Source organism: Clostridium ihumii AP5, from assembly GCF_000612845.1.
Classification (GTDB): domain Bacteria; phylum Bacillota; class Clostridia; order Clostridiales; family Clostridiaceae; genus Clostridium_J; species Clostridium_J ihumii.
The window spans coordinates 57,672-173,014 of the sequence record NZ_CCAT010000062.1 but is presented as its reverse complement, the minus strand read 5'-3'; the positions used below and the strand labels follow the sequence as shown (position 1 = coordinate 173,014).

The window sequence follows — 115,343 nt, the reverse complement described above, 5'->3', positions numbered from 1 at the left end:
TGAAATGGAGTGTATTATATGAATAAACTTTATAAAGATGATGAAGATTTTATTGAAAAACTTAAAAACCTAAGTCCCTTTGAACTAAAAGATAAGTTAATTGATTTAGCATTAGACTCTCAAAAAAAAGGTGTGGAAATTTTTTTGAATGCAGGCAGAGGTAATCCTAACTGGACAGCTTCTACTCCAAGAGATGCTTTCTTTACACTTGGACATTTTGCTGTTTCTGAAACCAAAAGAACCTGGTGTGATAATGATTTAGCTGGCATGCCTGAAAAACCTGGAATTTACAATCGTTTTAAAGCCTTTGTAAATGAAAATAAAATTGCACATGGAATAGATCTTTTAGATAAAATTATAGAATTTGGTATAAAAAAATATGACTTTGAAGGTGACTCTTGGGTATTTGAATTAGTAGATGGTATTATAGGAGACAATTATCCTGTACCTGATAGAATGCTTATGAGAATTGAAAAGGTTGTTCATGATTATTTAATAAAAGAAATGGGTGGGAATATACCTTGTATACAAAGTCATGATTTATTTGCAGTTGAAGGTGGAACTGCTGCTGTATGTTATACTTTTGATTCACTTATAGCTAATCATTTATTACAAAAAAAAATCTCATATTGCTTTGATGGTTCCTATATTTACACCTTATTTGGAAATTCCAGAACTATCCAGATATGACTTTAACGTTACAGAAATACATGCTTCTGAATTAAATGAAGATGGTAGACATACTTGGCAATATCCAAAATCTGAACTTGATAAACTTAAGGATCCTAACATAAAACTTTTAGGTATAGTTAACCCAAGTAATCCTCCTTCTGTAGCAATAAATGATGAATCTATGGAATATATTAAATCAATTGTAAAAGAATATAATCCTAATTTAATGATTGTCACTGATGATGTTTATGGAACTTTTGCTAATAACTTTAAATCTTTTATGATTACTATGCCTTATAACACTTTAGGTATTTACTCATTTTCTAAATATTTTGGTGCTACAGGTTGGAGACTTGGTGTTATAGCTTTAGCTAAAAACAATGTATTTAACACCCTTATTAAGGAACTACCAAAAAGTGATACAGACGATTTAATTTCTAGATATAGTTCATTAACATCTAATCCAGAAAGCATACCATTTATTGATAGAATAGTTGCAGACAGCAGACAAGTTGCATTGAATCATACGGCAGGACTTTCAACACCTCAACAAGTTCAAATGGCTATTTTTTCAGCATTTGCATTAATAGATGAAGATGATAGATATAAAAAGCAAACCAAAGACATTTGCTACAGACGAAAAAAACTTGTTTACGATGAATTACTTACTTTACCTATGAAGAAAAAAGATGAACATAGTACATCTTATTACAATGAATATGACTTGTTGGTTTGGGCAAAAATTGCTTATGGAGAAGATTTTGCAATGTATCTGCAGAACAATCGTAGTCCTATTAAGTTTTTACTTGAACTTGCAAGAAGGTATGGAATAGTGTTACTAAATGGTGATGGCTTTAATGGTCCTAAGTGGTCTATACGTGTATCACTTGCTAATTTGAAAGATGAGCAATATACATTAATAGGAAAAGCAATCAATGAGTTATTCGAAGAATATGCTAAAGATTGGAAAGAAAATAAATAATCCTATAAATTAAAGCTAGCTTAAATTTGCTAGCTTTAATTCTTTATCTTACTTCCACAATGAGGACAATATTCAAAATTTGGATTTATATCTCTTCCACAATTTTTACATACATTTTCATAGTAATATTCATTAGTATTTACTTCATGTAAATCCCAATATGTTATTTCTATATTTTCTCCTTTTTCAATAGATTTTCCTTTTTCTTTAGGTATGCTATATATAGTATTGCAATCATAACACCTTATATAGTAATTTTCATTCCATTTAAAAAGAGGTATAAAAAAGAAATGAAAAAAGTTATAACTCTTTAAAAGTTTTCCACTAATAATTTTATTACATTTCTTACAACTTATATTATATAATGTCTTTATTTCTTTATTCTTATTTTCTATACCAAATATTCCTATAAAAAACATGTATTTAACATCCCTTTTCTAATTTTGCATTTTTAATTTTCTATACCTATTATAGGCTGACATTATTTCTTGCTTTCTTGGAAGTGCTAAACTTCCACTGCCACCTTTTATTTTTTCTAATGAAACAAGACCTTTTCTATCTATTTCTAATAATACTTCATCTACCATTTTTTCAAAGGTTAAATTTTTATCCATTAAGTTTATTTCTGCCCACTTCATTATTGTGCTTATAGCATTTAATTGTTCATTGTCAACTATTTGTTCAACTGCTCTTAAATTTATTTCTTCTCTATTTAAAACAATTGTATCTAGTCCTATAGTTTTTACTTTTACACCTTTAGGTCCATATTCAATAGTTCCCTTTTTAACTCTTCTTTTAAAATCAAATGATAATTTTAAATTTTTATCATTTATTCTTTTAATTATAGCACCGCTACTAAGATCTTTTGCTATTTTTGTAACATCTTTTACTAAGTAATTATCCATTTGAATTACTGTGTCAGCTACGTCAAAAAAATCTCCACAACTTCCCACTACTAATATTGTTGAAATTTGCTTTTGAGTATATAATGGTTTCATTATTTCAATAAATGGAGTGATTGGTTCTTTTTCCTTAGAAACTAATTTTTGCATTAAATCATCTCTCATCATGAAATTTGTAGCTGAAGTATCTTCATCTATTAAAATTACCTCTGCTTTACTTTCTATTCCTTCAACTATATTTGCAGCTTCTGATGTACTTCCACTTGCATTTTCAGTATTAAACTTTATAGTATCTTTCCCATTAGGTAAATTATTTATAAATAGTGAAATATCTGTATTAGTTATAGCTCTACCATCTTCCGCTCTTACTTTTAATGCTGATCTATTTGTTATAACAAATTCCCTACCATCACCTTTAATATGATTATATATACCAAGTTCTAAAGCCCTTAACAATGTTGATTTTCCGTGATATCCACCACCTACAATTAAAGTTATGCCTTTTTTTATACCCATACCTTTAATTATTCCATTATTTTTAGTTTTAAATTCAACTTCTAATTCTCTAGGTGATATAAACTCTTTCCCATTTTTTAATGGTCTACTAGAAACTCCACTTTCTCTAGGAAGTATTGATCCATTGGCTATAAAGGCTACTAATCCTCTACTATCAAGTTCATTTCTTATGTATTCTTGATCTTCAACTAAATTTACAGTTTCTAATAATCTTTTATGATTTATATTTTTATATAATAATGCTTTTTCAACTATACTTGGTAAAACATTATATAATATTTTCTCTAATTCTCTACCTAAAATACTTCTACCCCTTGCAGGAAATCCTATATAAAATCTAGCTTCTATTTTTTCTTCATCTACAATTACTGATGTTCTTTCAAGTATTTCTTGTGGACACCTACTTATAGAAATTAATCCGCTCTTTCCTGAACCAAGTATTTTCTCTCCACATTTATTTATATTGTAATAAAACTCTCTAGTTAAATAATCACAAAGTGCTATATTTTTTTCTTTAGTTTTAAAAAGCTCTAATGGAATCTTAGCTATATTTTGTTTAACTATTACTCTAACTCTTGAAGGTGATGCAAAAGGATCACCTTGAACATGATCTATACTTAATATGTAGTTTTTAAAATTATATTGTCCCTCTAAAGTTTTATATAATTTATAACTCTTACCATCTATTTTATTTAATTCTACTCTTAAATCTTCTAAATTCTTCATATGCTTCTCCTGTAAATTATAAAGTAATTTTTTAATTTAACTCTATAAATAATCCATATATTAATATTTTCTTCATAGTAAGTATATATCTTTTAATTTATTAGTTCAATTTATTTGTATAATATTGATGTACTCTATATGGTTTCAAATTCAAAATAACAAATTTATCAAATGATAATACTAATCTTATAGTTTATTGCTATATTTATATTTGAAACCAGTTGACAATTGACAGTTATGGTTAATATTATTCATTTCATTCATAATATTTAAAATAGAAATACCTAAAAACTACGTTTTTATATTGTTTTCAATTAATTTGCTATGCAAATTTAATAAAAAATCATTCTTTAAAATTGGAAATCCAATTTTTACATTCACTGTCAATTGTCCATTGTCAATTTTAAAAATATAGATTAATAATTAGCATTAAAATTCTCAACTGAAACATGAATAACTTAAATTTCCAACTTGGATTCCTATATATTTAAATTCCCTTTTAAATTCTATTTGCTCCTGTATATGAACTAAAACCACCTATTACATTAATCACATTAAAACCTAATCCTCTTAACTCACTACAAATTCTTGAGCTTCTTTTTCCAGATTGGCACATAATATAATATATCTTATCTTCTCTTAAATAATAGCTGGGATTTGACAATAGCTCATTCATAGGTATATTTCTAGCAGTTCGTATAGTTGACATTTGATAATCATATGCATCTCTTATATCTATTAAATCAATTTTTCCTATTAGTGAATCTATATTGTTTATATATATATCATTACTTCTATATGAATAATCATACATATTTACCATCTCCTAAATTTTTAGATTTTCAAGATAAATTTTCACTTTATACTCTTATCAGCTTATAAACCTATATTTGTATTTTATTCCTTTATTAATGATTTGGAACCCTATAATGACTTAAATACTCAATATATTTATAGATAAAAAATAATATTGAACTGAGCTTATTTTCCTATGTTTCTAATAGAATTTAATTTATTAATTTATAATATAAAAAAGATATGTGAGATGGAATGCACATATCTTTTTTATTGTAAAATTACTATTTTATTCTTGCAAGTAAACTTTCTTTATAAACTAAATCTAAACATAATTTTTGCAAGTGTATATAGCCTGTATAACATTTACAAATTTCATTTTTTCTCACAGGTATCTCTTTAAGTTCATTTAACTTATCTTTATATATAGAGCCTAGTGGATTATTATTTCTATAACATTTATGTATTACTCCATTTCCCTCTATCCAAAATACATTTTTTCCTGCATTACAATTTTCATAATCACAAATATAATTTTTATTATTTATATTAAAGTATTCGTCAATTTCTACTAACCTATTTATATCTTCATTGCTGTAATAATCTTTAATATCTTTATATGCATTTATCCATAAATATATATTTTTATCTATATTTAACAACTTGTCCTTTAGTACACAAATTTTATTTATATTTTCTTTAATTCCTACAGTTCCTACACTAAATTTTACATTTAACTTTATTAAATTTTCTATTTGCAATAAGAATTTTTCTAGCTTAACTTGATCTGGATGATATGTTACCCATAATTTTAATTTATCTCTATCTACATTTTTAAGCCAATTTAAATCACCACTTAAATTAGTTTGAATTACTAATTCATCTATATTCGGTAAATTACTAAGCTCTGTAAGATTGTTTTTATAATAATCAAACCCTAGCACCTCACCTTTAGGTGCTATTAAAATTTTAAAATTATCTTCACTACTTTTAAGAAAAGTTATAAACTTTTTAAACATCTGTTTATCTTTTTCTATATTCTTTTCATTTAATGTATATTTTGAAAATGGACAATAACTACATGTATAATTACAATACTTTATATTGCATCTATAAATTAATGTATACCTCACTTTTATTCCTCAAACAAATCAATTTTATTTTGTACTTCTTTTGATATAAACATTTCTCCTATTGAATCAGAAAACTGTAATCCATTTTCTGAAGGATAAATTCTACTTCCTTCTAAGATTAAATAACCGCTTTCTATTAACTTATTTAATTTTGAAAAATCATCAAGAACATTTGTTTTAAACCTATCATAATACTTTTTCATATCTAATCCAGATATTTTCAAAATAGATTTTATAACATATTTCCTTTTCATTTCATCTTCTGATAATATATATCCATATGTAGCATAATTAAAATTTTCTTCATCAATATACTCATCTATTATATTATCTATTCTATCTCTTTTTACTGCATACTTTCTTGAATAATGTATATTGTTTATATAAGATCTTGCACCACATCCTAGCCCTATCATTTCACTTTCTTGACATTCATAAGACGGATATAACTCACTTTTCATATCTTGTCTAATGAAGTTTCTCATAGATGTTTGTATATATCCATTATCTATAAGAATCTTTTTTGCTACTTTATAAATTTCTAACATTTTTTCAGTATCTCTATGATTATTTTCATACAACTTTGTTTTTTCTCTTATATAAAGAGGATATAAAAACGTCTCTTCCGGATTATAACTTAATGCTTTTTTTAGTGAAATTAAAAATGATTCTATTGTTTGTGATGGAATACCATAAATTAAATCAATATTTCTTATATCTATATTATTTTCAAATATTATATCTAATGCTTTTTCTATGTTTTCTAAACTTTCAAATCTATATATTTCATCTAATTCCTTTTTAAAAAAACTTTGAATTCCTATGCTTATTCTATTTATATAAAAACTATTTAAAAGCTTCATATATTCTTCATTCATAGTAGTTGGTGATGTTTCTATTGAAAAAAATACATTTTTGAAATCTACATTTAAAATATTTTGTATACTTTCTAATAAAAACTTCATATCATCTATTGGTAGCATAGTTGGAGTTCCACCTCCAAATATCACACTTTCAAATATACACTCATCTTTTATTTGTAATACATCTTTTAAATCTGTCATTTCTCTTACAAGTGTATTTATATAAGCTTTCATATTACTTCTACTTACTTTAGTACTTGAAAAAAGATTGCAATATCCACATTTGCTTTTACAAAAAGGAATATGAATATATAAAGTTATCTTATCATTTTTCCTATTTACCCATAAATTTTTTAAATCTATTTTTTCATTAAATTCTCTATAAGATTTTTTATGTGGATATGAGTACATATAATTTTTATAAGGATTATCTATTATCGTATCTTTAATGTTTTGCATACTAATTAGTCCTTTCACATTTTAATTAAAATGTTATATATAAAAGTGTTTATAAGGAACTGTCCATACAACTTCATGTGCTAAATTATGACCTTCATATCCATCTTCACCATAGCAAGTTCCATGATCAGATGTAACTATACAAAATGTTTTATTTCTTTTTTTCATAAAATCAAATAATTTTTCTAATGATTTATCTACATATTCAAGAGCTTTTTCCTGACTTTCAACACAATCAAGTGTTGAACCTAATAATGTTCTTTTATTACTTTTATTATCATTGTCATATTTATCTAAATAAAAATAATTTGGACCATGTATAGCTGAAACATTTAAGAATAGAAAAACTCTTTCATTATTATCTAGTTTCTTTAATTTATCAATTGCAAAGTCAACTTGATTTTCTGTAGAATTCTTGTTGTTTACTGAAAATTTAGGATTCCAATAACTTTTCATAAACATATTAGGAATAGTACTACAAACCTCATTTATTTTACTAAAAAATATAACACCACCTATACAAATAGTTGTATATCCTTTGTTTTCAAGTGCTTTTATAAAATTCCCTTCTTTAAAAAGAAATGTGTTTTCCATATGAAAATCCTTAATCATTTGATTATCCATAAAAAACAAATTTTCTCTTTCATTTATTGGAACATATTCACTAGGACTTGGCAAGAAACCTGCAAAAAAGCTGTGATGTGCTGCATATGTAAAACTTCCTGGAGTTTGTCTTTTTTCAAAAGGACCATATTTCCCTAAAGTTTTTAAAATACCTTTTTCATATGCACTTTTAAATACATCATATCGTAGTGTGTCTAATGTTATAAAAAGAATATCATAGTCTCCAACAATTTCATTCATATTATAATTCATAAATTCTAACTCTCTCCCATTAATTTAATTTTTTCCACTGATTTGTCTATTTCTTTATAATATATATTTTTATTAGTTCCAATTAAATGATGAAGTAAATCTCCAAATGGATTAACATCAATTATATATGGTTTTCCATTTCTACTATTTACAACATCAATACCAGCTAAAAATGAATTATTAAAAACATTCATAACTGCTTCTGAAGCAATTTTTATTGTATTTAATTTTTCTTCATTTAAATATTCTATAGATTCTTTTCTTTCATTTTTTAAGTGAAGATTAGTAATTGGTGTTTTACTTAATCGCCCTAATAAATACTCAGATTTTTTATCTATAACTATTGATCTAGTATCAAAAGCCAATCCATTATATCTATCTTTCGGTATCCAAGTTTCTACATGTGCTCCATTTTCAAAAACCCAATTTATCAGTTTTTTTATAATATCTTTTTCTGTTGTACTATTAACCTTGTACCCACTATAAAAAATATTTTCTTCTTTTGAGTAATTTAGTGATGTGTGTATTTTTTCTTCATTAAATCTAGGATTATTGCTATATGCTATTACACCTTCACTACCTGAGCCACATCGTAGTTTTATAAAACATTTTATGTACTTATTTTCTACTTCCTCTCTAAATTCATTATAATTTTTATAGGATTTTAATCTTTTAGGTAAATAAAATTCTTTATTCATATATGAACTTTTTTCAAGCATATCATATGTTCTTTTCTTATCCATCATTATTAAACTTTCATTTATATCATTCATCATAAAAATATTTCTGTGTTCACTATTTTTAATTTGAAAATCTATATCTAAAAATACTTTTTCTATACCTTTATACCAATTTGACGGATCTATTATGGGACATTTTGAAAAATCTATATTATGGATTTTTCTTTCATCTAAATTATTTTCTTTTAATCCTATTTTTAGGAAGGACTTATATAAATATAAATCCTTCTCTGGTGGTTCTATTTTAACAATAGTTCCATTTTCTAAATACTTTTCTATTTCTCCTTGATTATTTATAATTTCTTGCCAAGTTAAAACATTATAATTATAAAATGATTTGTTTTTTAAGCAATTTAGAAAAACCTCTATTCTTTTTCCCTTTTCATCACCAATAATTAAAAATTTTGTATTCATAAGTATTTACTCTGTTATGAATGGTGATCTATATTCTTCATCCATATCATAAACATCTTCTTGGCTAGTTAAATATTTTATATTAAGCTTTTCTAGTTCATTTTCTAACTTCATTAATAAGTTTTCAGATATAAAATTGTATTCTATATTAAATTCCTTTAAATTTTTAAGCTTGTCTATATTTTCAATTATAATATTAGCACCTTTATCAGATAAAGTACCATAAGACATGTCTAAAACCTCTAAGCCCTCTAATATATTACTCTTAAATATTTCATTACAAATTTCATCTTGAATTTCACTGTTTTTAATTCCTAAATATTTAAGTTTAGGAAATCTTTCTCTTTGCATAAATGGTTTTAAATCTTCTATCTCTGCATCAAACCCGTAATTACTATCTCCAAGATATAATTCTAATTTTTCTAAATTAGGAATATCCGCATTAATTATATCTTGTATTGTTTTTTTATTAGTTCCTCCTGAAATAATTATAAGTTCTTTTAATGATTCACTTCTCATATTTTCGAACCTTAAATCATTTCCACCTTTAGCTGTAAATGACTTTAATTTCAATTCATTTACAAGTGGAGCAAGGTTTGTATTTACTATCCAAGATATTTCACATTCTTCACAGTCCATATCTCCAAAATACACACTTTCTAAACTTTTAAATTTATCTTTATTTTTAACTATAGTTTCAACTATTCCTGAAACTTCTGAATCATCTTCCCACGCATCTTCCCAATAGCCAATAATCAACTCTTTATTGTCATATGTATTATGTTTTTCTAAATATTTTTCTATTAAATCTGATATTTTATTGCCATCATCATATTCAGTAAAAAATTTTGTTGTACCCCTATTTAAGCATTCTAAATTATCCAAATTAAATTTTCTCACTTTTTCTTCCTCCTCTTGCTTCTTCATATATTCTATACTATTAAGTCTATTTTTTGCTATTTCAAGGCAATTATCGCACTCTATAACTTGCTCATAATAATTTTTAGCAATGTCTAAATCTTTTTCAATGCTTTTTCCATAGTAATAGATATCGCCTAAACTTCTAGCTGCACAAGAACTTCCAAGTTCAATAGCTTTACTATAATAAAGCATACCTTTTTCTAAATTCATTGGTTTTATTTTATCTATGTATATATCACCTAATAATGTATAGGACCACTCTACTTCTTTACATTTTAAGTCTTTTTCTTCATGTAACTTTATAAGGTTTTCTAACATTTCTATTGCTGGTTGAAAATCACCATTTTCTTCGAAAAGATACCCTAATCCATAAAAAGCAGATGCTTCTCCAGCATTTATAGCATCATTAAATAACTTTTTAGCTTTATTATCATCTTTATCAACACCTTGTCCATTATAATATAGCCATCCTAAGTTGCATAAAGCCTTTTTATTACCTAAACTTATAGCCATTTCATATAGAACTTTAGCTTTATCAAAGTTTTCATCTACTTCCATGCCATAATCATACAATTCACCAATTTCATTTATTGCACAATCATTATTTTTTTTAGCCTTTAATACTAATTTCTCATCAATTTTATTAATATCTTCACCTATTGTTTTTTCAATTAAATCTAATAGTTCTTTATTCATAAACTTCCTTTCTAAAATATAACAACTTATTTTTATATAATTTTATTTATTATATTTTCATAACATATATTTATATTTGCTATTTTTCTTTGTATATTTTTAAAATTTCCAACGTCCTTTGACCTATGAGCATCACTTCCAAATGAAAACTTTAAATTATCCATTTCATTTAAAAGCTTAATTTCACTTATATTAGGATGACAATGAAAATTATTTATCTCTATGACTGTATTATATTTTGTACATACTTTTCCAATAGATAAAACGTCTACAGGAAATTTGTCATTTATATGTGTAATTATATCTATGTTATATTTCTTTATAGAATTAATCATAGCTGTGGTATTAACATCTTTTATATGATTATATAAATCTTTATCTATATATTTTTCTATCCCTTCATGTCTTTTTAATAAGCTTCTTACTTCACTTAAATAAGATACATCTATTATGTCAAAGTGAAATCCAACTAACAATATATCTAATTTATTTATAATATTTTCACTTATATCTAAATCTCCATTTTCATTTATAATATTAGCTTCAATACCTAAAAGTATATTTACTTGATTTTTATATTTTTCTTTTAAAAAGTCTACTTGTGAATTAATCTTATCAAACTCTTTTATATCTATACCATAAGGTTTATATGCTGGTCCGTGATCTGTTATTGCTATAGTACTCATTCCATTATCTATTGCATATTTAATATTTTCTTCTATACTATTAATTCCATGACTAAATAATGTATGCGTATGATAATCATCAACTATCTTCATAATCTTACTCCCAATATTAATTAGATACTTTTTATAAAAACTTTAAATTTATCTAATTAATTACTTTAATTTTTAAAAACCTTATATTAATATTCGTGTATTTTTGTAAATTTTTAATACATTATTAAAATATTTGTAAGTTCGTTTATAATTTTTACAATCTTTTGTTTAATCACTATCCTAAGTCAAGTGGAATGAATTCCACCTGACTTATTAATTAATATTTTTCTTTTAGCTACAAAATTATTATTTCCCTTTGTATCTAAGATTTTAATCTTATCAAATTATGATTTAACTAAAACCTTTAAAGTAAAAAACACTTAGATAATTAAATTTCTAAGTGTTTTAACTAAGTTAATAATTTTTAAAGTACATCTATATATTTTGGAATTTCATCATTAGAAAGTTCTCCTTCTATTGATAAATAATAATGTTTTATAGGTTTTAAATTATCATCTAATTCATATATTAATGGAGTTCCAGTAGGGATATTTAAGTTTGCTATACCATCACTAGACATATCATCTAAATATCTTACTAAGGCTCTTAATGTGTTACCATGTGCTGATATAATAACGTTTTTGCCAGCCTTTATTTGTGGTGCTATTTCATTGTTCCACTCTTCTAGTACTCTTTTTTCTGTGTCTCCTAAATTTTCAGTAAGAGGTATTTCATCTTCACTTAAATGACTATATCTAAGTTCATTCCCTGCATATCTAGGATCGTCTTTTGTTAATTCTGGTGGATTTACGTCTACAAATCTTCTCCATTTTTGAACTTGTTCTTCTCCATATTTTTCTATAGTTTCATCTTTGTTCAATCCTTGAAGTGCTCCATAATGTCTTTCATTCAATCTCCAAGATTTATGTACCGGTATCCACATTAAATCCATTTCATGAAGTATAATCCAGAGTGTTCTTATAGATCGTTTTAAATAAGATGTATATGCTATATCAAATGTAAATCCATTTTGTTTTAATACAGCTCCAGCTTTTCTTGCTTCTATTAACCCCTTTTCTGATAAATCTACATCAGTCCAACCAGTAAATTTGTTTTGCATGTTCCAAAGACTTTGACCATGTCTTACAAGTACTAACTTTTTCATTTTTTAGTCTCCCTTCATAATACTTTGTAATAGTATTATGAAGATTTTGGGTTAAATATATACTAAAAAAGACAATGCAAAGATTGTCTTTAAGCTTTTTTACATCTTATTACTAAAGGCATTGATTTATCTTTATCAAATTCATTTTTATTAAACCCTCCAAATAACTCAATATCTTTAAATCCTATTCTTTCTAAACTAACAATAAGATCATCATAAGTTATAGGAAAAAGTTCCACACTATTAGAAAGTTCATTGTTATTTTCAATTTTAAGTATAGTATTGAACAATATTTTATCATCTTTTCTAACATATTTACGAATAAATTCTAATCCTTTTTCTTCATTTTTTATTGTTGGTAACCCATCTAAGTTCAAATTCAATACCTTATAATAATTGATAATTTGAATTACTAAAACACCATTACTTTCAAGTAAATTTTTCATTTCATTTAATGAGACTTCTATTTCATCTTTGTTATCCAAATGAACTAAAGAATTTCCTATACAAAATATTCCATTAAATTTATTATTGTAGCTCTTACTAAGATTTAATATATTACCCACTTTAAACTCTACTAACTCATTTTCAGTTCTAGATTTTTCTTTTGCTTTTTCTATCATCTTCTCATCTAAGTCTATTCCATTAACCTTATATCCTTCTTTACTTAAACCTATTGTATATTCTCCACTTCCACAAGCAACATCTAATATTGTATTGCCATTTTGAAAGCTTTCTTTTAAAAAGTCTAATGTAACACCTGACATAGGGAATATGTATTTATAGTAATTTGAGATTTCATCATAAAATTTCATTTTTAATTCCTCCATAGCTTTTACTTATATATATTATTACACTATTTCTAATATATATAAGTAACCCAGGTTACAATAAAATTTAAATATTTTCATACAAAAACAGGAATTATTTAATAATTCCTGTTCCTTTACTAACATTATTATCATTTGATATTTGAATAATTTCATTTTTTAACTAAATCTAATTCATTTTTATTATACTTATTTTTGCTACTTTTATTATTTCTAATATTCTCTTTACGTTTAGCAAATTCAATTTCCCTTTGAAGTTTTAAATAATTATTCCATCTTTCAATAGAAAGATTTCCATTTTCTAAGGCTTCCTTTACCTTACACCCTGGTTCGCTATCATGATGACAATTACTAAACTTACATTTAGATATAACTTCTTCAATGTCAGTAAAATTTTCATTAATTCCATCCTGTGCATTCCACATTCCTAATACTCTCATTCCCGGAGTATCTATTATCATACCACCATTTTTAAGAATAATAAGTTCTCTATGAGTTGTTGTATGTCTTCCTCTACTATCACATTCTCTAATACCACTTACTTTCATAATACTTTCACTAGCCATTAAATTTACGAGAGATGACTTTCCAACACCAGATGATCCTAGAAATACTATTGTTTTCATAGGTTTAATATATTCACTTAAATTTTCTATACCTTCTTTTGTAACTGAACTTATAGGAATAATTGGCACACCTATACATACATCTCTAATTCTTTCAATATAAGTTTCATAATCATTACATAAATCTAATTTTGTTAAAACAATTACTGGTGTAGCTCCACTTTCATAAGCTATAGTTAAATATCTTTCTATCCTTTTTATATTAAAATCATGATTAAGAGAAGTCATGATAAAAACATAATCAAAATTTGTAGCCACAACTTGCTCAGTTTCACTATCAGGATCTATTCTAGAAAATTTAGTTTTTCTTTCTAATACTTTATAAATTACATCTTCACCATATAAATTTCTTTTAACTAATACAAAATCTCCTACTGATGGATATATTTTATCTTCATCTTCATAAAAAAATACAGATCCTTTTAAAATTGCATTTTCTTCACCATATTCTGATATAATTTTATATTGACTTCTTTGAACTTCTATTACTCTTCCAACTATTAAGTCCTTTTCTTTCATATTATATAATTTAGTTTGATTCTTAAAAAACTCTGTATATCCATAATCTTCAATGCTTTTATTATTCATTTAATTCCTCCAAATTTCTATAAAAATTTTTTAAAATAAAAATTAAATTTTTCATAAAAACATCACTTCCTTTCTTTTTTCTAAAAAAAGGCGTAAAAATACCGTAGCATAACAACCTATAAAATTTGGTTATTACCTACGGAACAAAATAAGTATGTGCTTATTATATTCTTATTACATAGATATAAAAATTTTATGAAAGGTTATATCATCACGAAATATAACTTAAATCAAAATATATCTACAAGTTATATTTACGCCCATATTAAATTTTAAACTAAAATCACCTTTTTATTCATCATCATATAAATCAACTCCTTTCATAAACTTTCCATATTATTAATATTACCACACGATTATATTTTTTCAATATTTATAATGTTTTGTTAATAAAATGTTTTTAATATTGCTTTCTTAATATAAGTAATTTATTCTATAAGAAAACAAGTCCTAATTAGAATGTATTTATTAAGTTTTATGGAGGTTATTTATGTGTAAATACTCACCTACTATTTCATTTTGGAATAATATATTCCATAATAAAGTTCCTCAAAAAATAGAAAATATTATTATGCAAAATGATATTGAAGCTGCTATTAAATTTTTAACTACTGACTCAAAAGTAATTTTAGATTATGGTTGTGGAAGTGGTACTATGCTTTTAAGATGTGCTATACATAGTAATATAGAAAAATGTATTGGTATCGATATATCCAATGAAGCAATACTATTAGCAAGCAAAGCAGCTAAATATAATCATTTAGAACACAAATTTAGTCTTAAATGTGATGATTTAAGTTATTTAAGCACTTTAAATGAAAACTCTATTGATGGTTGTATATTATCTAATATTTTAGACAATGTAACTATCAATGATTGTGATAAAATTATGAGCTATATTAATAAAATAACAAAGCCTAATGGTAAAATTTTAATAAAACTTAATCCATACTTAAATGATAAAAAGTTAAATGAATATGGATTAACATTATTAAATGACAATTTATACATTGAAAAAGAAGGTATTTATTTAAGAAATTTAGACACATCAAAATGGAAAAGTCTAATAGAAAAATATTTTTCCATTATAAATTTTAAAGAAATTTATTTTCATGAATTTAATCAGTTTAATAGACTTTTTCTTCTATTTAATAAAAAATAGATAGCCAACCTTATTAGCTATCTATTTTCATACTATTTTTTTTCATTTTCTAAAGAAATATTAACTTCTATTGTAGCATCACTTACACCCATTTCAACACAAATAACTTTGTCTGAACTAGCATTTGATGTAAAGCTTCCTTGTATTAATGTTGGAGTAGATATATCTATGTTTATATTTTCATTTGCAAAATTTGTTGCCACATTTGCAGTTAACATATTAATAAGTTCTGAAATTGCACTTTGAGCTAACTCATCAAAGTCAGTAACTTCCATACCCATCATCATTCTAGAAGCAATTTTCTTAGCATCATCTATGCTCATTCCATATATAACATTTCCTTTAATATCTCCAATAAGTCCAATTATTACTACTACTCCAGGACTTTCTATAAATCTACCCTTTAAACTGATTCCTTTTTTATTAACATCGCCTAAACCTAACTGTGGAATAATATTGGCAAATGCTTGTAAAAATTGATTTATATATTTGACATCCACGTACTTTCACCTCTCTTAAAGCCTATATTTATAGAAAACTCCCCAAATTTAGTTTCTATATCTGCTGAATAATTACTTTCTAATTTTGCTTTTGATATATTAATTGATTCTCCATGAAGTGTTGTTGGTGGAGCAACTCTTAACCCAAATATTTTATTTCTTTTATTTATAATAGAACATGCATTTCCTGCAAACATATTTACTACTTCTGATATAACATTAAGTATTTCTTCTTCATCCTTTGGATCTCTTCTCAAAAGTTCTTTCACAAAATTTTCTGCCGTTTTAAATGACATATCGAAAATTACTCTTCCTGAGTACTTTCCTATAATACCCATAATTATTGAAATACCTTCAATTTCTCTACCTTTATCAATATTACATTCATTTTTAAATTCAGGAATTGTTTTAGTTAATCTATTAAATATATTAAGCATAGCTTCTTTAAAAACTTCAACATATATTTTATCTAGTTCTAAATATAAGTCTTCATCTGCTACCACCCTATTTATAAGTAATGATAATTCTTCTGAATCCACAGGTTTTTGAATATAACCAGATATATTATTATTCTTAGCTTTTTTTATAAGTTCATCATCCATCATTGAACTAACAATTATAACCTTAATATTACTATCAATATCATGTATTGCTTTAGTACATTCAAATCCATCTGTTCCAGGAAGTGTCATATCCATAGTCACTAAATCTGGTTTTAATTCATTAGTTTTTTCAATAACCTCTTTTAAAGATTGTGCATCTCCAACTACATTAAAACCATTTTCTACTAGCGTATCGCTTAATAAAGCAATTTGAAAAGGTGAATCATCAACGATTAATATTTTAATATCTTTCATAATATATCTATCCCTTCAACTTATTATTAATATTATACTAAATTTACAGTTTTTAAACTATACAGTTTTTATTACTACATAATGCTTTATATTTTATCTATTAATATTATATTTAATATTTCTATTTTTTTCAACAAATTTCAACATTTTTTAACATTATTCAAATCTTTTTAATTTTCTATATATAGGTTTTCAATTTCAAAATAATCCTTTTATCAAATATTAATTACAAAACTATAGTTTATGATCAGTATAATATTTAGAATTAATTTACAATTAAAAATTATTCTTACTAACCATAGTTTTAAATTAATTGGATCTACAATTTTAAGATTTACTTCTAATTTTATATTATTAATTAAAATACTGCTTCAAATTACATATTAAAATTATGAATTAATCAATATATAAAACTAAAATATTAGGTTGAAACCTTATAATCTTAAAATTTAAGTTGTAATACTTCATTTAAATACTTAGACCCACTTGAGAATTTTAGTTAATGTTATAAACTTTTTACTTTTATTTGATATAATTATATATATTTCAATACATTATATAAAGGAGTAACTTTATGATTAAATACCTTATGTTATATATTCTTTTTATCAATATTATTTCTTTTTTTATTATGTTAATAGATAAAAGAAAAGCTATTAATAAAAAATGGAGAGTACGTGAATCTTCCCTTATAACTTTTGCTTTACTAGGTGGATGTATTGGTATGCTTTTGAGTATGTATTTATTTAGACATAAAACAAAACATCCTAAATTTTATATTGGTGTTCCATTAATATTAATAATTCATTTAATATTACTTTTTGTTTTTATTTCAAATTAATTTTTTAAAATAAACCAATAATAAAAATTTATTATTGGTTTATTTTCTAATGTTTTTACATTTTAAAAGCTTTTAATGCTTCTTTTAATGCTTCAGAAAGTACAATTAATTCTTCTGCATTAGATGTAACTACTTCAAAAGCTTGTAATTGTTCTTCAGCTGATGATGTAACTTCTTCTGATAATGTAGCAACTTGTTGTGACACTAAAGATACCTTTTCTATAGAATTGCTAACTTCTTCTTTATTATTTCCTATAGTATAAATTTCAGAATTTATTTCTTTTGTTATTACTATCATTGATTCTAAAACTTCACTCATTTTACTAATAGATTCTTCCATTTCATCAAATGCTGATGATTGTTTATTATTAACTTCATAGGATTCATCTATAGAAATCTTAGTTTTATCTACTATTGCATCTATTCCATTTATTATATTTTGAATATCTTTAGTTGCTTCACCTGTTTGTTCTGAAAGACTTCTTATTTCATCTGCAACTACAGCAAATCCTTTACCTGCTTCACCTGCTCTTGCAGCTTCAATTGATGCATTTAATGCTAATAAATTAGTTTGTTCTGATATTCCATTTATAGATAAAACCATAGATGAAATATTTTTCATCTCGTCTATAAGTTTTTCTACTGTTTCTTGAACTGCTGTAAAGCTCTTAACAGATTGTATTCCTGATTCTTTTAAGAATGTAACTTTTTCATTACTATCTTTTATAGCACAAATTATATTTCCACTACTTTGTTCCATATTGTTATTTTTCAAACTTAAAACTTCTATTCTTTCTCCAAGTTCTTTTGTTTTTTCATTAGTATCATTAACATCTTCTGCTTGTGATATTGTTCCCTCTGATATCTCTTGCATAGAATTTTTAATTTCTAAATTTGATGCGGCAACTTCTTCTGTAACAGCACTTAAATTGCTTGATGATTGATCTATTTTATTAACAGCCTCTAAAACATTTCCTATAAGCCCTCCCAAGTTATCAATCATTTTATTTACATTTATAGATAATTGTCCAATTTCATCATTTGATTTTGTATTTTCAGATTTTGAACTTAAATCTCCATTTGCAACTTTATCTACAATGGCTGTAATTTCCTTTATTGGTTTAGCTATTACTTTACTTAAAATAACAATTATAATAAGTCCTAATAGTACAAATAATGCTGACATTGAAAGTATTTTAACATTTATTGATTTAACTGGTGCCATTATATCACTAGTTTTGCCACCTGAAAAAACAACCCAGTTTAATCCATTAACTTTAGAATATGCAGCCATAAGTTTAGAACCTTCATATGTATACTCAATAATACCATTATCTACTTCTGGATTTTGTACTATAGTATCTAATTCTGCAACTCCATATGGTTCTGATACTAATTCTTTATTATGGTGATAAACTACATTTCCATTAGTATCTAATATATAATTATAAAAATTTTCTTGTTCAAATTGATTTATACTATTTCCAAAATCCTCTACTTCTATAGAAATAGTAGTAATACCAATAACTTTATCTGTACCTTTTTCAAAAAGAGGTAATGTTGCTCCTGTTACTAAATTTCCTGTTACTTTTGATTTAGTAGTATCTATAATTGATGGAGCCTTAGTTTCTTTAGTTCTTTTAAAGTATGCTCTATCTGAAAACGATGTTCCTATAGAATCTGGAGACGAACTAGCTATTATGTTTCCATTTATGTCTATAATATGAGTCCTTTGAACTTTTTCTTTTTTTGAATTGTATTCTTCCATCTTTGTAGTTATTTTTTGTTGTAAAGTTTTAAACTCAGATGTATTATTTTTACCTTCTGCTGACATTTTCAATAATGTATCTATATCATCATCATTTTGATATATCAACAGCCCATTTTGTTCTTTTTCTATTATTCCTTGAATACTTTCCGATGTTCCCTTAGCATTAGAAATAAAGTTGTCTATAGTTGATTTTTCTATAGCTTTTTCACTTAAATTACTAGATACTAAAGTAAGCATAGCTGTAGTAAATATAAGAATTATACCTACTGTAAAAGAAATTCTTCCTTGAATCGTAGATTTTAAAGGATTTTTTAAAGGTTTTTTTAAAAATTTAACTTTCACTTTACTTACCTTCCTTCTGAAATTTATTGTTTATTGTAAATTTATTATCGTATTCATTATTTTCAAACTTTATATAATATGATTTAAACTTTATGAAGTATTTGTTAACATATATACGCTTTTCCCATTCTAAAATATTAATTATGTCGAATCTTTTAAAAACTTCTATTTACAAATACAACTAAATATTCTTTTGTAATGTTTTTTATAATTTCTTTATTTCTATTTCCTGGAAAATATTTCATTTAATACTCATATTCTTAGTTTTTATATAAAAAAACAAACTACATTTAAACTAGTGTAGTTTGCTCACATATCTACTTTATTAAATTTTATTTTTCATTAAATTCTTCAATTAAAATTGAATAATTTAATCTATCCCATCGTTTTCCTAAGAAATAAACAGCTTTTCTCTCTATTCCCTCTAATTTAAATCCATTCTTTTCTAAACATTTTTGAGCTGATTTATTTTGTTCAAGTGTGTCAGCAGTTACTCTTTCCATTCCAATATGCTTAAATCCATAATTTAAAATAAGTTTTATGGCTTCACTACCATATCCTTTCCCTCTATATTCTAGTTTAGAGAATCCTAACCCAATAGAGCACACTCTATTTCTCCAATCTATATCTTGTAAAGCTATATCTCCTATAATCGTTCCATCTAAAAGAAAAACTCCAATTCTCACATGTTCCTTACCTTGACATTTTTGAATTTCATCAAACCATAAATCAGAATTAGAAACTGACTTTCCAATATTTAATGGCTCTACCATATTTCCATAGTCATATTCAAAATCCTCATATAATTTTCTACAATCTTCTTTTTCAAGCGCTCCTAGATATATATTTTCTCCCATCAATTTTAACATAACTTATACATACATATTAAGATATTCTGAGTTATCTTAATTTACCTCCCTCTATATACTTTCAAATTCTCTATAATTCTTTTAGTTTATTTAAACTTATTTTTAAGTTCATTTTCTATTATTGGTATTGGAATAATTAAAAATACTATTCCTAAAAACACATTAATAAGACTTAAATATTCTTCTGATATAGGCTTTATAAGTTTAATAATAACAATACAAATACATAAAATTACACCTAATATGAAATATATTTTAGATGCTCTTTTATGTGCATAAATCCATGTTTCCTTTGATTTCATTGAAAGTGAAGTTCTATATCCATGAAAATTGTTTATTTCTTTGGGATAATTATTTTTATATGATATACCAATAACTATCATACTCAATGGTATAAGTAGATCTATTATCCAAAAAAATTTTTCCAAAATATTTCAACTCACCTATTTAATAGTTATTTAAAACTATATTCCACTCTTGTTGAAATTTTGACTTTATAAAATTTGAATAACTATCATTTTTATTTATTAAATTTTCATTTCTAATTTCATTTATAATTATATTGCTAATATTTTTAAGTTTTTCTCCACTTAATTCTGAATATCTTTCTATTATTAATTTCCCTTTGTTTTCATACTCCAAAAGTTTTTCATATATATCTTCTATTTTCTCTACTTTATTTATAGGTATATTTCCTTCACTAACAAAAGTATATTTTATATTTTGAGGATTAACTTTAAATCCTACATTATAACATTCATATAGGTATCCTGTTTTTCCTTTATATATATCATATAAAGCATTATTATAATATTCTGTATATATAGGTGTATCACTATATTCTTTAAATCCATAAGTATAAAAATTATTTTTTATCATATAAAAAGTTGCTATAACTTCATTAGTTGTAACATATACAAAATCATTTTTAGGACTTAAATTTCTTAAATCTTTCATCAAACTACCATGAAAATATTTCATATTATATTCCTCCATATTCAAAGTTATAATGTTAACTTAAATATGTTGTTTCATTTACATTCTAATCCAAAATGATAAGTGCCTAATATAAGTATTTGAGATTTCATAAATTTTCCCCCTATTTTTGCTTTTTAAAGTATTATACATTATATTACAATATTATACAAATAATTGAAAATATTATTATCAAGCTTAAAAGTTATACTATCATAATATTTTCCATTTACCTTTAACAAGTCAACATCTCTATTAATTTCTTTAAATCCAAGTTTTAATGCTAATTTTATCATTCTTTCATTTCCAGACCAAGTTTCAGTATACACTTCATTTGTAATATTACTCAAAATATATTTTATAAACTTTAATAACGCTTCATATCCTAATCCTTTTCCCCTATTTTCTTTGTTAATTATATCAATGCCTACAGCTAATTTTTCTTTATCACCATTTATATAATATGAACTAACTCTTCCAATATGTTTTCCTTCTTTAGATTCTATTTCAAAATGTGTTTTTATCTTAGGTGTATTTTGTACTTCTTTTATTATGCATTGTTTTATTTTTTCTAAATTAATTTCTTCATCTTTTTCCCATGGTGCATCATAATCTTTCCACTCTGTATTTACCGTATACCAATCTATATAATCATCAATATCTTTTAAATTCCTATCTCTTAAAATTAAATTATTCATAAATATTTACTCCCCATAAAAATATTAAAAATTTTCTTTATATTAAAATTAAATAAAAGCTTGTTAATTAACCCTAAAATTAAATAATTTCAATTACATACATAAATCTATCTATTTTCTTATATCTTAATTTTTTATTAAACTTTTTAAAATGTATTTCTAAAGTATCTACATAAGAATAGTATTCATCTTTTATTTCATATATTTCTTCTTCATTTAATGTCTCTAATAGTTTTTCTTCCTCACTTTTATTTTTAAACATTAAATCCCCTATAATTATTTTCCCATTATCTTTTAAAACTCTCATCATCTCATCTATAGCTATTATTTTTTCCTCTTCATTTAAATGATGAAAAGCATAAGTTGATACTATAACATCAAAGCTTTTGTCACCATATGGAATTTTTAAAAATTCTCCTAATCTAACTTTTAATTTAGGATATTTTGATTTAGCTATATTAAGCATTTCTCTAGATTGATCTATTCCTACTATATCATAATTATTTTTTAAAAATTTTCCACTTAAATTTGCTGTTCCTACTCCTATTTCTAATATAGTACAGTCCTCTTTCTCATTTTCAATAGCTAATTTATAAACTTTTTCTAAAATCATCTCATAATTTTCATATATTTTTATAGCACCTCTATTTTCTAATACAGAAATATCATAAGTTTTAGCCCAATTATCAAAGTTCCATTTATCACTCCAATTATTTTTAACATAATTTATATTATTTGCATTTTCTATTACTGTTTGTATATCTACTTTGGCATTTAAAATTTCTTCTTCATATAAATTGTCTAAGACTTTTTCTAAAGCACTTCTAATTACCGTTAATCTTTGAATTTCATTATTAACTATTTCCCACTGATTATTAAAATGATTTAAAAAGTTACTTGTGCTACTATTCTTTAAAATATCTTTTATTTCTTTAATAGACAAACCAACTGACCTATATAAAAGTATTGATTGAAGTTTAATTATATCTTCATTATTAAATTTTCTATATTCATTGTCCTCATTTCTTATAAGATTTAATAACCCTTTTTTTTCATAATATCTAATTTTGTTAGTTGTTATATTAAACATTTTAGCAATTTCACTAATGTTATAATTATTGTTCATTTTCTTATCACCTCTCACTAACCATTTTAACCGTTAGCCTTAGGCGAATGTCAACATAATATATTATTTATAAAATTAAAAGGTGTAGTTTTATTAATTAACTACACCGTTTATAATCTATTTCTATTTTAAGTGACCATAAATATCAAATATTTTAAAGTTAGATTTTTCATTTTCCTTCACCACAACATAATATCTTGTGTAAGTTCCACTAGGAAATTGTGCTATACTATCTTGTTTTTCTGAAAGTTTATTAGTATATTTAACTTCTACAATTTTAAATTCTTTTGGATTTAGAGTTTCTAGCCTATCCATATAATCATAATACGTTTTTTCATTTTCATTTTTAGAGTATTCATCCTTACTTAAAACTTTTAAACTATGAATCACTATTTTTTCAGTATACTTACCTTTTTCTAAGTTTTCTTTGTATAGTTTAGGGTAATTTAAATATATATCATTTTGTACATATATATCTTTAAATTTATCATATTCATCACTTATCTCTACTTTTAATGCATCTAAAATGACTTTCTCACTTTCTTCATATGGTACAACTTCTGATTTAAATGTTCTTTCTCCATTTTTGTATTCTAACTCATATTGATTTTTAGTTGTATTATTATTTGAATTTTCACCAGTGTTTTTTATAACATCATTGTCATTTTTAATCTTATTAATAGATTGTGATTTTTCATCATCCTTTTTTGTTTCTTTTACACTTATCTCCACTTTTTTATCATTTTCATTTTTGTCACTATTATCTTTTTCTATAGTAACTTTTGCACAACCTATCATTGAAGTCATTGCTAATAAAATAGTAATTATTATTAGTAACCTTCCTTTTCTCATCTTTTCTACCCCTCATCTAATAAATTTGATTTTTTAATATTTACTTTTGTAGAGACTTTTTTAATTAAAATTTGTACACTTTACTTAATCAATTTTGAAATTTTCCTTAAAAATAGATTGATTACATATTTTTAATATTTCCTCCATATTTAAAGGTTCATCATCTTTAAAGCTGGCCCATGAACTTATTATTTTAGCAGCATTTGTAATCATAGAATTTTCTTTTTTTCCTTTGCTTCTATCTAACACTTCTTCTTTATCTAATTTCAAAGTATCATCTACATCTTTTAAAGATACTAAAAACTCATCTACCTCTTCATTTGCAAAACACATCTTTATAACTTCCAAACTATTATCTGGATATAAATCCATTAACCCTTTAATTACAGCAGTAATAACATGTATGTTTCGATCTTTTAACTTTTTCTCTAAAAGTAATTTGAAATATTCAACTATTTCAGTTCTATTTAATTTATTATTTAAAGTAAGTATTACTAAAAGATGTGCACATTCACTTCTTGCCATAGAATTTATCTTTATATCTTCTATTGCTTTTTTTATATCTTCTAATTGACCATCATATACACTTGCTAATATTTTAGCTGAATCTTCTACTAATGTATCACCATATAAATTAAAAGAAATTTTTTCTGGTAATTTTATCAAATCTAAATATATATTAAAAAGAATTTTTTCCTTAAACTGTGCTAGTAGGTATGTAGCATATATATGTCCCCAATAATGACTATTTTCTATGTAATTTTCATAATTTGATTTAAAATTTTTCAAATACTCTATAAGAAAGTTTCTGGATTCATCTTCTCTTATTGCAAGTTCTTCAATTTCCTTTCGAGGGCACTCCCCCTGATTATATTCAATACTATTCATTATTTCTTGTACTGTTTTCATTACTTATCATCTCCTTAATAAATATATTTAACTTATACTCATATATATATACTTAATTTAACAATATTTATTAAGAAAACATTAAAAGTGGTATTAAATATTATTAAGTACCACTTTTAATGTCTTAGTTCTATTTTCGCAAATAATTTATTATTAATATAATTAAAACTAAAAAAGATATTCCAATTATTATTTTTAAAGCTTCATTATTACTTATATTAGCAATATTGTCTTTTTCATTTTTAATAACATCTTTATTTTCTTTTAAATTTAGCATATGTTCTATTTTGTAGTCGATTCTACTATCATTAATAACTTTACCATTGTAATAAACATTTTTTTCATCTGACTTAAATCTTTTCTTAGCCCCATTGCTATTAATAAATTCCTTTATAATAAGTGCAGTTTTCCTATAATCTTTATTATCTTTTAAGTATAATACATTTAAATTTGCATAATTCATAGAATCCACAAGGTAAATACCATTAGCTGAAATAAAATTATCACCTTTTTTATTTAAAGATGCTAATATTATATCATTTTCTAATATTTTATCTTTTTTAGATTTGCTTCCTTTAAATAAATCATACTCTTTTATATTTTCTATTTTTATAGTGTTACTTACTTTTAATTTTTCTATATCAGTGCCTTTAGGTATCTTCTTATTTGTAATTTGAGTTGTTACATTTACCTCTATAGAATTCTCATAAACTTTTATTACTTTTCCAATTATAAGGATATCCTGCTCATAATTTAAAAACTTAGACAAATTTTCTTCTGCAAAAATTGTTATATAATTCAATGTGCAAATAGCAAGTATAATAAATAAAATTTTTATTACTTTATCTTTCATAAAATATCTCACCTTAATGAAAATTTAGCATAAAAATTTATACTACTTTATACTATTATATTTTTAAGTTATATTTTGGTGCTTAAATTTTAAGCACTTACAACATACTATTTCGAATTATTTTCTGTGTTTTCAAATTTTGAATTTAATATTACAATATCTACTCTTCTATTTTTGCTTCTTCCGCTTTCACCTTCATTGCTTGAAATTGGTCTATATTCTCCATATCCTACTGCTGAAATTCTATCTGGAGAAATTTTATTACTATCAATTAAATATTCTACAACATTAGATGCACGTAGCACTGAAAGTTTCCAATTTGATGAAAAATCATTATTCTTTATTGGTATATTATCTGTATGACCCTCTACTCTTATATAATTATTCATTTTATTTAATAATTTTGACACCTTATCTAGTTGTTCCTTCATAGAATCTGTTATATCTGCTTTTCCACTTTCAAAAAACATACTATCTTTAAAACTAATGATAAGACCTTTATCTTCAATAGATGTAGTTATGTGTTCTTTTAAATCTGATTCATTTATCAAATTATCAACTTCTGATTTTATATTTTCGAGTTTCTTACTTTCTACAAGTTCTGTATTAATTACATTAGGCTCTTGATTTTTTTCATCAACGTCACTATTTCCACTTCCATTTCCACCTTCACCTATTACATTTGTTCCACCGCCAAATACAGACTGAAAAGAATTTGACATTGCTTTATATTTTTGTGCATTTATGCTACTTGAAGAATACATAATAACAAAAAATATCATAAGTAACGTTATTAAATCAGAGTATGTTAAAAGCCATCTTTCTCCACTTTCTTTCTTTTTACCTTTTTTCTTTTTTCTCATAATATCACCACTTCTATAATAATATTATTATTATTAATCATTTAAAAAACCTTGTAGTTGAGTTTCTAATGAATTTGGATTTACACCTTCTTGAATTAAAATTACACCTTCTGTAATAATTTCTTTTTCCAATGACTCTAACTTATCAATATATTTTATTCTATTTGCTATTGGTATCCATAATAAGTTAGCAGATGCTACTCCATAAAGTGTTGCAATAAATGCAACTGCAATTTTAGGACCTAATTCATTTGGGTTTGATAAGTTCCCTAGTACTTGTACAAGCCCCATAACAGTTCCTATAATTCCCATGGTAGGTGCAAATCCACCTGCTGCTTCAAAAATTTCTGCTTGTTCTAATCTACCTTCTGAAATATTTTCATTTATATTTTCTAAAGAAGTTCTTACAACTTCTGGTTGTACACCATCTATTGCTAATTGAAGACCCTTTATTAAAAACTTGTCTATATCTGTTCTTGTTAAATATGATTCTAAGCTAAGCATGCCATCTAATCTAGCTTTAGCCGACATTTCCTTTAATAATTCAATCAATTCTTTTTTATTGTTCTTTTTTACTTTAAGCAAATCTTTTATTGTTCTTAAAATTTTTTTTATAGCTGATGGTGGAAATGATATTCCAATAGCACCAATAGTTCCACCAAATACAATTAAAGCTGCTGTTGGTTGTAGCAATGATCCTAATGCTCCTCCTTCTAAAACAAATGCTACAATTAAAGATAAAATGCCAATTAATAAACTCAATATAACACTTACATCCATTATTATCACAACCTTTACTCTTGATATTTTTTTACAACTTTGTAATTAAACATATTATATTTAATTTATAATCTGATTATGATACCATCATAAAAATAAGTCATTATACTTAACACAGTTTTAACTTATTTTTAACCTCTATATAAACATAATAATTAGTTTAATTCTTATGTTTATACTTAGCCTTTTTATTACTAAATATCTATATTAAATTATTAGTTTACATAAAAAAATCCCAAATAAACTAATGTTTATTTGGGATTTTTAAAATTTATTATTTATTTAATTTTAAATACTCAGTTAAGCCTTCTTTTAATATTCTTGCTGCATCAGCTAAAGTTTCTTTATCTAATACATATGCAAGTCTTATTTCATCTTTTCCAAGTCCCTCTGTACCATAGAATCCTTCTGCTGGACAAGGCATTACTGTTTGACCATCTATTTCAAATTCTCTTAATAACCATTTTACGAAATCATCTGCACTTTTTACTGGTAATTTCGCCATTATGTAAAATGCTCCTGTAGGTTTTTTACATATTACTCCTGGAACTTTTACAAGTTCATTATAAAGTACGTCTCTTCTTTCTCTATATTCTTCATTAACTTCTGTTAAATAAGATGTTGGAGTTTTGTAAAGCTCAATAGCACCCACTTGCTCTAATGTTGGAACTGATAATCTTGCTTGACATAATTTTAAAAGTTCTGTCATAACTTCTTTATTTTTAGAAGCTATAGAACCTATTCTAGCTCCACAAGCACTATATCTCTTAGAAACACTATCTACTATTATAACTCTATCTTCTACTTCTTTAATATTTCCAAAGCTTGTATATTCTCCTTCATATACAAATTCTCTGTAAACTTCATCAGCTATTATCCATAAATCATTTTCTTTAGCTATTTCACTAATCATTTCAATTTCTTCTTTAGTGTAAACAACCCCACTTGGATTTCCTGGATTAGATAAAAGTATAGCTGTAGTATTTTTATCTATTCTAGATACTATTTCTTCTTTTGATGGTAAATGGAAACCATTTTCAGCATATGTTGTAACTGGTCTTATAGTAACACCTACAGCATTTGCAAAACTATTGTAGTTTGAATAGAATGGCTCTGGTACTAATATATTATCTCCTTCATTACATATAGTTAACATTGCAAATAATAATGCTTCACTACCACCATTTACTATTAATATTTCATCCTTAGCAAAATTTATATCATAACCTTTGTAGTAGTTTTGTATTGCTTCTATTAATTCTGGAAGACCTTCTGATAATGCATATTCTAAAACGTCTTCTTTGTAGTTTTTAACTGCATCGAAAAATCCGTCTGGTGTTTTTATATCTGGTTGACCTATATTTAAATGATAAACTTTTTTACCACTTTTTTTAGCCTCTGCTGAGTAAGTTAATAATTCCATTATAGTAGATGCTGGAACATTTTTTATTCTTTTTGATATTCTCATTATTATTCCTCCTACGTTAATACAAGATTTTCACCTTTGTAAATTACTATACTATTTTATAACATGTTTTTAAATCTGTCATCTATGTAATCGTTACAATTCTAATAATAACCATAAAATAAATTACATTCAATACTGGATTCTTTATTTTTCTACTTAATGCTATTAATTTTCCCATTTTTAATGTATATTTATACATTATTTAACGAACATCTAAATAACCATATTTATCTTTTAATATATTTCCATAAGTTTTAAATTCTATAGGAAAACTAAATATAGGACCATCAAAAACAAAAGTATGATACTCTCCATTTTCTCCACATGGATCTGCACCAGTTTCTTTTATATCTTTTACTAATTCTTTTGTTAAAGTTTTACCTAAAAACTCTTCATTTAAATAATCAAGATTAATATTTTTAAGTATAGCTTTAAATCCACTATCTATAAATTCATATGTTACTTTTTCTCTATTTTCTTGCCACAATGGAAAAATCGCTTCAAGTTTACTATTTTTACATCTATCACTACACCATTTTCTGTGATTTTCTATATCAATATCACCAAAAACACAGCTGTCTGCACCACTATTTTTAGAATTTTCAAGAACTTCTTCAAATAATTTTTCATAATTTTCACCATTACATTTCATCATTATTAATGGTATATTTAATGATTTTGATATATCATTTAATATCCTTTGTTCTATTCCATGAAACCAACTTCTATTTAATTCCTCATCTACAGTTACCAAAAGACCTACTGGTTCATGCCCTTCTTTTATCATTCTATAAAGAGCTAACGTACTATCTTTTCCACAACTATATGACATAACAAATTTTTTTTTCATAAAATCAACTTATCCTTTCTAAAATATAGCTCATTCACTAATTAATATATATTTTATTATATTAGACTATCATAAATATTTAAATACAAATAATATTTTATATAATAAAAAGCAAAGCAATTTAAAATTACTTCACTTTTTAAAATAAACTTTATTCTTTATATTAAAAATTTCAAAATAAATATTATTCCTATTATAATTGTTGTTATGCTTATATCTTTATATTTTCCTGAACAAACTTTTAATACTATGTAAGATATTATTCCAAAAACTATACCATCTGATATTGAATATGAAAATGGCATCATTATAATAGTTAAGAATGCTGGTATTGCTTCTGTATAATCATTTAATTCAATTTCTTTTATAGGTTCTATCATAAATAATCCAACAAGCACTAATGCTGAAGCTGTTACTGCTGGAGTTATTACTGAAAATATTGGTGATAAGAATAATGCCAAGAAAAACATTACTGCTGTAGAAACTGCTGTAAGTCCCGTTCTTCCACCTTCTGCAACACCTGATGCACTTTCAACAAATGTACTAACAGTACTTGTACCTATACATGCTCCTAATGTTGTTCCTATTGCATCTGCAAAAAGTGCCTTTTTAATATTAGGAACTTTTCCATCTTTATCAAGCATTTTTGCTTTTGTAGCAACACCCACTAAAGTTCCTATAGTATCAAACATATCCATAAATAATAATGTAAATAAAACAATAACCATATCAAAACTAAATATATTATGCCATTCAAAAGTAAAAAATGAAGATTTAATTGATGGTGGCATACTAAATAATTTAGTTGGCATTTCTGTAATTCCCATAGGAATTCCTATTAATGCTGTAGCAAGCATTCCTATAAAAAGTGCACCCTTTACATTTTTACTTAATAATATTGATGTTACTAATATTCCTATTATGGCTAAAAGTCCTGGTCCTGAAATTATATTACCAAGTGCAACTATTGTTCCTCCTCCATCTGGATGAGTTACTATACCGGCACCTTCAAGTCCTATTAATGCTATTAATAATCCAATACCTACTGATATTCCCTTTTTTATATTTTCTGGAATAGAATCTACTATTGCTTCACGAACATTAAAAAGTGTTAAAAATATGAATATAATACCTTCTAAAAGTACTGCAGTTAATGCAAATTGATAAGAATATCCCATTGTTTTTACTATTGTAAATGCAAAGAATGCATTTAATCCCATACCTGGTGCTTGAGCAAATGGAAGCTTTGCATAAAGTCCCATTATTAATGTTGCTATTACAGCTGATAATGCTGTTGCAGTAAATACTGCTCCTGAATCCATTCCTGCTGCTGATAAAATAGACGGATTAACAATTAAAATATATGCCATTGTCATAAACGTTGTTATTCCCGCTATTATTTCCGTTTTTACATCTGTGTTATTTTCTTTAAGATTAAAATATTTTTCCATGCTATCACTCTTTTCGACATTTTTTTGAACACGTTTATTATAATAACACAAAAATTTAAATTACCCAATAGTTTTTACGAACATTTTAAACTTTTTTTTATTTTTTATATGCTATAGCGTAGATATATTTATTTTTAAAATCTATATTTATACTTATAAAATAGAAAAACAAGCTTTAAATTTAGTTATAAACCAAATTTAAAGCTTATTTTATATAACTTAAATATGTAAAATACATTGTAAATTAAAATTTAAATAGACGTGTTTCTATTTAACTTGTTTAATAAACTTGTTTATCCTACTGTTTTTATTTTCATTAAATAATTCTTTAGAGTTACTGATCTCAACTATTGAACCATTTTCCATAAATATTATTCTATCTGCTACATCTTTTGCAAAATTCATTTCATGAGTTACTATAATCATAGTAATTTGAGTTTTAGCTAAATTTCTAATAACATCTAAAACTTCACCAACAAGTTCAGGATCTAATGCAGATGTTGGCTCATCCATAAGTATTATTTCTGGCTCTACAGCTAATGCTCTTGCTATAGCTACTCTTTGCTGCTGACCACCAGATAATTTACATGGATAACAATCCTTTTTATCTTCTAATCCTACTTTTTTTAAATTTTCCAATGCTGTTTCTTTTGCTCTATCTTTACTAACCTTTTTTACAGTAATTAAAGGTTCCATAACATTTTGTATTGCAGTTTTATTTTTAAATAAATTATAATTTTGAAACACCATAGCTGTTCTTTTTCTTATACTTAATATATCTTTTTTATGAGCTGAAGATAAATCTATATTCAATTCACCAAATTTCAAACATCCTTTTTCAGCCTCTTCAAGGAAATTTATACACCTTAACAATGTGGATTTTCCTGTTCCAGAAGGTCCAATAACTGCTATTACTTCACCTTTTTTTATTTCTAGGTTTATATTATTTAATACTTTATTTTCTCCAAAGCTTTTACTCAAATTAATTATTTTTAACATAATAAATACTCCTTATTAAGTTATATTTAGTGACTTTTCTAGTTTATTTTGAATAAATCCAACAATTCCACTTAACGCCCAATAAACTAGAATTACACAAGTAAATGCTTCTAAAAACTTGTATTTTGCTGCTGCTTCTGATTGAGCTGTTGCCATTATTTCAGTTACTCCTATAGTAAATGCTAATGAAGAACCTTTTATTATATCTGCAAAAACATTAGCAAGTGTTGGAATTGCAACTTTTATAGCTTGAGGAAGTATTATTCTTCTCATAGCTTGAAAATATGTCATTCCAAAAGCATATGCTGCTTCCATTTGCCCTTTATCAATAGATTTTATAGCGCCTCTAAAGCTCTCAGAACAATATGCTGCAGCATTTAAACTAAGAACAATTATAGCAGATGTAATTGCACTTAACCCTTTCAATCCTGGTATTAGCTGAATTAATCCAAAATATATAAAAAACAATTGTGCAATTAATGGTGTTCCTCTAAAAAAAGATACATATATTTTTGCTATTTGACAAAGTATAGGTACTTTTGAATCTACTATTAATGCTATTATTGTACCTATAATTAATGCAAAAACTAAAGAAAAAAATGATATTTTTAAAGTTACCATTAAATATTTTAACATTAAAGGAATTAAATCCATTGCAAATTTAAAATCAAATGTAGGCATATAAACCACCTTAATTACTTTCTTTAGTAGTATCTAATCCAAACCACTTGTTTGATAGTTCAGTAAATTTGCCATCCTCATGCATTTCTTTTATAGCTTTATTTACATTTTCTATAATTTCCTTACTTGCTTCTTCTTTTCTAAAAGGATATTGATTTATTTCATATACACCTGTATTTATGTCTGCTACTTTTAAATTTAATTTACCTTGCTCTATAGTAGTTTTTGCTTTAACTTCTGATAACCATCCAGCATCTATTCTTCCTGCTTCTATATCCTTTTCCATAGGTACACCATCAAAAGGTACTATTTCCAATTCTAGATTTTCTTTTTCATTTAGCTCTTTTATTGTTTTTTCTCCATTTCCACCTAAAACACAACCAACTTTTTTGCCTTTTAATTCTTCAACTTTTGTTACATTACTATCTTTAGGTATTATAAATTTATATTTGCTATATGCATATGTTTCACTAAAATCATATTTTTCTTTTCTTTCAGGTGTAGTAGACATTTGATGCGCTACTGTATCTACTTTTCCTGCATCTAGCATGCCCATTAATCCACTAAATTTGGCAGTTTGAAATTCTATTTCATATCCTGCTCTTTTTCCTATTTCATTCCAAACATCAACTTCAAATCCTTTAGATTCATCATTTTCTTTAAAACACCAAGGAAAATATTCTGTTGACACTCCAACTATAATTTTATGGTTTTTAACTTCTTGTGATGTAGCTTTAGTATCATCCTTACTATTATTTGCTTTACTTCCACATCCTACAAAAATACTTGCACCTACAATTAATGTTGCTACTAAAGCAATTAATCGTTTACTTTTAAATTTCATTTTAACATTCCCCCTATTATTATAAATTTATATATAAAATAATTTTGTAATTAAATTATCTAATATGTAATAATTTATTCATAAAAAATTTTAATTCTCTTTAATATATAAAACTATTAAACTGCATTCAAAATTCTTCTAAAACTTACTTTATCTATCTATTTCTTCAATAGTATATCAATTAATGACTTTAGATTCATTAGTTATTACTATTTATAATAGACTTATATATTTATATTTAAATTACAAAAGAAAATTCTAAATTAAAAAGACTTTATCATAATTCACTTTTTAAATTTATTATAATAAGAAATTTAAATAAGCTTTAAATTTAGTTATAATCCAAATTTAAAGCTTATTTTTAAACTATTTAATTTTACTCATATATTTTCTTTATTTTCATGAATGCATAATCTATAACGGATTCTAAATTACTGTTATTTTTTCCGCCACCTTGAGCTAAAACAGGACTTCCGCCACCTCTTCCATCGATAAGTGTTATACTATCTTTTAAAAGTTCATTCATATTTATATCTTTTAAGCTTTTAGAACATGCAAATATTAAATTTGCTTTTTCTCCATCTTTAAGTGCCATTAAAGCAATTGTATCTTCATGTTCTACAAGTTTTGTTACAAGCTTATTTATGTATTTTGCACTTTCATTTTCATAAACTTTTTTAACTACTGTAACATTATTTATTTTATCTGCTTTATCTATCATTTCTTTAATTTCATATTTAGATAATATATCTCTAATTTTACGATTATCATCTAATAAATCTTTTATTTGTTCATTTAGATTTTTTATTGTATTTATAGCCTCTTCTTCACTGCTGCTTAGATATCTACATATATTGTTTGAAAATAAATCTTTCTTTAAAGAATCATCTATAGCTCTTTTACCTGCTAAAAACTCTATTCTTGTATTTCCTTTATTCTTCTCATACTTTACTATCTTAATCATTCTAAGTTCCATAGTATTACTCGGATGTACACCACAACATGCATTTATATCTAAATCGCCAATTTTAACTACACGTATTTCTTCATTTGTTTTTGGGAGTGCTCTTCTTAACTTTAATTTTTTCAAATCCTTTTTTAATGGAACAAATGATTCAACAACTAAATTTTCATTTATAATACTATTAGCAAGTTTTTCTGCTTCTCTTACCTTTTCCTCATCTAATATTCCTTGTATATCTACAGTACTAAAATCTTTACCTAAATGAAAACTTACAGTATTAGCATTAAAAAGTGTAAAAAAGCAACCTGAAAGAACATGTTGTCCTAAATGTTGATGCATTCCATCTTGTCTTCTATCCCAATTTAATTTACACTTAACTTTATGTATTTTTATAGGTTTTTTATCTACAACATGATATAATGTTCCGTTTTCTTCATACACATTAATAACATTAGAGTTTTCTATTGTTCCTAAGTCGCAAAACTGACCTCCGCCCCCTTCAAAAAAGGCACTTTTATCTAATACCACATGGAATTCATCATCTTTTTCTTTAACATCTACAATTTCAGCAACAAACTCCTTAATATATTGATCTTCATAATAAAGTTTCTCCATTTATAAATCCTCCAAATTTCATTTTATAATTTAATAATTATCTTGCATGTAATTTTCCTTATATTCCTTTGGTGATACCTTAAATGTTTTTTTAAATAACCTGGAAAAATTAGAGTAATCTTTAAATCCACTCTGCATACATGCTTCAGTAATGTTTTTGCCCTTTTTCATAAGACTTATAGCTCTAATAAGTCTTTTCTGCAATATATACTGATAAATGGTGCATCCTGTCTGATCTTTAAACTTATGCATTAAATAATATTTATTTATATATAAAGTTGATGCTAAATATTCAACTGATAAATCTTCAATTAAATTTTCATTTATATATTCTAAAATTTTTTCTATATTCTCATCATACTCAATATCAATTATATTTTCATTTAAATTATTTTTATCTAAAAATAACCTATTTAGATAAACCATAAATTGCAAAAATAACGAATTACTCAATATATGACTTCCAAATTCATCATCATTTTTAGATTTTTCTAACTCAAAAAGTACAGGTTTTAATTTTTCTAAAAATACTTTATTTAATCTTAAAAGATTCATTTTCTCTAAAGATGATTTATTAAAGCAACTTAGAAGGTTACATTCATCACTGTTATGACTAATTATGAATTTTGAATTCACCCATATTACAATTCTTTCATAAACTTCACTTGAATCTATTATAGGTCTATGAATTTCATTGCTATTTACTAAAAGTATATCCCATGGCTTTAATTTATAAGCTTTCCCTTCTATTAAATAAGTAACTTTACCTGAAAGAAATATAATTATCTTATTAAAATCATGATAATGAAATTCAAATTCTAGATCTTTTTTATCCTTTAAATGAAATATTTCAAAATCTTTTTTTAGATAACCTCTTTTATTTTCTTCTTCCATTATCCTTCTCCCAATCAATTTTTATTTGAAATAATTACTGTTCCCTTTACTAACATTATTCGCATCTGATATTTGAATAATTTCATTTTTTTAGTTTGGAACCCTATATAGAAATACAAGTTTAAAGTTTAAGTTATTCATGTTTCAGTTGAGAATTTTAATTTTAAGTTTTAATCTATATTTTTTAAAATTGACAACTGGTTCCAAATATAAATATACCAATAAACTGTAAGATTAGTAGTATCATTTGAGAAATACATTACTTTAAATTTGAACTTGGAACCCTATAATAGCTTAGTTTTAACCCCTTTGTAAATATATACTATTAACTATATCATATAACAAAAAAAACTACTACATTGTCAATTATAGTAGTTTAACACTTTATTTTAAAATATTATTTTGAATTTTTATAAATTCTTTTAATTCATCTACTGTGCTAGTTATAAATTCATAAGTCAAATAATCTGGATTACACATTCTTATTATTTCTCTTACTTTTTCACTTTCAAAAGGTTTATGCTGATCTATCTTCATAATGTAATAAAATAAATTTTCTTTCATTTCTTCTATAGACCCATTCTTTAAAATTTCTATTTCCTTTTTTCTATCATAACTATCAGAATAATTAAGATGTATACCTTTTATGTATTTTATATTTTCTTTTAAATCTTCTAAAACTTTAATTATGTATAATGCTGCTTCATTGCTATTTTTAATGTCCATATTATTATGTAACAAATGTCCTGTATCAAGCATTATTCCTTTATTTTTATATTGAATACCACTCATTAATTTTTCTATTATATTATTTTCTAATAATGTAAGTCCAGTCCACCATAAATTTTCAAATAATATAGTAACACTACAATCTAAACCATTTAAAATTTGATTTACTAAATCTATAGTTTCATTTATAATTTCTTCATTGCTATATTTAAATTTTAAATCATATGCTTCTCTAATAGCTACATTAAAAACATGAAATACCACATATTTAGCACCGATTTTATCTGCAATCTTTATTTCTTTTCTATATTTTTCTATTAATATCTCTTTATTTAATGCACCATAGTACTTTTTTATCTCATTTTCATCTTTAAACTGATTCAATAAAGCTTCTCTATCTTCTCTCCAAAAATCCATCCAATTAGAGTAAGATGATAAATGTACTCCTTTTATTAAATCTTTATTTATTGATTTCTCATTTAAATTCTCTATTTCTAAAAGCTCTATACCATCTAAGTTATTCTCTTTCAAAAATTTTTCAAGCTCCATACTATCATGATTAAATCTTTCTAAATCACAATCATATGTAGACATATTCATGACTTTAATCAAGTTATCACCTCATAATTTTCTATTATGTACTCACTATTTTAAATTTAAAATATTATATTTATATTTTGTTTCTATTATTTTAAAGTATTCCTAAATAAAAATAAAGATGAAAATTGTATTTCCATCTTTATTTCTATATTTATATCATTATTTTTGAAAATCTTTTTCAAATTCATCTAATGAATCTTTAAGTAATGTAACAGTGTAAGCCATGCTTGGACCACCACCGAAAGCTACTGCTACCATTGCTGCTTCTAATATTTCTTGTCTTGTTGCACCAGCTTCTAGAGCTTTGTAAACATGGAATACTATACAATATTCACAACGACTATATGCAGCTATAGAAACACTTATAAGTTCTTTTGTTTTTGTGCTTAAACCATCTTCCTTATATGTAGTTCCTAATAAATTCATAAATGCTCTTACATGCTCTATGTTAGTCTTTCCTAAGCCATTTAATCCGCTTTGAAACTCTTTCAACATTTTTCTTGGATCTTTACTCATTTTCTCTTCCCCCTAAAATTATTCTAAATAAAATATGTTAGAAACTTTTAATTAGTATTTAAAATAATTGTAATTTAGCCATTAATTACAATTCAAACATAACATTTAACAAATCATTTGTCAAATTATTTCGATTTTTCTTTTTATTAAAGTATATCTTATTTTGTAATATAATTTTATTATGTTAAATGTTCTTTTTAAAGAGCATATAGGAGGTTATTTTATGTCTAATAAAAATTTAGAAATGATGAAAAAAATTATTGAAGACAAAAAGAAAGCTAGTGCTAATCAAAATTCTAAGGGACGTCCTCAAAAATCCATAGGTGGAGCTCAAAAAGCACGTATAAGCACTAAAAATGGTGGGGTTTTTGATAAATAAATATTTTTATAGTAGAACAGGCTCGAATGTAAATATTTTCGAGCCTATAAATCCAATACTTTATTATATAAATCCTAAAATGTATTAAAATTTAAAATTATCTACTATTTTATCTATTTCCTCTGCTAAAGAGTTTAATTTTTCACAAGATGCTGTAACTTCTTCAAGTGATGCACATTGCTCTTCTGTTGCAGCACTTACTTTTTGGGATGATTCTAGTACATTTTGACCTGAAGATGCTATTTCATTAACTTTAATAACTACAACTTCCTTACTTTCATTTATATTGTAAAGTGAGTTATTCACTCTTTCAACATTCTCATTAACTTTATCCATACTATTTAATATATTTTTAAAATTATCATTTGTTGAGTCTACACTGATATTAGTTTTACTCATAAGATTTGATGCATTTATAGTTTTTTCTATAACACTATTTATTATATCTTTCATTTGATTTACAACATCATTTATTTGTGTTGCAGAGTTTGAAGACTCAATAGCAAGCTTTTTAACTTCATCTGCTACAACCATAAATCCTTTTCCAACCTCTCCAGCCCTAGAAGCTTCAATACTAGCATTTAATGCTAAAAGATTAGTTTGATCTGTTATTTCTTTAATGCTTTTAACAATATATTCTATTTTACTAGAACTTTCATTTAATAATTCTACTTCTTTAGTCATTTCATTATTTGCTGCTAAATTTTTATTGAAAATATCTCTTAACTCAGTTATAGACTTTATTCCATAATCACAACAAAGTTTTGTATCTTTACATGCATTGTTAAGTTCTTCACTATACAAATTAGAACTATTTATTTCTTCTTCTAAATCTTTTATTCTATCTGTAATTTTTTCAATATCACTATTTTGATTATCTGAAATACTGGCAACATTAGTTATATTTTCAGCAATTTCTATAGATGCATCACTACTTTGCATTGTTTGTTTAGAAACAGAATTTGCAGATTCTTTAAGGGTTGATGATGCAACTTTTAAGTTTTCTAATATATTACAAATACTATTTATAGTAACCTTTAATGCATTATTTATAGAATATAATTCAATATTTAAGTTTTTATCTTCTTCTATTTCTAAAGTAAAATCTCCATGCCCCATTGTATTTATATTATTGGTAACTTTTACTATAGGTTTAACTATTTTCCTCTTTATAATTAAATTTAATAAAATTATTACTATTGGTATATAAACTACACAAAATAATATTGCTGAATTTACAGATTTTATACATTTGCTCATAACTTCTTTTTGCGGTAACATAGATAAAATACTCCAATTCATAGAATTGTTTTTAACATTATGTACATACATCTTTTCGTTATTCACATCTATTACATTAAAATCTAGTTCATTTTCTATTACATTTTTTACTTCTTCAAATTCATCTATATTTTTAGTAATAAGCTCACTATCTTTATGACTTATAATTATCCCTGAATTGCTTATTACCTCAGCATATCCTTCTTTTCCTATTGTCATTTTTGAAACTTTTTCTGATAACTTATCTAAATTTATATCTGATGCTAAAACACCAATTTCCTTACCATTCTTATCTTTTATAAGTTTTGCAAACGTAATCATATATGTGCCCTTATTAATAGTATCTTCATAAGGTTCTGTAACAACTACATCTCCTTCATTACTTTTAGCCACTTTATACCATGGTCTTTCTTTAGGATCATATTTTTTATCAACATTTTTGCTTACTGGCCTTATAACGTCTCCATTAATAGTTCCTATATAAATAGATTCTACATCCTCCATACTATTAATATAATCTTCAAACATCTCCCTAGTTTTATTTTTAATATGTTGGTCATTTAAATTTAATAACTCTTCACTTTTAGATACATACTCCATTCCATCTTTATTTCTAGAATAAAGATAATCAACAAATGATGAAATATCTTGCGTTTCTAAATCCATTATATTAATAACATCATCTTTGATACTATCTACTGTTGTAAAGCTATTAACTAAAGTTACAATAACTACAGATAAAATTAGAAATGTTGTAATCCAAATAATCAGCTCTTTATAAATAGTTTTTCTCATAAAAATCCCCTCCCTAAATATTTTATCGAAACAGCTATAATATTCTGAATATTTTTTGAAAAACTTTTATATTTTTAAACTTTATACAAATATTGTATAAAATTTCATGGTGATTATTCTTTTAAAATACATAAAAATAAGGAATGTTATTACACATTCCTTGCTTTTATATTTATTTATACTATTAATTCAAAAACTATATCTTCTATACTTACGGAGTGATAGCTTTTCTTTAATTTGCTAAATTTATTTTTTACATTATCTCTAATATTATCTATATATGACTTCCTAAATGGAAGATATTTTTCTATATTCTTTACATATTCTTTAGTAAAATATTCTCTTCCTAATACTATTGCAAACATTATCATTTTTATACAATTATCTTTTATAAGTTCTTTTAATTGAATTACATTATCACATTTAAAACAAGTAGCATTATCTATTAAGTTTAAAGTAAAATTTATCAATTTATTCGCTATTACATCTAGTGGATATTTATTTGCAATTTGAGATACTACAGTCATATGATTGTTTTCTATATCTTCTTTTACATCCTGAAAATCATCACAAATTTGAAGTAAAAATCCATATCCATATGCAAACTCTTTTTCTTCATCACTTAAATTTCCATTTACAAGATAAGCATCTGCAAGCACAGATGCTCCACCCTTTTCTATAGATATTTTAAGCATATCTCTTTCATATGGTATACTTAAACATTCTTGATGTATGAGACTATTTTTTTGTCCCTCATGAATTAATAAAAGGCTCTCATAAACATCTTTGTATTTATCTCTTTCAAATACTTCTTCTATATTTTTAACTAGTTTATATATTTTCAACTTATAAGCTCCTTCTAATTCAACATATTCATCATTTAATATTTTAGAAAAAAACTCATTAAACTGAATTTTTTCTTTCATAGATATATTTACATTATCTAAATAATTATCTGTATAAGGATATAACATGCTATATCCAAATATAGCTTTTGTAAAGCATATATCTTTCCCCATAATATTTTGAAGTATATTCACTATCCATACATTTCTCATAGCTTGACCTATTTCATCATACTTTATTTCATCATCAAATTCTTTACATTCCTCTATAAATTTCTTTGTACTTATAAAAAACTGATTTTTCATATTGCTATTTATTCTCCCTAATTTAAAAATGTCTTCATTTAAAATCATTTCATCTATAAGTTTATTTCCTCTTTCTTTCCAAACTTTTCTACTATTTAATTCCAGTGGAAAACTTTCTATATGCTCTATAAGTAAATCAATAAAGGAATCGAATTTTTTCTCAATCTTTCTCTTTTCTATATAGTTGATAGTTTTCATATTTAAGTTCAATTCTACATCAGTGTCATACCATTTTTCTCTAAAAAAATCATTTAAATATTGTACATTTTCTAAATATGCCATTGAATTAAATCCCCCATATTTCATATCCTTACTAAAAAGTATATATGGAATATATACTAAAATCTATACAATTGAAAAAATATATACTTTTACAAAATATTGTATATTTGTTAATCTATATTTATTAAAGTTATATAATTTAGGAGGAAAGTAAATGAATTCAGAAATAAATCATAAAAGAATTATAGAAATTGTGAAAAATAATTTAACATGTTCAGCACACAATTTAGATCATGTGTTTAGAGTATACAACCTTTGTTTATTCATTGCAAAATACGAAGAAAATGTTGACTTAAATGTTCTTATTCCCTCAGCCTTATTGCATGATATTGCAAGAGTTAAAGAAAGTCAAGATAAAACAGGAGTAATCGATCATTCTGTTTTGGGAAGTTCCATGGCAGAGGATATTTTAAAAGATTTAAAATATCAAAAAACTACAATTGAAAAAATTAAACATTGCATTTTGACTCATAGATTTAGAACTGGAAATGAACCTACTTCAATTGAAGCAAAAATACTTTTTGATTCGGATAAGTTAGATATTATTGGTGCAAGTGGAATTGCTCGCACTTTTATGTTAGCAGGTCAATTTGGACAACGATTAGAAATTATTCAAGATTTAAATCACTACCTTGAACATAATACTACTGAAAATGGTAGAATAAAAGATGTTTCAAAACATAACCCATTTATAGAATACGAAATAAAATTAAAAAAAATTCCTGATAAATTATATACTAAAAAGGGCAAAGAAATTGCAAACGAAAGACTAAAATTTATGGATGATTATTTTGACAGATTAAAAAAAGAAATAAATGGATTTAAATAGCCTTTACAAAAAACAAAGAGTCCAAAAGACTCTTTGTTTTCTCATTATCCAAATAATGCTTTAAATTTTTCTTCTTCACTTTCAGAGTGTGTAACAAATCCAACAGCTACTTTATTATCTGTTGCTTCAATAATTTTTCTTGCTCCATCTTCACAAAAAGCACCACATAACTCTATAAGTTTCACATTTTCTCTTAAAAGCTTTTTAGAAAGTTCTACTGCTTCTTCTAAAGAATCTACTCCATATACTGATACTTCTGTTCCATTATGATTTATTAAAGCCTTTTGCTTTTCATGACTAAAACCTCTGCACATAAAGATAAACGCAAATTTAAATGGTGTCATAAAATCATACCCTTCCTATTTGTAATTTACCTTTATATTAACATATTACACATTTTCCATCTTTACATTTTCTATTATATTTTCTTTTTTCAATTTTTTTATTGGGAAATATGCTGCTAAGTATACAATTGCAAAAATCGCTACTACAGTTATTGCTACATATATAAATGGAAATTCATATTTAAATGCAATAGTTTTTTTAAGTCCATTATAAATTGCATAATTTATAAGAAGTCCTATAGGTAGTCCTATAAATAGTGACATTATTCCATAATACATACTTTCAAAATATAATATTTTATTTAATCCCTTAGGAGTAACCCCTATAGATTGTATCATTGCAAACTCCCTTTTTCTAAGTGCAATGTTAGTTTGAATAGTATTTACTATGTTAGATACACTTATAAGTGCTATGATAGCTACAAATCCATTTAAGAATATTCTCATTACTATCTTAGTTTGATCTAGATTTTTTCTTTCTTCATCCATACTTGAAACAAATATTGTTTCCTCTGATTCTATTTTCTCTAATTGCTTAGCTGTCTTTTTAGTATCATTAGATTTTATATTTATTGAATGATATACACCCGTTTTAGCATCTAATTTCAAAGCATTCACTACATTATTAAATACATTTTCATTTGTTATTAAAAGTGGTCCTTTTAATGTTTTATCAAGGCCTATTGGCACTTTATCTGTAATTTTTAATATTTTTACTTTAGTTTCACCATTATTTTCCTTATTTAAAGTTATATAGTCACCAACCTTTAAATTTAATACTTCAAATTCTGTTGCATTACCATTTCCCATAAATATATTAGAATTTACTAAAATTACACCGTTTTCCTTTATAGCCTCTTCTTTATTAAAACTATCAATATCTGATTTTTTAATGTAATTTTCTATTTCAGAATCTGTAATTGCACAAAATCTAGATTTTAAAGTAGTATCACCCTTAACTTCAAACATTTCTTTAGCCTTATCTGTAAATTCACTTTCTTTAAACTTAGACTCACAAGTCATAAAACTTAAATTAGTTATATCTTCTATATTACTAACAGAATTTATTTTTTTTCTAGCTCCATCTGTGATTGTGCCAGCTATATAAAAATCATAATTAAAACTACCACTAGCAATATCAAAAGTCTTTACAAATGTGCCTTCTATAGATGTAAATGTTAAAAATAATACTATACTAAATACAAGTGATAATAAAGTTATTCTATATTTTTTCTTATTTCTCTTTAAGTTTTTATATGATAACTGACCTTCAACACCAAATATTTTCTTTATAATTCTTCCAGATTTAACCTTTTTAAATTTATAATCCTTTTGCCCTCTTATTCCTTCTATAGGCGATGTTTTTGCCGCTGCATGTGCTGGCATTAATGCAGATATTATTATTGTTATAAACACAACTAAAAAACTTATTAAAACAACTCTTAATGTTATAACTCCATGTAAATTCATTATTCCTATAGCAGACTCTTTTAAAAATGTGTTTATTATTTTAAATACAAGCTTTAATGCTACAGTTCCACATAATATCCCTATAGGTATTGACACTACACTCATCATCATAGCTTCAATAAATACAACTTTTTTTATTTGTCCTTTTGTTGCTCCTACAGATGCTAAAGTTGAAAATGCTTTTTTTCTTTCTAATATAGATATTGAAAACGCATTATATACTGTTGCAATAGTTGCAATTAGCACTAATGTTCCTATTCCTATACAGAAATTTGTCATAAATTTATTAAAAGAATCATAATTACTCTGTCCATAAATTGTAAGTAATGCTTCATTATAACTGATTGGGTAAACCATGTTTTGATATTCATCTTTAACTTTTTCTATATCAGCTTTAGCACTCATATCTTCAAATTGTGCTCTTATATCTTTCTTACTTTTTAAAGTTAGGTACACATTATAATCTTTAGATTCATTTATGTTATCTATACAACTTGTCGCAAAGAAATTATGTCCACTTTCACTTTCACCTATTGAATTTGTTATTCCAACAATTTTAAATGACTTTTCTTTTTGATTTTTATTTTTATCTATAACTTTTAAATCTACTTCACTACCTATATTAAGATTTTGTCCTAATTTTTCTAAAGTTATTCTACTAACTGCTATTTCATTTGAATTTTTTGGGAAACTTCCTTCTTTTATTTCCATTGGTATTAAACCTTTTGGTTCATCACTTAATGCATTTATTATTAACGTTTTGTTTTTATAGTTAGTTAATGGTACAACCCCTATAGCTTCTTCTACAATTGATTCACTAGTATTAACAGAATCCTCTAAATATTTGACTTTTGCACCCTTTATACTGTTAAATTCACCATAATAAAAACCATTTTCTTCTACAGCAGTTCTATAATTAAATTCAATCATTGTTTCAGCTATGGTACCTATCCCTGAAATTAAGGCTGCTGAAAGTATTATACCTATCATAGTAACTATTGTTCTCTTTTTATTTTTGCTCATATATTTTTTTGTAAGCGATGTATAGAACCCCATAATTACATCACCTCATTTTCTGTTAAAATTCCATCTTCTATTTTTACAATTCTATCTGCTTCTGCTGCTACATTTATATCATGTGTTATAAGTATTAGTGATGTGTTATATTTTTTTACAGTAAGTTTTAAAAGTTCTATTATTTCTTTAGAGTTTTTACTATCTAGATTTCCTGTTGGTTCATCAGCAAGTATTATGCTAGGTTTATTTATAAGTGCTCGTCCTATTGCAACTCTTTGCTGTTGTCCACCTGAAAGCTGATTTTGAAGATAATTTTCTCTTTCTTTTAATCCTAAAGTTTTTATTATATCTTCTACATACTCTTTATCTATCTTCTTGCCTTCAAGTTCTGCTGGCAATAATATATTTTCTTTAGCTGTTAAAACTGGTATTAAATTATAAAATTGAAATATAACTCCTAAATTTCTTCTTCTAAAAACTGCAAGCTTTTTTTCATTTAAAGAATATATATCTGTATTATCTACATAAACTTTTCCACTAGTTGGCTTGTCAACTCCTCCTAGTAAATGCAGTAATGTGGATTTACCTGAACCACTAGGTCCTATTATTGCAATAAATTCACCCTTCTTCACAGTTAAATTTATATTTTTTAATGCATCTACTCTATTTTCACCATTACCATATACTTTACATAAATTTTCCACTCTTAGTATTTCCATTTTATTACCTCACTTAAAAGATTTTATTTTAAATTGTATTTACCTTACATCTAATACTTTAACTTATTAACCTTACTTATTAGTGAATTATAAAATGACATTTTAGTCACTTTTGATTTATATAGGGAAACAAGCTCGAATTCAAAACTACTTTTTAAGCTGTAAATATATTGCTTTCAAAAGAAATACTTACTATAAAATGATTCCGAGCTAGTCTCACTCTTAAGGGTATCCAAGTTTTGGAACTAATAATTATGAAGATGAACTTTGAACCCTATAATGTAATTTTTAAAAATTTTATTATAAACTCTGTCCCTTTTTTTAATTCACTTTTTACAGTTATGCTTCCGTTTTGATTCTTTATTATAGTTTTAGAAAGTGCCAAACCTATACCTACACTTTCAGTTTTAAATGATGTACTGCTTTTATAAAATCTTTCAAATATATGAGGTAAATCTTCTTTTTTTATTCCTTCACCATTATCCTTTATATGAATTTCAGCAAATAATTCATTGTCTTCATAAGATATTTCTAAAACTCCACTTTCAACTGTATGTTCTATACAGTTTTTTACTATATTAATAAATGCCTCTAATGACCAATTATAATCTCCTAGGTAATATGAATTTTCATCTCCTATTAATATTATATTTTGATTTTTTTCTTTAATCATTGGAGATAATAATTTAATAACTTCACTTAATATTTCATTTAAATTGACTTTATCACTTTTAAAGTTTACAACACCTGCATCTAATTTAGATAATTTTAATAAGCTTTTTATTAACCATTCCATTCTTAAAAGCTGATTTTTGCTATTATTTAAAAATTCTTTTCTAGAATTCCAATTCATATTTTCATCTTCCATTAAATCATTAAACATGATAAGTGATGTCATTGGTGTTTTAAGTTGATGTGATATATCTGAAATTATTTCACTTAAAAATCTTTGACCATTTTTCTCTATTTCTATGTGTTCCTTCATCATTGAAGTCATTTTAACTAAATTATTCTTAAGCCTTCCTATATCACCAGTAGAATAATTATCTAGTTTGTAATTAAAATCTCCTTCTACAACTTTTTCTGTAAATTTTTCAATATGAAATATTTCTTTATAAAATATTTTTAAAATTGATGTACTAATAATAAATATAGCTGTAAATATTAACACTATATTTAAAATATTTATAGCAAACACTTTGCTTTCTATTCTTTTAATAGCTACTTCATAGCTAAATTTCATATTTTCACTATAATTATATTTTTCTAATGTTTCTTTTCCTAAGTTAAACGCTTTCTTACTTGCATTATTTTTAGTAATTATATCAATAATTTCATCTTCAAGCTCTGGTCTTTTCTCTAATATTTTCCCTACAATGCTAGTATTACATCTAACTATTTCTTTCTTTAACAAATTCAATGAATATGAAGAAATAAATAAACTTATTATAAGGAACAGAAAAAAAGCTATGGATAAAATTCCATAGTTTCTTTTAGCTTCTGGATTTTTCAAAATACCTCTCATTAATTATTCTCCTTCCATGCCCATTTATATCCAACACCTCTTACTGTTAATATAAATTTAGGACTTCCTATATCTTCTTCTATTTTACTTCTTAATCTTTTTATATAAACACTCAAAGTATTATCATTTACATATTCCCCGGCTTCATCCCAAAGCTTTTGAAGAATCTGATTTCTTGTAAGAACAATATTAGAATTTTGTGTAAACATCATTAAAAGTTTATATTCTAGCAATGTTAAAATAACTTCTTCATCACCTTTGTATACCTTTCCATCTAAAGAACAAATCCTTAAATCTCCAAAAATAGATACCTTTTTATCAACTTTAGAAACATTAGTTTTTCTTCTAATAACTGCTTTAATCCTTGAAATTAACTCTCTTACTCTAAAAGGTTTTGTAATATAATCATCACCACCAATATCAAGTCCCATAACTACGTTAACTTCTTCATCACATGCAGTTAAGAATATTATACCAACATCACTATTTTGTCTTATCTCTTTACAAAATTCATATCCATTTCCATCAGGAAGATTTATATCAAGAAGTACTAAGTTGTAAATCTTTTCTTTAAGTTTTTCTCTACCTTCATTTAATGTATTAGCAATACCTACATTAAAGCCTTCTTGTTCTAATGAATATTTAAGCCCTAAAACTATACTATTATCATCTTCTACAATTAATATGTTTTCCATAGTTCCCCCTTAATAATATACATGTTATAAAATTAAATCCTACAACTAATAATCTTTCTTAAAAGTTGTAGGATTTACCTTTATTTTTCTAATGTTATTGTAATAACTGTTCCTTTTTTTACAACTTGTCCTGATTGAATGCTTTGATTTTTTATATATCCTGAACCTTTAACTTCAAATTTCAAACCTAAATCAGTTAATACTTTTTTTGCTTCATCAACAGTATGGTTTGCCAAATTAGGTACAACTACAGATTTTTCTATTGCTGATGCTTCTCCTAATTTAATAGTAAGTTCTGTTCCTTCTTTTACTGAAGAACCTGGTTTAGGATTAATATCTATAATATAAGAACCCTCACCATCTAATTTATAATTAAAAGCTTCTCTTTCAAGATATTTAAAACCTTCATCCTTTTTATATCCTCTAACTTCTGGTACCAATACATCTTTTAGACTGTTTCCTGTAGAATTAGATGAATACTCTGGTGTTAATGCCAAGTAGTTAGCAAGTTCCTTAAATAAAAGTTTTCCTATTGGTGCAGCTGTCTCACTTGCATAATAAGCTGAGGAATTAGGTTCATCTATAGAAACTAAAACTGTAACTTGAGGATTATCAACTGGATACATACCAACATAGGAAGATATATATTTTCCATTAGCATATTTTCCATCTACAACCTTTTCTGCTGTTCCTGTTTTACCACCAATTCTTAGTCCTTCTACTGCTGCACTACTAGATTTTACAGTAGCCTCTAACTGAACTTTTATCTCATCTAAAGTGCTTTTATTAATTCCAATATCAACAACTTTAGGTTTGAAAGTTTGATCTATAACAACTTTACCATCATCATCATAATGATTAATCTCTTTCATTGCATGAGGTGTAATAAGTTTACCACCATTTACAATTGCATTAAATGCTTGCATATATTGCATTATTGTAACAGCATTGCTTTGACCAAAGGAAATTGTTGCAAGATCAACTTGTGATATTTCATTAAAAGGTTTTATAATTCCTTCTGCTTCTCCGGGAAGATCTACTGATGTTTTCTTACCAAATCCAAATTTATCTATATAACTTGATAATACATCCTTTCCCATTCTTTCCCCTAAAATCATAAATCCAACATTACATGAATGTTCCATTATTTGTTGAAAGTTCAAAGGACCATGTCCATCTCTTTTCCAACAATGTATTATATCTTGTCCAAATTTTAAATTTCCATTACACATAAAAGTTTCATCTTTTGAAACATTTCCTGTCTCAAGTGCTGCAATAGATGTTATAACTTTAAATACCGAACCTGGTTCAAAAGTATCACTTACAGCCCTATTTCTCCAAAGTTTTTCTAACTCATCACTATTCAAATTTTCTATCCAAGGATTATTTAAATTATATCCTGGATTATTTGCTAGTGCCAAAATTTCACCATTGTTTGGATTCATAATAATAACGGATGCAGCTTTAGCCCCATTATCTTTAACTGCTTTCTCTGCTGCTTTTTCTGCTAATAGTTGTATATTTTCATCTAATGTTAAAATTACATTTCTACCATCTACTGGTTTTGTATAATCTTCTCCTTCAAAAGGTATATCTTCATCCTTTGCATCTAAAGTATCTATTCTAACCCCAGGAATACCTGCTAAGTATTTGTCATAATATAATTCTAAACCTGTAAGACCTTGTCCATCTGTATTTGTATGTCCAATAACATGTGATGCAAAATTATTATTAGGATAATATCTTTTAGTATCCTTGCTTATAATAAAACCTCTTAAATCATTCTTTTTGTTATATTCTTTTATTTTATCTGCTGGTTCTTTTTCTACTCTTCTTTTTATTATTGCATTATTTATAGGTTTTCCATTGGGTAATTTCCTGGAAAATATTTCAAGAACATCTTTTTCTTCCATATCTAATATTTCAGAAACATCTTTAGCTATTGTATTTAAATTTATTTCCTTTTTATCTAATTTTTCTATTGACTCACGAAGAGACTTCAAATCTAAGTCAACTCTATAAACATCTGCACTAACAGCTAATTTATTTCCATCTCTATCTAATATATTGCCACGTTTAGCATCTATTTTAGTATCATCAGTCCATTGAACTACTGCTTTATCTTTATAACTTTGACCCTTTATCAACATAACATAGGATAATCTAATAATTAAACCTAAAAATGCAATTAAAATTATAAAAGAAATAGCTAATGCTCTTTTACTTAACTTTTTTTTATTAATTCCATTATTTTTTGCCACTTTTCCACCTCCATTGTAAATTACGTTTCTTGTATAGCTTTTATATAATCTTTCTTTATTATATAAAAAACTACCTATTTATGCAAAAAAAAATTTATATGTTTTTTATAAGTTATATAGGGTTCCAAGTTCAAATTTAAAATAACATCTTTCTCAAATGATACTAGAGATATTACAATTTATTACTATATTCATATTTGGAACCAGTTGACAATTGAAAATTGACAATTTTAAAAATATAGATTAATAATTAGCATTAAAATTCTCAACTGAAACATGAATAACTTAAAGTTTCAACTTGTATTACTATATAGGTTTATAACTTCATAAACATATTATTTTTAATTTAAACTTTAAATCTTATATTTACATATAGTTCCATAATATTTGTTTAACCTCTTGTTGAATTTTACTTATTAGATTTTACTATAACACTTTTTTTATATTTTATAGTATAATTAATATGAAGTTCATAAATTATAATTTTATGTAATTTCGAAAAATTTTTACATAATTCTAGGAGGAATTGTCATGAGAAAAAGTTCTAGTTTAATTGTTGCTCTTTCATTAGTAGCTTCTATAGCTCTTGTTGGATGTGGTTCTAATAGTAACAATGCTAATAAAAAAGAAAATGGAGCATCAAATAAAGTTACTACTAACGAAAAAGCTAATAATGCTAAAACTGAAAATAAAGAAGAAGCTAAAAAAACTGAATTTAAATACTACACAGCTGATGAATTAAAAGAAGCTATTGAAAAAAAAGCTGACTTATTAATTTTAGATATACAAGTTGAAGATGAATATAAAGCTCACCATATAAAAGGTGCTATACCAACTTATGCTTATCCAGTGAAAACTGATGAAGAAAAAGCTAAGCTTGATTCATCTCTTGAAAAAATAAATAGTTCTAAAGCTCCTGTTGTAATTGTTTGCCCAGGTGGTGCTGGTGGTGCTGAGAGAACTTATGAATATTTAAAAGGAAAAAATGTTGATGAATCTCGTCTATTCATATTAGAAAAAGGTCAAAAAGCTTGGCCTCATGAAGATTTATTAGAAAAATAATTTAATCTTTAAATAAAAAAGTATTATATATTTTTATATAATACTTTTTTATTTTATATAAATTTAAACTTTTTTAGAAGAATAATTATGTCATAAGCATTGATGTTACTAAATTCATAATTATATTTAAAAATATGTTGCTTAATACTTAGGTTTGAATTAATTAAATCAATTTAATATGCCAGAAAATCCATAAGTGAGGTTTAGCCCTTGCTGTTACACGTCATTATTTTAAACTTGTGTCCATATCACTGAAATCTCACTTTTAATTTGAAAATATTATAGTTTCTTTATATAATATAGGGAAACAAGCTCGAATTTAAAACGATTCCTAGCTAGTCTCACTCTTAAGGGTATCCAAGTTTTGGAACTAATAACTATGAATATGAACTTAGAATCCTATATGATAGTAGAAATACCTTGTAACTCTACACTTATCATTTGATAAATATGTTATTTAAATCTTGAGCTTTAAACCCTATATTTGTATTGTGAAAGGAGTATTTTTATGGAAGATCTAAAAGATATAATAAAACTAAACTTATCTTCAAGCATTAGTTTATTTGATATAACTGAAGAAAATCTAATTTTATTTAAAGAAGAAAACTACGTTAATAAAAGTAATTTTTATTTTTGGCTTTTAACAATGTTAGATGATTTAGATAATAGTGATAATTTTTCTGAACTATCTCATGGACATTATTTAGCATCATACTTTTTACTTGTAATATTTATGCCATTAAATTATGAAAAACTTGCCTTTAATCATTGTAAAAAAGCTATAAAGTTTGATGAATCAAATTTAAAATATAAAGAATGGCTTTTAATATTTTCTACTTATAATCTATTATCTGAAGGAGAAACAATGGCACTTTTTGAAGAAATTTCATCTAAAAATCCAAATAGCTCGATTTTGAATAATATTATTAATTAAATGTATTAAAATAAGAAGTTACACTACATATGGTGTAACTTCTTATTTTATATTTTAAAACTCTTTATTTTCCATTTTTGATATATATATTTTATCATCTTCATTTTTAATGCTAAATAATACTAAACTTCTATTAACTTCATCTAATATTACATATATTTTGTTGCTGTTTTTAATATCATTGTTTATTTTTATATTAAACTTATCTTCTAATTCTGTACTTGTACTTTCTTCAAATTCAGTAAAATTACCTAAATCAAATTTTAAATCTTTAACTATTCCACCTAATTTGAATGTCAACTCTAAATTACGTGTTTTTATGCTCTTATATAATACACTACTTGAATTAGAATTATTTATAAGTTCTATTTCTTCTCCTTTAAAGTCCAAAGTTGTTACAGAAATATCTATATCTTTTCCATAGAAAGTAAATGTATGATCTATTATTCCATCACAAACATTACCATAAGCCTTTTCACTGTAATATATTATATTTTCTAATGTTAATCCACTTACCATATTTCCTTGTATAAATTCTTTAACTACTTCTCTTAAAACTCTTAAAATTCTCATAGGTGCAATAAGTACTATTTCACCTTTAACATTTCTTAGCACTTCTTTAAAATTATTATATATAATTAGACTCAATATTTTATTAACTTCACATGATGATATTGAAATTTCTCTCATTTCAGTATTGAAGTTAAAACTTAAAGTTATTTTATGATTTTTTGACTCTTCTATAAACTCTAATACTTTATTATAATTTTTAAAATAATTATAATCTTTATTTAACTCTTCTATGCTTAAATTATCATCAAATAATTCTTTATTTATATTGAAATCTTCATTTGAATCTAAAAATCTATACATTTCTTCTGTTGATTGTAAATTCAATAGCTCTTTGTTTAAGTTTAATCCTAAACACTTATAATATCCATATTTTATTATAAAATCGCATATTGAACTTATTGACATATTCAAATTTTTAGCTATGCAGTTAGCACTTCCATCAGCTATATAACAAAAATCTCCTTCTTTTACTTCAGAATTTGATTTTAAAATCAATGTATTATAATTATCTAATATAATTAAGTTCTTTTCAAACTTTTCTTCTTTAAACTCATTTTTATACAATTCTAATGATATTAAATTTATTAAATTTAAATCTAATTTTGAATTTATTTTAACATATTCATTGCTTTCATTTAAAGAATATCTTATAAGTTCTTCCTCATTACAAATTATTATTATATTTCCACATTCTATTTTTAATAAATCTTTTGCTAAAGCAACTATCTCATTTAGTGCTTTATATATTAATATATCCTTTTCAATCTCTAAAACATTTAAATTGCTTTCTAATTTAATTGTTCCTCTATTATCAAATAATATGTCTTTTAAATCTTTTATAAAAGTATCTTCAAAGTTTAAAGTGCTTTTTTCACTATTTAATAGGAATTGTAATGAATTAATTCCATCATTAGACATAACTATCATTGATGGCAATGCAAATTTATTGTTTTTCCCCTTTGCTTTTAAAACCATATATCCACTACTTAAATATACTAATAAATCATCTTTCTTTTCAAAGTTATCATCTCTTTTTATATTCACCTTTTTAGAACTCCTCTCTTCTTCATATTCATCTATTATTTCTAAGTCATCATAGGAGTTAATCTCAAAATTTTCAGTTTGTAATTGATTTTCCTCAATGTCTAAAGTTTTGTTATCATAATTATTATATTTATCTATAATTTTTCCTTTTTCTCTAAGTAAAGACCAAACTTTATCTTCTAGCAAATTTCTATCGTATAGAAAATCCTTATATTCTAAATAAGGTAAATCTAATTTTTTTAATATTTCTATTATTTCTTCAATAGATGCTTTCGTTAAATTTTCTTTGGTATATAAGTCATTTTTAAAATTTATTTGTAAATTCAACTATTATCAACCCCTTAATATGATACAAATATCTTTATATATTTTCGTACATTTATTTCAAATCTTGATTTATATTTATGTTAAAATTTCTCACTTTATATATTTTTTCTATACAATTTGTCTAAATTCCTTCTTCGTACTCTTTATTTTTTATATTAATTAATTTTTTTTAAACTTTTATTCAACCGGCTATATTATTGGGAATTTTCTGATATAATAATATTATAAGGTAATAGTTAACCTTTTTTAATTATTGAACTTATTTAAAATTATTATTTTTTCTTATTATAAAAATGTAAATCTCAATATTTATTTTTTCCTAGATACTATTTTAGAACTTATTTTCAATCCTAAAATCTATAAAAAGAAAGGTCTTATAATTTAATTATAAGACCTTTCTTGGGTGTTTTATATAATTATAAATTTATCACTATTTCTTAAATATACCAAATGGTTTTCCTACTGGTAATGTAACTTTTCCAAAGTGAGTGTTTAAAACTGCTGCAGCACTACCATAGAATGAAAGTATTGCTATTATAAATTCTGAATATGCAGCTACTTCATGTGCAAACTCTGGAACTATGCCAAATGAATTTAAAGTTAATCCTAAGAATAAGAAATCTATAAAGAAGAATATTAAGAATAATACTTTATGTGTCTCCATAGCTCCTATTGTCATGTATATTGTAAATATTAAATAAGCTAAAAATGCAAAACCTAATTGTTTAGGATCTGCTTTTGCTGCAAGTGCCTCTCCAAAAATTCCATTTTGAATTAACCATGTAAGTCCCATTGAATACCAGAAAAAAGCATATGCTCCAAAAGCCGTAGCTCCAAAAGTATTATTATGTTTAAAATCATTTACACATGCAACTAATTGAGCAGAAGCTCCTAAGAATATAGCCCATGGTAAAACAAATGAAACATCGTGAGTTAATCCTAACTTTTGAGAAGATGCTACTAATGTTATTACTGCAAGACCAAATAATCCTATTGCCGATGGATCAGCAGTTACAATTTGAACTTTATTACTATTATTACTCATAATTTCACATTCCGTAATCAATATATATTGATTACGAATGTCACCACCTTTCTTATTTTTCATTTTATTAAATTAAATCTTATTAACTAAAAAATTATTTCATAAAACGAGTATTATAAACAAATGCCTACTTAGGATATTACATTTAAAAAAAGTTGTCAATGAATCTACACAATGTCTATATTTTAAATGTTTTTTAAATATTTATACTTATTTATTTTTTGTCGAAACTTGTTATTTATTTTAATTTTATCTATAATAATATGTGTATATTTATAAAATTTATTTAAAGAAAGGAATATTTAATGTCAGTTATTTTACGTAAACATAATAGATTTAAAAATAAAAAATTTTTAGCTATAACTATTAGTACAATTTCATCTATAGGAATTTATTTATCTTTTTATTTTGGATTCAATTATAATTCAACTTTTTATAGCTTTTCTTTAATTTTTATATTTTTAATTTATTTTTCAATTTTATACATAAAAAAAATTAATATATCTATAAAAAATGAAAATGCTACATTATTGATTTTTAAAAAACTTGATGATGATTATACTATATTTTTTGACACTAAACTTTTACCACGTAAAAAGAATGAAGAAATATTTTCTATAATACTTCATAAAAAAGGGATTTTTATTGTATCTTCTAATGAATATTGTGGCTTTATTAGAGGAAATGAAGATGATTCTGAGCTTAAAATTTCAAAAAAATACTATACCAATGATGATTTTAGTCATAATATTTCAAATAGCTGTAATACTGTTACATCTTATTGTAATAAAGTAAATAAAATACTTAAAAATCGTCAAGTTAGAATTAAATGCAGTGGTGTAATTCTTTTTAATAATATAACTGCAAATGTTAATATAAAAACAAATTCTATTAAAATTTTTTCAGCTAAAACAAATGGTGGTTACGATTTTGTAAATTACATACATGATTTTGAAAATACTATTCAATTAAGTGATAAACAATATCAAAGAACATATAAATCTCTAAAAAAACTTTTATAGAAAAAAAGAGCCTCAAGTTTATTAAGCTTGAAGCTCTTTTAATTTTACTTTTTATCTATTCCTATATTATCAAGAACTATATCTCCCTTAGGACTTTGATCAAATAAAAACTTAATACTTCCTATACTATTAGTATTAAGCTTTGGATTATCTTTTAAAAACTCTTTCATAGATAATCTTACAGTTTGCATGTGATGTTCTATACTTGCTTCTCCTCTTAAAATATCTCCTTTATAAAGATTAACTTTAAATGGAGGATATAAAGTATAATAATCACCTACTTTAACTTTAGCTTTATTTCCTTGTTTATCTTGTATAACAACTGAAAAATCCGTTTCATTAAATTCATTGTCTAATACATAATCATCGTCAATTCTACCTACTGAAAATTGTAACATGGAATTTTCATCTATATCATTAGAGAAATTTGTAACATTTCTTAAATCAATTTCATAGTTTCCATTAATACTACTTATCCATCTTAATTGTACAACACTGTTATCTGTTAAATCGTAATCTCTATCCTCTAATACTTTTTCTCTCCATTTATCTACATTCTTAGCTACAGCTTTTCCACCTTTTAATGTAGTTGTAGTTACATCTACATCTTCACTATAATTTGCAATAGTTTTAAAGCTACTATCTTCATATCCATTCATATATACTGTTCTAGGTAAATCTTCAATAGATTCTCTATAGTTTTTTAATATTTCTCTATATTCATCCTTACCTTTTAATGTAGTTTCTAAAAATGCTGTTAAATAAGCTTTTAATATTTTTTTCTGTTCTTTTTCATCTATAAGAGATTTCTTATTTAAAAACCATCCTCTCGGTTTACTAAGATCTTCTCTACCCCATTCACTATTAAACTGACCATGGTTAGCTCCATATACATATAAATAACCTTTAAAATAGTCTCCATCTCCTGTAAAACTAGTATTATTATATTGCTCTATACCTTGAAACGTGGTTACATCTTGGTCATTAGCTCCTTGCATAACAAAATAGTTTATGTCTTCTAATTTGTTTGGAGTTTGTGCTGGCTTATATTGATTATATGTAGGTGCTACAGCAAAAATAGATTTTATATTGTAGTTAAAATCAAATTTTATTGAAGCATTATCTGGATAATAATCTAATTTATTAAATTGAGCAGCTAATGCTACAGCCTCTCCTCCTCTTGAATGACCAACAAGTGAAACATTATCTAAATCTACCTTTTTATAAAGATCTGTAGATTTATTATTGTTAAAATCTTCAAATTGTCCAACATGATTAAGTAACATAACTGCACGGGCATCATTTTCACCACTCAATCCGGAGTCAATATAGAAATTTAAAAAGTTTTCATTTGCTGATGCAACTATGTATCCTTTACTTGCTAAATGTTCTCCTAAATATTCATATCCTTCATCTGATGGTTCAACCATTGTATGATTTCCATGGACAATAATAACTAATGGAAATGGGCCTTGTCCTTCTGGATACCAAACCGTTCCATCAATGGGCATATCATATTCATCAAATCCCCAATATAATGTTCTTAATTTGCCATTTAAACCGTTGTATCCACCAATATATGATGAAAGATCTACAGATCTTGTTTTTAATTCATCATCTTCATTTACTCCATAAGTTAGTTTGTTTACTTTAAACTTTCCTTCTTCTAAAGCTAAACTAGCAATAGATTTTTCTCCATCACCTTGATTTATAGTTTCTTTATCTAAAGCTAAATACTTTTCTATAAAGCCTTCATCTTTTCCTTCGCTAAATACCCACATTCCCATAATAGCATTAGCACATAATGTTATTGTAAGTATTATAGATACAACTTTATTTTTCTTTCGTTTTATAGTTGCCCATAATGTTGTAAAGAATGCAACCTCTACAATAGTAAACGAAAGTGCTATACTAACTTGAATTAAATCTGAAGCTTCTACAAAAACTTCTGTTACAAAATACATAGAAATAATAAAGAAACTTATAATGAAAGATAATGTAGTTATGCTAAATTTTCTTAAAAAGAAAATTACTATTTGCATTCCTAATGTAACAGCAGTTAAAATTAAAAAACCTATAATAGAAAATATTAAAAAATCTACTATCCTTGGTAATCCTGTACCAACATCTGCACCAACAATACCTATTAAAATTGAAATAAATATAGGAAATATATATTTAGCTCCAACAAATGGCCCAGAACAAAGACTTTTAAAATATTTTTTAAATCCTATCTTTAAGTTCTCTTTTGAACATTTTTTTAAATATTGTTTTATTTTTTCTAACATTTGTACCTCACTTTTTTAATACTATAAAGTTTATTTAGCGTGCATACCTTATGTTAATTCATCATATATACTTTTTAAGGTTTGTCCACTAATGCAGTATTTAAACTATCACCAAACTTTACTTTTTAATTTTTAAACTTTTGATTGTTATGTTGTTGAACTTTTTTTACTAGAATTATTAATGCACTTCTATTTTCGGTATGTTATTTAAAATATATATTAATTTTTTTATATGTGTTTTATATGATTTTTTATAATTGTACCATTTTATTTAATTAAAATCATCTAATTATTTTTACCATTAATACCATGTAAATTTAAATATACTTATATTATAGGGTTTCAAGCTTAAATTCAAAATAATAGCTTTATCAAATGACACTACTAATCTTACAGTTTATTCTGATATCATGATTGAAACCAATTAAGCACTAAGAGTGAAAAGTGAATAGTTATGGTTAATATTACTTATTTCATTCCTAATATTTAAAATGGAAATACATAAAAACTATGTTTTTATATAATGTTTAATCAAGTTGTTCTACAAATAATTTCATTTTTCAACTTATATTCCTATAAATAAACACCCATTAGCATTACAAAAAAGATATACCATTTTGATATATCTTAAAATAATTTTAGTTACTATATTTTATTATACCTATATTTTTTTATTATGTCATTTAAATTTAAGTTTTATATTCTTTAATAAATGATTTAAAATAATTTTAATTGTTCTATCTTAGAATGTTTATAGTCATTTATTATATCTTCCATATTGTATTTTATATTATATTTTTCACAATAATTTTTAAAAATTCTTTGTATATTTTTTATATTAGGAGATGGATAGTAATATCTCTCTCCAAATCTTTCTATATACTTTTTCCTTAATCCTTTAAAGTTTTCATCTAATCTATTATAAAAATATTCTCTTTGATTCTGTCTTAAAGTTACTCCAAAATTAGGATATATAAACTTTACACCACAGTCCTTTGCCCTTTCAATTATATTTATAATATTTTCTTCACTATCATTTATAAAAGGTAATATTGGCATTAAAAGTATACCAGTATATATACCATTCTTAGATAATTCCTGTATTACTTTAAATCTTTCTGATGTTTTAGGCACATGTGGTTCTATTATTTTTCCTAATTCATCATCGAATGTAGTTATTGTAATTTTAGTACAAACTTCTGAATGAGAATTTATTTTTTTTAATATATCAATATCTCTCAAGATTAAATTACTCTTAGTTGCTATAGAAACTCCAAATTCATTTTTATCTAAAATTTTTAATGCTTCTCTAGTTAAGTTGAGTTTTTTTTCAAAAGGATTATATGGATCACTCATTGAACCTGTTCCTATAACCCCTTTATTTCTTTTTCTTAATAATTCTCTTTCTATAATATCTAATGAATTTTCCTTTATTCTAACTTCATCAAAATTCTCTATACCATAGCAGCTACTTCTAGAATCACAATAAATACACCCATGACAGCAACCTTTATAAATATTCATTGTATAATCAGTTCCAAACCATGACCTAGGATTACTATTTTTTATAATCATGGTCTTAGTGGGTATACTTCTCATAGCTTTCTCACCTATTCACTTTTTATATTTCTTAAAAATTTATTTATTTCATTTTCACTTTTATTTTCTATTTTTAAAATTTTAACTTTATTACTTTTTAAATAATTATTAATTATAAGTACATTATCAATTTCTATCTTATCTATTTCATATTGAAAATCATTTTTTTTATTAAATACTGACATTATAACTTTACTTAAAAAATCTATATTTATATCATTTAAATTTAAAACTTCACTATATAAAATTGAATTATATATACAAAATAATTTAATGTTCTCATTTTTTAAAGGTTCCACAACTAATAATTTTACATTTTTATATCTATTTAAATTTTCAATTTCTCTTTTTAAATATCTTATACTTTTTATATTTTCTCTACACATTATAGCTTTTTCAAAATCTAAGTTTAGAGCTGATTCATTCATTTCATCCTCAATTATCTTTAACAACTTCTCATCTTTTAAAGATAAATAATTTATTAAAATACGTATTTTTTCATTATAAATTGTTTTTAAATCTTCTCTTATACATATTCCCAAACAATTCTTTAAATTGTAATGTAAACAACTTGATTTAGGTATTATATTACACGTCCTTAATTTTAAAACGTAATTTATACTATTTACTGCATCTACAGTTAAATTATGATTTGTAAATGGTCCAAAGTATATATTTTTATCTTCACTTTTTTCATATGTAGTTATAACTTTAGGATAATCCTCATTTAAAGTAACACATACATAAGGATATCTTTCAACATTTTTTAATAACCTATTATAAGTAGGTTTATATCTATCAATCATGTCCTTTTCTAAAAGTAATGCCTCAAGTTCAGTATCTGTATATATATATTCAAAATCTTTTATATTCTTAATAAGTTTTTCTACTTTACTACTTCTATTATTTCTATTTCCAAAATAGCTTGAAACCCTACTTTTTAAATTTTTAGATTTCCCTACATAAATAACAAGATCTGAGCTATCTTTCATTAAATAAATTCCTGGTATTTCTTTTAAATTTTTAGCTTTATCTTTAAGCATACAATCACCCTTAATAAAATTAATTTTATACTAGTTAAATCAACTATACTTTAATTGATTTAACTAGTATTGTAAATATAATTTTATTACCAAATTATATGTTTTAATTGTAGCCTACTTCCATCTTTTTAATGTTGGCAAAAACTTTTTCAAATTTTCTCTAGCTTCTTCTTCACTTAACTCCTTGTGTGCATTCATTAAATGTGAAACACATGCTTCTATCATTTGTTCTACTGTTATATCTGCTTTAAACTGTCCATTTTCATAACAATAAATACAGTATTCCTTATTATCACTAATTTCACTTTCATTAACTAATGGCATACCACAACTTTGACAAAATTCCATATTATACACTCCTTAAAATTAGGTTCATATCCTAATATTTTTTTATTTCATGATTATCTTATCAAAGCATACTTGACATATGTATGTCATATTAAAAATTTTTATTTATAAAGTTCCAATGTTTTATTCAAAATATTAACTATTTCTTCTTTAATATAATTAGGTTCTAATACTTTTACACTTGAACCATAAGACAATATATGATCATAAACCCACTGTCCCTTAGGATAACTTACACTTACATCATATGTTCCATCATCATTTTTTTTAATATTTTCTTCTTCGTAAAAATCATAAATCTTATATAATACATCTGCATTAAACCTCAATTTTAAATTTACTACATCTAATTTTACATTTTTTCTATCATCAATTTTTAATGAATTATTTCTTCTTACAAATGATTTATTACTTAATTCTAAGTTTTTAATTCTATTAATCTTAAATATTCTAAAGTCATTTCGTACTTTACAAAATCCCCATAAATACCATTCCTTACTTTTAAATATAAGTTTATGTGGCTCAACTGTTCTATTTATACTAATACCATTTGAATTTACGTATCTAAAACTAATCAAGTTTCTTTCTAATATAGCTATCTTTATATCATCAAATCTATTATCTAGCTTCAAATCACCCCAATATGAAAAATCTACTTCAATCCAATCTTCCATATTAAACTTTTTAAAAGTTGACCCTAACTTATTTAATGTATTATCTATTTCAGGATATTTTGTAGCTTGTAGTGTTTTAAGTGCTAATACTAAACCTTCTTTATCTTTCTCCGATATTATTGCCTTGTTAAAAGTATAATCTTCTAATAATGAAATCCCCCCACCATTACCCTTATTCGTAAATATAGGGACCCCCGATAAAGATAACTCTTCTATATCTCTATATATAGTTCTTATAGATACATTGAATTTATAAGACAGCTCCTTAGCTGTAACAACATCCTTATTTAAAAGGATTATAATAATTTCTATTAATCTATTTATTTTCATAACATCACCTATATTAATGTTACCACATCTATTTTAAACTTCACTATAGTTTTTAATCATTGTTTAATATATTAAATCTCACTAGAGTTAAACCTAAAATTTTTAAAATAAAACTCACTTACCATTTAAAATTTATGATATATAAGGTTTCAAGTTTAATTTTTAGGCTGTGTTTAAGAAAAGTATTAATATTGAACCATATTTTAGGCAACTCTGAAATGAGTTCCCTAAATTTGTATATTAAAAATTATGTGTCATTAGATAAAGTATATATAACTCATACTGTATTATTTTCTTTTTACATAATAATCTCTATAAGGAAAAGTACTGTCTTTTAATTTATCAAAACCATTGTTTTCCAAGGCTGAAACTCTTTCTTTATCGTCTTTAGTTGCTTTAATGATGATATTTTTAATATCAAAGTCTGAATAAAATTTATCAGAAACCATTGTTAAAATTTCAGATAAAACTATTTTATTTTCAAGGGATGAAATAATATCTATTCTTAATATACCAGTCTGACAAGTACCATCTAAAAATCTTGTTGTATTAGGAACAGGTGCTATTTCGATAGTCCCTACTATCTTATTGGTCTGCTTATGATTAATACTCCACCTTATATAAAATCTATCGTTAAATTCTCGCTTCCATCCTTTAATACCATTTATTACAGCGTCAATATTGTGTGTATCCCACACACCACCACAATTATCATTGTTCATACGTTTTTTAGTAATTGGATCTGAATAGCACTGAAATAAGTCTATTGCATCTTTCTCTTCAACTTTTCTGAATATTAAGTTATTAGTTTCATAAACTGGACACTTATCAAATGGATTAATATTACTCATTATTGTATACCCCCATCTTTGTATATAACTTTTATATAATTATATAGTATATTGTCATTTATTTTCAAATATTTAGAATAGTCATACATAAATTACTTCCCCACATTTAATTTTATATCAATATGATATGTATAAAATTGTGACAATAGTTTTTTATTCTTTATACTATTTTTATCTTTGCTGTTTCTTTGAACAACATTATTCTTATTTGATATTTAAATTAAACCACTTACAATAAATCTTTTGAATAATTTTTTCTTTGAATTGTAATTTTATCAACTAATAATGCTACAACTGAGGACCCTGTTACATTTGTCATAGTTCTTATCATGTCAATTATTGCATCTATTCCTAGTACCATAGCTAATCCTTCTAATGGAAGTCCTAAACTCGATAATACTAAAGTAGCTGATATAGTTGCAGCACCAGGAACTCCTGCAATTCCTATAGAACCTATAACTGTAGTTAATATTAATAATATATAATGCATCATCGTAAGATCTATATTAAATACATTAGCTACAAATATTGCAACAATAGCTGGATATATACCTCCACAACCATTCATTCCTATAGTTGATCCAATTGGTGCTACAAAACTTGCTATTTCCTCTGATACATTTGCTCTTTTTACTAAACTATCAATTGTAACTGGTAATGTTCCATAACTACTTTGAGTAGTAAATGCAACCACTTGTGCTGGATATATATCTTTGAAAAATTTAAATGGATTTTTTTTAGTTATAACTATTATTAAAACACTATATACTATAAGAATTTGTATTAAGCATGCAACATATACTGATAAAATCATAGATATTAATGGTAATAATGTTGCAATCCCATTTTCTGCTCCAACTGTTGTCATTAATGCAAATACTCCATAAGGTGTAAACTTCAATACAATCTTAGTTATTCTTATTAAGATTACATTTAATGAATCTATAAACTTTATAAATATCTTAATTTTGTCATAGTTCTTTTTCTTTTCTATAATCATTGCTATTGATATAAACATTGAAAATATAATAACAGGTATTATCTTTCCATCTGCCATTGCACCTACTGGGTTTACTGGCATCATATCATTAAGTACTTTACTAAAATCAGGTATGCTTCTTGCTTGAAATCCTTCTTGAATATTAAAACTTATTCCAGTTCCTACATTAAATATATTTCCCACTAAAATTCCTACTAAAGTTGCTATTGCTGTAGTAAATAGTAACAACCCTATTGTTTTTATCCCTATACTTTTCAATTTGTCCGTATCATCTAAACTTCCTATACTTTTAATTAATGACACCATAACAAGTGGAATTACTATCATCTTGATAAGCGATGTATATATTACACCTATATAACCTATAGGCTGTACACTTTCTTTAAATACCATCCCTGTAAATAATCCTAATATTAATGCTATTAAAACTCTTAAAGGGAAATTAACTCTTTTCTTTTTTAAAATATATAAAATACTCAAAACTATTATTGAAACAATCATTGCTATAAATAAACTCATCTTTTTCCTCCTTAAAACTAATTACTGAAATACGTTTTCTTTTTCCCTTGGCCAAGTTAAAAGATTAAAAATAAAAAAACCTTCCGCCTCTGAAAATTCAGAGGCAGAAGGTATACTTCCGCGGTTCCACTCTAATTAAGTATAAATTTTATACTCATCTTTAATCAGGTACATTATAATACCTTATCTCTATAACGTGAGAACACGTAAAAACCTACTAAATATTCGGTCTTTCCACTCCTAGGGGCACTTCAATTAATTTCTTCATAAGTTCTCTCAGCTTAAAAACTTTTCTCTGTAATGAATACATTAATTTACTTTTCCTATTCAACATGTTTATATTAATAGTATCTGAAATTAAAACTTATTATACTTTGATAATTTTTATCTGTCAATAATTTTTCTCTTGGTAATTTTATGAAAATAAAAGGAGCACATTTAAATTAAACATACTCCCCTCTTAAACTCAAAAATTATTGACTTATTAATTTATTAACAAGACTTTCTAATGTATTGCTATCTTCAGAGTTTTCCATAGCTTCCTTTTTAAGATTTTCTTTTATTGATTCTATGGATACATTTCTATTTCTTAATACTTCTTCAATATCCTCTTTATATTTTTTTATTAAATCTTTTTTATCATTTTTTATAATGTTTTTTCTGATTCCTTGCTCTAATGCTAAATATGATAAAGATAAAATTTCATCATCATAACTTTCAAAGTCATCACCTATAGCATCTTTTATATAGCTTAATGATTTATTTAATAATTTTTTATAAATATTTATATCTTCTTTAATCATAGTAAATGCTAAAAATGATTTAGTTGTGCATAATAGTTTTTCATCTTCACTATCTACCATTGAATTTGAAAATGCTCCGCTAGCATATTGGTGAGATGCTAGTATCCTAAGCATTTCCTTTGTTGTTGCACCAGTAAAATCCTTATTTAAGAAGTTCCTATAATAAAATCCACAAACATCATCACTATATTCACTTTCTTCATATTTTATATTTGCTGGTAGGAATTTTTTAAATGCTATATTTAGAACTGGATCATAAACCTCTTCTATAAGAATAAAAGATGTTTCAGATGTTAAAACTCCAACTTCCTTAGATAATTCTATAAGTTTATTCTTCATGGAGTTATAAATTTCTCCTCTTTCAAATCTAATTCTATTTTCAATGGATTTACATCTCTTTTTATACCAAACTTTTTCTATAAGATTTGCATTTTCTTCAAGTTCTAGATTGTTTAAATTAATTCTTCTTTGAACTCTTCTATCTCCAACCATACCTGTAAGTGTTACAACACCTTCAGCACTACCTTTTACTTTCGCAAATATTGAAAATGGCTCTCCATCATACATATACTCTATAGTTCTTGGATAAGTTTTTTCTACATTCATATCTCCAAAATCTAATTTTATATCAGTTATTTGAAGACCCCTTATTTTGTTAAACTGTCTTAATATTGTATCTTCAATTTTATTTTTATCATTTATATATTCTGCTTTTCCATAAGTTACTTGAGCTAATTTATTTATAAAATAAGTATTTACAGAAGCATCAATTCCAAATGGGAATATTCTACTATTTTCACAAACCGCTTCTACATAATCTAATATTTCTTTTTCATCATCAACTATATCATCAGTGAATAAGAATATAGTATTTTCTTTTCCACTTTCTTCATTTCTGAATGCATATTTTAATCCTTCAAAAATCACAGCATCATCTTCACATTCAAGTTCATCTATAAATTTAGATGCCTTAATTAAATTTTCTTCATTATATGGAACTTTGCCACTGTCATTAAAGCAATGAAGGTTATCACCCATAGCTATTATGTTAAAACTATCACCTTTTTCAAGGTTTCTAAGACAAATTTGAAGTGCATTCTTAGCTTGTAACAGTTTATCTCCTTCCATAGAATCAGATATATCTACTAAAAATTCATACTTGTGTGATAATTCTTCCTCTTCTTCTTCTATGTCAGGTATAAATCTTAAATATAGTATATTGCTATCATCTTTTTCATTTTCATATATCATACCTGTAGTTTCTTCAAGTTCTTTTTCTGTTATATAAATAACCAAATCCCTGTCTAAATACTCTTCTTTATCAAAATATACTTTATATATATATCCATCGCCTTTTTCTATAGCTATATTATGAGTTGGACTCTCAAATTCTACTTCATTAAATGGTTCTACTAATAAATTTAAATAACATTTATAATCATTTTCATTTATTAAATTCTTACTATTATTAACGCTCATTGGTTCTATAATTTGTGGTATAGTAAGCTTTAAACTTTCATCATCATATTCTAGCTCTTCAATGTAAGATATTTTTAAATTTATGCTCTCACCTGAAATAATTTTTCCTATGCATATTTTAAAATCATTTGTATTAATTTCTTCAAGTAATAAATTAGTGCCTTCTTCTTTTAATTTTTCACAAATATTATTAGCTTCATCTCTACTCTCTATAGATGTTTTTATAATTCTACCACCTATATTAGCTTCAAATCCAGATAATACTGCTGTTTCTGGTATTGGGAAAGTAAATACTGCTTCAACATCATTTGAACCTTTGTTTTCATAAACATAATTAATAGAGAACTCTACAAACTCTCCACACACATACCCTGTTACATCCGTCTTTTTTAATAGTATATTATTTTCTTTGTCATATATTAAATTGGGACTTTTCATAAATTATCTCTCCTTTGAAATGCCTTTTCATAAAATTCTATTTAAGAAAACACTTGCTTATAACCTTTAATTTTCAATTAGAAATTTACATTAATCATAAAACTATACTTATTATAAATTTTATCAAATAATTGCTGATAAGTTAATATAATTTTAAAAAAATTTTTATTTTTTTAAAAATTTATCTATAAATTGTATACATTTTGATATATATCTAATATTTCACTACATTCAAGTATTATAGATTTGTTAAATTTTTGACTATATATAATAAAAAACCAAATTAAAGCAAAACTACTTTACTTTAATTTGGCCATTAAATTTAGTTATATCATTACATCTTTTACTAATCTTAATGCATTTTTATACATAATCTTTTCTATTACATCTTCCGTAAAATTAGCTTTTTTTAATCCATCTATCAATTTATAAATTTCTCCAACATTTTGCATTTCTAAATTTTTAGTACTTATACCATCAAAGTCTGAACCTATTCCAACACAGTTTTCTCCACCAACATTTATAATATGCTTTATATGATTTACTATATATTCAACAGCTCCTACATCCTTATCACTCAAAAAAGTTTTTTCAAAGTTAATTCCTATAACTCCACCATTTTTAGCAATGCCTTTTATCATCTCATCAGTTAAGTTTCTCTTATGATTACAAATAGCTCTAGCATTAGAATGTGAAGCTAGCACTGGTGCTTTACTATAATTTAATACATCTTTAACACCTTTATCTGATAAATGAGAAATATCTATAATCATTCCTAGTCTATTCATTTCACTAACAACTTCAAATCCAAATTTTTTTAAACCTTTTTCTATATAATCATGGTTAATATTAGGATAACCTATTTCATTCTCAATATTCCAAGTTAAAGTCATTACTCTAACCCCTAATTTATTTAATATTCTAAGATTATATAAGTTTCCTTGTAATGTTCCACCTTCTTCTACAGACAAAAATGCAGATATTTTATTTTCATTTTTATTTTTAATAAATTCATCATAATTTGTAGCTAATTTTATATCTTCTTTATTAAGTTCAATTTCACTATAAAATCTATCTATCATCTTTAAACATTTTTTTAGTGGATCTTCTTCTAATTGAAGTGATACATACAATGCAAATATTTGAGCATTTGCATTACTTTTCTTAAGTTTTTCTACATCAACACTAAAGTTGTTCTTTTTTAGTCTATCTTTACTATTAATAAGTCTATCTATAGTGTCACAATGCAAATCAAAAATCACGTTATCACCCCTATAATTCTCAATAAAACTATGTAATCAAAACTTTTTAAAATACATTTTATTATTTTAATAATAATTTTTAGTTTAAAATTATTATATAGCTTCTCCATTTTTCTTTATATAAAATTCATGTTCATCTATTATAACTTTTGCTACACCTTCATAAAAATTTTCTACTTCATCATATTTAAAAGGTATTACAGTATTATTATCTTCATCGACATAACCCCATAACTCTCCCTTTTGTACTGAAAATAACTCTTCATTATAATCAAATACATTTTCATAAATACATGGAATTACTTCTTTTCCTTCTTTATTTATAAATCCATACTTATCATCAATACATATTGGTGCATATTCACCACTAAAATTATCACACCAATCATATTTAGATTCTATAATAAATTCACCTTTTTTATTTATAAATCCATATTTATCATTATAGCTTACAGCTGCTAAGCCTTCATTAAATTCATTTGCAAACTCTAAATACTTTTCAAAAGCAACATCTCCATTTTTATCTATAAAAAAGAATCTATCACCTATAGCAACTGCTGCTAAACCTTCACTGAAACTAGTAGCATAATCATACTTAAATTCTATAACTATATTTCCATCTTTATCTATATACCCAAATTTATCTTTAAGTCTTACTAATGCTAACCCCTCTTCAAATTGGCTTCCATCATCAAACTTAAATGGTATTGCAACTTTTCCAGTATTATCTATATATCCATATTTACCTAAAAGTTTTACTGATGCCCTTCCCTCTGTAAACCCTTTTGCTTCTTCATATTTTACTTTTATAATCTCCTTGCATTCTTCATTTATGTATCCAAACTTATGATGAACTTCTACCACTGCTAGACCTTCATTAAAATAATTTATATCATCATATTTAGGCTCTAAAATAAACTGCCCTTCTCTATTTATAAATCCACAAAGTCCATCTTGTTCAACTAGTGCCATATTATCTTCAAATTCATCACAAAAATCAAAATTAAAATCAATTATCTTATTTCCATCTTCATCTACAAATCCATATAATCCATTATTTTCTTTAGGGTATAATTTACAATCCATATTCTATCTCCTTTTACTTTAGTTACACTTATAATTAATTTAATATACACTCTCAATTAAAAGTTTTTTATTTTTTTAGAATAACATCACTCTCATTTGAAACTTAAATAATTACATTTTTTTTAATATATCCTATTTTCTAATTAATAATCAGTTAAATTCTAAAATTAGAAAATTAAATTTTAAAATACAAATCTTTCTATAATTATATATCTTTATTTAATTTTAATTATAATTTAATATATTTTCAATAGCTTAATATGAAAACTTTTCTCACTTATACTTTATTATAATTTTAAAAACTTTATGCATTAAATAGAATTAAATTATTTATATTTCTATAGTAAAATTTCTATTTTAAAGCATTAATAATAATAATAATTTGTTTAACTTTGTAGAATAATCATATCTTTTAGTAGTTTATTTTCTATCTTTCTAAAATTTATCTTCCATTTTTTATATATGCTATATTTTTGTTTTTGACATTATATTTTTGTAGCATTATATATTTTTATATGATATACTTTTTCTTGGATATTTTAATTTAATTAACCTAATTAACAATTATGTAGTAAAATATATTACTTATTTATATATATAATGTTTTTATTTAATAAAATTTTAGTGAAAGTATATGGGGGGAAGCACATGAAAAACTGTCTAATTGCTCAATCTGGAGGTCCAACATCTGTTATTAACTCAAGTTGTATTGGTGTTTTCGAAAAAAATTTGGAACTTAATATTTTTGATAATGTTTATGCTGGTCTTAATGGTATAGAAGGTATATTAAATGAAAATTTATCAAACTTATCTAAAATGGACCCTAAAATAGTAAGTAAACTAAAATATACACCAGCTTCTGGCTTAGGCTCTTGTAGATATAAATTAAAAGATATAGATATTTGTAGAGATGAATATTTAAAACTATTTGAAGTTTTTAAAAAGTACCATATAGATACATTCTTTTATATTGGTGGAAATGATTCTATGGACACTGTAAAAAAATTAAGTAAAGTTGGTGTGGAATTAAACTCACCTATAAAATTCATAGGAATACCTAAAACTATAGATAATGACTTAGCTATAATGGATCACACTCCTGGTTATGGTAGTGCTGCTAAATTCATTGCAACTACGGCTCTTGAGAATAGCTTAGATGCAAATGTATATGATACAAAAAATGTATTTATAATAGAAAGTATGGGAAGAGATACTGGTTGGCTTGCTGCTAGTGCTGTTGTAGCTAGAATAGATAATAAACCTGTAGTAGACCTTATCTATCTTCCAGAAGTACCTTTTGATAAAGTTAGATTTTTAGAAAATGTAAAAAATAAGTTAGAACAAAAAAATACAGTTGTAATAGTTGTTTCTGAAGGTTTAAGAGATAAAGATGGTAACTTTGTATCTGAAATGAATTCTTTTGGATCTGATAAATTTGGACATGCTCAATTAGGTGGAGTTGCATCTTATCTTAAGAATTTACTTAAGCATAGCGGAGTAAAAAAGGTAAGAGCTGTAGAATTATCTACTCTTCAAAGATGTTCAATGCACTATGCATCTCAAACTGATATTGATGAAGCATATAATTTAGGTGCATATGCTCTTGAAAACTCTAAATCTATAGAAAGTGGACATATGGTAGCTGTAAAGAGAACTAGTACTACTCCATATAAATCAGAAATTTTTACACTTCATACTGAACTTGTTGCTAATAAAGTTAAATATTTCCCTAAAGAATGGATTAATGAAGAAGGTAATAATGTAACTGAAGATGCTTACAACTACGTTCTTCCACTTATACTAGGCCAACCTAAAATACAATATGAAAATGGGTTACCATCATATGTTTCTATAAGGTAATTAAAAGACTATGAAGAATTTTATTTTTAAATTTCTCATAGTCTTTTCTATTTTGTATTAAGTAAAGCATGCCCTTTTCTAGCAATAACTATAATTCATTCTTTATTATCTACAATTTATATCAAACAACTTTGGTTTTTGCTTAAATTATCTATTTTATTAATAATTATTTTCATTCATTATTTTTCTAAACTCCTTCATTAAATTAATCTTATTAATAATAAAAATATCTAAAATTAATTACACCTAATATACTCATATAATAAATGTAATTAATATACTTTCTCTTGTTTAATAGTAAATATTTTAAAATTAATTCCATTTAACCATAACTATCAATTGCTAAACTACAAATTTTGAAAGTACTATTTTTAAAGATGAACTTGGTTCTCTATATCTTTAAAATTAATCATTTGTATCTTTTATCTTGTTTTTAACACTATTTCCTCTTATTGACTTCATACTTTACAATATTATATGATAACTATATACATATTATAATTATACATTTTGTAATATGAATAATATTTTGGGGAGGTAACCTTTATGCATAAAATAGCTGTTGTTGTAGATAGTACTGCTGTAATTGATAAAGAGTTATTTGAAAGTAACGACAATTTGTATTTACTACCACTACAACTAACAATTGATGATAAATCTTTTAAAGATGGAATAGATATAACACCAAGCGAATTTTGTTCTAAATTAAATGACTGTACAAATCTTCCAACTACTTCACAACCATCTATTGGAGATGTTGTTAATCTTTTTGAAGAGATAATAGATAATTATGATTATATTATATATATTACAATTAGTTCTAAACTAAGTGGTACATTTCAAACTGGTATGATAGTTAAAAATCAAATTTCAAATGATAAAATATTTGTTTTTGATTCTCTTTTTACATCAACTATCCAAAAACAAATGGTACTAAAATCTTTAGATTTAATAAAAAGTAGAAATTCTATTGAAGATATTTTGAAAGAACTTGAAAATATAAGATCCACTTCAAAGATATATTTAGTAGTAGATGATTTATCTCATTTACACAGAACTGGAAGAATATCTTTATCTTCTTCATCCTTTGGAAAACTACTAAATATAAAGCCGATTTTATGCTTTGAAGAAGGTGAAATATTATTAAAAAGTAAAGTAAGAACTATGAATAAAGTTTATACTAATCTAATTGAACTAATAAATAATGACCATTTAACTGCAAATTCAAAAATTATTATTGCTCATGCAAATGGTTATGATTTTGCATTAAAGCTAAAAGAAAAATTACTAGAAATATATCCTGAAAATACAATTTTAATAGAAGAGCTATCACCTGTTATAAGTGTTCATACAGGGGTAAGAAGTTTTGGATTATCATGGATTCAATAAAATAATATAAGGAAACAAACTTAAATTAACCTTTTTATCAAATGCTATTAGCCATATTATGGTTTATTACTATATTTATATTGAAAACCAATTAACAATTACTTTGGAGATTTTATAAAAATGATTTTTTAAAAACTGAGACTTAAAATTTCTCCTTCCTTGTTAATTGTAATTGTTAATTTTCATTATTAATAATTTTACTTATAAATTTATTAATAATGAAAATTTTCCTTTTGTATCATTTTTTATATTACTATGTTATACTTTTCATGTATATTTATGAAAGAAGGTACATATTTAATGAATTATAAAAATTTCAAAAATAAATTCGATGTTGAAGGAAACATTGCTTCTGTTACTGCTTTAAAAAAAGATGGAAGTGAATTAGTTTTCCAAATAGATACTGATGATGTTACAAGAATACAATCCATGGGATCTTGGTTTGCTGAATGGCATAAAGATTTCAATGCATATACAATTCAAAACATAAGCACATTAAATGGATCTAAACCTTTAAAACAAAGTCTTCAAACTGTTATTTTAAATACTCACCCAAAAACTCCTGTTAAACATATTAACGGAAATATGTTAGATAATAGAAAATCCAACTTAGAAATAGTAGAAAGAAATCAAAAAAATCAATATGAGAAAGTTGATGAGAACACTATTGCTATTATCTTAACTGATAAATATGGCAAACCACATGCTAAAGCATTAATCTCTCCTGAAGATTTAAACTATGTTATAACTGAAGAGTTTAGTTGGGTTGAATATAAGAAAAATGGAGTTATTATGGTTATTGCAAATACTCCAAAAGGTAGAATTCATTTAGATGCACTTATAATGAAACCTAATGAATGTGAAACTATACATCACATAAATTTAAATCCTCTAGATTGTAGACGTAGTAATTTAGAAATTAAAGTAATTGAAGAAATTTAATAGAAAAAAGCTTAGTGTTTAACATTAAGCTTTTCTTTATTATGTTTACAAAGTGCTAACACTATAATAAATTACTGATTTTTGTGATGTAACATTTACCATTGAATAGTACTATTGTGTAAGTTAAAATATAAAAGCTATAACTAAAATTTTATTAATAAATACTAAAAACAAAAATATTCTAAGGGAGAATACTATGAATAAAAAATCAGAAAAGCATTTAGCTACAGCATTAATACTTGCACTAACTTTACAAACTATACCTACTTATATTTTTGCAACAGAAATTGATAACACTCCAAGTATCAAAATCCAAAACAATGAAATTATAAACATTCCTGATAGTACCCTTAAGGAAATCTTAAACAATTCTTTAGGACAACCTTCCTCTTCAGATATTACAAAAGATCAATTGGAGAGTATAACTAGTTTAGATGTTAACAATAGAGCCCTTTATAATTTAGAAGGACTTCAATATTGTAAAAATTTAGTTTCGTTAAGATTACATGGATGTAGCATTAGGGATATAACACCTTTAAGTAATTTAACTAAATTAAAAGATTTAAACCTATATGATAATGAAATAAGAGACATTAGTTCATTAAGTACATTAACTAATTTAGAAAACTTAATTTTAACATATAATAAAATAATAGATATAAGTGCATTAAATAGTTTAAATACATTAAAAACACTATCTATAAATTATAATGAAATAACAAGTATTAATGCTCTTAAAAATTTAACAAATCTACAAGAATTATTTGCAGATCAAAATAAAATAAATGATATAACTTCTCTTTATAACTTAACTAACTTAGAAAGACTATCCTTAGGTGGAAACTCTATAACAGATGTTAGTTCACTTGAACTTTTAAGTAATTTAATATACTTAAATTTAGCTGATAATAATTTTAGTAATATTAGTTCATTATCTAATTTAACTAAGTTGCAATCTTTAAGTTTATATGGTGTAGATCTAATAAGTGATATTAGCTCACTATCAAACTTAACAAGTCTATCCTATTTAGATATAAGTGGTAATAAAATAAATGACATAAAACCATTATCAAATCTAATAAAATTAGAAGTTCTAAATGCTTTTAGGAATGATATAAGAAACTTAACTCCTTTATCTAATTTAAGTGAACTAACTAGTTTAGATTTAAAATATAACAATATAAATGCTTTAAATGGTATAGAAAATCTATCTAATCTAAAAACTTTAGGATTATCAGATAATCCACTTGAAAGTATAGATAGTTTGAAAACTCTTAAAAATTTAAAGATATTATATTTAGATAATTGTAATACAAGTAACTTAACATCATTAGAAAGTTCTATTAACTTACAAACATTATGGTTATCTGGAAATAAAATAAAAGATACTACACCATTAAAAAATTTAACTAATCTTAAAACTTTATATTTAAATAATAATGAAATAAATGACATTAGTCCCCTATTAAACATCAGAGGTGACATTAGATTAAATTATCAAAATATATATAGTGACATGATAGAAACACTTGAAACTACTATAGAAATAGATAATCCATTAAAAGACTTATGGGGTGATCCAATAAAACCTAAGTCTATAAGCCATAATGGTACATATAATGAATCATCTAATACAATTAAATGGGACAATATTCAAAGTGATACCTCCTTATCTTTTAATTTTGCCTTAAGTAATGATAGTATTGGTAATTTTTCTGGCACAGTTTATCAAGAAGTAAAACATATTACTAATGAAAAACCAGTAATAAGTGGTGCTAAAGATAAAACAATTAATGCTGGAGATAAATTTGATCCAATGGATGGAGTAACTGCACTAGATAAAGAAGATGGTAATTTGACTTCTAAAATAACTGTTTCTGGAAATGTAGATACATCAAAGCCTGGAAAATATAATTTAACTTACAGTGTAGAAGATAATAATGGTAACATTACAACTGAAAATATAATAATAACTGTTGTAGCAGTAGAAATTGAAATAAAATCAGCTATAGGTGTTACTAGATATGATACTGCCGTTAAACTAAGTAAATTGAAATTTAACGAAGCTAATACAATTGTATTAGTAAATGGTAATGCATTGGCTGATGGACTTGCAGCAACCCCTCTTGCAGCTTATAAAAATGCACCAATCTTATTATCTACAACGAGTAGTCTTCCAGAAGAAACTAAAGATGAGATAAAAAGATTAGGTGCAAAAAATATAATAATTGCTGGTGGAACTGGAGTAGTAGACTTAAATGTTGAAAGTGAACTTAAAGCTTTAGGTATAGAAACTATTGAGAGACTTGGTGGATTAAGCAGATATGCTACTTCTTTACAAATTGCTGAGTACATAGATACCTATTGTTATCCAGTAAAAAATATTGTTGTTAGCAATGGACATGGCGCAGCAGATGCATTATCAATTTCTTCTGTAGCTGGAAGAGATAATATGCCTATAATTTTAGTAGAAACAAATACTATTCATAAGGATGTATATTCATGGCTTTCATCTAAAAAGTTGAAAAATGCTTACATTATTGGTGGTGAAGGTGTTGTGAGTAATACTCTTCTTAATACTATGAATTCAATTACTAGCGATGATATTAGTGATAATAGATTAGGTGGTTTAACTAGATATGAAACTAATGCTATGGTAATAAATAAATTCTTTAATGATAAATTAGATACTGTTTATGTATCAAAAGGAATAGAGTTAATTGATGCATTGGCATCTGGTCCTGTAGCAGCTTTAAGCAATGCTCCAGTAGTACTTGTTAATGATGACTTATCTGATGCACAAAAAGATGTATTAGATAAAAAACAAAGTAATACTATAATTAAAGCTGGTGGCGGCATATCAGAAAAAGCTGTTGAATCACTAAAGAAATGTCTTAATTAAATTTTGAAGGGAGCTACAAAAACGTAGCTCCCTTTAGTTATTAAATTTTATTCCTTTAATGTTCCACTTAATAAATAATAAAAGTCCAATATTAAATATAGCTGTTACTAAAAGAATTATGCCTAACGGTATACCCATATCTATAACTTGTCCAAACAATAATTGTCCTGGCGCAACACTTATTGTTGCTACTGCTGTTGAAAAAGCTGATACACGACCAAGCATATTAGCTGGTACTTCCTTTTGTATAAATGTTAGTGTAAGTATATTAGATAATGATAAAGATAACATAATTGCCATACCACAAATGGCGAAAAATCCTGCCATAACATAATTATTTACTTTTATAAATCCTAAGATAGACATTACTGTAACACCTATAATCATAGGATAATATGTATAATGAAGTTTTTTCATTGAAAATAAATTAGGTTTGATACTTATCAAAAATCCACCTAATATCATTCCTAAAACACAGATACCTTCAACTATTCCATAAACCTCAGAAGGTAGTCCAAGTAAAATATTTATAAAATATGGTGCAACTATAGACAATATTGGTACTAAGAAAATATTGCAAAAAGCATATGAAGCTATAATCCCTAATACTATCTTTTTTTCTCTCTTTAAATAAATAAAACTTTCCTTCATATCGCTAAAAGATTTTTTTATAAAATCTATAGATAAAAGTTTTTCTTTCTTTTCAGCGTCTATTTTAAATGCATCAGGAATATCTAAAAACAATTCCATTATTGCAGACAACAAAAAGCTAACAGCATTTATTATTACTATAACCTTTATACCCAATATTCCATAGAGCAGTCCTGCAAGTATAGGTCCTACAAAGTTTACAATTGATCCAACTTGATTTATTATTCCATTTGCTGAAATAAGTTTATCATTTTCCACTATTTGAGGAATAGAAGATACTACTGCTGGGCCATATAATGTATAGCATATGGATAATATAAACATAACTAATGCCACTATCAATTCATGGTCATTACCTTTAAATAGTATAAATGCATATCCTCCAATTAAAAATGCACAAAATAAATCTAGATATACCATTATCTTTTTTCTATTTAAACTATCTGAAAGTTTTCCTGCAATAGGTGCAAATAAAATATATGGTATAGTTGATATAGCTAATATGTTAGCAAAGGCAGCTGTACTTCCTGTAAATTCAAGTAAATATAAAGACATACTAAATCTTTGAATTGCATTTCCAAAAAGTGAAATAATCTGCCCTATAACTATGATTATAAAGTTTTTATTTTTCATTTAATCTCCTTTAGAAGCTCATATTCTGTACATATTGGGTACTCTCCATTTTCACTTTCTCTAAGATTTGCATCTATTCCATATATTTCTTTTAATGTTTCTTTATTAATTACATCCATTGGTTTTCCTTCACAAACAACTTTTCCTTTTTTAAGCCCAATAATATTATCTGCAAATCTACAAGCATTGTTAAGTTCATGTAGTACTATAACTACTGTAATATTCTTTTCTTTATTAAGTTTTTTAAGTACCTCAAGAACTTCTAGTTGATAAGACATATCTAAATAAGTTGTTGGCTCATCAAGCATTATAATTTCTGTTTCTTGGGCTAAAGTCATAGCAATCCATGCCCTTTGTCTTTGCCCTCCTGATAAGTTTTCAACTTCTCTATCAGCAAATTCACTAAGGCCAGTTTCTTCTATTGCCCAATTTATAATATCTTTATCATGGCTTGTAAGTCCACCAATTATTTTTTGATGTGGAAATCTTCCAAAAGCTACAAGTTCTCTTACAGTAAGGCCATTTGGACAAACTGGACCTTGTGGAAGAAATGCAACTTCTTTTGCTATATTCTTTTCTTTTATACTTTTTATATTCTTTTTATTTATAAAAATTTCTCCACTTTTAGCTTTATTAATTCGTGATATAGTTTTTAAAAGTGTAGACTTGCCACATCCATTTGCTCCAATTATTATACTTATCTTTCCTTTTGGCAAAGATAAATTCATATCTTCAATTATAATGTTACTTTCATATGCAACTGATAAATTTTTTACACTAATAGCTTCCATTGGTTACTTCTCCTTCATCATTAAATAAATAAAATATGGTACTCCAAATATGGATACTGTTATTCCTACTGGAATCTCAATTGGAGAAAATAAATTTCTTGAAACTGCATCTGCAAGAAGTACTATTATGACACTTATCATACCTGATACTACTATAAATTTTTTATGATATGATGGTACTAACTTTTTTGCAATATGAGGAGCTATAAGCCCTAAAAATCCTATATTACCTGCAAAAGCTGTTGCTGTTCCTGCTAATATAACTGCAAAGCTTAAAAACTTTTTTCGTTCCTTTTCTATATTTAATCCTAATGATATAGAAAGTTCATCTGAAAGATTTAAAACATCTAGTTTTTTATGATTTAATAAAACTATCAAAAACATTAATAGTACTATTGGAATAATCACTTTTGCATAGTTCCATCCTGCTCCCCAAAGGCTTCCTGATGTCCACACTAATACTCTGTTGTAATCTCCAACACCACCTCTAAAAGTAAAAAATGTTATAAATGCATTAAGTCCTGCATTTAATCCAATTCCAATTAATAAAAGCCTTTTAGGTTTTATTCCACCTCTACTAGACATAATATATATTAAAAATGAAGTGATACCTGCTCCTAATATAGCCATAAAAGGTAATACAAATATAGAAAATTGTCCTAATTCACTATAATATGTTCCCTTAGAGTATGTAATAAATAATACTGCTGCCACTGCTGCTCCAGCATTAATTCCTATTATTCCAGTATCTGAAAGATCATTTTTAGTTATAGTTTGAAGAATTGCTCCTGCTGTTGATAATGCAATTGCTACAAAGGTTCCAACTAAAAGTCTTGGAAGCCTAATAGTTAATATAGTTGTATTTTGAAATTTATTTCCATTTCCAAGTAGTGTATTTATAACTTCTAATGGAGAAATCTTATATGTTCCCCAGCATAGCGTAACTCCAAAGGAGATAATTAATAAAATAGTTAAAATTATTAAAACTGATTTAAATTTATTTTTCTTCATTATCCCCTCTCCTTTCTAGCTACTGAAATAAAAAATGGTATTCCTATAAGTGCTGTAAATACTCCAATTGGTGTTTCATATGGATTAAATATCATCCTTGCTGCAATATCTGCATAAGTTAAAAGTACAGCTCCAAGTAAAAAAGAACTTGGAATATTTATTTTATAATCTTCTCCTAGTATTTTTCTAACTATTTGAGGTACTATAAGTCCAACAAATGCTATATTTTTACCAACAGCAACAGCAGCTGCACACATTGGTATCATAACCATAAGTGTAATAAATCTTATTTTTTGTGGATTTTCTCCAAGACCTATAGCAACATCATCACCAAGGTTTAATATGTTTATCTTTGGTGATAAAAAAATTGCTATGATAAGACCTATAATTCCTACTATAAATACAAGTTTAAAATCTGCCCACCCTATATTTCTGAATCCTCCTGATACCCAAAATCCTATCATTTGAGATTGATTTGATAAAAGACCTATTACTGTTGTTAAAGAAATAAAAAATGTACTCATAGCTGTTCCTGCTAAAAGTATCTTTGCAATAGAATTATTATTTGCTTTTTTTGATATAAATCCTAAAACTATGACTCCTGTTAAAAATGCTCCTATTAAAGAAGCTATCATTACATTTTTAGTTGTTACTCCAATACCTAGTGCATAAAATATAGCAATTACTAAAGTTGCTCCTTGACTTACACCTAATATAGATGGTTCCGCTATTGGATTTCTTGTAACTCCTTGAATCATTGCACCTGTCACTCCTAATATACCTCCTGTCATAAGTACAGAAAGTGCTCTTGGAATACGAACATCTCTAACTAACATAAGTTCTAAAGCTTCACTATAATTAAAAATACTATTCCAAATATCATTAAAAGTAATATGGACAGATCCTAGCCTTACAGCTAAAATCAGTCCTACTACTAAAAGTAACAAGCTACAAATGATAAATACTATCATATGTTTCTTATTTTGTTTCATTTAACATTTCACCTATTTCATCTACTAGTATTTCTCTTCCAATTGAACTGTATCCTTGATTAAAGTATGGTGATGAATCTAACACTACAACTTTACCTTCTTTAACTGCAGGCAAGCTTTTCCAAATAGCATTATTTTCAAGTTCTTTTAAATCTTCTTCTGTTGCTATTAAGAATATATATTCAGTATTTATTGATGCTAAGCCTTCATAAGTTACAACTGGAAGACTTATATCACTTTGTTCTGGCATTCCACTTGGTTTGCTTAATTTCATATCTTCATAAAGCACACTACCAAATCCCGCACCATCAAATACAAAGAACTGTCCACCACTTGCTAAGAATGATAGATATGTTGTATCTTCTCCATATTCAGCTTTAATCTTCTCTCCAGCTTCTTTTGATTTTTCTTCATATTTCTTAAGCCATGTATTTGCTTCTTCTTCCTTATTAAATACTTCTGCAAAAGTTTTAACATCATCTTTCCAATTTAATGCTTCTAATTGAACCATAACTGTTGGTGCAATCTCACTTAAGCTATCATACATTTTTTCTTGAACTGTTGATATAACTATTAAGTCTGGTTTTAAATTCATAACTGCTTCTACATCTATAGTGTCTTGCATGCTATATCCTAAAATTTCTGCTCCTTTTAATGTATCTTCTAAATATGATGGAAACTTAGTATAGTCATATGCATCACTATTTGCTGTTCCTACAACTTTATATCCTAAAATTGATAAAATATCACTATTACCACTTAAATCTACTATTCTTTTTGGTGATTCTGGTATTTTAACTTCGCCCCTTACATCTGTGACTGTTACAGTACTTTCAGATGTATTATTACTATTTTTATCCTTTGACACTCCACATCCTACAAGCATAACACTTGCAACACATGCCACCAATAATGTTTTTAATAACTTCTTTTTCATATGTAAAAACCTCCATATACACTTCTTTAATTTTATCTTTCGTTTAACTTGTTTAAATTGTATATGAGAATGATTATCATTTCAAGTCTTGCATCTAATTTAATAATTTTATCATCTAAACAAATAATTTTTGGTATAATAACATAAAATGATAGTGTCTACTCTATATTTATATAGGGTTCCAAGTTCATCTTCATAATTATTAATTCTAAAACTTGGATACCCTTAAGAGTGAGACTAGCTAGGAATCGCTTTAAAATGAACATTTATTTTTTAGTAATATATTTACAGCTAAAAAAATAGTTTTGAATTCAAGCTTGTTTTCCTATATATGTTTCCATTTTCCAATATAGATTTATACACTTACTTATAATAAATTCAACATAAAAAGAAGGGGTTTAAAATATGATTTCAAAAACTACAAAAGAGTTTCAAAATAAATTTTTAAACAACATGACCTTTAATGCATTTCCTATGGAAAGCTTAACTATTTATAAAAATGAAAAAAGACCTAAACTTGGATATTTTATTAAATATTCTAGAGAAGGATACTATGACTTTATCATTGGAGATTATACTATACCATCAAATTTTTCTATTTCATTTCATCACAATGAAGAACTAATGCGATTTGGTACAGTATATACTGGTGAAACAGAATTTAAAATTGAAAATAACCCTATTTCATCTTTTACTCCTTCATCCTTTTTTGTAATTGAAAATGAAATAAAAGGAAAACAATCTTGGAAAAAAGGTCAGCATTTTCATGGAGCAGAAATAACAATATACAAAAAATATTTTGATGAGATAATAAAACCAGCATTTCCAAAAACTATAGATTTTAATAATTTTATTAGCAACTATACTTATAATTATTTACCTTTAGAAATATCTTCTATAATTCAAAATTTAAGAAACTTAGGTGAAGCAAAAAAACTAACTCCATTGTATCTAGAAAGTAAAATTTTAGAATGTATTGCTTTAATAAACAATGAAATTTCTTCATCACCTGAAAATGCCTTTACTAATCAATTAGATTATGGAGATATTAAAATAGGAAAAAATAGATTTATTACTTTAACTGCTTCTGATATTAACTCAATACAAAAAGCCCATGATATATTAACAAAAGAAGCTTGTAATCCTCCTACTATCAATAACTTAAGTAAAATGGTATTTCTAAATGAGCAAAAACTAAAAGCTGGTTTTTCAGCAAAATATCATATGTCAATAGCTAAATATACAAATTCTATAAGAATGGCAATGGCTGAAAACTTACTAACCACAACAGAATTAAGTGTAGATGAAATATCTAATATGATTGGTTATAACCACAGTGGCAACTTCATAAAAATGTTTAAAAAAACTCACGGAAAAACTCCACTTGCTTTTAGAAAAGCAAAAAAATAGCTAGTAAAAATTCTATAATTTTACTAGCTATTTTTGCAATATATTATTTACCTAATTATGTATTTTTTTATCTATCTATATTACCATTTCATCAGTATTTATTTTCCATATAAAATTTTCCCTAACGAAATTCTATTTAGTTCTTAATGATTCTAAATTTTTTCACAGTGCAATTTTATATAAGTAACTATAGTATATCTATTAATAAATTTGAACGCAATTTACCAATAGAATCTTACTTATGTATTATATCCATTAATAATTACATCAAGTTTTCCTGTTTCAGGATGTATTGTTAATCCATGAATTGCTATACCCTTTGGCATTAGTGGATGATTTTTTATTAGATTTACACTATCTATTATAGATTCTTCTACAGAGTCAAATCCATGAAGCCATTTTTTAACGTCAATTCCACTGTTAAAAAGTGTGTCTATAGAATCTTTGGATATTCCTCTGTTAATTGCCTTTTCTAATAAACTATCTGTATCTAAATTACACATACCACAACCTGGATGTCCAATAACTAGAACCTCATCTGTCTCAAACTCATAAATTGCAACTATAATACTTCTAATTATACTTCCGAAAGGATGCATAACTGTAGCTCCTGCATTCTTCACTATCTTAGCATCTCCATTTTTAATATTTAACGCTTTGGGTAAAAGATCTGTAAGTCTTGTATCCATACAAGATAAAATAACTATTTTTTTCTTTGGATTCTTTGATGTTACATATTGTTTATATTCCTTCTTATCTACAAAATTCCTATTGAACTCTAATATTTCATCTAATTTACTCATAAAAACGCTCCATTCCTATTAAATATAAATTATTCACCTTGTTTCACTATATAGGGCTCCAAGTTCAAAGTTTAAATAATATATTTATCAAATGATACTATTAAGATTATAGTTTATTCTATTATCATGTTGGAAACCAATTAAAAAGTAAGATTGAAAGTGAATAGTGATTGTTTATCTAAACTTATCTTATATTAACTACTCTTCACAATTGGCAACAGTATTTCAAATTCCGTTTTATACTTATAATTAGGTGGCATTACCAATGAAATACTACCACCATGACCTTCAATAATTTTTTTACTTACTGCAAGTCCAAGACCAGAACCCTGCTTACTACGAGATTTTTCTCCCACAACAAACGGCTCAAAGATATCATAACTTATTTCTTCTTGAATACCACATCCATTATCTGCCACAATTATTTTTACATACTCTTCCATTGGATATAGAATACACGTAAATATTGTGCCACTTCCATTATGTTTTATAGCATTATTAATAATATTTTCAAAGGCACGTTTTAGCTGTACCTTATCAATCTTAGAGAGAATACGTTCCTCTGGAATGTCAATTTCCAGTTCAAATCCTCCAAGATTAAATTCATTATATTTATCAGCCATATAATCTCTTAAAAAAATGCATATATCACACTTCTCTAAATTCAAACTATAATCTGGATGCTCCATTTTACTATATTCATAGAAAGTATTGATAAGTTCTGTAAGTCCCTCTGATTTCTTATAGATAGTTTCAAGATACTGTTGCTGTTCTTCCAAACTAACCATTCCATCATAAATTCCTTTTGCATATCCTTGAATTACAGTAATAGGAGTTTTTAGATCATGAGAAATATCTGCAATCATTTTTTGCTTATCTTTTTCAAGTTTCTTACGATTTTCCTCACTTTCATAAAGTTGCATGGACATATGGTTAAAGCTTTCGCAAATTTCTTCAAACTCGCGTGGCCCTTTGTAATTTAAATAAACTTGTCGTTGTCCTTCAGAAAATTTCACCATTGCATTATGCAAAAGTTTCAGTGGTTTCTTTACTTTGTGGTTTAACCAAATAATAAATATTACAATTAAGATACAATAGAATATAAAAAAACTTGAAAATACACTCTTAGTCATTAAACTTACTTGTGAAAATAGAAAATCTCCATTTTCTAAAGGTTGGTATATGAGCATTGTATATGCGTTTCCATAACTATTTTTAAATTTATACTTGGTAAGTCTGTGATTTTCATAAAAGGTATTAGTAATCAATTTATATTCCCTTTCAGTTAATGAAGTTTTTCCAGTATTCTTTGATTGATAAAGTATATTTAGTTTTTCATCCACAACATACAACTTATGATTAACTTCTTCATCATTTTCTAAACAATATACAGATATAGAAGTACACTTTTCATTTTTTTCATTTACAAATTCTTCTTTATACACATAAGCTCCCACTGTATATAAAGGAATATATTCAATTTCATCTTCACTAAAATTAGGCACTTCAACTTCAGAGTTACTTTTATATACACATTGAAGTTTTTCGTTTAAAACAACAATGGATACATCTTTTCCAAACATCTTATTTAAGGGCATATCTTCATATCTTCCCTCTGATATAATATCTTTATATGGCAAAAAACGATCTGGATTAGCTTGCATTGCGTTTCTCCCAGCCACAAACATACCTATTACAAAAAATGCACTTAATACAATAACCAAAAGTAAAGTAAATACAATGTAATTGCAGATAAGTAGCGTGAAAAAGTTACCTCTTTTTCTCTTCTTACTCTTCAATTTTATATCCAAGCCCCCTTATATTCTTAATATATCTTGGATTTCTTGAGTCGCTCTCAATTTTTTCCCTCAAGTGTGATATATGTACAGTAATTACATTTTCATAATTATCATAAAGCTCTCCGTTCATAGCTTCACAAATTTGAGACTTGGTGTATACCCTTCCTGGAGATTTCATTAACAATGCAAGAATTTTGTATTCATTAGGAGTAATAATAATCTCAGCGCCATTTTTTGTAAGAGTCAACTTTTCAGTATTCAAAATCAACTCTCCAATTACAATTTCTGCATTTTTATAAACTATGGAATCCCCATTATTAAGATTATAAAAACGTCTCAAATTTGCCTTTACTCTTGCTATTATTTCTAAAGGACTAAAAGGCTTCGTCATATAATCATCTGCACCTAAATTAAGACCTAATATTTTATCTGTATCTTGATTTTTAGCAGACAAAATCAAAATAGGAATATTCTTCACTTCCCTAGTTTTCTTTATAAGTTCGTATCCATCCATTTTGGGCATCATTATGTCAACTACAGCCAAATCAATTTGCTCATTTTTTATAAGCTCAAATGCAGATAATCCATTATCCACTGTCAATACTCTGTATCCACTACTTTCTAAATACAATTTTAGCAATTTTACTATATCATTATCATCTTCCGCAATTAATATGGTATAATTCATGTATTTGTACCTCCCTTCATTCAATTAATTTATATTATAATTTATAGTGTATCATTTTTCATACTCATATTTTTCACAACACCTTTTGAATCTTTATTTGAATTTAGTTGCAAAAACATAATCCCTATACCACTAATCAATACCATTAGATAAAAACTAATTCCTCTACTAAGTAACATAGCTGAACTCAATATCTGAGCTGGAAATATTGTTTTAAAAAATACTAAGAATCCTCCTTCACCTATTCCTACTGCACCTGGGAATGGTAATGCTGCACCTGTAATGTATAATGCAGATTGAACACATATTAATTGAATAAAAGAAACTGAAGACATTCCAAAAGCTTTATAAACCCAAAATGGAATACTATGTAATGCCAAAATTTGTATTGTAGTAATAAGGATAGTTTTAATTATAAATATTTTATCATTCTTAATATAATCTGCCCCTTTTTTATACTTTTCTATCTCTATTAGAGCTTTTTCCCTAAATTTTATAGATTTTTGAGCATTAAATCGTTCTAAAACTTTACAAATTAAGTTTACAACTTTAAAAATAATTTGTTTTGAAAAAATGACTACCAATATTAATAGCAATAAAGTTATATTTATACCAATACCTAAAAGTAGCAAAACACCAAATTTCCCGATGGCTCCTTTGAAGAAGTTAAATTGCACTATTAAACTAACAATTGCCATTGATACAGTAACAAATTGGTATGTTGCAAGACATATTAACAAAGCTAGCATAGCATTTGAAATATTTATTTTTTTCTTATGCATAAAATAAAGCTGCATTGGTTGTCCACCACTTGCACCTGGCGTTACAGAACTAAAAAAAATTCCTACAAAAGAATACTGTATGCATTGAAATAACGTTGCCTTTTCCTTAAACTTCTCTAAACTACGTTTAATATTTATAGCCTCACAAAGAACCATAATAAGCATAGCCACTATCCCTATAACAATATACACTATATTTACTTGTGATACTGTTTTTATAATCTGCTTAAAGTCCGAATTTAAGAAAATCATCTTGAATGTTACAGCTACAAAAATTATAAATAATCCACCATTTTTCATTAAATTCCATAGTCTTGTACTCTTACTCATAAAGTTCCTCCACTGTTCCAAAAATAAATCCCTGAGATTTCCAAATTGGAAGAACTATTTCCAATGCTTCAACAGTTCTTCTTGGCGCATCATTTTTACCTCTTCCATCATGAAGACATATAATGTCACCCTTCTCCGTTTCACTAATCAACCTATCTGCTATAGTTCTTGAATCCATATTTGCCTTCCAATCTCCAACAATTACATTCCAAAGAATAATCTTTAAATTTGCATTATTTATTTCATTTATAGCTGCTAAACTAAAATGCCCCCATGGTGGTCTAAAAAATTTCGGCTTAATACCCAGTTCATTCAATATGTTTATACTTTCGAAAAAATCTTTTTTTGTGTTCCTTGGTGTTTGAAAGATTTCGTTTTTATGCTGTAGTGAATGTAGTCCTATAACATGTCCATCTTTTTTAATTTCATCAATAATTTCTTTATTATCTCTAGCAAATTCTGCTACAACAAAAAATGTTGCTGGGATTTTATATTTTTTTAAAACTCTAAGCACTTCTATAGTATATTTGCTGTCAACCCCATCATCAAATGTTAAATATATATTTTCTACCCCTTTTCTTTTTCTTTGCTTTTTAAGGCTTCTATTCCACCTTCTGTAAAGTAATGTGGGAATACCTCCATATATCACTAAGACCAATATAATAGTTGTCAGCAGTATTGAAATCCACATATTTTTGTATATTCCTTTCATAAATCTTCTTTAAATTTAGTTGTAAAATCTCATTTTGTAAAGATTTCATATTATATTTCATCTTTTCCATAAGCTTTTCATTATTTATTAATGATATTATATCCTCTGCTATATAAAAGTTATTTTCCCATACAATTTTTCCTATAAACATTTTTTCAATAAATTCAGCATTTCCAATTTCTTGAGATAAACACGGTTTCATAACATATAACGGTGTTGTAGTATAAATAGCTTCAAAAATTGAAATTCCTCCTGGCTTAGTAATTATTAAATCTGCTCTTTTCATATAAATATCTACTTTATTTGTATAACCAATTGCATTTATTTTAGGGTAATTTCTTTTAATATTTTTTAATATTTTTTTATTTTTGCCAGTTATAATTGTAATATGAATATTGTTTACTTCATATAATGATTTTAATATATTGTCAATGTTTGGTATTAGACCTAATCCTCCACCCATTATAAGTATTTCTTTTTTATCCTTATTGAATTCACCTAAAAACTCATGATTGTTATCCATAGATTGAAATGATAATACATTTTCACGGTGAAAATCTTTAAATTGTAAATCTTGTTTAAATGACTGCCTTACAGGTATACCATTTATAATAATTTTATCATCATCAATCCCTCTAGCTATAAGGCTTTCTTTTGTACTTTTTGTAGCTACAAAATACATATCACTAGCATCAGTAATCCATCCATCATGAGCTGTAATATCAGTAATATATGTATATAATAAAATGTTCTTTTCATATTTTTTCTTGTAAATTGAAACATATCTAGACGCTGCTGACCATGTAGATATTATTAAATCTGGATCATATTTTTTAATTAACCAATTTATTTTATTTAAAATACGTCTATTTAAGCAAGTTTTTTCATGCTTTGTAGCAAAACTATTTATAAAATTATATATACCTGAAAATCTACAAATAAAAAGATTAAAAAAAGCATAAACCAGTTTATAAATACTAGGGAATAAAACCTTAACAATATCCTGAATTTCAATGATATCATCGGAATCTGATACCTTTAATTCTTCTTTTATTGCCTCTGCTGCACAATAATGCCCCATTCCAAAACGACTAGTTAAAATTAATATTTTCAAATAATTATCTCCTTTCCCTTTTCTTTGATAAATCTATAATAATGACAATAAAACTTCAAATATTTTATTAACATAAATTTATCTTAATAATACTCTTCCATTATTAATTTTAACTTTATATAATCTTAAGATTTCTTAAGTATTGATATATATGTATTATTTTCTATTTAATTCAAATTAAAAATGAATATTAAATTATACTGATACTTATAAATAAAAAGACTATATCAGAATAAAGTTATAAAAGTTTATTCTGATATAGTCCAACTTAAATTATACTATTAAATTTTTGTTTATATTAAACTCAACTATATATATCATTAAGTCTATATATTCCAAGAAAGCGCTTCTTCTTTCTCTTTAATAAAGTTTCTATAAATGCCCGGTGTATTCTTTAATTCATCATGTACACCTTTTTGGACAATCTCTCCATTATCAATAACAATAATCTGATCAGCTTCTCTAATTGTACTAATTCTTTGTGCAATAATGATAGCTGTTTTATTCTTTAATAACTCTTTAAATGCTGTCATAAGCTTTTCTTCATTTTCTGGATCAATACTAGATGTTGCTTCGTCTAAAATAATTAAATTACTATCTTTAAGCATTGCTCTTGCAATAGAAATTCTTTGCCTTTCCCCACCTGAAAGACTAATTCCACCCTCATGCAATACTGTGTCGTATCCATTTTCTAATTCCATAATAAATTCATGGCAACATGCTTTTTTAGCAATTTCTATTATTTCTTCATCTGTTGCATCAGGTTTTCCAAATTTAATATTATTTTTAACTGTATCTTCAAATAAATATACATCTTGAAATACCATTGTTATATGAGATAATAAATTATCATATTTATAGTCTTTTACATTTAAATCTCCAATAGAAATTCTTCCACTATTAACATCCCAAAATCTTGCAATTAGATTACATAAAGTAGTTTTTCCAGATCCAGATGGACCAACGATAGCAGTGGTTTTATTTTCTTCAAAGAATGAAGTTAAATTATTGATAATTTTTTCTTTGTTGTCATATGAAAATACAACATCCTTTGCTTCAACATTTACATTATTGAATTTTTCACCTTGTCCTTCTCCTATTACTGGTATATTTCTTAATTCAGTAATTGTTTCTAAATTTTTTATAGCAATTCCTCTAACTCCTTGCATACTTCCTGCTAGTTCAAAACCACCAAACACAATGAAACTTGCTACTATAAGCATAATAGTTTTTTCTATTTCTATTTGCCCTGATTCATATCTCATTAGTGAAGTTAGTATTATTGCACAAGTTCCAAGTTTAAAAATAATCATATATAAAACTTGCGCAGGTGCTATAGCTTTTTCCACATCTAGAAATCCTTTTCTATTTTCACTAATTATCTTATTTAAACTTTTAATAGATTTATCTCCCTGTAAAAACGCTTTGATAACACCAATTCCTTGAACATATTCTAGAGTAGCTGCATTTAGATTTATTTTTAGATCCAATAATTTTTTTGTTAAGCTATCTGCCTTTTTCTGAAATAAATTATTTATTAAAATGCTTAAAACTAGTGTTGCAAGTATTATTGCTCCAGTAATCCAATCGAAGGGTATCATAAATATAGCCATAATCCCAGTTTGTATTAAACCTACCAATAACATTTCAATAATATATACACCTACAGTTTCAAGTTCACTAATAACAGTAGTTAATCCACTAGAAATATTACCTAGCTTATTATTGTTAAAATACCCCATATGAACATTTTTCAATCTATCTCCTATAAATAATCTATTTTCTGCTCCCATATTATAAGATGCAATATTTTTATTTTTATCTGCTATATATCCTGCTATAATCTTACCTAAAACACTTGTTAGTATAACTAGAAATACTACAATAACATCTTTTTTAGTGACATCTTTTCCATCAAATACTTTCATGCACATCTTTAAAAGAAGTAACATAACTGCCCCTAATGCAACCCCTTCAAAAATTCCTTTTATAACCTCTGCAACTAACATATTTGTAATCCGTTTAGATTCTTTTCCAGATACGGCATATAATTTTTTAATTAAATCAATCATCTATATACCTCCATTCCATCTTTGGCATTAATATGCGAATCCCACATGGACTTATATAAAGGACATTTTTCAATTAATTCTGAGTGTTTTCCATAATCCTCTATCTTTCCTCTATTTAATACGATAATTTTATTAGCACCTATAATAGTTGAAAGTCTATGCGCAATCATAATCACTGTCTTATTCTTTACAAGTGCATTAATTGACTTTTGAATTAATGCTTCATTTTCAGGGTCTGAATATGCAGTTGCTTCATCTAATACAACTATAGGACTATCTTTAAGAAGTGCTCTTGCAATTGTAATTCTCTGCCTCTGTCCTCCTGAAAATCCATTTCCTGCATCTCCAGCATTAGTATCATATCCATTTGGAAGACTCATAATAAACTCATCACAGCTTGCTTTTCTACAAGCCGCTCTAATTTCTTCCAACGTTGCATCAGGTTTAGCTATCCTCATATTTTCAACAATACTTTTATTAAATAAAAAATTCTCCTGAGATACATAAGTTACTAATTCCATATTTTGTTGAAGTGACATTTCATTAACTGCAACACCTCCTATTTTTATGTGTCCATCTTGTGTGTTCCAAAAACCAGCTAATAATTTTGCAATTGTAGATTTTCCGCTTCCTGATGGTCCTACAATTGCTGTCAATTCACCTTCTTTAGCTTTAAAACTTAAACTATCAAAAACTGATTTTTTATCATATTTGAAACCTACATTTTTAAACTCAACAGTTGAACCATTTACAGCTCTTTTTTTATTAGGCCTATCTAATTCTTCAAGTTCCATGATATTTTTAATTTCAGCAAATACTACTCTTATATTTGCCATAGTATCCATATAAGTCATTGCCTTAATTAACGGTTTGTATGATGCATACGCTAATAATACACACATTACTACAGTTCCAACTTCTACAGCTCCATTCATAAATAACAATAAAGATACAGGTAGTACCACTAATAATGTAGATGGTAAAACCTCCATAGCTGCTACCATATAGAAACACACACTTAAATACCAATTAAACATTGAATCTCTATTTTCTGAAACTGATTCTTTAAATTTACCATATGAAGATGCTGACTGATTGAATGCTTTAATAACTTTAATTCCTTTAATATATTCAACCACTGTGGAGTTCATCCTTTTTGATGCATCATTATATTTTTTTGATTTTTCTTCATATCCACTCATAGTTAGCATTGAAAATAATATTCCTAAAGGTACTGTTGCTAAGTTTGCAAGTCCAATTTTCCAGTTCATAATAAATATACACACTACCAGTACAACTGGAATAATTAGATTAGCTATAACCTCTGGTATAACATGGGCAATGGGCTTTTCCATTTTATCCAATGTTTCAACCATAAATTGAGTCCATTTTCCACTACTTTTTTCCTCTATAGTCCCCATAGATACTCTACTTAATTTACTCACTAGCTCTTTTCTTGTATTCTCAATGATTGTAAATGCTAAGTTATGTGACGTTAGTGTAGATATTTCATGGAATATTACTCCACCAACAAAACCACCTAAAATCACAAAAAATAATGGTATAAAAACATTTATATCCTTTGTTCCATTAATTAATAGTGTCACTATTTTAGCTACAATAAAATAAGGTATTGTACTACATGCCACTCCTAAAATTGCCATTATTACAGAGAATATACATTTTCCTATATTACCTTTTAAACAATTCAAATTTTTCACCTCAATAACCCATTGATTTAAGTACTTCCAGTGTAGATGATGAATTTAAATAGTAGTCTTCTACAATTTTTCCATCATCTAGTTTAATTAACCTATCACACGCATTAATTATAAATTCTATATCATGTGATATTACTATAAATTTCCTGCCATTTTTGTTCATTTCTCTTATAACTTCACTTACTCTTCTCATATTAATTCCATCAAGTCCTGAAGTCGGTTCATCTAAAACTATAACTTTTGCTCCATGAATAATTGCCACTCCAAGAACAAGTCTTTGCTTCTGACCTCCTGACAACGTGGATGGATGCCTATCTTTATAATCATAAAGATCTAATTTCTTAAGAATTTTTTCTGCTTTATATTTTAACTCTTCATCAACCTTAAGTCCTGTAGTTAATTCATCTATTAAATCTTCTCCAAATAGCTGAGTATCTAAATCCTGTGGTATATACCATATACTTTCAAATCTTTTTTTAGGTTTTAATTTTTCTCTATCTAAAAGTATATTTCCACATGATTCTTTCATAACTCCTGCTATAATTTTTCCTAAAGTACTTTTTCCCGTTCCATTTTTACCTACTAGTCCAATTATTTCATTTGAATGAAAATTTAAATTTATATCTTTAAGTATATATTTTTTATCTAAAACTTTTGATATATTACATACTTCTAAATTAAACTTTTTAATATTACTAATCTTTTTCTGTGGTAACTCTATTGATTTCAAATCTATAGCTCTTAACCCCATATTCATAAGTTCTTTTGAGTGCTCTTTATTAACTTCATCCTGAGATAACTTCTTTATAATCTGTCCTTCATTCATAAAAACATAAGTATCAGCTATTCCTTTTAGATAATACAATCTATGTTCTGCAACTATAATAGTTTTTCCTAAATCTTTTAGGTATCCAATCATATCTTTAAGAAGTTTTGTGGATTCAATATCTAAATTTGCAGATGGTTCATCTAATATATAAATGTCCGGATCAATTGCTTTAGCTGATGCAATTGCAACTTTTTGCCTCATACCGTATGAAATTGTATACATACTTTTATCTAAAATATCTTTTATACCCATATCCTCTGATGATTTATCTACTCTCTCAACAATTTCCTTATGTGTTAACCCCAAATTTTCACATCCAAAAGCAACTTCTCCACCAACCTCATTTGCAAAAAACTGGCTTCTTGGATCTTGAAATACATTTCCTGTCATCCTTCCTATTTCCCAAGACTTTAACTCATCCAGCTTTATGTCATCAATAAAAATGTTCCCATTCAGGTGGCCTGTGTAAAAATTAGGTATTAACCCATTAACTACTCTTGTTAATGAACTCTTTCCACAACCTGATTTCCCCATCAAAACGACACATTCACCTTTTTTCACATCAAAATCTATTCCCTTTAATTGCTCAGTATTCTTATCATAAGAAAAGGTTAAATTTTTAATACTTATCTTCTTTTCCATCTATCTTCCTATGCCTCCACTAAAAAAATCCCTATAATCCCAATAACAAAACTTATTATAAGAATAATATGATCAATATAAGTTAACTTGCTAGAATAATAACTTTCCTTCTTACAAGGATTGTCTACTCCCTTTACAATAGATGCTGCCGCAAGCTCATCACCTACTTTAATCGATCTAAATATAATTGGTACAACTCCATATTCAAATGTTTTTAAAGGATGAAGTATTACTTTTCTAAAATCCCCAATAAATCCTCTTACTTTCATAGCTTCCCTAATTGAGCTAAACTCTCCTGCAACCGTTGGTGTAAACCTTATCATAACAATTAAGATAAGTATAATATTTTTCGGTATAGGCAATTTTTGAAAAACGGCTATTACTTTACCTGATGGTATTTTTGATGTAATATATGCTGACATAATTGGAACAATAAAGGTATATATCATTCCTAATAACATTGGAGAAGGAAATCCTACTCCTAATGGTACTAACCTTATTAACCAAAATAAGGTTAGTCCATATATGGAGAAATATATTATTCCTTGCTTTTTAAATCCGAAATAAATAAATAAAACAAATAACCACAAAACAAATAAGGCATGAGTATAAATATTTACAGAAAGTATGGTTACTACACATGAAAGAACTGTCAATATTAATCCTGTGGCTCCATTAATTCTGTTTATATTACTCTTTTTCTCATACATCTTATTAACCTACAATCCCGGCTTTCTTAAAGTGCTTTTTCAATAATTTTTGTGCAAATAAAACACCTAAAACCGAAAGAACTATTGTTATTATAATTGCAATTCCCATTAATGCTGGATTTGTTACCATCTCATATTGCATTGTTAAAGTAGCCTCTGCAAATCCACCTTCTAAAGCCATTTTTTTATAATTTTCCCATGATACATATATAGGTAGTGCTATACCTACAACCATTCCTATTCCATAAATTGACCAACCTATCATATTTCTATTTGGATTCCTATAAGTATCTTTACCTACCATTGATAATTCTGCTATAAGTCCAACTACTATAAAATAAGGAAGCATAAATGTATATCCCATTGCAGCATTAATCAATCCATATACCACTGACCATATAAAAATTAATCCATGTTTGTTAATTCTGTTTGCACATACTAAGTAAAATATAGCTCCAATAAACATCTCAATTCCTGCTGTTCCATATAAGTATAAAATTGGTGATGTTACAGTAGCCATGCCTACTATTGTTGCAACAATAAAAAATAAAACCATCATTACTGCTACTGTTACAACATCCTTAATCCCAAAATTTGTTGTATTATTCTTCATTTTTATCCCCCTAATAAATCTAAATTTTTGAGTTTTAGTTATAACTAATTAACTAATATATATTGTAAATGATACTCATTATCAATTCTCCTCCAAAGCATTCTATTCTTTTGAAAAATAGCCCATTTCATTATTTTTTTTCCTGTAATCTTTAGGAAGCATTCCATACTGTTTTTTAAAAGCTGCTGAAAACTTGCTTGGATTAGAATATCCTAGCTGAAGTGCAATATTCATAATAGATAATGATTTATCACTTAAAAGTTTTGTTGCTACTGCCATCTTATACTTTGTAAAATAAACTGTTGGTGTATCTCCATAAATTTGTGAAAAAATGCTCCTAAATGTTGTTAATCCTATTCCTCTATCAAGCGCACACTGTTCAATACTTATTTTTTTATCTAAAGAATCTATTAAATAATCTCTTATTTTTTTTACTTTATTTATTTGATCTTTCTTATAATAAGTTTTCTTTCTTCCTGTAGACTGGGATAAAAAATGAATATGATACAATAATTCTATACCTTTAATTTTAAAATACTCTTTATTTTCATTTCTCTTAGCTTCGTATATCTCTTCAAATAAATGCTTTAATTTTTTATCATCTCTGCTTATATACCAAGTTTTTTCTAACCCTAAATTGTAGCATATCATCTCCATATCAATAGAAAATGTTTTCATAAACTTTTTTAATTCATCAGAACATTTCTTCTGATTTATAACTAAAGATACTGCTTCATAAATTTTTAATGGGAATTGATAAGATAATGGTATATAACCACTTCCATTTATGCCAAAATCACCTTCCTGTAAATAAGCAATAGTTCTATTTTGAAATTCACATTCAACCCTTCCTTTTTTGCACCATGAAATTTCAATAATATCTTCATGTGGTGCAATTGGCATAAAAATATTCTTCGTATTGAAATCCATAAATACAATTTCAATGCCATCAAATATGCTATATGAAATAAATCCACCTTCTCCTTCTGATAAATATTCATATACAGAATAATCTTTTTCTTGTTCTATTAATTTAAAGTTTTCTTCAAACCATTGATTTGTACACATTTTTCTCCTTTCAAACAATTATAAATTAAATATCTATTAACTTGCATATTTCATAAGGACATTTACTTAACACTTCAGAATGTCCCATATTATCATATTGATATATTATTAATGGTTTTGAACATATATCTTTAATATAGTTAACAGATTCTTTTGCATAAATTTCGTTTCCACCGAATATAACAACTATATCTATATTTAGCTTTTTATTTACATGCTTTATATCATAACTATATGCTGATAATGCAGCTTTATATAGAGATGTAACACTTATATCTAAATACATTAAAGGCTTTAACACCTCAATATCATTATTTTTTAAATATCCCATCTGTTGTTGAACAATCGAATTCATGTGATTCCCTTTTGTAATCTTTTCAAATTCTTTGCTTATAATCTCTGCATATTCAAATTTTTTATCACCAATAGATTTATATTGTCCACCATCAAGTATTAACTTATTTAAAGTTATATTATTTCTTATAGCAATTTCTAATGCTATTGCTGCTCCTAATGATATTCCATACACTAAATCTATTTCTTCTATATCTTCATACTTTAACTCTCTTTCTATCTCAATAGCACTTTCATATACTGAATTTATATGTTCTTTACAATTTGGAGCATGTCCTTTTAATTCTGGTATTAGTAAACAGTATTTCTCCTTTAGTTCATTTATAATACTAGAAAAGCATTTATACCAATAAAATCCCATACCATGAATTAATAAAATCTTTTTTCCTTTAGGATTTCCAATAATATGAATATTACAATATCCCCTCTTCATATTCATCATCTCCTATTTGTTCATTTACTTCTGAAATACTAAAATCAACATTAAACTTTTGTAAGTCTTTTAATATCTCTTCATTGTTTATAATATCCATTGCATAATATATACCCTTATCTAAATTTGATTGTAATACAGATTTCACTGTATATGCTGCTACTATTGCACTTATTTCACTACTGCATTTACTTGATATTTCAGCATTTCTATATGTTTCTTTTCCATCTAAAATTCCTTTTCCCCCTATTCTGATATAGGTAAATGCCCTATTCATATCAAAATTCTTCTTAAATATTTCTCTTATCTCATTTATTATATCTTCACAGTAATTTTTATCATTACTTACCTTAAGACTTATAACCGCTTCTTGCATTTTTTCAGTAATTTCTTTTCCAAAAGTACAATTGTACCAATTAGCCTTTTTTAACCCAAATTTCTTAGCTAGCTTTTCTACTTCAATAGTTAAATAGTTTTCAAATCTATATTCTTTGTTTTTTATAATTTCAAATACTTGCCTTTCATCTCTTTTTATATTTCCATCATCATAATAACTTAACGAAACTCCAAAACCTGATAAATTAGTTAATATAAAATCTTCAATGGCAGATTTACTAGGAATTTCTTCACTAACACTTAACCCTGAAATCTCTTGTATTGAATCAAAATACTCACAAATGTAACTAATTAATATACCTGTCATTCCTGGAAAATATCCACTTGATAATACAAATATATTATTCCCTTCTATATCTGAAATTCTTTCCTCTAAAAATGTTTCTCCAGATGGATCCACATAGGGTATATTAAGCTCTGTAGCAATTCTCGCTACAATTTCCCCATTAATATATGAAGCCCCAGCACAATTTACAATAATATCACATTGTTTACAAAATTCTTTCACTGCCACCCTATCAGATACATCTAGTTTTACATACTTGCAATTTTCTTTAGATTTTTGCTGTCTACTATGATATGAAGCTATTACAGGATATTCTGTATTTAATATGTTTAAAACTCTCTTTCCTATCTCTCCTGATCCACCTAAAATGCCAACATACTTCATTTTCATCCCCCTTTCTAATACGCTATATAAGTAAATTCATATAGCGTATTAGATAATTTATTAATAATTAAATTTTAAAATTTTCTTAATGTTCTCACCTAAATTTGGCTCAGTTATACAATCAAAATGTTGTCCTTTTATTATGTCATATTTCATTTGTCCTTTTATATATGGCTTCCATGTTTCATAGTCTTCTTCAAAAAATCCTGGATAAAAATGACCACCTTTTATAGAACAACAAAATACTCTTATATTTCCGAAATAAGGCTTAGGTTCATAACTTGCCACACATCTGAAGTTTTGAGAAAAAATTCTAAATAATACATTAAGCATTTTTAGTTGCTGTTCCATTATTTCTCCATCTGTTTTTTCTATTGTGTTATAAAGATCATTTAATCTTTGAGATATAGGCTTACTTGATTGTCTACGGAATTCTTGTACCACATCATCAAATTCTCCTTCTGATTTACATAACGCTTCTACAGTTATATCTCCAACGCCTTTTTTAGACATATACTCAATATATTTTTGTAACCTTTCATCACTAGTTACATATCCTGCCTTATATTCATCTGCATTAATCATTTTAGCAAATATTCTCTCCAATAATAGTTCATTATCTAAGCTAGACTTTAATGTTTTTTTATAAATTTCATCTGTCATACCTCTTAAAATTGTTTTATCTTTTCTTCTTGGAATTCCTGTGCTTATTAAAGTAACATCTACTACATTCATAGAATTGTCTGTTAGATATTGAGCTGTTTCTAAAGCAATTAATCCACCGACACAATGACCAATTAAAATATATTTTGAATACCCTAAATTCTTTAGTATTTTTCCATACTTTTCTCCCAATACATTAAATGTTTTTCCTGTTTCTATAGATATATACTCTGCATCATTTCCAAAGGTGAATCCAATAATACTCTCATCATCTTTACTATCCTCTTCCATATAAGAAAGTAATTTATCATATGGAGTCAATGTTCCTGTTCCTGCATGAAACAATACTTTAGCTACTGATTTATCATTACTTAACTTACTATTTTTTATTTTTATAAGGGAAGGATCAACCCAATCCTCCTTATTATTTTGGAATTTATAAATTTTTTCTGAAATCTCTCTAATTGTCGGTGTTTGCATCATCTCTGTTAATAGAGTACTCCATTCCCAACCATCTGTTTCTGGTATTTGGTCCAACATTTGTCCAATAACCTGTGCAATTAATAATGAGTCTCCTCCAACTTTGTAGAAGTTATCATTTCTACCTATATTTTTTATATTTAATTCTTTACACCAAATATTTTCTATTCTTTTTTCTAAATCACTCTTTGGTAACTCACTATATTTTTTAGCATTGTTTTTGCTTTGACCTATTTTATCAAATATTAAATTTACTTTTTTTATATCTACTTTTCTATTATTTGTCAATGGTATAGATGGCAACACAACAATGTTGCTTGGAATCATATACGATGAGATTGTATGCTCTAAGTAACTTCTTATATCATCCTTACTTATATTTTCATATTCAGATGAGAATCTTGTTATATAAATAGTTTGTCCAACTAAATCTAATTTACTTTCCTTATTAGGGAATTCATAAACTATTTCTCCATTATGTTTTTCAAATATATTTTCCCACTGTCCTCTTGTAAAGAAAGTTTGTTCTTCTTCTCTACGTTCATCCATAAATCCAGTTAATCCATCTTTAAATTCCATAGAAGTTAATAACATATAGCTTGTCCTTGTTTCCTCTAATACTATTATTGAACCTTGCTCTTTTAACAATCCCTTTAAATTTTCCATAACTAGATGGATGTCTTTTGAATTATGCAAAACATTTCCACATAAAATTAAATCAAAAGAAAATGCTTCATGACCTTGAAGTGCAAAATCTTCATTTATATCAAAAATTCCATATTTAACCCAATTGTATTCTTTGAAATTTTCCTGAGCTTTATTCAAGAAGAAATTTGATAAATCTGAAAAATAATATTCTACATTATATCCTACTAATTTAGGTATAACATCTATAGATGTACCACCAACACCAGCTCCAACCTCAAGTATTCTAAATGTTTTTGAGTTATCTACTTTATTTTGTTTTTTACACAAATATTCAGTTTCTTTTACAGCTATATCATTTAATATCTTATTTATTTTGTTATCGTGATATGCTGCCATAGCTGGTTGAACTTCTCCTTTTGGGAATAAAATATCTAATGGATTCTCTTTTCCTTGGATCAATTCTGGTAGTAAATCACTGGATTCTTTTAAATAATCTACAAAAGCTTTACTATAATTAAATTTAGACTCAATATCATAAAATTCTTCCCATAAAATCTTACAATCTAATCTCTTCTTTACATCTTTCGCTAAATAATATTGATTGTCTTTTAGTTGTATAATTCCTTCTTTTTCAAGTACATTAATCCACCTTTTAGTTAACTTGTGAAGTTTTTCAGGAATATTCATTTTACTTGTAATCTCATTAAATGTACAACTGGTATCTTCATCTGTAAAAAATCCATATTTACTAAACACATTATATATATCACCAACAACTACTTCATCAGATTTTTTTATCCATTCTTCAAGCAAATTGCTATCTACACTATCTTCATACTGTTGTTCTAGTATATTTAACATATTTCTTTCTTCAGTATATTCTTTTACTTCTTTTTTCATATTCTTTCTAACTGGTGAAACAACCGCATTAATATGCAAGTCTTCTGGCGATTCTCCCATAGCCACCGTAGCAGCTGAGTCAATATCTGGATGTTCTTCTAAAACCGATCTTATTTCTGATAATTCTACTCTATGACCATGAAGTTTTACCTGTTCGTCTCCAATATCTCTTCCTTTAAAAATTATTATTCCATCTTCTCTATAACAACCTCTATCTCCTGTTTTATAAATTCTTTCTCCTGTTTTTTCGAAAATACTATATTTGTTATTATTCTCTTCATCATCATTTAAGTATCCTAATGATAAACCCCTTCCAGCTATATATAAACTTCCATCCACATAGTTAGGACAACATTCCATATGTTTATTTAAAATATAAAACTTTTGATTTACCATAGGTTTTCCATATGGAACACTTTTATTAAATACTTCATCCTTAGAAATATCATATAGTATTGACCATATAGATGCTTCTGTAGCTCCTCCCATACTTACAACTTTACTCTCAGGAAATATATTCAAAATTCTTTTTGGTAAATTAACTGGTATCCAATCTCCTGACAATAGTACTCTTTTTAATGAACTAATATTTGTATCTATTGTTACTGATTCTAAATAATTTACTAACATCTGCATCTGAGCGGGTACTGAATTCCAAATACTTATTTTATGAACTAAGATTAGTTCATATAAATATTTTGGATCTTTTATTTTATCTGAATCTGGAAGTACTAATGTAGCACCTAATTCAAATGCTCCAAATATGTCATAAACAGATAAATCAAAAGAAATATTTGATAATCCTAATAAAACATCATTTTCTGTTAAGTTGTATCTTTCATTTACATCACAAATTGTATTCATAGCTGCTTCATGTGTAATTATTACACCCTTTGGTTCACCAGTTGTTCCTGATGTAAAGATAACATATGCTGGTCGACTATAATCTTCTTCTACTTCATAATCTTCTAATTTATCATTACTTAATTTAATTGAATTTATATTTATAACTTGGCAGTATTCCTTTAAATTATCATTATCGGATATAATCAAATTTATTTCTGCCTTATTAACTATTTTTTTCTTTCTCACTATTGGTTGATTTACATCTATAGGTATGTAAGTTCCTTTCATAAGTAAAATAGCTATAATTGATGCAACTTGCCAAACATTTTTCTCTATATCTACTCCTACTTTATCACCTGGTTTAAGATTTTCTCTTTTTAATTCATTCATTACACTTTTTACATACTTAGATAAATTACTGTATGTGTATTCTCCATCTTTAGTAATAAGTGCTGTTTTATTAGGGTATTTTTTAAGAGAACTTAAAAATCCTTCCTCCATCATTTTACCTTTAAATTCTTTGCTAGTATTATTAATCTCATCTCTAACTTTGATAGTTTTATTTGATAGTTTTATAGGGTATGTTTCTTCAAATACAGTTTGTGAATTTAAAGGTATATTTTTAATTAATCCTTCAAAACTTTGAAACATTTCATCTATAATAAATTCATTAAATACACCATCTCTTATGTCCCAGTTTACAGTTAATCCCCCATTTTCTTCTGCTGCTTGGCAATCAATATAAACTTGTGGTGTTTGACTCAACTTATTAACAATTCTTTTTCTTGATGTAACAGTATCTTTATCGGTTACACCTAATGTACTTGTAAATACAATTGGTATAATTATATTTTTTTGTCTATGTTTGCCTAGTTTTCGAAGTACTTCTACTCCTGATACCGCATTATGCTCTAAATCTAACCACAAATTTCTCTGCATTTCTTTTATTCTTTCAATAAATTTTTTACTAAAATCTAAGTTTATAGATGAAACGTTTACTTCTGTAAAGTCTCCTACAATTTTATTTATATCACTTACAATATTAGGTCTATTCAAAAGAGTTGTATTTATACAAAATTTATCATTGGATGACCATACTGAAACAACTTCTGCTAATGCAGCCATAATAAGAACTGATGGTGTAATATTATTTTCCATACAACACCCTTTAAACTTGTTCCAAAGATCACTATTCAAAAATGTTTTTTTCTGTGAAAACCCACTTTCCTCTAAATTTATAGTGTTCATTATTGGAAGTTCAGGAGCTTCTCCCATTTCAAATAGTTTATTATTCCAATATATCTCTGCTTCTTTTCTATCCTTAGATTCAACTTTTTTCATTTTCTCTCTATGAAGTACTATATCTCTGTACTGTGTTGTTGGTATTATTATCATTTCAGGGTTGTCATAAAACTCTTTCAAATCATTTAGAATAATATTCATGCTTATAAAATCTGATACTAGCATATCCATAGAAAAATGTATAATACTCTTGTCATTTTCAATACTAACTGCTAAATCGCACATTGGCCACTGACCTAGTTTATATTGCTTATTTGATAATTCTTCCCTTAAAATTTTTCTTTCATTATCTCTTGTTTCAAATTCATTTCTTAAATCAATATATTGAATATTTATATATGAAACTGCTTCTTGTATAATTTGATACCCTGATTCAGATATTATTGCTCTCAACATATCATGCTTCTGGATAACTTTATTCCAAGCATATTCTATTCTATCTTTGTCTAAAATCTCATCAAACTCTATTTCAATATATCCATGACAAGCTACGCCACCTAATTCATACATTTTATTTCTTCCCATTAAATAAGAATTTTGTATATCTGTTAAAGGAAATTTCTCATGTCTTGATTTTGAATTTTTACAAAATTCATCTTTTCCTTGTAGATATTCTAATAATAACTGTTTATTTTCCTTAACCTTATTTAAAGTGGACATATCCATAACACCTTTAGGTGCTCTGTATTTTAGTGCTTCTCCTTCTTTCCAAATAACTATATCCTTACTTGCTAATCCTTCAATAAATTCTTTAATATTCAAAATACCCCTCCTAAATTATAATATTTTTTTATATTACATTAACTTCAATTTCTCTGTTAATTTTTTCAATTTCTTTAGTTAAAGATTCTATAGTTGGCGATTGAAACAACAACTGTATAGATAAACTTAATGGGTCAATGGAAATATTTTTCAGTTGAGATATCAGATTTATAGCTTTTAAACTATCTCCTCCTATTTCAAAAAAATTATCAAATCTTGATACTTTATCAACAGATAATATTTTTTTCCATATGTCGGTAATTTTTTCTTCTAGCTCTCCCTTTGGTGCTACATATTCATTTGATTCTAATGCTTTCTGTGATAAAACCTCAGATACTTTCTTTCTGTTTATTTTCCCATTTTTTGATGTAGGTATATCATTTGAAAAATAATATGCTTTAGGAATCATATACTCAGGCAAATGTAACTTTAAAAATTCTTTTACATCATTCTCTTTTATTATTTGATTATTTTCATATGCAATATATGTTGCAAGTTTTTTGTTACTTTCACCACCCACAGTACAAACTATACACTTAGTTATACCAGACATTTTTTCTAAAACATTTTCAATTTCACTTAGCTCTATCCTATGCCCTTTTATTTTAACTTGAGTATCTTTTCTTCCTAAGAATTCAAGAGTGCCATCACTCCAAAATCTACCCATATCCCCAGTTTTATACCACTTTCTTTCTCTAAAATATTTAAATTTAGACTCTGTTAAATTATTATCTCCTACATATCCTTTGGCAACACCTTGTCCACCAATCCACAACTCTCCGGAAACCCAATTGGGACAATCTCTCCCTTTGCTATCTACTACTCTATAAGCTTGATTTTTCAAAGGCTGTCCATAAGGTATTGATATCCAATTTTTAGGTAATGGTTTTTCTATTTCAAAATAATTTGACCAAATAGAGGCTTCTGTTGCTCCTCCCATTGCCAAAATACTTGCATTGGGAGCAAATAGCTTTAGCCTTGCTGGTAAATCTATTCCTATCCAATCTCCTGATAATAAAACCTTTCTTAAAGTATTCATACAAACATCTTGTTCTTTTGCATTAGATATTAACATATCTAAAAGAAAAGGTACTGAATTCCAAATGGTAATATCATATTTTTTCATATATTTTACCCAATTATCGGAACGCCTTTCATCCCCTTCGTTAATTAATACTACTGTTCCACATTGAGACAATACCCCAAATATATCATATACAGATAAATCGAACTCCAATGATGATACAGATAATAGTTTATCGTTTTCATTTACAGCACACTTCATATTGACATCCTCAATAGTATTCCATGCACTCTTATGAGAAATTTCCACTCCTTTTGGTTCTCCTGTTGTCCCAGAAGTGAAAATTATATATGCAGAATCTTCACTATCATACTCTTCAATACAGTCTAACTCTTCATATTGTAATATTTGAGAATTCAGAATAATTAACGGAATATCTTCCTCACTAATATCTTTTACCTCATTTGTTATTAATATCTTGGCTCCTGATTTTGATATAATTTTTTCTGTCCTATTTTTAGGTTGGTTGATATTAATTGGTACATAACAAGCTCCTATACTTAGAACTGCTAATATAGCTACTATTTGATTAGCTCCTCTTGGCAATCTTATAGCCACTTTATCATTTCTACCAATATCTTTACTTTTTAACCATGTAGCCATTCTTTTCGATAGACTTGTAAGTTTTTCATATGATATTTCAGTATTTGTTTCTGCCTCAATTACAGCAATTTTACTGGGATTTGTCTTTCCATTCTCAAAAACTTTCTTATGAAGAAAATTCATATCTGTAGTATTTTCATTAATAATATTCTTATATCTGTATTGTAATTTTTCTTTATTTATATCAGGTAATTTTTCATTCCATCTGCTAGGATTTTTCAAAAGCCATTCTAAAGTATTTATGTAATCCTCAAACATATTCTCGATAACATCCACATTAAAAGCTTCATCAATAGCGTCCCATGAAAGCATTATTCCCTTTGGAACTTTCATAATTTGAAAATCTATTGTAACCTGTGGTGTTTGTGAACTAATATAATCTATATCCCCAAATGTTTGTTGAAAATCATAATCTATAATGGAATCTTCATAATCACAGGAAAAAACAACAGGTGCTATAACTCCATTTCCTTTATTATTTTTCTTTATATCTCTTATAACATTAATACCTGAGTAATTTGAGAAGCTCATTATCTCTAAAAAATTATCTTTTACTATTTTAATATCTTCTAAAAATCCTTTGTTATAAGTATTATTTAATGGTAATAATACTATATTGGTAAAATCTCCAACAATGTCTTTGTATTCTATAGGTCTATTAAATATAGGAATATTTATAAAAAACTCTTCTGATTCGCTATATCTATCTAACACTTTTGATAATAAAGTTAGAAATACCATAGCAGGTGTTACTTTTATTTTTTTTGAACTATTACATAATATATCCCACTTTTCTTTATCTAAAATGTAATTTCTTCTTTTAAACCTTTGATTAGAAATTGAGCTTAACAAAGTACAATATGGTAATTGAGGTCCATTAGTTACACTTTTTATCTTTTCATTCCAAAACTCTCTTGATTTTTCATCACAACTAATATAATTTTTATCAAATATATAATGTGAGAAATCTATTTTATAATCTATTTCTTCTATATCAGCTTTTTTATAATATTTGCACAAATCGGAAAATATTATTCTAAAACTCTTCAAATCTGCTACTATTACATCTATATCAAAATGAATAATACTATTTCTTTCATCTATAATAGATAACTCCAATTCAGCAACTTGTCCATTTTTTATATCTAACATTCTATGAGAATTTTCATATCTAATCTTTTCCAACTTTTCATTTCTATTTTCTTTATCAAATCCCCTTAAATCATGAATTATTATGTTATTTCTATATGGGTTATCATTAATAATTTGCATACCATTTTCTAAAATTTTCACCCTTAACATAGGATGCTTTTTTTGAACCTTATTCCACGCTAGTTTTAACTGTTCTTCATTTATATTAATACACTTGAACTCAAAATATATATGACAAGATACACCACCTAAAATTTGATTTTCATCTCTTCCAATCCAATAAGCTTGTTGCACATCTGTTAATGGAAATAATGAATCTTCACAGCTTTCATATCTAGGACTTTTTTCAATTACAGCAACTTTTAATTTTGATTTTATTATCTTCCACCACGTTTCTAAGTAAGGCTCTTTCATTAATTCAGAAAAGGAAATTTTTATTCCATGTTCTCTAAATCTATTTATTATTTTCATAGTTCCTAATGAGGTAAGTCCTAATTCTATTAAATTATCCTTTTTAACTACGTGTTCATTATTGTATTCTAAAACTTCCATTGTTATAAGCAACAATTTTTCATAAGAAAATTCCATATACCACCCCTCCTATTTTAAATTTAAGTCTAAAATTCTATAGGTTATAAACACAATAAACTCCTTTGATTTTTATTTATTGCTATTTCTTTTAACTTCTTTTTATCAATCTTATTTACCATTGTTAGCGGCCACTGCTCCAATATAACAAGCTGATCTGGTAACTTGTATTTAGCTAAACCTTTTGACTTTAGAAAATTTCTTATTTCTCTTATTTCTAACTTTTTATTTTTAGTTTTTATAAATATATAGTGCCTTTCACCTAACAATTCATCCTGCACTCCTATTGAAACTACTTCATTTATCTCTGGATGACCACCTATAATACTCTCAATTTCACTTGGATTAATCTTCTCACCTGCACGATTAATTTGATCTACTACTCTTCCAACTATTTCATATCCATATTTTTCACTCCATAATGCCATATCTCCAGTTCTATAGTACCCATCTTCAGTAAATTTATTTGAATTACTCATTTCTTTATTATAGTAATTTTTAATTGTATATGGTCCTTTTACAATTAATTCTCCACACTCATATTCTTTTGCATCTTTTCCATTTTCCTTTATTATTTTAATTTCTTCTTTTCCTGATATAGGATGTTTATATGTATTTAAAAACTTTTTACTTTCTCTAGTATATACACTATATATAGACACCCCTTCAGTTGCTCCATATTGAATTTGAATCTCACAACCTAATGTATTAATAAGTTCTGATATAAGCTCACTTTTTAGCATTGCTCCTCCAATAGTTACTGACCTTATACTAGAAATGTCATAGGATTTATCATACTTTAAAAATTCCATCCAAACTTTTGCTAAAGTTGGAACTAATGCTGTACAAGTAACTTTTTCACTTTCTATTAAGGAAAACCATTCATCACAACTTCCATACTTACATAATATGATTTTTCCTCCCATGCATAAAAAATTAAAAATTCCTGGAGAATATAATCCCATTTTATGTGTTAAAGGTGATACCAGTAAATATGAGTCATCTGAGGTAATATTAAATCTTTTGCAATAACAATATATATGCCAAGAAAACATACTATGAGTTATAGGAACTATTTTAGGTTTCCCCGTTGTTCCTCCAGACATCATTAAAAATGCAACATCTTCAACATTAGATTTATGGTTTAATTTAAAATTTTCATTTATATTCATGCCTTTATTCATATCTTTTGCTGATAAAATTTTAATATGTTTGTACTTATCTCTTATTCTTTTTACTACAGTTGCATTTTCTTCATAATATAAATATGCAACTGATTTAGTTTCTTCTATAATACCTGCAATTTCATGTATACCTAGTAAAGAATTTGCTATAACAGGTACTGCTCCTAATTTTATAAGTGCTAAAAAAGCATATATATACTCTTTAACATTAGGCATCTGTATTACCACATTCTGACCTTCACTTATTTTATTATGAATGAATATTTTCTTATAATCTTCAATTTTTCTTCCTAGTTGTGAATAAGTAATTTTGCTATTTTCATCAACAATTGCTATGTTACAACTTCTTTTTACTATAATTTCATCGATCCACGATGTTACTGTTTTGGCTTTTTTTATAGAAATTACTCCATGGTACGCTTCATTTCTATCCATTTAATTACTTCCTTCCTAAAAGTTTATTGCTATATGTGCAATATAATCCTTACTGATTTTCACTTCTTCCACACACCAATTTTTTAGACACTTTCTACCATCTATAATTTCATTATCAATTATAGTAAATGAATTTAAATTTTTATTTAACCCTGTACCTAAAGCTTTTAAATAAGCTTCCTTTTTAGTCCAGTATCTGAAAAACTCTTCTAAACTTTGTATAGCTATGCATTCTTCTTCAGAGTATAAATTTTGAGCTAGTTTTTTATACCCATCAATATTCCTTATTATTTCAATATCAACACCAATTTCTGTACAGTGCCCAAAGCCAATCATAACAACTTGTCCTGAATGTGAAATATTGTATCTAATATCACTTGATTTTACATATGGTTTTCCATATATATTTCTCTGTATATCTAAATCCATATACTTTGTATTTGTATAATGTGATAATAATTCCATAAGCACAGTTTTACTCACTAGTGTCCTATTTCTATCTTCTTCAAATTTATATTTGTCTATATCTCTATGCTCCTGTTTAGTTAGATATTTTTTTTGTTCTAATGACCAATTTTTTGATTCATTTATTTTTATAATCCAAACATGTATTTCATTGTCAATTAAAGTTATATTATTTTTATTGTATATATCTGAGAAGTTAAATATTTTTATCATAAATTTCTATTACATATAGATATTTGTTTTTTTATTTCCTGTAAAACAGATTTTTCATCTACTTTAATAAAAAAGTGTTCTCCTTGAAAAGAACATTCTTTAAAATGACTCTCAGTATACTCTTTCCATTTTATTATTTCTTCAAAATTTCCTTCTTTATCTTCTTTTCCCCATAATGCCATAATAGGACTTTTTAGTATTTTAGCATCCTCTAATTTATAACTTTCATCTAATGTGAAATCTGCTCTCATAACTGGAAGAAAAAACTCAAATAATTCTTTATTTTGTATAATTTCCTTAGGCATTCCATTAAACCTAATTATACCTTGCTTAAACTCATCATCGGATAAATTATATATTGGACTAGGCTCTGGTATATGAGGTGCTCTTCCTCCAGATACAATAAGCAATTTTGCAATTCTTCCCATGATTTCTAATCGTTTTTCAACTTCATATGCTATTTTTGTTCCCATACTATGTCCAAAAATAATAAATTCATTATTTCTAGATGCAATAATATCTGCTAAATCTTCTGCTAAAACATCCATATTAACATATGGATTTTCTGATATTCTTTCTTCTCTACCAGGTAGTTGTATCGGGCACACCTTTACACTGTCGCCTAACTTATATTTCCAATTTCTAAATACACTTGCTCCTCCACCCGCATATGGAAAACAATATAAAACCACATCATTTTCTCTTACCTCTTCCAAGCCTTTTATAAGCTTTTCTAAATTCATAAACTCAACCTCCTCTTGTCATAAATAAGCTTACAATTATCAAATTTTGATGTTCTTCAAAAATTACTGATTATCTTTTAGTGTCTAATATTAATAATTCTTAAAAACTCTTCTATAATTGTAAATGATTTTCATTATCAATTCCCCTCCATTTCCTCCCTTTTCCTTCTATTTTTCTTTAAAATATCCCTAATCATCATGTTTTTTTACAATAAACGAATATTTATTCTATAATTTCTATTAATAAAATTTTAAACTATCATATATCTACACTTCCTAATATGTTTAAGATTTTAATTCAATATTTAAAACTAACTTTATTATTGGTAATAGTTTACCTCAACCTATATTTACTTCCATACCATCAATTCCATAACTTCATTTATTAGTTTTAACCCTTTTAAATACTTGATTTAGATTGTTTCTATCTATAATTTTTTCAAGCAATCTATTGTTGTATTTAATTCTGGTGTTCTATTTCTTATCTAACCTCAATAAAATGCTAGGCATAAAAAAACAGGGTAGGTTTTAAGCCTATCCTGTTATATATTAAATACTATTTTTTCTTTACTGGAATCCAAATTTCGCTATAATAGTTTTCATCTAAAATTCCCTTTTTATAGTCACTTGGATCATTATACATTTCTATATTGTAACCTGCAGCAATTTCATATTCTCTACAATTTGGTAGCCACTCTGAAAATATTTTCTTATTAGTTTCTTGAAGTGATGAGGGACTTGGTCCGTAACAAGGAAAGATAGCCCAAGTAAACTTAGGAATTGTTTTAACTACATACTCTTCCATATATTCCTTTTCTTTTGAATAATCCTCTGCAATGAGGTACTCAAATTCATTACCGCCCATTTCTTCATCAATGTTAATACCATACATTCCGCATATTTCTTTCAACTTTCCTTGTGAAATATGATCATTCCAAAATGAAGGTACCTCCATAAATGCTGACTCATATTTAAATTTTTTATATGCTCCTATAACCTTAAATTCATCTTTTTCAACTATTTTGTAATCCATTATATATCCACCTTCCAACGAAAATTTGATTTTAAGGGCAACAAATGATTTTATCATTGCACCCTCTTTACGAACTGCTGATGGTGTAACTCCATGAAATCTTGTAAAAGCTTTAGTGAAGCTATCTGGAGAATCATATCCATACTTTATTGCAATATCTATTATTTTTTCATTAGTAGACAAAACCTCACTGCCGGCAAGTGCAAGTCTTCTTCTCTTAATGTACTCACTTAAAGAATAACCACATAACATTGCAAACCCTTTTTGAAAATACAAAGGTGAAATATTTACCCTATTAGCAATATCTTTTATAGATAAGTCCTCAGTTATATTCTCTTCAATATAAGAAATAGCTTCTCTAATACTTTCAATCCATTCAATAACTTTTCCCCCTCACAATTCGTTAATCTAATCTTATCATCATGAAAGATTCACAGCCCGACTTTTTAAGTTTTCTTTTGTCCCATAATTGTCATTAACTGCATATAAAATTTATTTGCATTTTTATACCTTATTATATTGATTCATGTAGAATCAATAACAATAATTAAACATATAGCTAATTTGTTGTATATTATACCGAATATAATTCTTAGATATATATAGGTTTACATGCCCATTCATATCTTGTTTCATTAAAATGATATATTCCAATCTCCACTTCATAAAGTTCATTTTTCTTATTCATACTACAACTAAATTTTGTTTGATTATAACCATACATTTCATTAATTACACAAATGGTATAGTTCTCAATATCTTCTTCTAATTGATTAAATGTAATTTTTTCTCTCTTATTTTCTTTGCAATAATAAATATGAGAAAAATCAAAATCAACACCTGATAATAAAATATATGCTTCACCTGTCTTCTCAAGTTCTTTTTTATTTACTATGTAAAAACCATCAGTAAATTTTAAAATGATATCACCATCCATTTTATATGATGCAGATGAATTTTGTTGCATTGAAGTAATTACTGAGTCGTGTAAACTAACTGGTAAATTTATATTTTCCTTAATAAATTGTGCCATATTTATACCTCCATTGTAATATAAAAAATATCTAAGCTTCATTACATTATATTTTATTATCTAAATATTTAAAAACCTACTATAGTTTAGTGAATCTAATGTAATATTGCTTACTTGCACTTTTCTACAAATTCAATTGGATGTTGAATAATTTTTGAAGTTTCTTCTATAGAATAACCTTCACTAAGATACCGTCTTGCTATCACTGTCATAGACTCTCCTATTTCAATAATGTGATAATCTGGATCATAAATACGAACAACTCTTTGTTGCCATTCATGTTTCTTTGGTTGATGTACATATTCTATTTTTTCATAATTATGAATCCTTTGTATAAATTCATCAAAATCATCTACTTCAAAATATAATTCCATATTATTAGATTTCTCTATAACAGAATTACCAGGTAAATCTGTTAGCCATGCAAAATCCTCTTGTATTGCAAATCCACCACTAAATGTTACATTACGACCTAAATCAAGAATAACGTTTTGATTAAAAAGTTCTTTATAGAACTTTTTAGAAATATTAACATCTTTTACTGCCAATAATGCTAATTTGAATTCCATATAAATACCTCCATTAATTTATTATTATATAAAAACTCATTTATAACTCCTATTTATTTGTATTTCTAATAAACATATTTTTACTTAAGACTATTTTAATATCACCAATAAATTATAATATATTTTGTAACTAACTATTTTCTAATTCTTCAACAAATAAAAACTTTACTTGAGGTATTGATTTGTCTTCATTATCTTCATCAATTTTAATTATCTTTCCTCCCATTTTTTTATAAAACTGTTGGGCTGAAAAATTATATTTATTACATGAAACAATAA

The 115,343-nt window shown here is 25.8% G+C and carries 95 protein-coding genes, 1 pseudogene and 1 other annotated feature (1 of these 97 only partly in view); of the genes and pseudogenes, 13 read left to right on the top strand and 83 right to left on the bottom strand.

Annotated elements, in window-relative coordinates:
* Window positions 1–18 precede the first annotated feature (18 nt).
* Window positions 19–1,654: pseudogene (aspD, locus tag BN346_RS12015) on the top strand (aspartate 4-decarboxylase).
* Between the two features lie 35 nt (window positions 1,655–1,689).
* Here the strand turns inward: aspD and BN346_RS12010 are convergent.
* From BN346_RS12010 to rsgA, 12 genes are all read right to left on the bottom strand, one after another.
* Window positions 1,690–2,073 carry a zinc ribbon domain-containing protein gene (locus tag BN346_RS12010; RefSeq protein ID WP_040328872.1) on the bottom strand — a complete coding sequence of 128 codons (384 nt, stop codon included), beginning with the start codon at window positions 2,071–2,073 and terminating at the stop codon, window positions 1,690–1,692.
* Between the two features lie 18 nt (window positions 2,074–2,091).
* Window positions 2,092–3,798, bottom strand: coding sequence for an ABC-ATPase domain-containing protein (locus BN346_RS12005; protein WP_040328871.1), 1,707 nt, complete (start codon window positions 3,796–3,798; stop codon window positions 2,092–2,094).
* A gap of 499 nt (window positions 3,799–4,297) precedes the next feature.
* Window positions 4,298–4,612, bottom strand: a complete 315-nt coding sequence (locus tag BN346_RS12000) for a rhodanese-like domain-containing protein (protein ID WP_040328870.1) — start codon at window positions 4,610–4,612, stop codon at window positions 4,298–4,300.
* A 265-nt stretch (window positions 4,613–4,877) separates the two neighbouring features.
* Complete coding sequence (locus BN346_RS11995; RefSeq protein ID WP_040328869.1) at window positions 4,878–5,726, bottom strand: STM4011 family radical SAM protein; 849 nt, start codon at window positions 5,724–5,726, stop codon at window positions 4,878–4,880.
* 2 nt (window positions 5,727–5,728) lie between these two features.
* Window positions 5,729–7,048, bottom strand: coding sequence for an STM4012 family radical SAM protein (locus BN346_RS11990; RefSeq protein WP_040328868.1), 1,320 nt, complete (start codon window positions 7,046–7,048; stop codon window positions 5,729–5,731).
* Between the two features lie 33 nt (window positions 7,049–7,081).
* On the bottom strand, window positions 7,082–7,924 hold the full coding sequence (locus BN346_RS11985; RefSeq protein ID WP_040328866.1) for an STM4013/SEN3800 family hydrolase: 843 nt from the start codon (window positions 7,922–7,924) through the stop codon (window positions 7,082–7,084).
* Window positions 7,925–7,929: 5 nt separating this feature from the next.
* A complete protein-coding gene (locus BN346_RS11980) occupies window positions 7,930–9,078 on the bottom strand; it encodes an STM4014 family protein (RefSeq protein ID WP_040328865.1) in 1,149 nt (382 codons plus the stop codon).
* A 6-nt stretch (window positions 9,079–9,084) separates the two neighbouring features.
* The gene (locus BN346_RS21175; protein ID WP_081770998.1) at window positions 9,085–10,695 is read right to left on the bottom strand and encodes an STM4015 family protein; all 1,611 of its coding nucleotides are present in this window, start codon (window positions 10,693–10,695) and stop codon (window positions 9,085–9,087) included.
* Window positions 10,696–10,727: 32 nt separating this feature from the next.
* Entirely contained in the window at window positions 10,728–11,474 is a 747-nt protein-coding gene (locus BN346_RS11970; protein WP_040328864.1) for a PHP domain-containing protein, read from the bottom strand.
* A 364-nt stretch (window positions 11,475–11,838) separates the two neighbouring features.
* On the bottom strand, window positions 11,839–12,579 hold the full coding sequence (gene gpmA, locus BN346_RS11965; RefSeq protein WP_040328862.1) for a 2,3-diphosphoglycerate-dependent phosphoglycerate mutase: 741 nt from the start codon (window positions 12,577–12,579) through the stop codon (window positions 11,839–11,841).
* An 89-nt stretch (window positions 12,580–12,668) separates the two neighbouring features.
* Window positions 12,669–13,394 carry a class I SAM-dependent methyltransferase gene (locus BN346_RS11960; RefSeq protein ID WP_040328861.1) on the bottom strand — a complete coding sequence of 242 codons (726 nt, stop codon included), beginning with the start codon at window positions 13,392–13,394 and terminating at the stop codon, window positions 12,669–12,671.
* 167 nt (window positions 13,395–13,561) lie between these two features.
* Window positions 13,562–14,623 (bottom strand): ribosome small subunit-dependent GTPase A, encoded by a 1,062-nt coding sequence (gene rsgA / locus BN346_RS11955; RefSeq protein WP_040328860.1) that lies wholly within the window; start codon window positions 14,621–14,623, stop codon window positions 13,562–13,564.
* A 490-nt stretch (window positions 14,624–15,113) separates the two neighbouring features.
* Between rsgA and BN346_RS11950 the strand changes: the two genes are divergently transcribed.
* Window positions 15,114–15,785: a class I SAM-dependent methyltransferase gene (locus BN346_RS11950; RefSeq protein ID WP_040328858.1), complete on the top strand. Its 672-nt coding sequence runs from the start codon at window positions 15,114–15,116 to the stop codon at window positions 15,783–15,785.
* Between the two features lie 32 nt (window positions 15,786–15,817).
* On the opposite strand, the gene BN346_RS11945 is transcribed toward BN346_RS11950, so the two are convergent.
* Complete coding sequence (locus BN346_RS11945; protein ID WP_040328857.1) at window positions 15,818–16,285, bottom strand: chemotaxis protein CheX; 468 nt, start codon at window positions 16,283–16,285, stop codon at window positions 15,818–15,820.
* Complete coding sequence (locus tag BN346_RS11940) at window positions 16,267–17,142, bottom strand: response regulator (RefSeq protein ID WP_040328856.1); 876 nt, start codon at window positions 17,140–17,142, stop codon at window positions 16,267–16,269. The genes BN346_RS11945 and BN346_RS11940 overlap by 19 nt, the downstream gene beginning before the upstream one ends.
* 574 nt (window positions 17,143–17,716) lie before the next feature.
* Between BN346_RS11940 and BN346_RS11935 the strand changes: the two genes are divergently transcribed.
* The gene (locus BN346_RS11935) at window positions 17,717–17,983 is read left to right on the top strand and encodes a DUF1294 domain-containing protein (RefSeq protein ID WP_040328855.1); all 267 of its coding nucleotides are present in this window, start codon (window positions 17,717–17,719) and stop codon (window positions 17,981–17,983) included.
* A 55-nt stretch (window positions 17,984–18,038) separates the two neighbouring features.
* Here the strand turns inward: BN346_RS11935 and BN346_RS11930 are convergent, their stop codons facing one another.
* From BN346_RS11930 to BN346_RS11830, 21 genes are all read right to left on the bottom strand, one after another.
* Entirely contained in the window at window positions 18,039–20,096 is a 2,058-nt protein-coding gene (locus BN346_RS11930; RefSeq protein ID WP_051540355.1) for a methyl-accepting chemotaxis protein, read from the bottom strand.
* A gap of 332 nt (window positions 20,097–20,428) precedes the next feature.
* The gene (locus BN346_RS11925) at window positions 20,429–20,965 is read right to left on the bottom strand and encodes a GNAT family N-acetyltransferase (protein ID WP_040328853.1); all 537 of its coding nucleotides are present in this window, start codon (window positions 20,963–20,965) and stop codon (window positions 20,429–20,431) included.
* A gap of 86 nt (window positions 20,966–21,051) precedes the next feature.
* The gene (locus BN346_RS11920) at window positions 21,052–21,393 is read right to left on the bottom strand and encodes an SdpI family protein (protein WP_051540353.1); all 342 of its coding nucleotides are present in this window, start codon (window positions 21,391–21,393) and stop codon (window positions 21,052–21,054) included.
* Window positions 21,394–21,412: 19 nt separating this feature from the next.
* Window positions 21,413–21,946, bottom strand: a complete 534-nt coding sequence (locus BN346_RS11915) for a hypothetical protein (protein ID WP_040328851.1) — start codon at window positions 21,944–21,946, stop codon at window positions 21,413–21,415.
* Window positions 21,947–22,092: 146 nt separating this feature from the next.
* Window positions 22,093–22,638 (bottom strand): GNAT family N-acetyltransferase, encoded by a 546-nt coding sequence (locus BN346_RS20605; RefSeq protein WP_051540351.1) that lies wholly within the window; start codon window positions 22,636–22,638, stop codon window positions 22,093–22,095.
* A 79-nt stretch (window positions 22,639–22,717) separates the two neighbouring features.
* The gene (locus tag BN346_RS11905) at window positions 22,718–23,764 is read right to left on the bottom strand and encodes a MerR family transcriptional regulator (protein ID WP_040328849.1); all 1,047 of its coding nucleotides are present in this window, start codon (window positions 23,762–23,764) and stop codon (window positions 22,718–22,720) included.
* A 123-nt stretch (window positions 23,765–23,887) separates the two neighbouring features.
* On the bottom strand, window positions 23,888–24,616 hold the full coding sequence (locus BN346_RS11900) for a DUF4829 domain-containing protein (protein WP_051540349.1): 729 nt from the start codon (window positions 24,614–24,616) through the stop codon (window positions 23,888–23,890).
* A gap of 84 nt (window positions 24,617–24,700) precedes the next feature.
* Window positions 24,701–25,525, bottom strand: coding sequence for a DUF1186 domain-containing protein (locus tag BN346_RS11895; RefSeq protein WP_040328848.1), 825 nt, complete (start codon window positions 25,523–25,525; stop codon window positions 24,701–24,703).
* Window positions 25,526–25,655: 130 nt separating this feature from the next.
* Entirely contained in the window at window positions 25,656–26,378 is a 723-nt protein-coding gene (locus BN346_RS11890; RefSeq protein ID WP_040328847.1) for a hypothetical protein, read from the bottom strand.
* A 107-nt stretch (window positions 26,379–26,485) separates the two neighbouring features.
* Entirely contained in the window at window positions 26,486–27,241 is a 756-nt protein-coding gene (locus BN346_RS11885) for an OmpA/MotB family protein (protein WP_040328846.1), read from the bottom strand.
* Between the two features lie 33 nt (window positions 27,242–27,274).
* Window positions 27,275–28,021: a flagellar motor protein gene (locus BN346_RS11880; protein WP_040328845.1), complete on the bottom strand. Its 747-nt coding sequence runs from the start codon at window positions 28,019–28,021 to the stop codon at window positions 27,275–27,277.
* A 274-nt stretch (window positions 28,022–28,295) separates the two neighbouring features.
* A complete protein-coding gene (locus BN346_RS11875) occupies window positions 28,296–29,489 on the bottom strand; it encodes a pyridoxal phosphate-dependent aminotransferase (RefSeq protein WP_040328843.1) in 1,194 nt (397 codons plus the stop codon).
* Between the two features lie 202 nt (window positions 29,490–29,691).
* The gene (locus BN346_RS11870) at window positions 29,692–30,339 is read right to left on the bottom strand and encodes a Dph6-related ATP pyrophosphatase (protein WP_040328841.1); all 648 of its coding nucleotides are present in this window, start codon (window positions 30,337–30,339) and stop codon (window positions 29,692–29,694) included.
* A 158-nt stretch (window positions 30,340–30,497) separates the two neighbouring features.
* Entirely contained in the window at window positions 30,498–31,790 is a 1,293-nt protein-coding gene (locus tag BN346_RS11865) for an NCS2 family permease (protein ID WP_040328840.1), read from the bottom strand.
* A gap of 267 nt (window positions 31,791–32,057) precedes the next feature.
* The gene (locus BN346_RS11860; protein ID WP_040328838.1) at window positions 32,058–32,789 is read right to left on the bottom strand and encodes an amino acid ABC transporter ATP-binding protein; all 732 of its coding nucleotides are present in this window, start codon (window positions 32,787–32,789) and stop codon (window positions 32,058–32,060) included.
* A 15-nt stretch (window positions 32,790–32,804) separates the two neighbouring features.
* Complete coding sequence (locus BN346_RS11855) at window positions 32,805–33,470, bottom strand: amino acid ABC transporter permease (protein WP_040328836.1); 666 nt, start codon at window positions 33,468–33,470, stop codon at window positions 32,805–32,807.
* A gap of 10 nt (window positions 33,471–33,480) precedes the next feature.
* Window positions 33,481–34,314, bottom strand: coding sequence for a transporter substrate-binding domain-containing protein (locus BN346_RS11850; RefSeq protein WP_040328835.1), 834 nt, complete (start codon window positions 34,312–34,314; stop codon window positions 33,481–33,483).
* Between the two features lie 376 nt (window positions 34,315–34,690).
* Entirely contained in the window at window positions 34,691–35,893 is a 1,203-nt protein-coding gene (locus BN346_RS11845) for an alanyl-tRNA editing protein (RefSeq protein ID WP_040328834.1), read from the bottom strand.
* Window positions 35,894–35,923: 30 nt separating this feature from the next.
* Complete coding sequence (locus BN346_RS11840; RefSeq protein WP_040328833.1) at window positions 35,924–36,787, bottom strand: AraC family transcriptional regulator; 864 nt, start codon at window positions 36,785–36,787, stop codon at window positions 35,924–35,926.
* A 384-nt stretch (window positions 36,788–37,171) separates the two neighbouring features.
* The gene (locus tag BN346_RS11835) at window positions 37,172–38,128 is read right to left on the bottom strand and encodes a TIM barrel protein (protein ID WP_040328831.1); all 957 of its coding nucleotides are present in this window, start codon (window positions 38,126–38,128) and stop codon (window positions 37,172–37,174) included.
* A 147-nt stretch (window positions 38,129–38,275) separates the two neighbouring features.
* The gene (locus BN346_RS11830; protein ID WP_040328830.1) at window positions 38,276–38,632 is read right to left on the bottom strand and encodes a carboxymuconolactone decarboxylase family protein; all 357 of its coding nucleotides are present in this window, start codon (window positions 38,630–38,632) and stop codon (window positions 38,276–38,278) included.
* Window positions 38,633–38,855: 223 nt separating this feature from the next.
* Here BN346_RS11830 and BN346_RS21945 point away from each other — a divergent pair, with 223 nt between their 5' ends.
* Window positions 38,856–39,011 carry a hypothetical protein gene (locus BN346_RS21945; protein WP_187372137.1) on the top strand — a complete coding sequence of 52 codons (156 nt, stop codon included), beginning with the start codon at window positions 38,856–38,858 and terminating at the stop codon, window positions 39,009–39,011.
* A gap of 84 nt (window positions 39,012–39,095) precedes the next feature.
* On the opposite strand, the gene BN346_RS11825 is transcribed toward BN346_RS21945, so the two are convergent.
* Both BN346_RS11825 and BN346_RS11820 read right to left on the bottom strand, forming a co-directional pair.
* Window positions 39,096–41,087: a methyl-accepting chemotaxis protein gene (locus BN346_RS11825; RefSeq protein ID WP_040328828.1), complete on the bottom strand. Its 1,992-nt coding sequence runs from the start codon at window positions 41,085–41,087 to the stop codon at window positions 39,096–39,098.
* A 176-nt stretch (window positions 41,088–41,263) separates the two neighbouring features.
* The gene (locus tag BN346_RS11820) at window positions 41,264–42,520 is read right to left on the bottom strand and encodes a hypothetical protein (RefSeq protein WP_040328827.1); all 1,257 of its coding nucleotides are present in this window, start codon (window positions 42,518–42,520) and stop codon (window positions 41,264–41,266) included.
* 154 nt (window positions 42,521–42,674) lie between these two features.
* Here BN346_RS11820 and BN346_RS11815 point away from each other — a divergent pair, with 154 nt between their 5' ends.
* Window positions 42,675–43,349, top strand: coding sequence for an HD domain-containing protein (locus BN346_RS11815; protein ID WP_040328825.1), 675 nt, complete (start codon window positions 42,675–42,677; stop codon window positions 43,347–43,349).
* Between the two features lie 44 nt (window positions 43,350–43,393).
* Here the strand turns inward: BN346_RS11815 and BN346_RS11810 are convergent, their stop codons facing one another.
* From BN346_RS11810 to BN346_RS11785, 6 genes are all read right to left on the bottom strand, one after another.
* Window positions 43,394–43,693, bottom strand: coding sequence for a DUF6506 family protein (locus BN346_RS11810; protein WP_203226298.1), 300 nt, complete (start codon window positions 43,691–43,693; stop codon window positions 43,394–43,396).
* Window positions 43,694–43,738: 45 nt separating this feature from the next.
* Window positions 43,739–46,219 (bottom strand): ABC transporter permease, encoded by a 2,481-nt coding sequence (locus BN346_RS11805; RefSeq protein WP_040328824.1) that lies wholly within the window; start codon window positions 46,217–46,219, stop codon window positions 43,739–43,741.
* Window positions 46,220–46,221: 2 nt separating this feature from the next.
* The gene (locus BN346_RS11800) at window positions 46,222–46,899 is read right to left on the bottom strand and encodes an ABC transporter ATP-binding protein (RefSeq protein WP_040328823.1); all 678 of its coding nucleotides are present in this window, start codon (window positions 46,897–46,899) and stop codon (window positions 46,222–46,224) included.
* Window positions 46,900–47,173: 274 nt separating this feature from the next.
* On the bottom strand, window positions 47,174–48,424 hold the full coding sequence (locus tag BN346_RS11795; protein ID WP_040328822.1) for a sensor histidine kinase: 1,251 nt from the start codon (window positions 48,422–48,424) through the stop codon (window positions 47,174–47,176).
* Window positions 48,424–49,119, bottom strand: a complete 696-nt coding sequence (locus BN346_RS11790) for a response regulator transcription factor (RefSeq protein WP_040328820.1) — start codon at window positions 49,117–49,119, stop codon at window positions 48,424–48,426. Before BN346_RS11790 ends, BN346_RS11795 begins: the two co-directional genes overlap by 1 nt.
* 80 nt (window positions 49,120–49,199) lie before the next feature.
* Window positions 49,200–51,380 carry a stage V sporulation protein D gene (locus tag BN346_RS11785; RefSeq protein WP_051540347.1) on the bottom strand — a complete coding sequence of 727 codons (2,181 nt, stop codon included), beginning with the start codon at window positions 51,378–51,380 and terminating at the stop codon, window positions 49,200–49,202.
* Between the two features lie 531 nt (window positions 51,381–51,911).
* Between BN346_RS11785 and BN346_RS11780 the strand changes: the two genes are divergently transcribed.
* On the top strand, window positions 51,912–52,442 hold the full coding sequence (locus BN346_RS11780; RefSeq protein WP_040328818.1) for a rhodanese-like domain-containing protein: 531 nt from the start codon (window positions 51,912–51,914) through the stop codon (window positions 52,440–52,442).
* A gap of 508 nt (window positions 52,443–52,950) precedes the next feature.
* Window positions 52,951–53,376, top strand: coding sequence for a hypothetical protein (locus tag BN346_RS11775; protein WP_040328817.1), 426 nt, complete (start codon window positions 52,951–52,953; stop codon window positions 53,374–53,376).
* 54 nt (window positions 53,377–53,430) lie between these two features.
* On the opposite strand, the gene BN346_RS11770 is transcribed toward BN346_RS11775, so the two are convergent.
* Window positions 53,431–55,320, bottom strand: coding sequence for a hypothetical protein (locus BN346_RS11770; protein WP_040328815.1), 1,890 nt, complete (start codon window positions 55,318–55,320; stop codon window positions 53,431–53,433).
* A gap of 430 nt (window positions 55,321–55,750) precedes the next feature.
* A complete protein-coding gene (locus BN346_RS11765; RefSeq protein ID WP_040329001.1) occupies window positions 55,751–56,365 on the bottom strand; it encodes an acetate uptake transporter in 615 nt (204 codons plus the stop codon).
* 305 nt (window positions 56,366–56,670) lie between these two features.
* Between BN346_RS11765 and BN346_RS11760 the strand changes: the two genes are divergently transcribed.
* Window positions 56,671–57,387, top strand: a complete 717-nt coding sequence (locus BN346_RS11760) for a nuclease-related domain-containing protein (RefSeq protein ID WP_040328814.1) — start codon at window positions 56,671–56,673, stop codon at window positions 57,385–57,387.
* 44 nt (window positions 57,388–57,431) lie between these two features.
* On the opposite strand, the gene BN346_RS11755 is transcribed toward BN346_RS11760, so the two are convergent.
* From BN346_RS11755 to BN346_RS11710, 10 genes are all read right to left on the bottom strand, one after another.
* Window positions 57,432–59,675, bottom strand: coding sequence for an alpha/beta hydrolase family protein (locus tag BN346_RS11755; RefSeq protein ID WP_040328812.1), 2,244 nt, complete (start codon window positions 59,673–59,675; stop codon window positions 57,432–57,434).
* 717 nt (window positions 59,676–60,392) lie between these two features.
* Complete coding sequence (locus tag BN346_RS11750; protein WP_040328810.1) at window positions 60,393–61,274, bottom strand: SPL family radical SAM protein; 882 nt, start codon at window positions 61,272–61,274, stop codon at window positions 60,393–60,395.
* An 11-nt stretch (window positions 61,275–61,285) separates the two neighbouring features.
* Window positions 61,286–62,317 (bottom strand): GIY-YIG nuclease family protein, encoded by a 1,032-nt coding sequence (locus BN346_RS11745; RefSeq protein WP_040328808.1) that lies wholly within the window; start codon window positions 62,315–62,317, stop codon window positions 61,286–61,288.
* Window positions 62,318–62,431: 114 nt separating this feature from the next.
* Window positions 62,432–62,665: a zinc ribbon domain-containing protein gene (locus tag BN346_RS11740; RefSeq protein ID WP_040328807.1), complete on the bottom strand. Its 234-nt coding sequence runs from the start codon at window positions 62,663–62,665 to the stop codon at window positions 62,432–62,434.
* A gap of 101 nt (window positions 62,666–62,766) precedes the next feature.
* Window positions 62,767–63,669: a helix-turn-helix transcriptional regulator gene (locus tag BN346_RS11735; protein WP_040328805.1), complete on the bottom strand. Its 903-nt coding sequence runs from the start codon at window positions 63,667–63,669 to the stop codon at window positions 62,767–62,769.
* A 287-nt stretch (window positions 63,670–63,956) separates the two neighbouring features.
* A complete protein-coding gene (locus BN346_RS11730) occupies window positions 63,957–64,520 on the bottom strand; it encodes a GNAT family N-acetyltransferase (protein WP_040328804.1) in 564 nt (187 codons plus the stop codon).
* Between the two features lie 229 nt (window positions 64,521–64,749).
* A complete protein-coding gene (locus BN346_RS11725) occupies window positions 64,750–66,039 on the bottom strand; it encodes a dicarboxylate/amino acid:cation symporter (RefSeq protein WP_040328803.1) in 1,290 nt (429 codons plus the stop codon).
* A gap of 96 nt (window positions 66,040–66,135) precedes the next feature.
* Window positions 66,136–66,379: a binding site (T-box leader), on the bottom strand.
* Window positions 66,380–66,512: 133 nt separating this feature from the next.
* Entirely contained in the window at window positions 66,513–68,759 is a 2,247-nt protein-coding gene (locus BN346_RS11720; protein WP_040328800.1) for a VIT and vWA domain-containing protein, read from the bottom strand.
* A gap of 326 nt (window positions 68,760–69,085) precedes the next feature.
* Window positions 69,086–70,021, bottom strand: a complete 936-nt coding sequence (locus BN346_RS11715; protein ID WP_040328798.1) for a dipeptidase — start codon at window positions 70,019–70,021, stop codon at window positions 69,086–69,088.
* A gap of 93 nt (window positions 70,022–70,114) precedes the next feature.
* Window positions 70,115–71,107, bottom strand: coding sequence for a WG repeat-containing protein (locus tag BN346_RS11710; protein ID WP_040328796.1), 993 nt, complete (start codon window positions 71,105–71,107; stop codon window positions 70,115–70,117).
* A 648-nt stretch (window positions 71,108–71,755) separates the two neighbouring features.
* On the opposite strand from BN346_RS11710, the gene BN346_RS11705 reads away from it, so the two are divergent.
* From BN346_RS11705 to BN346_RS20600, 4 genes are all read left to right on the top strand, one after another.
* Complete coding sequence (locus BN346_RS11705; protein ID WP_040328793.1) at window positions 71,756–72,967, top strand: 6-phosphofructokinase; 1,212 nt, start codon at window positions 71,756–71,758, stop codon at window positions 72,965–72,967.
* A 546-nt stretch (window positions 72,968–73,513) separates the two neighbouring features.
* Entirely contained in the window at window positions 73,514–74,356 is an 843-nt protein-coding gene (locus tag BN346_RS11700; RefSeq protein WP_040328792.1) for a DegV family protein, read from the top strand.
* 300 nt (window positions 74,357–74,656) lie between these two features.
* The gene (locus BN346_RS11695; protein ID WP_040328790.1) at window positions 74,657–75,298 is read left to right on the top strand and encodes a hypothetical protein; all 642 of its coding nucleotides are present in this window, start codon (window positions 74,657–74,659) and stop codon (window positions 75,296–75,298) included.
* A gap of 196 nt (window positions 75,299–75,494) precedes the next feature.
* The gene (locus tag BN346_RS20600) at window positions 75,495–78,200 is read left to right on the top strand and encodes a cell wall-binding repeat-containing protein (RefSeq protein WP_051540345.1); all 2,706 of its coding nucleotides are present in this window, start codon (window positions 75,495–75,497) and stop codon (window positions 78,198–78,200) included.
* Between the two features lie 33 nt (window positions 78,201–78,233).
* On the opposite strand, the gene BN346_RS11680 is transcribed toward BN346_RS20600, so the two are convergent.
* From BN346_RS11680 to BN346_RS11660, 5 genes are read right to left on the bottom strand one after another with little or no spacing between them, the layout of a single operon-like run.
* On the bottom strand, window positions 78,234–79,484 hold the full coding sequence (locus BN346_RS11680) for an MFS transporter (protein WP_040328789.1): 1,251 nt from the start codon (window positions 79,482–79,484) through the stop codon (window positions 78,234–78,236).
* Entirely contained in the window at window positions 79,481–80,275 is a 795-nt protein-coding gene (locus BN346_RS11675) for an ABC transporter ATP-binding protein (RefSeq protein ID WP_040328787.1), read from the bottom strand. Before BN346_RS11675 ends, BN346_RS11680 begins: the two co-directional genes overlap by 4 nt.
* Window positions 80,276–80,278: 3 nt before the next feature.
* On the bottom strand, window positions 80,279–81,286 hold the full coding sequence (locus BN346_RS11670; protein WP_040328786.1) for a FecCD family ABC transporter permease: 1,008 nt from the start codon (window positions 81,284–81,286) through the stop codon (window positions 80,279–80,281).
* On the bottom strand, window positions 81,286–82,278 hold the full coding sequence (locus BN346_RS11665; protein ID WP_040328785.1) for a FecCD family ABC transporter permease: 993 nt from the start codon (window positions 82,276–82,278) through the stop codon (window positions 81,286–81,288). Before BN346_RS11665 ends, BN346_RS11670 begins: the two co-directional genes overlap by 1 nt.
* On the bottom strand, window positions 82,265–83,215 hold the full coding sequence (locus tag BN346_RS11660) for an iron-hydroxamate ABC transporter substrate-binding protein (protein ID WP_040328784.1): 951 nt from the start codon (window positions 83,213–83,215) through the stop codon (window positions 82,265–82,267). Before BN346_RS11660 ends, BN346_RS11665 begins: the two co-directional genes overlap by 14 nt.
* A 405-nt stretch (window positions 83,216–83,620) precedes the next feature.
* On the opposite strand from BN346_RS11660, the gene BN346_RS11655 reads away from it, so the two are divergent.
* Window positions 83,621–84,625 carry a helix-turn-helix domain-containing protein gene (locus BN346_RS11655; RefSeq protein WP_040328783.1) on the top strand — a complete coding sequence of 335 codons (1,005 nt, stop codon included), beginning with the start codon at window positions 83,621–83,623 and terminating at the stop codon, window positions 84,623–84,625.
* 239 nt (window positions 84,626–84,864) lie between these two features.
* On the opposite strand, the gene BN346_RS11650 is transcribed toward BN346_RS11655, so the two are convergent.
* The 23 genes from BN346_RS11650 to BN346_RS11540 all read right to left on the bottom strand — a co-directional run.
* Window positions 84,865–85,428, bottom strand: a complete 564-nt coding sequence (locus BN346_RS11650) for a beta-class carbonic anhydrase (protein ID WP_040328781.1) — start codon at window positions 85,426–85,428, stop codon at window positions 84,865–84,867.
* Window positions 85,429–85,622: 194 nt separating this feature from the next.
* Window positions 85,623–87,227: a HAMP domain-containing sensor histidine kinase gene (locus BN346_RS11645; protein ID WP_148361104.1), complete on the bottom strand. Its 1,605-nt coding sequence runs from the start codon at window positions 87,225–87,227 to the stop codon at window positions 85,623–85,625.
* A complete protein-coding gene (locus BN346_RS11640; RefSeq protein ID WP_040328778.1) occupies window positions 87,217–87,915 on the bottom strand; it encodes a response regulator transcription factor in 699 nt (232 codons plus the stop codon). The genes BN346_RS11645 and BN346_RS11640 overlap by 11 nt, the downstream gene beginning before the upstream one ends.
* A gap of 41 nt (window positions 87,916–87,956) precedes the next feature.
* Entirely contained in the window at window positions 87,957–89,027 is a 1,071-nt protein-coding gene (locus BN346_RS11635) for a lysylphosphatidylglycerol synthase transmembrane domain-containing protein (RefSeq protein ID WP_040328776.1), read from the bottom strand.
* Complete coding sequence (locus BN346_RS11630; protein WP_242838429.1) at window positions 89,020–89,676, bottom strand: polysaccharide deacetylase family protein; 657 nt, start codon at window positions 89,674–89,676, stop codon at window positions 89,020–89,022. Before BN346_RS11630 ends, BN346_RS11635 begins: the two co-directional genes overlap by 8 nt.
* A complete protein-coding gene (locus BN346_RS11625) occupies window positions 89,630–90,853 on the bottom strand; it encodes an MGDG synthase family glycosyltransferase (protein ID WP_051540341.1) in 1,224 nt (407 codons plus the stop codon). Before BN346_RS11625 ends, BN346_RS11630 begins: the two co-directional genes overlap by 47 nt.
* A 326-nt stretch (window positions 90,854–91,179) precedes the next feature.
* The gene (locus BN346_RS11620) at window positions 91,180–92,925 is read right to left on the bottom strand and encodes an ABC transporter ATP-binding protein (RefSeq protein ID WP_040328773.1); all 1,746 of its coding nucleotides are present in this window, start codon (window positions 92,923–92,925) and stop codon (window positions 91,180–91,182) included.
* Window positions 92,922–94,637 (bottom strand): ABC transporter ATP-binding protein, encoded by a 1,716-nt coding sequence (locus BN346_RS11615; protein WP_040328772.1) that lies wholly within the window; start codon window positions 94,635–94,637, stop codon window positions 92,922–92,924. Before BN346_RS11615 ends, BN346_RS11620 begins: the two co-directional genes overlap by 4 nt.
* A gap of 10 nt (window positions 94,638–94,647) precedes the next feature.
* Complete coding sequence (locus BN346_RS11610) at window positions 94,648–96,117, bottom strand: ABC transporter ATP-binding protein (protein WP_040328770.1); 1,470 nt, start codon at window positions 96,115–96,117, stop codon at window positions 94,648–94,650.
* Window positions 96,118–96,125: 8 nt separating this feature from the next.
* A complete protein-coding gene (locus tag BN346_RS11605) occupies window positions 96,126–96,827 on the bottom strand; it encodes an energy-coupling factor transporter transmembrane component T (protein WP_040328769.1) in 702 nt (233 codons plus the stop codon).
* 4 nt (window positions 96,828–96,831) lie between these two features.
* Window positions 96,832–97,440: an MptD family putative ECF transporter S component gene (locus BN346_RS11600; RefSeq protein WP_040328768.1), complete on the bottom strand. Its 609-nt coding sequence runs from the start codon at window positions 97,438–97,440 to the stop codon at window positions 96,832–96,834.
* 102 nt (window positions 97,441–97,542) lie between these two features.
* Window positions 97,543–98,508, bottom strand: a complete 966-nt coding sequence (locus BN346_RS11595; protein WP_040328767.1) for a helix-turn-helix domain-containing protein — start codon at window positions 98,506–98,508, stop codon at window positions 97,543–97,545.
* Window positions 98,509–98,533: 25 nt separating this feature from the next.
* Complete coding sequence (locus BN346_RS11590; protein WP_040328765.1) at window positions 98,534–99,295, bottom strand: alpha/beta hydrolase; 762 nt, start codon at window positions 99,293–99,295, stop codon at window positions 98,534–98,536.
* The gene (locus BN346_RS11585; protein ID WP_051540339.1) at window positions 99,276–100,361 is read right to left on the bottom strand and encodes an NAD-dependent epimerase/dehydratase family protein; all 1,086 of its coding nucleotides are present in this window, start codon (window positions 100,359–100,361) and stop codon (window positions 99,276–99,278) included. The genes BN346_RS11590 and BN346_RS11585 overlap by 20 nt, the downstream gene beginning before the upstream one ends.
* A gap of 60 nt (window positions 100,362–100,421) precedes the next feature.
* On the bottom strand, window positions 100,422–105,962 hold the full coding sequence (locus tag BN346_RS11580) for a non-ribosomal peptide synthetase (RefSeq protein WP_040328761.1): 5,541 nt from the start codon (window positions 105,960–105,962) through the stop codon (window positions 100,422–100,424).
* A 28-nt stretch (window positions 105,963–105,990) separates the two neighbouring features.
* Window positions 105,991–109,389 carry a non-ribosomal peptide synthetase gene (locus BN346_RS11575; RefSeq protein WP_040328759.1) on the bottom strand — a complete coding sequence of 1,133 codons (3,399 nt, stop codon included), beginning with the start codon at window positions 109,387–109,389 and terminating at the stop codon, window positions 105,991–105,993.
* Between the two features lie 44 nt (window positions 109,390–109,433).
* A complete protein-coding gene (locus tag BN346_RS11570; RefSeq protein WP_051540337.1) occupies window positions 109,434–111,008 on the bottom strand; it encodes an AMP-binding protein in 1,575 nt (524 codons plus the stop codon).
* Between the two features lie 15 nt (window positions 111,009–111,023).
* Window positions 111,024–111,686: a 4'-phosphopantetheinyl transferase family protein gene (locus BN346_RS20595; protein ID WP_051540335.1), complete on the bottom strand. Its 663-nt coding sequence runs from the start codon at window positions 111,684–111,686 to the stop codon at window positions 111,024–111,026.
* A complete protein-coding gene (locus BN346_RS11560) occupies window positions 111,683–112,429 on the bottom strand; it encodes a thioesterase II family protein (RefSeq protein WP_040328757.1) in 747 nt (248 codons plus the stop codon). Before BN346_RS11560 ends, BN346_RS20595 begins: the two co-directional genes overlap by 4 nt.
* A 556-nt stretch (window positions 112,430–112,985) precedes the next feature.
* Window positions 112,986–113,843 (bottom strand): AraC family transcriptional regulator, encoded by an 858-nt coding sequence (locus BN346_RS11555; RefSeq protein ID WP_040328755.1) that lies wholly within the window; start codon window positions 113,841–113,843, stop codon window positions 112,986–112,988.
* A 211-nt stretch (window positions 113,844–114,054) separates the two neighbouring features.
* Window positions 114,055–114,495, bottom strand: coding sequence for a hypothetical protein (locus tag BN346_RS11550; RefSeq protein ID WP_040328754.1), 441 nt, complete (start codon window positions 114,493–114,495; stop codon window positions 114,055–114,057).
* 110 nt (window positions 114,496–114,605) lie between these two features.
* Complete coding sequence (locus BN346_RS11545; RefSeq protein WP_040328753.1) at window positions 114,606–115,064, bottom strand: glyoxalase/bleomycin resistance/dioxygenase family protein; 459 nt, start codon at window positions 115,062–115,064, stop codon at window positions 114,606–114,608.
* A 130-nt stretch (window positions 115,065–115,194) separates the two neighbouring features.
* Window positions 115,195–115,343: the end of a GNAT family N-acetyltransferase gene (locus BN346_RS11540; RefSeq protein WP_040328752.1), read on the bottom strand. 370 nt of this gene lie beyond the right edge of the window; only the last 149 of its 519 coding nucleotides appear in the window; its start codon lies off the right edge, out of view; the stop codon is at window positions 115,195–115,197.

Coding starts and splice junctions, on each gene's coding strand:
- BN346_RS12010 (WP_040328872.1), bottom strand. CDS start 2,073: ATGTTTTTTATAGGAATATTTGGTATAGAAAATAAGAATAAAGAAATA.
- BN346_RS12005 (WP_040328871.1), bottom strand. CDS start 3,798: ATGAAGAATTTAGAAGATTTAAGAGTAGAATTAAATAAAATAGATGGT.
- BN346_RS12000 (WP_040328870.1), bottom strand. CDS start 4,612: ATGTATGATTATTCATATAGAAGTAATGATATATATATAAACAATATA.
- BN346_RS11990 (WP_040328868.1), bottom strand. CDS start 7,048: ATGCAAAACATTAAAGATACGATAATAGATAATCCTTATAAAAATTAT.
- BN346_RS11985 (WP_040328866.1), bottom strand. CDS start 7,924: ATGAATTATAATATGAATGAAATTGTTGGAGACTATGATATTCTTTTT.
- BN346_RS11980 (WP_040328865.1), bottom strand. CDS start 9,078: ATGAATACAAAATTTTTAATTATTGGTGATGAAAAGGGAAAAAGAATA.
- BN346_RS21175 (WP_081770998.1), bottom strand. CDS start 10,695: ATGAATAAAGAACTATTAGATTTAATTGAAAAAACAATAGGTGAAGAT.
- BN346_RS11970 (WP_040328864.1), bottom strand. CDS start 11,474: ATGAAGATAGTTGATGATTATCATACGCATACATTATTTAGTCATGGA.
- gpmA (WP_040328862.1), bottom strand. CDS start 12,579: ATGAAAAAGTTAGTACTTGTAAGACATGGTCAAAGTCTTTGGAACATG.
- BN346_RS11960 (WP_040328861.1), bottom strand. CDS start 13,394: ATGAAATTTTATGATGAAATCTCAAATTACTATAAATACATATTCCCT.
- rsgA (WP_040328860.1), bottom strand. CDS start 14,623: ATGAATAATAAAAGCATTGAAGATTATGGATATACAGAGTTTTTTAAG.
- BN346_RS11950 (WP_040328858.1), top strand. CDS start 15,114: ATGTGTAAATACTCACCTACTATTTCATTTTGGAATAATATATTCCAT.
- BN346_RS11940 (WP_040328856.1), bottom strand. CDS start 17,142: ATGAAAGATATTAAAATATTAATCGTTGATGATTCACCTTTTCAAATT.
- BN346_RS11935 (WP_040328855.1), top strand. CDS start 17,717: ATGATTAAATACCTTATGTTATATATTCTTTTTATCAATATTATTTCT.
- BN346_RS11925 (WP_040328853.1), bottom strand. CDS start 20,965: ATGTTAAAATTGATGGGAGAAAATATATATCTAGGAGCGCTTGAAAAA.
- BN346_RS11915 (WP_040328851.1), bottom strand. CDS start 21,946: ATGAAATATTTTCATGGTAGTTTGATGAAAGATTTAAGAAATTTAAGT.
- BN346_RS20605 (WP_051540351.1), bottom strand. CDS start 22,638: ATGAATAATTTAATTTTAAGAGATAGGAATTTAAAAGATATTGATGAT.
- BN346_RS11905 (WP_040328849.1), bottom strand. CDS start 23,764: ATGAACAATAATTATAACATTAGTGAAATTGCTAAAATGTTTAATATA.
- BN346_RS11900 (WP_051540349.1), bottom strand. CDS start 24,616: ATGAGAAAAGGAAGGTTACTAATAATAATTACTATTTTATTAGCAATG.
- BN346_RS11895 (WP_040328848.1), bottom strand. CDS start 25,525: ATGAAAACAGTACAAGAAATAATGAATAGTATTGAATATAATCAGGGG.
- BN346_RS11890 (WP_040328847.1), bottom strand. CDS start 26,378: ATGAAAGATAAAGTAATAAAAATTTTATTTATTATACTTGCTATTTGC.
- BN346_RS11885 (WP_040328846.1), bottom strand. CDS start 27,241: ATGAGAAAAAAGAAAAAAGGTAAAAAGAAAGAAAGTGGAGAAAGATGG.
- BN346_RS11880 (WP_040328845.1), bottom strand. CDS start 28,021: ATGGATGTAAGTGTTATATTGAGTTTATTAATTGGCATTTTATCTTTA.
- BN346_RS11875 (WP_040328843.1), bottom strand. CDS start 29,489: ATGAGAATATCAAAAAGAATAAAAAATGTTCCAGCATCTACTATAATG.
- BN346_RS11870 (WP_040328841.1), bottom strand. CDS start 30,339: ATGAAAAAAAAATTTGTTATGTCATATAGTTGTGGAAAAGATAGTACG.
- BN346_RS11865 (WP_040328840.1), bottom strand. CDS start 31,790: ATGGAAAAATATTTTAATCTTAAAGAAAATAACACAGATGTAAAAACG.
- BN346_RS11860 (WP_040328838.1), bottom strand. CDS start 32,789: ATGTTAAAAATAATTAATTTGAGTAAAAGCTTTGGAGAAAATAAAGTA.
- BN346_RS11855 (WP_040328836.1), bottom strand. CDS start 33,470: ATGCCTACATTTGATTTTAAATTTGCAATGGATTTAATTCCTTTAATG.
- BN346_RS11850 (WP_040328835.1), bottom strand. CDS start 34,314: ATGAAATTTAAAAGTAAACGATTAATTGCTTTAGTAGCAACATTAATT.
- BN346_RS11845 (WP_040328834.1), bottom strand. CDS start 35,893: ATGGAGAAACTTTATTATGAAGATCAATATATTAAGGAGTTTGTTGCT.
- BN346_RS11840 (WP_040328833.1), bottom strand. CDS start 36,787: ATGGAAGAAGAAAATAAAAGAGGTTATCTAAAAAAAGATTTTGAAATA.
- BN346_RS11830 (WP_040328830.1), bottom strand. CDS start 38,632: ATGAGTAAAGATCCAAGAAAAATGTTGAAAGAGTTTCAAAGCGGATTA.
- BN346_RS21945 (WP_187372137.1), top strand. CDS start 38,856: ATGTCTAATAAAAATTTAGAAATGATGAAAAAAATTATTGAAGACAAA.
- BN346_RS11825 (WP_040328828.1), bottom strand. CDS start 41,087: ATGAGAAAAACTATTTATAAAGAGCTGATTATTTGGATTACAACATTT.
- BN346_RS11820 (WP_040328827.1), bottom strand. CDS start 42,520: ATGGCATATTTAGAAAATGTACAATATTTAAATGATTTTTTTAGAGAA.
- BN346_RS11815 (WP_040328825.1), top strand. CDS start 42,675: ATGAATTCAGAAATAAATCATAAAAGAATTATAGAAATTGTGAAAAAT.
- BN346_RS11810 (WP_203226298.1), bottom strand. CDS start 43,693: ATGACACCATTTAAATTTGCGTTTATCTTTATGTGCAGAGGTTTTAGT.
- BN346_RS11805 (WP_040328824.1), bottom strand. CDS start 46,219: ATGGGGTTCTATACATCGCTTACAAAAAAATATATGAGCAAAAATAAA.
- BN346_RS11800 (WP_040328823.1), bottom strand. CDS start 46,899: ATGGAAATACTAAGAGTGGAAAATTTATGTAAAGTATATGGTAATGGT.
- BN346_RS11795 (WP_040328822.1), bottom strand. CDS start 48,424: ATGAGAGGTATTTTGAAAAATCCAGAAGCTAAAAGAAACTATGGAATT.
- BN346_RS11790 (WP_040328820.1), bottom strand. CDS start 49,119: ATGGAAAACATATTAATTGTAGAAGATGATAATAGTATAGTTTTAGGG.
- BN346_RS11780 (WP_040328818.1), top strand. CDS start 51,912: ATGAGAAAAAGTTCTAGTTTAATTGTTGCTCTTTCATTAGTAGCTTCT.
- BN346_RS11775 (WP_040328817.1), top strand. CDS start 52,951: ATGGAAGATCTAAAAGATATAATAAAACTAAACTTATCTTCAAGCATT.
- BN346_RS11765 (WP_040329001.1), bottom strand. CDS start 56,365: ATGAGTAATAATAGTAATAAAGTTCAAATTGTAACTGCTGATCCATCG.
- BN346_RS11760 (WP_040328814.1), top strand. CDS start 56,671: ATGTCAGTTATTTTACGTAAACATAATAGATTTAAAAATAAAAAATTT.
- BN346_RS11755 (WP_040328812.1), bottom strand. CDS start 59,675: ATGTTAGAAAAAATAAAACAATATTTAAAAAAATGTTCAAAAGAGAAC.
- BN346_RS11750 (WP_040328810.1), bottom strand. CDS start 61,274: ATGAGAAGTATACCCACTAAGACCATGATTATAAAAAATAGTAATCCT.
- BN346_RS11745 (WP_040328808.1), bottom strand. CDS start 62,317: ATGCTTAAAGATAAAGCTAAAAATTTAAAAGAAATACCAGGAATTTAT.
- BN346_RS11740 (WP_040328807.1), bottom strand. CDS start 62,665: ATGGAATTTTGTCAAAGTTGTGGTATGCCATTAGTTAATGAAAGTGAA.
- BN346_RS11735 (WP_040328805.1), bottom strand. CDS start 63,669: ATGAAAATAAATAGATTAATAGAAATTATTATAATCCTTTTAAATAAG.
- BN346_RS11730 (WP_040328804.1), bottom strand. CDS start 64,520: ATGAGTAATATTAATCCATTTGATAAGTGTCCAGTTTATGAAACTAAT.
- BN346_RS11725 (WP_040328803.1), bottom strand. CDS start 66,039: ATGAGTTTATTTATAGCAATGATTGTTTCAATAATAGTTTTGAGTATT.
- BN346_RS11720 (WP_040328800.1), bottom strand. CDS start 68,759: ATGAAAAGTCCCAATTTAATATATGACAAAGAAAATAATATACTATTA.
- BN346_RS11710 (WP_040328796.1), bottom strand. CDS start 71,107: ATGGATTGTAAATTATACCCTAAAGAAAATAATGGATTATATGGATTT.
- BN346_RS11705 (WP_040328793.1), top strand. CDS start 71,756: ATGAAAAACTGTCTAATTGCTCAATCTGGAGGTCCAACATCTGTTATT.
- BN346_RS11700 (WP_040328792.1), top strand. CDS start 73,514: ATGCATAAAATAGCTGTTGTTGTAGATAGTACTGCTGTAATTGATAAA.
- BN346_RS11695 (WP_040328790.1), top strand. CDS start 74,657: ATGAATTATAAAAATTTCAAAAATAAATTCGATGTTGAAGGAAACATT.
- BN346_RS20600 (WP_051540345.1), top strand. CDS start 75,495: ATGAATAAAAAATCAGAAAAGCATTTAGCTACAGCATTAATACTTGCA.
- BN346_RS11680 (WP_040328789.1), bottom strand. CDS start 79,484: ATGAAAAATAAAAACTTTATAATCATAGTTATAGGGCAGATTATTTCA.
- BN346_RS11675 (WP_040328787.1), bottom strand. CDS start 80,275: ATGGAAGCTATTAGTGTAAAAAATTTATCAGTTGCATATGAAAGTAAC.
- BN346_RS11670 (WP_040328786.1), bottom strand. CDS start 81,286: ATGAAGAAAAATAAATTTAAATCAGTTTTAATAATTTTAACTATTTTA.
- BN346_RS11665 (WP_040328785.1), bottom strand. CDS start 82,278: ATGAAACAAAATAAGAAACATATGATAGTATTTATCATTTGTAGCTTG.
- BN346_RS11660 (WP_040328784.1), bottom strand. CDS start 83,215: ATGAAAAAGAAGTTATTAAAAACATTATTGGTGGCATGTGTTGCAAGT.
- BN346_RS11655 (WP_040328783.1), top strand. CDS start 83,621: ATGATTTCAAAAACTACAAAAGAGTTTCAAAATAAATTTTTAAACAAC.
- BN346_RS11650 (WP_040328781.1), bottom strand. CDS start 85,428: ATGAGTAAATTAGATGAAATATTAGAGTTCAATAGGAATTTTGTAGAT.
- BN346_RS11640 (WP_040328778.1), bottom strand. CDS start 87,915: ATGAATTATACCATATTAATTGCGGAAGATGATAATGATATAGTAAAA.
- BN346_RS11635 (WP_040328776.1), bottom strand. CDS start 89,027: ATGAGTAAGAGTACAAGACTATGGAATTTAATGAAAAATGGTGGATTA.
- BN346_RS11620 (WP_040328773.1), bottom strand. CDS start 92,925: ATGATTGATTTAATTAAAAAATTATATGCCGTATCTGGAAAAGAATCT.
- BN346_RS11610 (WP_040328770.1), bottom strand. CDS start 96,117: ATGGAAAAGAAGATAAGTATTAAAAATTTAACCTTTTCTTATGATAAG.
- BN346_RS11605 (WP_040328769.1), bottom strand. CDS start 96,827: ATGTATGAGAAAAAGAGTAATATAAACAGAATTAATGGAGCCACAGGA.
- BN346_RS11600 (WP_040328768.1), bottom strand. CDS start 97,440: ATGAAGAATAATACAACAAATTTTGGGATTAAGGATGTTGTAACAGTA.
- BN346_RS11595 (WP_040328767.1), bottom strand. CDS start 98,508: ATGTGTACAAATCAATGGTTTGAAGAAAACTTTAAATTAATAGAACAA.
- BN346_RS11590 (WP_040328765.1), bottom strand. CDS start 99,295: ATGAAGAGGGGATATTGTAATATTCATATTATTGGAAATCCTAAAGGA.
- BN346_RS11585 (WP_051540339.1), bottom strand. CDS start 100,361: ATGAAGTATGTTGGCATTTTAGGTGGATCAGGAGAGATAGGAAAGAGA.
- BN346_RS11575 (WP_040328759.1), bottom strand. CDS start 109,389: ATGGAATTTTCTTATGAAAAATTGTTGCTTATAACAATGGAAGTTTTA.
- BN346_RS11570 (WP_051540337.1), bottom strand. CDS start 111,008: ATGGATAGAAATGAAGCGTACCATGGAGTAATTTCTATAAAAAAAGCC.
- BN346_RS20595 (WP_051540335.1), bottom strand. CDS start 111,686: ATGATAAAAATATTTAACTTCTCAGATATATACAATAAAAATAATATA.
- BN346_RS11560 (WP_040328757.1), bottom strand. CDS start 112,429: ATGAATTTAGAAAAGCTTATAAAAGGCTTGGAAGAGGTAAGAGAAAAT.
- BN346_RS11550 (WP_040328754.1), bottom strand. CDS start 114,495: ATGGCACAATTTATTAAGGAAAATATAAATTTACCAGTTAGTTTACAC.
- BN346_RS11545 (WP_040328753.1), bottom strand. CDS start 115,064: ATGGAATTCAAATTAGCATTATTGGCAGTAAAAGATGTTAATATTTCT.